The sequence below is a fragment of the Gemmatimonadales bacterium genome, from assembly GCA_036279355.1.
Taxonomy (GTDB): domain Bacteria; phylum Gemmatimonadota; class Gemmatimonadetes; order Gemmatimonadales; family GWC2-71-9; genus DASQPE01.
Map to the genome: position 1 here is coordinate 1 of DASUJH010000028.1, position 115,343 is coordinate 115,343.

The 115,343-nt window shown below is 70.6% G+C and carries 102 protein-coding genes (1 of these 102 running past the window's edge); 65 read left to right on the forward strand and 37 right to left on the reverse strand.

The window, feature by feature from the left end:
- The 6 genes from VFW66_07515 to VFW66_07540 form a co-directional block, all read left to right on the forward strand.
- A partial coding sequence (locus VFW66_07515) for a ParB/RepB/Spo0J family partition protein (GenBank protein ID HEX5386526.1) occupies positions 1 to 827 on the forward strand: 827 nt, incomplete at its 5' end.
- Positions 828 to 934: 107 nt separating this feature from the next.
- Positions 935 to 1,768: a dienelactone hydrolase family protein gene (locus tag VFW66_07520; protein ID HEX5386527.1), complete on the forward strand. Its 834-nt coding sequence runs from the start codon at positions 935 to 937 to the stop codon at positions 1,766 to 1,768.
- A gap of 24 nt (positions 1,769 to 1,792) precedes the next feature.
- Positions 1,793 to 3,409: a M1 family metallopeptidase gene (locus VFW66_07525; GenBank protein ID HEX5386528.1), complete on the forward strand. Its 1,617-nt coding sequence runs from the start codon at positions 1,793 to 1,795 to the stop codon at positions 3,407 to 3,409.
- Positions 3,399 to 4,181, forward strand: a complete 783-nt coding sequence (locus tag VFW66_07530; GenBank protein HEX5386529.1) for a hypothetical protein — start codon at positions 3,399 to 3,401, stop codon at positions 4,179 to 4,181. The genes VFW66_07525 and VFW66_07530 overlap by 11 nt, the downstream gene beginning before the upstream one ends.
- A 109-nt stretch (positions 4,182 to 4,290) precedes the next feature.
- Positions 4,291 to 5,433 carry a saccharopine dehydrogenase C-terminal domain-containing protein gene (locus tag VFW66_07535; protein HEX5386530.1) on the forward strand — a complete coding sequence of 381 codons (1,143 nt, stop codon included), beginning with the start codon at positions 4,291 to 4,293 and terminating at the stop codon, positions 5,431 to 5,433.
- Complete coding sequence (locus VFW66_07540; protein HEX5386531.1) at positions 5,420 to 6,022, forward strand: thioredoxin family protein; 603 nt, start codon at positions 5,420 to 5,422, stop codon at positions 6,020 to 6,022. The genes VFW66_07535 and VFW66_07540 overlap by 14 nt, the downstream gene beginning before the upstream one ends.
- On the opposite strand, the gene VFW66_07545 is transcribed toward VFW66_07540, so the two are convergent.
- Positions 6,019 to 7,248, reverse strand: coding sequence for a BamA/TamA family outer membrane protein (locus tag VFW66_07545; GenBank protein ID HEX5386532.1), 1,230 nt, complete (start codon positions 7,246 to 7,248; stop codon positions 6,019 to 6,021). The two genes, VFW66_07540 and VFW66_07545, sit on opposite strands and share 4 nt — an antisense overlap.
- An 88-nt stretch (positions 7,249 to 7,336) precedes the next feature.
- Between VFW66_07545 and VFW66_07550 the strand changes: the two genes are divergently transcribed.
- Positions 7,337 to 8,395 (forward strand): hypothetical protein, encoded by a 1,059-nt coding sequence (locus tag VFW66_07550; protein HEX5386533.1) that lies wholly within the window; start codon positions 7,337 to 7,339, stop codon positions 8,393 to 8,395.
- A gap of 301 nt (positions 8,396 to 8,696) precedes the next feature.
- Here VFW66_07550 and VFW66_07555 read toward each other — a convergent pair whose 3' ends face one another.
- Positions 8,697 to 8,858, reverse strand: a complete 162-nt coding sequence (locus VFW66_07555) for a hypothetical protein (GenBank protein HEX5386534.1) — start codon at positions 8,856 to 8,858, stop codon at positions 8,697 to 8,699.
- 708 nt (positions 8,859 to 9,566) lie between these two features.
- Here VFW66_07555 and cimA point away from each other — a divergent pair.
- On the forward strand, positions 9,567 to 11,126 hold the full coding sequence (cimA, locus tag VFW66_07560; GenBank protein HEX5386535.1) for a citramalate synthase: 1,560 nt from the start codon (positions 9,567 to 9,569) through the stop codon (positions 11,124 to 11,126).
- 77 nt (positions 11,127 to 11,203) lie between these two features.
- Positions 11,204 to 12,262 carry a YsnF/AvaK domain-containing protein gene (locus tag VFW66_07565; GenBank protein ID HEX5386536.1) on the forward strand — a complete coding sequence of 353 codons (1,059 nt, stop codon included), beginning with the start codon at positions 11,204 to 11,206 and terminating at the stop codon, positions 12,260 to 12,262.
- 90 nt (positions 12,263 to 12,352) lie between these two features.
- Here the strand turns inward: VFW66_07565 and treZ are convergent, their stop codons facing one another.
- Positions 12,353 to 14,314 carry a malto-oligosyltrehalose trehalohydrolase gene (gene treZ, locus VFW66_07570; GenBank protein ID HEX5386537.1) on the reverse strand — a complete coding sequence of 654 codons (1,962 nt, stop codon included), beginning with the start codon at positions 14,312 to 14,314 and terminating at the stop codon, positions 12,353 to 12,355.
- Here treZ and VFW66_07575 point away from each other — a divergent pair.
- The 11 genes from VFW66_07575 (at position 14,313) to VFW66_07625 (ending at position 27,023) form a co-directional block, all read left to right on the forward strand.
- Positions 14,313 to 14,984: an MOSC N-terminal beta barrel domain-containing protein gene (locus VFW66_07575; GenBank protein ID HEX5386538.1), complete on the forward strand. Its 672-nt coding sequence runs from the start codon at positions 14,313 to 14,315 to the stop codon at positions 14,982 to 14,984. The two genes, treZ and VFW66_07575, sit on opposite strands and share 2 nt — an antisense overlap.
- Positions 14,966 to 15,568 carry a DinB family protein gene (locus VFW66_07580; protein HEX5386539.1) on the forward strand — a complete coding sequence of 201 codons (603 nt, stop codon included), beginning with the start codon at positions 14,966 to 14,968 and terminating at the stop codon, positions 15,566 to 15,568. Before VFW66_07575 ends, VFW66_07580 begins: the two co-directional genes overlap by 19 nt.
- Before the next feature lie 15 nt (positions 15,569 to 15,583).
- Positions 15,584 to 16,552, forward strand: coding sequence for a quinone oxidoreductase (locus tag VFW66_07585; GenBank protein HEX5386540.1), 969 nt, complete (start codon positions 15,584 to 15,586; stop codon positions 16,550 to 16,552).
- 52 nt (positions 16,553 to 16,604) lie between these two features.
- The gene (locus VFW66_07590; GenBank protein HEX5386541.1) at positions 16,605 to 17,852 is read left to right on the forward strand and encodes a DUF1015 family protein; all 1,248 of its coding nucleotides are present in this window, start codon (positions 16,605 to 16,607) and stop codon (positions 17,850 to 17,852) included.
- Positions 17,853 to 17,867: 15 nt separating this feature from the next.
- On the forward strand, positions 17,868 to 19,085 hold the full coding sequence (locus tag VFW66_07595) for an NAD(P)-dependent oxidoreductase (GenBank protein HEX5386542.1): 1,218 nt from the start codon (positions 17,868 to 17,870) through the stop codon (positions 19,083 to 19,085).
- A gap of 32 nt (positions 19,086 to 19,117) precedes the next feature.
- Positions 19,118 to 20,221, forward strand: coding sequence for a 3-phosphoserine/phosphohydroxythreonine transaminase (gene serC / locus VFW66_07600; GenBank protein HEX5386543.1), 1,104 nt, complete (start codon positions 19,118 to 19,120; stop codon positions 20,219 to 20,221).
- 194 nt (positions 20,222 to 20,415) lie between these two features.
- Positions 20,416 to 21,774: an ergothioneine biosynthesis protein EgtB gene (egtB, locus tag VFW66_07605; protein ID HEX5386544.1), complete on the forward strand. Its 1,359-nt coding sequence runs from the start codon at positions 20,416 to 20,418 to the stop codon at positions 21,772 to 21,774.
- 19 nt (positions 21,775 to 21,793) lie between these two features.
- Entirely contained in the window at positions 21,794 to 22,774 is a 981-nt protein-coding gene (gene egtD, locus VFW66_07610; protein HEX5386545.1) for an L-histidine N(alpha)-methyltransferase, read from the forward strand.
- On the forward strand, positions 22,771 to 24,054 hold the full coding sequence (locus tag VFW66_07615) for a glutamate-cysteine ligase family protein (GenBank protein HEX5386546.1): 1,284 nt from the start codon (positions 22,771 to 22,773) through the stop codon (positions 24,052 to 24,054). Before egtD ends, VFW66_07615 begins: the two co-directional genes overlap by 4 nt.
- A 52-nt stretch (positions 24,055 to 24,106) precedes the next feature.
- Positions 24,107 to 25,900, forward strand: coding sequence for a DUF885 domain-containing protein (locus VFW66_07620; GenBank protein HEX5386547.1), 1,794 nt, complete (start codon positions 24,107 to 24,109; stop codon positions 25,898 to 25,900).
- 181 nt (positions 25,901 to 26,081) lie between these two features.
- Positions 26,082 to 27,023 (forward strand): hypothetical protein, encoded by a 942-nt coding sequence (locus VFW66_07625; GenBank protein ID HEX5386548.1) that lies wholly within the window; start codon positions 26,082 to 26,084, stop codon positions 27,021 to 27,023.
- A gap of 17 nt (positions 27,024 to 27,040) precedes the next feature.
- On the opposite strand, the gene VFW66_07630 is transcribed toward VFW66_07625, so the two are convergent.
- Together VFW66_07630 and VFW66_07635 are read right to left on the reverse strand one after the other, a co-directional pair.
- Complete coding sequence (locus VFW66_07630; GenBank protein HEX5386549.1) at positions 27,041 to 28,657, reverse strand: O-antigen ligase family protein; 1,617 nt, start codon at positions 28,655 to 28,657, stop codon at positions 27,041 to 27,043.
- Positions 28,632 to 29,855, reverse strand: coding sequence for a M48 family metallopeptidase (locus VFW66_07635; GenBank protein ID HEX5386550.1), 1,224 nt, complete (start codon positions 29,853 to 29,855; stop codon positions 28,632 to 28,634). Before VFW66_07635 ends, VFW66_07630 begins: the two co-directional genes overlap by 26 nt.
- Before the next feature lie 57 nt (positions 29,856 to 29,912).
- Here VFW66_07635 and sseA point away from each other — a divergent pair, with 57 nt between their 5' ends.
- The 10 genes from sseA to VFW66_07685 all read left to right on the forward strand — a co-directional run bounded on the left by sseA (position 29,913) and on the right by VFW66_07685 (position 42,199).
- Positions 29,913 to 30,779 carry a 3-mercaptopyruvate sulfurtransferase gene (gene sseA / locus VFW66_07640; protein HEX5386551.1) on the forward strand — a complete coding sequence of 289 codons (867 nt, stop codon included), beginning with the start codon at positions 29,913 to 29,915 and terminating at the stop codon, positions 30,777 to 30,779.
- Complete coding sequence (locus VFW66_07645) at positions 30,776 to 32,287, forward strand: hypothetical protein (GenBank protein HEX5386552.1); 1,512 nt, start codon at positions 30,776 to 30,778, stop codon at positions 32,285 to 32,287. The genes sseA and VFW66_07645 overlap by 4 nt, the downstream gene beginning before the upstream one ends.
- A gap of 8 nt (positions 32,288 to 32,295) precedes the next feature.
- Positions 32,296 to 33,669 (forward strand): ethanolamine ammonia-lyase subunit EutB, encoded by a 1,374-nt coding sequence (locus VFW66_07650; GenBank protein ID HEX5386553.1) that lies wholly within the window; start codon positions 32,296 to 32,298, stop codon positions 33,667 to 33,669.
- Between the two features lie 1,040 nt (positions 33,670 to 34,709).
- Positions 34,710 to 35,771, forward strand: a complete 1,062-nt coding sequence (locus tag VFW66_07655) for a glycosyltransferase (GenBank protein HEX5386554.1) — start codon at positions 34,710 to 34,712, stop codon at positions 35,769 to 35,771.
- On the forward strand, positions 35,768 to 37,042 hold the full coding sequence (locus VFW66_07660) for a flippase (protein ID HEX5386555.1): 1,275 nt from the start codon (positions 35,768 to 35,770) through the stop codon (positions 37,040 to 37,042). The genes VFW66_07655 and VFW66_07660 overlap by 4 nt, the downstream gene beginning before the upstream one ends.
- Complete coding sequence (locus VFW66_07665; protein ID HEX5386556.1) at positions 37,039 to 38,130, forward strand: hypothetical protein; 1,092 nt, start codon at positions 37,039 to 37,041, stop codon at positions 38,128 to 38,130. The genes VFW66_07660 and VFW66_07665 overlap by 4 nt, the downstream gene beginning before the upstream one ends.
- Positions 38,127 to 39,329 (forward strand): glycosyltransferase family 4 protein, encoded by a 1,203-nt coding sequence (locus VFW66_07670; GenBank protein ID HEX5386557.1) that lies wholly within the window; start codon positions 38,127 to 38,129, stop codon positions 39,327 to 39,329. Before VFW66_07665 ends, VFW66_07670 begins: the two co-directional genes overlap by 4 nt.
- Entirely contained in the window at positions 39,313 to 40,938 is a 1,626-nt protein-coding gene (locus VFW66_07675) for a hypothetical protein (protein ID HEX5386558.1), read from the forward strand. Before VFW66_07670 ends, VFW66_07675 begins: the two co-directional genes overlap by 17 nt.
- Complete coding sequence (locus VFW66_07680; GenBank protein HEX5386559.1) at positions 40,935 to 41,396, forward strand: glycosyltransferase family A protein; 462 nt, start codon at positions 40,935 to 40,937, stop codon at positions 41,394 to 41,396. The genes VFW66_07675 and VFW66_07680 overlap by 4 nt, the downstream gene beginning before the upstream one ends.
- Positions 41,393 to 42,199 carry a glycosyltransferase family 2 protein gene (locus tag VFW66_07685; protein ID HEX5386560.1) on the forward strand — a complete coding sequence of 269 codons (807 nt, stop codon included), beginning with the start codon at positions 41,393 to 41,395 and terminating at the stop codon, positions 42,197 to 42,199. Before VFW66_07680 ends, VFW66_07685 begins: the two co-directional genes overlap by 4 nt.
- A 6-nt stretch (positions 42,200 to 42,205) precedes the next feature.
- Here VFW66_07685 and VFW66_07690 read toward each other — a convergent pair whose 3' ends face one another.
- Positions 42,206 to 43,204, reverse strand: a complete 999-nt coding sequence (locus VFW66_07690; GenBank protein HEX5386561.1) for a glycosyltransferase — start codon at positions 43,202 to 43,204, stop codon at positions 42,206 to 42,208.
- Between the two features lie 60 nt (positions 43,205 to 43,264).
- Between VFW66_07690 and VFW66_07695 the strand changes: the two genes are divergently transcribed.
- Genes VFW66_07695 through VFW66_07705 form a run of 3 tightly spaced genes read left to right on the forward strand, consistent with a single transcriptional unit; the run spans position 43,265 to position 47,026 of the window.
- Entirely contained in the window at positions 43,265 to 44,323 is a 1,059-nt protein-coding gene (locus tag VFW66_07695; protein HEX5386562.1) for a glycosyltransferase, read from the forward strand.
- The gene (locus tag VFW66_07700) at positions 44,320 to 44,781 is read left to right on the forward strand and encodes a (2Fe-2S)-binding protein (GenBank protein ID HEX5386563.1); all 462 of its coding nucleotides are present in this window, start codon (positions 44,320 to 44,322) and stop codon (positions 44,779 to 44,781) included. Before VFW66_07695 ends, VFW66_07700 begins: the two co-directional genes overlap by 4 nt.
- Positions 44,774 to 47,026 carry a xanthine dehydrogenase family protein molybdopterin-binding subunit gene (locus VFW66_07705; protein ID HEX5386564.1) on the forward strand — a complete coding sequence of 751 codons (2,253 nt, stop codon included), beginning with the start codon at positions 44,774 to 44,776 and terminating at the stop codon, positions 47,024 to 47,026. Before VFW66_07700 ends, VFW66_07705 begins: the two co-directional genes overlap by 8 nt.
- A gap of 13 nt (positions 47,027 to 47,039) precedes the next feature.
- Here VFW66_07705 and VFW66_07710 read toward each other — a convergent pair whose 3' ends face one another.
- The 3 genes from VFW66_07710 to VFW66_07720 all read right to left on the reverse strand — a co-directional run bounded on the left by VFW66_07710 (position 47,040) and on the right by VFW66_07720 (position 49,940).
- A complete protein-coding gene (locus VFW66_07710; protein HEX5386565.1) occupies positions 47,040 to 48,713 on the reverse strand; it encodes a glycosyltransferase family 39 protein in 1,674 nt (557 codons plus the stop codon).
- A 50-nt stretch (positions 48,714 to 48,763) separates the two neighbouring features.
- Positions 48,764 to 48,964, reverse strand: a complete 201-nt coding sequence (locus tag VFW66_07715) for a hypothetical protein (GenBank protein HEX5386566.1) — start codon at positions 48,962 to 48,964, stop codon at positions 48,764 to 48,766.
- An 85-nt stretch (positions 48,965 to 49,049) separates the two neighbouring features.
- Positions 49,050 to 49,940 carry an RNA polymerase sigma factor RpoD/SigA gene (locus tag VFW66_07720; GenBank protein HEX5386567.1) on the reverse strand — a complete coding sequence of 297 codons (891 nt, stop codon included), beginning with the start codon at positions 49,938 to 49,940 and terminating at the stop codon, positions 49,050 to 49,052.
- 458 nt (positions 49,941 to 50,398) lie between these two features.
- On the opposite strand from VFW66_07720, the gene VFW66_07725 reads away from it, so the two are divergent.
- From VFW66_07725 to VFW66_07750, 6 genes are all read left to right on the forward strand, one after another.
- Positions 50,399 to 50,794, forward strand: coding sequence for a hypothetical protein (locus VFW66_07725; GenBank protein ID HEX5386568.1), 396 nt, complete (start codon positions 50,399 to 50,401; stop codon positions 50,792 to 50,794).
- Positions 50,795 to 51,003: 209 nt separating this feature from the next.
- Positions 51,004 to 51,348, forward strand: coding sequence for a YbjQ family protein (locus tag VFW66_07730; GenBank protein HEX5386569.1), 345 nt, complete (start codon positions 51,004 to 51,006; stop codon positions 51,346 to 51,348).
- Between the two features lie 16 nt (positions 51,349 to 51,364).
- Positions 51,365 to 51,919 (forward strand): DUF308 domain-containing protein, encoded by a 555-nt coding sequence (locus VFW66_07735; GenBank protein HEX5386570.1) that lies wholly within the window; start codon positions 51,365 to 51,367, stop codon positions 51,917 to 51,919.
- Positions 51,920 to 52,798 (forward strand): SDR family oxidoreductase, encoded by an 879-nt coding sequence (locus VFW66_07740; protein HEX5386571.1) that lies wholly within the window; start codon positions 51,920 to 51,922, stop codon positions 52,796 to 52,798. It abuts the gene before it with no gap.
- Positions 52,799 to 52,824: 26 nt separating this feature from the next.
- Entirely contained in the window at positions 52,825 to 53,265 is a 441-nt protein-coding gene (locus VFW66_07745; protein ID HEX5386572.1) for a hypothetical protein, read from the forward strand.
- A gap of 74 nt (positions 53,266 to 53,339) precedes the next feature.
- A complete protein-coding gene (locus VFW66_07750) occupies positions 53,340 to 54,134 on the forward strand; it encodes an FRG domain-containing protein (protein HEX5386573.1) in 795 nt (264 codons plus the stop codon).
- Here the strand turns inward: VFW66_07750 and VFW66_07755 are convergent.
- Positions 54,114 to 54,416, reverse strand: a complete 303-nt coding sequence (locus VFW66_07755; GenBank protein HEX5386574.1) for a hypothetical protein — start codon at positions 54,414 to 54,416, stop codon at positions 54,114 to 54,116. The genes VFW66_07750 and VFW66_07755 overlap by 21 nt on opposite strands.
- Positions 54,413 to 55,093, reverse strand: coding sequence for a PadR family transcriptional regulator (locus tag VFW66_07760; protein HEX5386575.1), 681 nt, complete (start codon positions 55,091 to 55,093; stop codon positions 54,413 to 54,415). The genes VFW66_07755 and VFW66_07760 overlap by 4 nt, the downstream gene beginning before the upstream one ends.
- 223 nt (positions 55,094 to 55,316) lie before the next feature.
- Here VFW66_07760 and VFW66_07765 point away from each other — a divergent pair, with 223 nt between their 5' ends.
- The 4 genes from VFW66_07765 (at position 55,317) to eutC (ending at position 59,221) form a co-directional block, all read left to right on the forward strand.
- A complete protein-coding gene (locus VFW66_07765; GenBank protein ID HEX5386576.1) occupies positions 55,317 to 55,574 on the forward strand; it encodes a DUF4404 family protein in 258 nt (85 codons plus the stop codon).
- 236 nt (positions 55,575 to 55,810) lie between these two features.
- Positions 55,811 to 57,808: a protein kinase gene (locus VFW66_07770; GenBank protein HEX5386577.1), complete on the forward strand. Its 1,998-nt coding sequence runs from the start codon at positions 55,811 to 55,813 to the stop codon at positions 57,806 to 57,808.
- Positions 57,809 to 57,906: 98 nt separating this feature from the next.
- Positions 57,907 to 58,431 (forward strand): putative metal-dependent hydrolase, encoded by a 525-nt coding sequence (locus VFW66_07775; protein ID HEX5386578.1) that lies wholly within the window; start codon positions 57,907 to 57,909, stop codon positions 58,429 to 58,431.
- A complete protein-coding gene (eutC, locus tag VFW66_07780) occupies positions 58,412 to 59,221 on the forward strand; it encodes an ethanolamine ammonia-lyase subunit EutC (GenBank protein HEX5386579.1) in 810 nt (269 codons plus the stop codon). Before VFW66_07775 ends, eutC begins: the two co-directional genes overlap by 20 nt.
- A 1-nt stretch (position 59,222) precedes the next feature.
- On the opposite strand, the gene VFW66_07785 is transcribed toward eutC, so the two are convergent.
- Positions 59,223 to 59,639, reverse strand: coding sequence for a response regulator (locus VFW66_07785; protein ID HEX5386580.1), 417 nt, complete (start codon positions 59,637 to 59,639; stop codon positions 59,223 to 59,225).
- Positions 59,640 to 59,847: 208 nt separating this feature from the next.
- Here VFW66_07785 and VFW66_07790 point away from each other — a divergent pair, with 208 nt between their 5' ends.
- Positions 59,848 to 60,117, forward strand: a complete 270-nt coding sequence (locus tag VFW66_07790; GenBank protein ID HEX5386581.1) for a hypothetical protein — start codon at positions 59,848 to 59,850, stop codon at positions 60,115 to 60,117.
- A 3-nt stretch (positions 60,118 to 60,120) separates the two neighbouring features.
- Here VFW66_07790 and VFW66_07795 read toward each other — a convergent pair whose 3' ends face one another.
- The 3 genes from VFW66_07795 to VFW66_07805 form a co-directional block, all read right to left on the reverse strand.
- Positions 60,121 to 60,576, reverse strand: coding sequence for a response regulator (locus VFW66_07795; GenBank protein ID HEX5386582.1), 456 nt, complete (start codon positions 60,574 to 60,576; stop codon positions 60,121 to 60,123).
- Positions 60,577 to 60,880: 304 nt separating this feature from the next.
- A complete protein-coding gene (locus VFW66_07800) occupies positions 60,881 to 61,582 on the reverse strand; it encodes a dienelactone hydrolase family protein (GenBank protein HEX5386583.1) in 702 nt (233 codons plus the stop codon).
- Between the two features lie 18 nt (positions 61,583 to 61,600).
- The gene (locus VFW66_07805) at positions 61,601 to 62,263 is read right to left on the reverse strand and encodes a phosphoribosyltransferase (GenBank protein ID HEX5386584.1); all 663 of its coding nucleotides are present in this window, start codon (positions 62,261 to 62,263) and stop codon (positions 61,601 to 61,603) included.
- Between the two features lie 185 nt (positions 62,264 to 62,448).
- Here VFW66_07805 and VFW66_07810 point away from each other — a divergent pair, with 185 nt between their 5' ends.
- On the forward strand, positions 62,449 to 62,811 hold the full coding sequence (locus VFW66_07810; GenBank protein ID HEX5386585.1) for a hypothetical protein: 363 nt from the start codon (positions 62,449 to 62,451) through the stop codon (positions 62,809 to 62,811).
- Here the strand turns inward: VFW66_07810 and VFW66_07815 are convergent.
- Entirely contained in the window at positions 62,808 to 63,242 is a 435-nt protein-coding gene (locus tag VFW66_07815; protein HEX5386586.1) for a response regulator, read from the reverse strand. The genes VFW66_07810 and VFW66_07815 overlap by 4 nt on opposite strands.
- Positions 63,243 to 63,455: 213 nt before the next feature.
- Here VFW66_07815 and VFW66_07820 point away from each other — a divergent pair, with 213 nt between their 5' ends.
- The gene (locus tag VFW66_07820) at positions 63,456 to 64,280 is read left to right on the forward strand and encodes a BON domain-containing protein (protein ID HEX5386587.1); all 825 of its coding nucleotides are present in this window, start codon (positions 63,456 to 63,458) and stop codon (positions 64,278 to 64,280) included.
- Here the strand turns inward: VFW66_07820 and nrfD are convergent.
- The 4 genes from nrfD to VFW66_07840 are packed head-to-tail and all read right to left on the reverse strand — an operon-like array spanning position 64,223 to position 69,665.
- The gene (gene nrfD, locus VFW66_07825) at positions 64,223 to 65,410 is read right to left on the reverse strand and encodes an NrfD/PsrC family molybdoenzyme membrane anchor subunit (protein ID HEX5386588.1); all 1,188 of its coding nucleotides are present in this window, start codon (positions 65,408 to 65,410) and stop codon (positions 64,223 to 64,225) included. The genes VFW66_07820 and nrfD overlap by 58 nt on opposite strands.
- A complete protein-coding gene (locus VFW66_07830) occupies positions 65,407 to 66,387 on the reverse strand; it encodes a 4Fe-4S dicluster domain-containing protein (GenBank protein HEX5386589.1) in 981 nt (326 codons plus the stop codon). Before VFW66_07830 ends, nrfD begins: the two co-directional genes overlap by 4 nt.
- Positions 66,384 to 69,023, reverse strand: a complete 2,640-nt coding sequence (locus tag VFW66_07835) for a molybdopterin-dependent oxidoreductase (GenBank protein HEX5386590.1) — start codon at positions 69,021 to 69,023, stop codon at positions 66,384 to 66,386. Before VFW66_07835 ends, VFW66_07830 begins: the two co-directional genes overlap by 4 nt.
- Positions 69,024 to 69,044: 21 nt before the next feature.
- On the reverse strand, positions 69,045 to 69,665 hold the full coding sequence (locus tag VFW66_07840) for a hypothetical protein (GenBank protein ID HEX5386591.1): 621 nt from the start codon (positions 69,663 to 69,665) through the stop codon (positions 69,045 to 69,047).
- Positions 69,666 to 69,906: 241 nt separating this feature from the next.
- Here VFW66_07840 and VFW66_07845 point away from each other — a divergent pair, with 241 nt between their 5' ends.
- The 4 genes from VFW66_07845 (at position 69,907) to VFW66_07860 (ending at position 75,222) form a co-directional block, all read left to right on the forward strand.
- A complete protein-coding gene (locus VFW66_07845) occupies positions 69,907 to 70,950 on the forward strand; it encodes a glycosyltransferase family 2 protein (protein HEX5386592.1) in 1,044 nt (347 codons plus the stop codon).
- On the forward strand, positions 70,947 to 71,981 hold the full coding sequence (locus VFW66_07850; protein HEX5386593.1) for a lysylphosphatidylglycerol synthase transmembrane domain-containing protein: 1,035 nt from the start codon (positions 70,947 to 70,949) through the stop codon (positions 71,979 to 71,981). Before VFW66_07845 ends, VFW66_07850 begins: the two co-directional genes overlap by 4 nt.
- Before the next feature lie 86 nt (positions 71,982 to 72,067).
- On the forward strand, positions 72,068 to 73,468 hold the full coding sequence (locus VFW66_07855) for an NAD(P)/FAD-dependent oxidoreductase (GenBank protein ID HEX5386594.1): 1,401 nt from the start codon (positions 72,068 to 72,070) through the stop codon (positions 73,466 to 73,468).
- A gap of 110 nt (positions 73,469 to 73,578) precedes the next feature.
- Positions 73,579 to 75,222, forward strand: a complete 1,644-nt coding sequence (locus tag VFW66_07860) for a hypothetical protein (GenBank protein HEX5386595.1) — start codon at positions 73,579 to 73,581, stop codon at positions 75,220 to 75,222.
- Positions 75,223 to 75,232: 10 nt separating this feature from the next.
- Here the strand turns inward: VFW66_07860 and VFW66_07865 are convergent, their stop codons facing one another.
- The 4 genes from VFW66_07865 to VFW66_07880 are packed head-to-tail and all read right to left on the reverse strand — an operon-like array spanning position 75,233 to position 81,649.
- Positions 75,233 to 76,981 (reverse strand): multicopper oxidase family protein, encoded by a 1,749-nt coding sequence (locus VFW66_07865; GenBank protein HEX5386596.1) that lies wholly within the window; start codon positions 76,979 to 76,981, stop codon positions 75,233 to 75,235.
- Positions 76,978 to 77,484 (reverse strand): hypothetical protein, encoded by a 507-nt coding sequence (locus tag VFW66_07870; GenBank protein ID HEX5386597.1) that lies wholly within the window; start codon positions 77,482 to 77,484, stop codon positions 76,978 to 76,980. Before VFW66_07870 ends, VFW66_07865 begins: the two co-directional genes overlap by 4 nt.
- Entirely contained in the window at positions 77,481 to 78,890 is a 1,410-nt protein-coding gene (locus VFW66_07875; protein ID HEX5386598.1) for a hypothetical protein, read from the reverse strand. Before VFW66_07875 ends, VFW66_07870 begins: the two co-directional genes overlap by 4 nt.
- A 32-nt stretch (positions 78,891 to 78,922) precedes the next feature.
- Positions 78,923 to 81,649, reverse strand: a complete 2,727-nt coding sequence (locus VFW66_07880) for a protein kinase (protein HEX5386599.1) — start codon at positions 81,647 to 81,649, stop codon at positions 78,923 to 78,925.
- A gap of 154 nt (positions 81,650 to 81,803) precedes the next feature.
- Between VFW66_07880 and VFW66_07885 the strand changes: the two genes are divergently transcribed.
- From VFW66_07885 to VFW66_07905, 5 genes are all read left to right on the forward strand, one after another.
- On the forward strand, positions 81,804 to 82,178 hold the full coding sequence (locus VFW66_07885) for a hypothetical protein (GenBank protein ID HEX5386600.1): 375 nt from the start codon (positions 81,804 to 81,806) through the stop codon (positions 82,176 to 82,178).
- Between the two features lie 125 nt (positions 82,179 to 82,303).
- A complete protein-coding gene (locus VFW66_07890) occupies positions 82,304 to 83,383 on the forward strand; it encodes an 8-amino-7-oxononanoate synthase (protein HEX5386601.1) in 1,080 nt (359 codons plus the stop codon).
- Positions 83,380 to 84,744 carry an adenosylmethionine--8-amino-7-oxononanoate transaminase gene (gene bioA / locus VFW66_07895; protein ID HEX5386602.1) on the forward strand — a complete coding sequence of 455 codons (1,365 nt, stop codon included), beginning with the start codon at positions 83,380 to 83,382 and terminating at the stop codon, positions 84,742 to 84,744. The genes VFW66_07890 and bioA overlap by 4 nt, the downstream gene beginning before the upstream one ends.
- A 38-nt stretch (positions 84,745 to 84,782) precedes the next feature.
- Complete coding sequence (locus VFW66_07900) at positions 84,783 to 85,946, forward strand: ATP-binding protein (protein ID HEX5386603.1); 1,164 nt, start codon at positions 84,783 to 84,785, stop codon at positions 85,944 to 85,946.
- Positions 85,947 to 85,991: 45 nt separating this feature from the next.
- Positions 85,992 to 86,375 carry an MmcQ/YjbR family DNA-binding protein gene (locus tag VFW66_07905; GenBank protein ID HEX5386604.1) on the forward strand — a complete coding sequence of 128 codons (384 nt, stop codon included), beginning with the start codon at positions 85,992 to 85,994 and terminating at the stop codon, positions 86,373 to 86,375.
- On the opposite strand, the gene VFW66_07910 is transcribed toward VFW66_07905, so the two are convergent.
- The 7 genes from VFW66_07910 to glk form a co-directional block, all read right to left on the reverse strand.
- Positions 86,347 to 87,027 (reverse strand): hypothetical protein, encoded by a 681-nt coding sequence (locus VFW66_07910; GenBank protein ID HEX5386605.1) that lies wholly within the window; start codon positions 87,025 to 87,027, stop codon positions 86,347 to 86,349. The genes VFW66_07905 and VFW66_07910 overlap by 29 nt on opposite strands.
- A 74-nt stretch (positions 87,028 to 87,101) precedes the next feature.
- Complete coding sequence (pgl, locus tag VFW66_07915) at positions 87,102 to 87,830, reverse strand: 6-phosphogluconolactonase (protein HEX5386606.1); 729 nt, start codon at positions 87,828 to 87,830, stop codon at positions 87,102 to 87,104.
- The gene (gene rpiA / locus VFW66_07920) at positions 87,827 to 88,582 is read right to left on the reverse strand and encodes a ribose-5-phosphate isomerase RpiA (protein HEX5386607.1); all 756 of its coding nucleotides are present in this window, start codon (positions 88,580 to 88,582) and stop codon (positions 87,827 to 87,829) included. The genes pgl and rpiA overlap by 4 nt, the downstream gene beginning before the upstream one ends.
- Entirely contained in the window at positions 88,575 to 89,267 is a 693-nt protein-coding gene (locus VFW66_07925; protein ID HEX5386608.1) for an HAD family hydrolase, read from the reverse strand. Before VFW66_07925 ends, rpiA begins: the two co-directional genes overlap by 8 nt.
- Positions 89,264 to 90,649, reverse strand: a complete 1,386-nt coding sequence (gene zwf / locus VFW66_07930; GenBank protein HEX5386609.1) for a glucose-6-phosphate dehydrogenase — start codon at positions 90,647 to 90,649, stop codon at positions 89,264 to 89,266. The genes VFW66_07925 and zwf overlap by 4 nt, the downstream gene beginning before the upstream one ends.
- A gap of 9 nt (positions 90,650 to 90,658) precedes the next feature.
- A complete protein-coding gene (gene gnd, locus VFW66_07935) occupies positions 90,659 to 91,714 on the reverse strand; it encodes a decarboxylating 6-phosphogluconate dehydrogenase (protein ID HEX5386610.1) in 1,056 nt (351 codons plus the stop codon).
- A gap of 12 nt (positions 91,715 to 91,726) precedes the next feature.
- The gene (glk, locus tag VFW66_07940; protein ID HEX5386611.1) at positions 91,727 to 92,764 is read right to left on the reverse strand and encodes a glucokinase; all 1,038 of its coding nucleotides are present in this window, start codon (positions 92,762 to 92,764) and stop codon (positions 91,727 to 91,729) included.
- A gap of 89 nt (positions 92,765 to 92,853) precedes the next feature.
- Between glk and VFW66_07945 the strand changes: the two genes are divergently transcribed.
- Positions 92,854 to 95,256, forward strand: a complete 2,403-nt coding sequence (locus VFW66_07945; GenBank protein ID HEX5386612.1) for a glucan 1,4-alpha-glucosidase — start codon at positions 92,854 to 92,856, stop codon at positions 95,254 to 95,256.
- 20 nt (positions 95,257 to 95,276) lie between these two features.
- Entirely contained in the window at positions 95,277 to 96,404 is a 1,128-nt protein-coding gene (locus VFW66_07950) for a serine hydrolase (protein ID HEX5386613.1), read from the forward strand.
- Here VFW66_07950 and VFW66_07955 read toward each other — a convergent pair.
- On the reverse strand, positions 96,316 to 97,272 hold the full coding sequence (locus VFW66_07955; protein ID HEX5386614.1) for a hypothetical protein: 957 nt from the start codon (positions 97,270 to 97,272) through the stop codon (positions 96,316 to 96,318). The two genes, VFW66_07950 and VFW66_07955, sit on opposite strands and share 89 nt — an antisense overlap.
- Before the next feature lie 145 nt (positions 97,273 to 97,417).
- Between VFW66_07955 and VFW66_07960 the strand changes: the two genes are divergently transcribed.
- A complete protein-coding gene (locus tag VFW66_07960) occupies positions 97,418 to 98,101 on the forward strand; it encodes a hypothetical protein (GenBank protein HEX5386615.1) in 684 nt (227 codons plus the stop codon).
- A 366-nt stretch (positions 98,102 to 98,467) separates the two neighbouring features.
- Here VFW66_07960 and VFW66_07965 read toward each other — a convergent pair whose 3' ends face one another.
- Positions 98,468 to 99,013 (reverse strand): DinB family protein, encoded by a 546-nt coding sequence (locus tag VFW66_07965; GenBank protein ID HEX5386616.1) that lies wholly within the window; start codon positions 99,011 to 99,013, stop codon positions 98,468 to 98,470.
- Complete coding sequence (locus tag VFW66_07970) at positions 99,013 to 100,023, reverse strand: COX15/CtaA family protein (GenBank protein HEX5386617.1); 1,011 nt, start codon at positions 100,021 to 100,023, stop codon at positions 99,013 to 99,015. Before VFW66_07970 ends, VFW66_07965 begins: the two co-directional genes overlap by 1 nt.
- A gap of 97 nt (positions 100,024 to 100,120) precedes the next feature.
- Here VFW66_07970 and VFW66_07975 point away from each other — a divergent pair, with 97 nt between their 5' ends.
- From VFW66_07975 to VFW66_07985, 3 genes are all read left to right on the forward strand, one after another.
- Positions 100,121 to 101,536, forward strand: a complete 1,416-nt coding sequence (locus tag VFW66_07975; protein HEX5386618.1) for an MATE family efflux transporter — start codon at positions 100,121 to 100,123, stop codon at positions 101,534 to 101,536.
- Between the two features lie 82 nt (positions 101,537 to 101,618).
- Positions 101,619 to 104,288 (forward strand): protein kinase, encoded by a 2,670-nt coding sequence (locus VFW66_07980; GenBank protein HEX5386619.1) that lies wholly within the window; start codon positions 101,619 to 101,621, stop codon positions 104,286 to 104,288.
- 13 nt (positions 104,289 to 104,301) lie between these two features.
- Positions 104,302 to 105,087 (forward strand): hypothetical protein, encoded by a 786-nt coding sequence (locus VFW66_07985; GenBank protein ID HEX5386620.1) that lies wholly within the window; start codon positions 104,302 to 104,304, stop codon positions 105,085 to 105,087.
- Between the two features lie 32 nt (positions 105,088 to 105,119).
- On the opposite strand, the gene VFW66_07990 is transcribed toward VFW66_07985, so the two are convergent.
- Positions 105,120 to 106,397, reverse strand: coding sequence for a methyl-accepting chemotaxis protein (locus VFW66_07990; protein ID HEX5386621.1), 1,278 nt, complete (start codon positions 106,395 to 106,397; stop codon positions 105,120 to 105,122).
- Between the two features lie 92 nt (positions 106,398 to 106,489).
- Here VFW66_07990 and leuS point away from each other — a divergent pair, with 92 nt between their 5' ends.
- The gene (gene leuS, locus VFW66_07995; protein ID HEX5386622.1) at positions 106,490 to 109,009 is read left to right on the forward strand and encodes a leucine--tRNA ligase; all 2,520 of its coding nucleotides are present in this window, start codon (positions 106,490 to 106,492) and stop codon (positions 109,007 to 109,009) included.
- Between the two features lie 284 nt (positions 109,010 to 109,293).
- On the opposite strand, the gene VFW66_08000 is transcribed toward leuS, so the two are convergent.
- Together VFW66_08000 and VFW66_08005 are read right to left on the reverse strand one after the other, a co-directional pair.
- Positions 109,294 to 111,960, reverse strand: a complete 2,667-nt coding sequence (locus tag VFW66_08000) for a serine/threonine-protein kinase (GenBank protein HEX5386623.1) — start codon at positions 111,958 to 111,960, stop codon at positions 109,294 to 109,296.
- The gene (locus tag VFW66_08005) at positions 111,957 to 112,541 is read right to left on the reverse strand and encodes a sigma-70 family RNA polymerase sigma factor (GenBank protein ID HEX5386624.1); all 585 of its coding nucleotides are present in this window, start codon (positions 112,539 to 112,541) and stop codon (positions 111,957 to 111,959) included. Before VFW66_08005 ends, VFW66_08000 begins: the two co-directional genes overlap by 4 nt.
- 421 nt (positions 112,542 to 112,962) lie before the next feature.
- Between VFW66_08005 and VFW66_08010 the strand changes: the two genes are divergently transcribed.
- The 3 genes from VFW66_08010 to VFW66_08020 all read left to right on the forward strand — a co-directional run.
- Entirely contained in the window at positions 112,963 to 113,568 is a 606-nt protein-coding gene (locus VFW66_08010; protein ID HEX5386625.1) for a hypothetical protein, read from the forward strand.
- A 16-nt stretch (positions 113,569 to 113,584) separates the two neighbouring features.
- Positions 113,585 to 114,397: a hypothetical protein gene (locus VFW66_08015; protein HEX5386626.1), complete on the forward strand. Its 813-nt coding sequence runs from the start codon at positions 113,585 to 113,587 to the stop codon at positions 114,395 to 114,397.
- Between the two features lie 153 nt (positions 114,398 to 114,550).
- On the forward strand, positions 114,551 to 115,343 hold the 5' portion of the coding sequence (locus VFW66_08020) for an OmpA family protein (protein ID HEX5386627.1). It continues 380 nt past the right edge of the window; 793 of the gene's 1,173 nt are visible here — the first part of the coding sequence; the start codon lies at positions 114,551 to 114,553; the stop codon falls past the right edge of the window.

The window sequence follows — 115,343 nt, forward strand, 5'->3', positions numbered from 1 at the left end:
CCGGCGACGGCGGTCGCGTGCTCGCCGCGTATCGCGATCCGCTCGGCGGGCACTGGCAGGTGCTTGCGGCCCTCCCGATCGACCGCGTCGAGCCCACCCCGTACCAGCGCGACCTTTCCGAGCCCCACGTCGCCCGCCTCGCGGACGCGATCGAGCGGCTCGACCGCTTTCTCGATCCGGTCGTCGCGGTACGCACAGCGGACGGCCGCTACTGGACGCCCAACGGCAATCACCGGCTCGCCGCGCTCCGACGGCTCGGCGCCCGCGCCGTCGTCGCGCTCGTCGTGCCCGAGCCCGAGGTCGCCCACCGCATCCTGCTGCTCAACACCGAGAAGGCGCACAACCTGCGCGAGCGCGCGCTCGAGGTCTCGCGCCTCGCCGAGAGCCTGGCCGCGCTCGACGACCGGCCCGAGCGGGAGTATGCCATCGAGTTTGAGGAGCCGTCGCTCCTCACCCTCGGTCTCTGTTATCAGCGGAACGGGCGCTTTGCCGGCGCCAGCTACCACCCGGTCCTCAAGCGCGTCGAGCAGTTCCTCCCCAACCGCCTCTCGCGCGCGCTCGAGATTCGCGCCGAGCGGGCCGAACGACTGCTCGAGCTGGATGCCGGCGTGAGCGAGGCGATGGCGCGGCTCCGCGAGCGCGGCTTCGACAGCCCGTACCTCCGGGCGTTCGTCGTGGCACGGATCAATCCGCTCCGCTTCAGGCGGGGCGCCAAAGCCGACGTGGACGAGACGATCGAGCGGATGCTCGCCGCGGCACGCCGGTTCGACGCGGGCAAAATCCGCGCGGACCAGGTGGCGACGGCCGGCGGTGCCGCGGAGGAGTGAGCGCGCCAGAGGCCCCGCGAGGCGAGCCTGGACCCTCGCCGCGATCCACGCGAGATTGCGGGCCACCCCACCCGCAATGCCGCGGCGCCAGGTTCCCGGAGGTCCGTATGACCGCTCGCCGTCGTCGATCCCGCCAGTTCCAGCCGCTCACCGGGGCGGCATCCCACGTGCTCGTCGCCGCGATCGCGCTCGCCGTGGGTGCCGCCGGCGCGTACGGCGTGCGTACCGGCCAACGGCTCGATCCGGTGACGACGCACGGCGAGTGGGTCCACATCAAAACCTCCAGCGGCGACTCGCTCCGCGCGTACGTCGCATATCCCGAGCGGAAGACGAAGGCGCCGGCGATGATCGTGATCCACGAGATCTTCGGCCTGAGCGACTGGGAGCCGACCGTGGCCGACCGGCTCGCCAAGAACGGCTACGTGGCGGCCGTGCCCGACCTGCTCTCGACAAAGTACGGCCGCTCGCCCGCGAGCCCCGACTCGGGCCGCAAGCTCGTGGCCGAGCTCGAGCCCGACCGGATCACGCGGGACCTCGACGCGACCTACGCCTACCTCAACGGGCGCACGGGGGTGGAGCGGGACAAGATCGGCGTCATCGGCTTCTGCTGGGGCGGGGGCCAGAGCTTCCGCTACGCGACCAACAATCCGCACCTCCGCGCCGCCGTGGTCTGCTACGGCCCGGCGCCCGACACCGCCGCCATGCGCCGCATCAAGGCGCCGGTCCTCGGCATCTACGGCGAGAACGACGCGCGCATCACCGGCGCGCTGCCCGAGGTGACCGCCGCGATGAACGCGCTGGGGAAGAGCTACACGCCGGAGGTGTTTCCCGGCACCGGCCACGGCTTTCTGAGGCCGGGCCGCCAGGGATCGGATGGTCCGGAGGTCGAGCGCGCGTGGACGCGGATTCTCCAGTTCCTCCGCGCGAGGCTCGGCGGCTAGCGGGCGCGCTCGGCACGCCCTCTCATGTTTTCCATTCTTCTCCTGCAGGCCGCCGCCGCGGGCGCGGGGGCGGGCGCGGCGCTCGCCGCGGGGGCGGACACGGCGCTCCCCACGCAGGACGCCATCCACTACGACGTGACGCTCGCACCGAGCGACAGCGGCCGATATCTCGAGGGCTCGGTCGAGACGCGCTGGCGGCTCCGCTTGCGGGGGCCGATCACGCTGGCGCTCGACTCGGCGATGGAGGTCGTGCGCGTGCTGGAAGGCGGCCGCGCCGGGGAATTGCATCGCGTCGCGTGGCGGCGCGAGAGCGACCGCCTCGTGATCCCCGACCAGAGCGCGCCGGGCGACACCATCACCACCCGCGTCGAATACCGCGGCGAGCCGCGCGAAGGGCTCGTCTTCCGCGGCACCGGGCGCAACCGCACCATCTTTGCGGACAACTGGCCGGACCGCGCCCACGGCTGGCTCCCGGTGCAGGACCATCCCTCCGACAAGGCCTCGGTGAGCTTTCACGTGGAGGCGCCGATTGCAGACGAGGTGATCGCGAACGGGACTCTGCGCGGCGTGGACACGCTGCCGCGGGGCCGCGCGGTGTGGAGCTACGACATGCCGCGGGACATTCCGGTGTACACGATGGTGATCGGCATCGCCCGGTTCGCGGTGACCCCGCTGCCGGACGCCGCCTGCAAAGTCCGCTGCGTCCACCAGAGCGTGTGGACCGCGCCGGCCGACTCGGCGTTCGCGCTCGCGGGGCCGTTCCGCCGGGTTGGAGAAATCGTCGACTTCTTCTCGCGACTCATGGGACCCTTTCCGTACGCGTCGCTGGCGCACGTCGAATCGAGCACCGAGTTCGGCGGAATGGAAAACACCACCGCGATCTTCTACAACGACAGCCTCTATCGCGCCCGCAGGCTCGGCGAGCAGACGGTGGCGCACGAGACGGCGCACCAGTGGTTCGGCGACGCGGTGACGGAGCGCGACTGGCACCACCTCTGGCTCTCGGAGGGCTTCGCCACCTATCTCGCGGCAATGTGGGGCGAGCACGCGGCCGGCGCGGATGGGCCCGCGGTGCTCGCGGACGAGATGCGGCGCGCGGCCGGGCAGTACTTCGCGTCGTCCGTCGTGGATCGACCGATCCTCGATCCGTCGGTGCGCGATCTGCTCTCGCTGCTCAACGAGAACAACTACCAGAAGGGCGCCTGGGTGCTGCACCAGCTTCGCGGCATGATCGGAGACTCGGCGTTCGCGGCGGGACTCCGCGGCTATTACCGCGCGTACCGCGACAGCACCGCGCTCTCGGCCGACTTCGCGCGGGTGATGGGCGAGGCCGCGGGGCGCAATCTCGACTGGTACTTCACCCAGGCGCTGACCCAGCCCGGCTATCCGGTGCTCGATGTGCGCTGGCGCTACGACGGCGGCCGGCTCGCGCTCACGATCCGGCAGACGCAGCCGGCCGAGTGGGGATTGTACCGGATGCCGGGGCTCGAGATCGTAGTCGATGGCCGGCCGATCAGGGTGGACGTGGATGGCCGCGAGACGCGGCGGGTTGTCGACGGAATCGCGCGGGCGCCGGCCGCGGTCGAGGTGGACCCGCATGCCTGGTGGCTGCTCAAGGCCACGGTTGCGCGTGAGGGGTGACGCGGCGCTCGCACTGCTCGCGCTGCTGGCGGCGTGCTCCACCGGAATCTCGCCGTTCCGGGGGCGCGCCAGGATCGGGCGCGACGCCTACGCCGTCTTTGTGGGCGACGCGCCCGGCAATCGGACCGACTTGTTCGGCGTGCGCGCGGACGGCGGCGAGGTCGTGCAGATCACCTTCAGCAACGTCGCCGAGACGGCGCCGGCGCTCTCGCCGGATGGTTCGGTCGTCGCGTTTATCCGCCAGCACTCGCTCGGCGACTCGGCGCGCGCCGACGTCTGGGTCATGAACCTGCTGAGCGGCGCCGAGCGCGAGCTGCCGCTCGGCGCGGATGCGGCGCGGCCCGAGCGCGTGGGGTGGTGGGACGACGGCCGGGTGATCTACGTGCGGGCCGGTGCCGAATTGTGGCGACTGGACGCGCCGCCCGCGCCGCCCGCCGCGCGTCCCGTGGCGCCGGCCAAGCGGGCAGCCGCCGACTCGAGTCTCGCCGTGTGGCTCGGCGCGCCGCCCTTCGCGCGGGTGGTGGCGTGCGGCGATTCGCTCTGCGCCCAGGGCGACAGCGGGCGAGCCGCGGCCTTTGCAGCAGGCCACGACCCGGTGCGCTGGGGGCCGGACTCCGTGGGCTATGTAGTCGATGGAAGGCTGGTGATCCGGCCCGACGGCCCGGGGCACGGCCGGCCCATGGAATGGACCGGCGCCCCCGCGCACCCGCGCCAATTCACGTTTTTTCCAGGGCTTCGCTCAACCGACGCGGGGCCGCAGGCGCCGCCGTGATCCTGCGCGCGCATCGAGCGCGAGCGCGCCGCGCGAGTTGAAGCGGGTAGACGCTTCGAGGTACATTCCGAGGCTCCGTCCGATCCCGAACGCCACCGAGATGCGCGCCATGAAGATGCTCGTCCTCGGAGCCGGCCTCCAGGGCTCCGCGTGTGCTTACGATCTGCTGCAGAACCGCGCCGTCGAGCGCGTCACGCTCGCCGACCTCCGGCTCGACCCGCTGCCGCCGTTTCTCCAGGGCGACTGGGGCGGACGGCTCTGCCGGCTCTCGCTCGACGTGACCGATCGCGCCGCGGTGCGCCGCGCGATGGCGGGTCACGCAGGCGTGCTGAGCGCCATTCCCTACTACTACAACGGCCCCATGGCCGCAGCGGCCGTCGAGAGCGGCTGCCATTTCGCGGATCTGGGCGGCAACACCGAGATCGTCTTCGAGCAGAAGAAGCTCGACGCGGAAGCGCGCAAGAAGGATCTGTCGATCATTCCCGACTGCGGGCTCGCCCCCGGCATGGTGAACATCCTCGCGGCCGAGGGGATCCGGCGCATGGATGCCACCGAGCGGGTGAAGATCTTCGTCGGCGGCCTGCCGCAGCATCCGGAGCCTCCGCTCAATTATCAGATCGTGTACTCGCTCGAGGGCGCGCTCGACTACTACACCACGCCGTCATGGGTGCTGCGCGGCGGCCGGCGGGTGCAGGTGGACGCGCTGAGCGAAATCGAAATGGTGGATTTTCCGGCTCCGGTCGGCCGGCTCGAGGCATTCCATACGGCGGGTGGCATCAGCACGTTGCCGTTCGCCTACGAAGGCCGGGTGGACGTGATGGAGTACAAGACGCTGCGCTACCCGGGCCATGCGGCGATCATGCGGCCCATCCGCGAGTTGGGCCTGCTGGACAACGCGCCGATCGATGTCAAAGGCGAGCGGGTCGTACCGCGCGACGTGTTCATCGCGGCGGTGCACCCCAAGCTGTTCAAGCCGCGCGAGCGCGACGTCGTGGCGCTGCAGGTGGAAGTGACCGGCACGAAGGACGGCCAACCATCCCGCGCGCGGTTCCGGCTGCTCGACTTCTACGACGCGGAGCAAGGGATCAGCGCCATGATGCGCACCACCGGCTATTCGCTTTCGATCACGGGCCAGATGCAGGCGGACGGCCGGATTTCCGCGCATGGCGTGCGCACGCCCGACGAGGCGGTGCCGTTCCGGGCCTACGTGGACGAGCTGGGGGCGCGCGGGGTAAAGATTGAAGAGCTCTGATGCCGGCGCGCCCGCGCTCGACTTTCCGTCGCTCTGGAACAAGGCGCTCACCTACGACGGCTTCGTGCACGCGAGCGATCTCAAGCACCGCGGCTTGTGGGAGGGGCTGCACCGACTCGCCCGCATCCCCGACTGGGCGCTCGCCGCGGTCCCTCCCGATGCGGGGCTCCGGTTGCTCGTGCTGGTCGAAGACTGGTGCGGCGACGCGTCGAACACCGTGCCGGTGCTCGCCCGTCTGGCCGAGGCCGCGCCCGGGGTCGAGCTGCGGGTGCTACGGCGCGACGAATACCCCGCGGTGATGGATCGGTATCTCACCAACGGGTCGCGCTCGATTCCGGTGGTGATTGCGCTCGACGAGCACTTCCGCGAGCGGGGACATTGGGGTCCGCGGCCCACGATGCTCCAGGCCTGGGTGATGGCGCAGCGCGCGGCCGGCGCGCCGAAGGAGTCGATTTACCCCGAGGTTCGCCGCTGGTATGCCCGCGACCACGGCGAGACCACGCTGGACCAGGTGCTCGCGGCCGCCGGGTTTCCGGCACATCCGGCCGGGCACGAAGCGCCGCCGCTTCCGCCGATCGGTCCCGCCTAGAACATCCAGCCGTACCCAAAGGTGAATCGGGTGCCGTCGGGCCCGCGCGCGAGATTCAACGTGAACGCCATCGTGCGCAGGAAGCGCACGCCGGCGCCGAGGCCGCCGCCCACCTTCACACCGTCGGTGGTGAGGCGGAAGTCGGTATCCTCGAAGACCCGCCCGGCATCGACAAAGCCCACCAGCACCAGCGCTCCGAGCGCGCCCTCGGGCCCGAACGACTTCACCTCCTGGCGCACCTCGAAGTTGCCGAGCAGCACGCCCTTGCCCGCGAACCGGCCGCTTTCGATGGCGCGGAGCGAAAACTGGCCGCCGAGCACGCCGACGGGACGCTCCCAGGCGGGAACTTCGAACCGAGCATCGAGCGTCGGTTCGCCGAAGAGTTGGGAGCCAAGGAGGCGCGCGGCGACGACGGTGCCGCGGCGCACCGGCAGCCACCCGCGTAGCACCGCGTAGAGCCGTTCGTAGTTGCCGCCGCCGTTCGCCACCTGGCCGCCGGCTTCGAGCAGCGCGCCGCTCGTGGTGTTGTACTCGTTGTCGCGCAGGTCGAGCACGAGTGCCGCGCGCGCGGAGGCGTCGTCCTGGCGGAGCACGTCGCCGAAAGTTTCGCGGAACACCGTGGGGCCCTGATCCTGCGCCGAGAACTTGACCGATCGCACGTCGCCCTGCACGGCCAGGAGCAGCGGGCCGACGATCTGGCGGCTCACCTCGAGCTGGCCGCGATACACGGTGCGGTTCACCCGGTAGAAGAGCGGCTGGGCGTCGTTCACGGCGTCGGGATCGTTGGGCGTATCGTTGCCGAGCCCGAAAAAGCCGAACCGCGCCTCGCGCACCGCCGCGCCGAGAACCGAGAAGCGCCAGCCGCGCACGAGCCGCGGCGCGCGAAATTCGGCCCGCGCGAACTGGGTGCCGTGAAAACCGGCTGCAGCGTCGAGGGTGAGCGACGCGCTGGTGGTGACTCGTGCTTCGTACGGCGCGGCCTCGGCGTAGCGCACGCGGGCCCCGATGAGCGGGCCGTCGTTGGCGAGGCCGCTCAGAAACGGGAAGTAACTCAGGCGCCACGGCACGTCGAGATTGGTCCAGGTGGACTCAGGAGCCTCGGCCGATGCGAAAGTCGAGTCGGTCGGCGCCGGCTGCTGTGCCGGCAGCGCGGCGGGACCAAGCGCGGCGCCAAGGGCGAGCACGGCGGATGCGCGGGCGAGCGGGACGAAGCGGTGCAAGGGCATCGCGTGGGTCTCGTAATCGAAGGTGACGCGCGTCGCTTGCCGCGCGAATTGCTCGCCTCTAGTTTATCAGCCTTCCCCACCGCCACCCATGGCACACCGGCCGCGACTCGATCCCGCCATCTTCAACCTGCCGGTCGAGCCGATCCGGGCCGGATACTACTCGGATCGCTACTTCGTGCGCGCGCGCGAGGTGCTGCTGGCCGACGATTATCACCCGCGCGTCACCATGCAGGTGTTCGGCAAGGCGCCCGCGTTTCTCGGCGGCGTGGACGAGGCGATCGCCATCCTCAAGCTCGGCGCGATCGAGTGGAGCGACCTGGAGGTGTGGGCGCTCTACGATGGCGATGAGGCGGCACCGTGGGAGACGGTAATGCTGATCGAAGGCCCCTATGACGCTTTCGCGCACCTCGAGACGCTCTACCTTGGCGTGATCGCGCGACGCACGCGGGTCGCCACCAACACGCGCCGCGTGGTCGAGGCCGCGGCACCGAAGGGCGTGATCTTCTTCCCGGCGCGGCACGATCATTGGCTCATGCAGGCGGGCGACGGCTATGCGGCGGACATGGCCGGCGCCACCGGCGTCTCGACCGACGCGCAGGCGTCGTGGTGGCAAAGCCGGGGCGTCGGCACCGTGCCGCACGCGCTCATCGCCGCGTACGGCGGCGACACCGTGCTCGCGACCCGCAAGTTCTCCGAGTACGTCGGGCCCGACGTGCAGGTCGTGGCGCTGGTGGACTTCGACAACGACTGCGTGGGCACTTCGCTCGCTGTGGCCGACGCGCTCGGGCCCCGGCTCTACGGGGTGCGGCTCGACACCGGCGAGCTGATGGTGGACCGCTCGCTCTGGCACGAGCTGGGGCAGATGACGCCGACGGGGGTGAATCCCGCGCTCGTATGGAACGTGCGGCGCGCGCTCGACGCCCGCGGCCACGGTGCGGTGCGGATCGTCGCCTCGGGCGGATTCACGGTAGAGAAGATCCGGGACTTCGAACGCCAGGGCGTGCCGGTGGATGCGTACGGGGTGGGTTCGGCGCTCTTTGCCGGAACCTACGATTTCACGGCTGATATCGTGCTCGTCGATGGAACGCCGTGCGCCAAGGCCGGCCGCGAGTACCGGCCGAACCCGCGGCTCGAGCGGGTACAATGATCGGCGTCGGCCGTGGTGGGCAACGCTGCATCGAGACGTGTGACCCACCGCACAGCGGCCCCTCCGGGGTCCCGTATCTTCACCCTTGGCGAGAGTAAAGGCTGGCTGGCGACATGCGAGACGTCCGAACCAGCCCTCGGCCCCCAAAGCCCTGCGGCCGGACGAGCTGACCAATCCCTTTGCTTTCGCTGTAATCCCTTCTCAACCCCCTTCGCAACATCTATCTCGCGGGAACGGGCGCTTCGCGCCCGTTCCACCCACCTTTCCTGCAGTCCGGCGTGTGGCGCGTGGCACAATTACGTCAGCGACGGATGTTGTCGAGGAGCGCAGGAAGGTCGAGACTGAGAGCCGGGCGCGCCCGGTCGGGGCGCCACTCGAGGCGCTCGGCGAGGATTTCGGGACGCTCGTCGCCGGCTCGCCAGCGCTCGACGACGTGCGCATCGAGATAGAGCCCGCGCTTCACGATCCGATCGGCGGGCGGAGCTCGGCGAGAGGATCTCGACGGCAAGGATCAGCCGCTCGAGGTCCCGCCAGGTTTGCGGCCGCTGCTCCGTGGTCCACGTGATCACGAAGAGATCCGGCTGGACCATGGTACGGAAGTCGAACTCTACGTCAGGGGGTGAAAAGACGATCTCGGCACGATCGAGCCCAGCGACGTATTCACGTAACGCATCGTAGAGCGCCGCCAGCGCGCGCTGGTGGGGAAATCCAGGCGCCGGCGTCACGAGCAACTCCCCGTCGACCACTTCGTACCGCTTTCCGTCGTCGGGACGCTCGCGCACCCGCTCCGCGGTCCACTCGCCGGTGGTACGAGCCATACGCATAAGCTGCATCCTCCAAACGCGCGGGCGCAACTCGGCATGGCACACGCTACGCTGCGCCCTGGCGCCGGCCTACAGCGGCATTGCGCGCCCGGCATGAAACACCGCCGCCCCATTGACGCCGCCCCGCCCGCTGCTACAATTGCATGATCATGCATCGCCACGCAGAGCCCATCCGGGGCTGCATCCGAATCATCCGGCCCATCCGGCTCCCCCGGGAGGCGGCGTGCTGACGCGCGGGTAACCGAGCCCGCTGAGCGATGTCAGACGCGGCCTCCCGATCGGGAGGCCGCGTTCGTTTTCACCCAGAAGCACGCGCCGGCCGCGGCGCACGGGAGACGAGCGCACCAATGACCGCCATTCGCCTCTACGACACCACGCTGCGCGACGGCGCCCAGCGCGAGGGCCTGTCGCTCTCGGTGGGTGACAAGCTCAAGATCGCCCACCTGCTGGATGCACTCGGCGTGCACTACATCGAAGGCGGGTGGCCCGGCTCCAACCCCAAGGACGCGGCGTTCTTTCGCCGGATCGGCGAGGCGGGGCTGCGGCACGCGCGCGTGTCGGCGTTCGGAAGCACGCGGCGCGCCGGCATCCGCGCGGAGGACGATCCGAGCCTCCGCGCGCTGGTCGAGGCCGAGACCCCCGTGGTCACTCTCGTCGGCAAGAGCTCGACGCTGCACGTGGACCGGGTGCTCGAGACCAGCCGCGACGAGAACCTGCGCATGATCGGCGACAGCGTCGCCTTCTTCAAGCAGCTCGGCCGAGAGGTGATCTACGATGCCGAGCACTTCTTCGACGGCTGGGCACTCGATGCCGAGTACGCGCTCGCTACGATCTGCGCGGCCGGAGATGCGGGGGCCGACTGGGTGGTGCTGTGCGACACCAACGGCGGCGCGCTCCCCGACACCATCGCCGACACCATTTGCCGCGTGCGCGACCGGTTCGCCACGCCGCTCGGCATCCATCCGCACAACGACGCCGGGCTCGCCGTGGCCAACGCGCTCGCCGCCGTGCGGGCCGGCTGCCGCCAGGTGCAGGGCACGATCAACGGCTACGGCGAGCGGTGCGGCAACGTGGATCTGGTGCCGGTGGTCGCGAATCTGCAGCTCAAGCTGGGCCACCCGGTGCTCGCGCCCGAGCAGTTGCGCCGGCTCTCGGAGGTGTCGCGCGTCGTCGCGGCCGTGGCGAACCTCAATCCGGATGCGCACGCGCCGTACGTCGGCCGGAGCGCGTTCGCGCACAAGGGCGGGATCCACGTAGCGGCCGTCGCCAAGCTGCCGGAGAGCTATCAGCACACCGACCCGGCGCTCGTCGGCAACGAGACGCGCATCGTAGTGAGCGAGGTGGCTGGGCGCCGGAACGTGCGGCTCCGTGCGGAGGCGCTGGGCCTCGATGCGCGCGCCGTGGAAACCGCCGTGCTCGAACGCATCAAGCAGCTCGAGCACCGCGGCTTCCAGTTCGAGGCGGCCGACGGCTCGTTCGAAATGCTGCTGCGCCGCGCCGCGCCCGGCTACGCGCCGCCATTCGAGCTGCTCGACTTCACAGCCATCGTGGACCGCCAGGGGGGCCGCATGCCGATGGCGCGCGCCATGGTGAAGCTCCGCATCGCCGGCGAGGTGATGCACACCGCGGCCGAAGGCGAGGGGCCGGTGAACGCGCTCGACCGGGCGCTCCGGAAGGCGCTGGTGCCGCACTTTCCCGCGCTCGACGAGGTGCGCCTCGTCGACTACAAGGTCCGCATTGTGGACGATCACCTGGGCACGGCGGCGCGGCCGCGGGTCATCGTCGAGTCGGCCCGCGGCGCGGAGCGATGGAGCACGATGGGCTGCTCGGAGAACATCATCGAGGCGAGCTGGCTCGCGCTCTGGGACAGCCTCGAGCTGCCGCTGCTCAGGGCTCAATCGATGTGAGCGTCGTCACGCCTCCGTCGCGCACCGCGGGATAGCTTGCCTTCCCGTTTTACCCTCCAGCGACGGAGCAATGCACCATGACAGCAAAGGACACCCTGGGCTCGACCACGGGCCGCACGGCGGTCGGCCTCTTCCGGAACCGGGCCGATGCCGAAGCGGCCATCCGGTATCTCAAGGACGCGGGCTTCACCGACGAGCAGATCGGCGTCGCGATGCGCGACCGCGACGAACAGCGCGACCTCATCGACCAGACCGGTGCCAACACCAGCAGTGGCGCCGCGACCGGCGCGGTGAGCGGGGGCATCGTGGGAGGCCTGATCGGACTCCTGGGCTCGCTGCTTATCCCGGGCGTCGGGCCCATTGTGGTGGGCGGCGTGCTCGCCTCGACGTTGGTGGGCATTGGGGCCGGCGCCGCGACCGGCGGAATCATCGGCGGGCTCATCGGAATGGGCGTCTCCGAGGAGGACGCCCGCTACTTCGACGCGGGATTCCGGGAGGGCGGCGTGCTGGTTTCGGTCACCGCGCCGGCGCGGATGGGCGATGCCGTCAACATCCTGAGTGACCACGGCGCGGACCTGGGTCCCTCACGCGTGCTCAACCGCGAGGCGGCCACGCCACGGGCCGACCAGTTTGCCCACGGCGCCGTCGCGGCCCGCGCACCCGCGACCGATCGCGAGGCGATAGAGCTGCGCCAGGAGGAGTTGGATGTCGAGAAGCGCCGGGTCGAAGCGGGCGAGGTCCATCTTCGGAAGGAAGTCGTGACCGAGCAGCGCACGATGGACGTGCCGGTTTCCCACGAGGAGGTGGTGATCGAGCGGCGCCCCGCCACCGAGCGCACGGCGGCCAGCGGCGAGCTGGGCGAGGGAGAGGATATCACCGTCCCACTGCTGGAAGAGGAGGTAGACGTCCGGAAGCGGCCGGTCGTGCGCGAGGAGGTCAACGTTCGCAAGCAGCAGGTGGGGGGAACCCAGCACATCGATGAGCCGCTCCGCCGCGAGGAGTTACGCGTGGAGAGCGAGGGCGACGTGACGATCCGGGGCGCGGGGGCCAGATCCCCGTACGGCGGCCCCGAGCGGCGCCAGCGGGCCGGGCGGAAGTACCGCGGACCGGAGCGGCGCCAGGAGGCGACGCCGTAGCGGCGCCAGGAGGCGACGCCGTAGCGGCGCCAGGAGGCGACGCCGTAGCGGCGCCAGGCTACTACGCCTGCCCGGTGCGACGGCGCGGGACTACGATTCCTGCGCCGTCGCCACGAGCAGCATGGCCGAGGCGCCCGCAGCGAGGAGTCCACGCGCCGCGGGCGCCGACGTGCCGCCGCCGCCATAGCGCGGATCCTCCGACGACCAGCCGAGCGCCCAGCGGAGGCCGAGCGGCGGCGCGAGGAGCGGCTCGGCGCGCGCCACGAGCGACAGGTCGACGCCGAAATTGACGACGAGCAGGCGGTCCTCCGCCCCTGCGACCGCGGCAGTGTCACCGGCGCCGCTGCCACCGAAGAAACGAAGCACGAACGCGCGCTCGCCCAGCACGGCGCCGTCCACGCCGTGCACACCCTGCGCGCGAATGGTCGCATCCTCTCGCCGGAGCCGGATCAGGTCGCGGTGGAGTGCGAGCGCGTCGGCGTGCGGCCCTGTGCCACGCCACGCCGCGTCCCGCTCGCCCCGGTCGAGCTTGCAGCGCTCGAACGTCGACGGCGCTCCGGGGTCGGCGAGCTGCGCCTGCATGGCCGGCGCGGCCAGGCTCGCGAACTGGGCGAGGAACTTTGCGCGGCCTTCGCGCACGAGGCGCGCGAGATCGGGCGTGTGGTCCGCGAAAAAGAGAAATGGGCTTGAGGCGGCGAATTCTTCGCCCATGAAGAGCATCGGCGTGCCGGGTGCGAGCAGCACGAGCGCAGTCGCCGCGCGCCAGCAGCCGGGCTGCGCGAGCGCATGGAGCCGGAGCCCGCGCCCCGAGTGCGCGATCTGGTCGTGATTCTCGAGGAAGGTGACGAGCTGTGCCGAGGCCACGCCGCCGGCCGACGTGCCGAGCGCGGCGCGAGCGGGACGGGGTTGGCCCTGAAAGAGAATCCCATGCTTCACCGTGGAGACGAGCTCCTGGGGCGTGCCGTGGAAGTCGGCGTAGTATCCCTCGCGCCGGCCGGTGAGCGCCACGACGGCCGAATGGTGAAAGTCGTCGTTCCACATGGCGTCGAGGCCCAGGCCGCCTTCGCGCTCGGGCCGCACCTGCCGCGCGTCGAGCGGCTCGTTCTCGGCAACCACCAGCACGCCTCGGCCGCCCGCGCACTCGCGCACCCGGCGGCCGATGGCGGCGAGGATGTGGTCATCCGATGAATCTCTGACGGCGTGCGTCGCGTCGAGCCTGAGGCCGTCCACATGGAACTCGTCCACCCAGTAGCCGGCGTTGGCGAGGAAGAACTCGCGCACCGGCCCCGAGCACGGGCCGTCGAAATTGAGCGCTTCGCCCCATTGGGTGGGCTCGCGCGCGACGTAGTGCTCGCTGTACTGGCCGAGGTAGTTGCCGTCGGGGCCGAGGTGATTGTAGACCACGTCGAGCAGCACGCCCATACGCAGCGTGTGGGCGCGGTCCACGAAGGCGCGGAAATCGTCGGGCGTGCCGTAGAGGCGGGTGGGGGCGAAGAGGTCGACGCCGTCGTACCCCCAGCCGAAGCGGCCCGGAAAGTCAGCGACGGGCATGAGCTCGACGAGCGTGATGCCGAGCTCCGCAAGCGCGCCCAGCTCGCGCGCCGCCGCGGTCCAGGTGCCCTCGGCGGTGAAGGCTCCCACGTGCAGTTCATAGATCACCTGGCCCGGCAGGCGCACGCCCTGCCAGGCGCCGTCGGTCCAGCGGAAGGCGCCGGGGTCCACCACCATCGACGGGCCGTGCGGGCCCTCGGGTTGGAAGCGCGACGCGGGATCGGGAAAGGCGTCGTCGCCGTCCAGCCGGTAGCGATAGCGTGTCTCGGGCCCGGCGTCCGCGACCCAGCCCGAGTAGTATCCATCGGCTTCGCGCCCGAGCGGAATCTCGGCGGACGCGCCGCCGTCGAGCAGCACGCTCACGCGCCCCCGGCGAGGCGCCCAAACGCGGAAATGCACGCCGCCTCCCGGCTGCACCTCGGCGCCGATGGGGAGCCGGCGCGCGAGGACACCGGGCGCGGTGTCGCGAGGCGGCGGAGTGCCTTGACGCGAGTTGCGCATGGACTCAAGCATAGCAGCGTCGTTGCGGGTGGCCGAACTCTGGCGCTATCCGGTCAAGTCGATGGCGGGCCAGCGGCTCGAGCAGGTCGAGCTCGATGACAAGGGCTTCGCCGGTGACCGCATCGTGTACGTGCGCGGGCCGGCAGGCCGGGTGCTTACGGCGCGTACCCGCCCAACGCTGCTTGGGCACCGCGGCACGCTCGGCGCCGATGGCCAGCCGCTGGTGGACGGCCGCCCCTGGCGCTCGGCCGATGTCGCGGCCGACGTGGTGCGCGCGGCGGGCGACGGCGCCACGCTCGCGTACTACGACGGCATCAGTCGATTCGATCAGCTGCCGCTGCTCGTCGCAACCGACGGCGCGATCCGCGCCCTGGGCGAGGACGGCCGCCGGCTCCGGCCCAACCTCGTGATCGGCGGTGTCGCCGGCCTCGACGAGCGGAGCTGGGAGGGACGCACGCTCCGGATCGGTGGGGCGCTCGTGGGCGCGCGCGATCTCCGCGCCCGGTGCATCATGACGACGTTCGATCCGGACACGCTCGTGCAGAACACCGAAGTGCTCGAGCGGATCCGCCGCGAGTTTGAGGGTCGGCTCGCGCTCAACTGTTTCGTGATTCGTGGCGGCACGATCGCTGTGGGAGACGAGGTGACCCTGTGCGATACCAATTCCTGATCGACACCTACGCGACCGAACGGCTCAAGGTGCTCACGATCTGGAGCACGTTCCGCGACGGCGACCTTCCGGCACGCCCGCACCCGAGCGACCGCCGCGGCCGCAGCGTGCACGAGCATCTGGTGCACCAGTGCACCAGCGAGCACGCCTGGTTTCGCGACATGCTCGACATCGATACGGGCGCGGCACCATTGCCCGCCGACGAGACACGGCTCGAATTCATCCGCCGCTACGCCGAGGATTCGGCGCGGCGGCTCGAGCGCCTGCACGCGACGGATGACCCATGGTGGGAGCGGGAGGTCCGCTTCTTCGACGCGACCCGCTCGCGCGCGTGGGTGGTGGTGCGGCGCGTCGCCCACACGGCGCATCACCGCGGTCAGCTCGTCGAGCTGCTCCGCATGCTCGGTCGGTCGGTGTACAGCACGTACGGGCCCACGGCCGACACCGGCGGCCTGGCCATGAATGGCGCGCCCACGATCTACCCGTACCCCGACGCTGCGGCGCTCGTCGCGGGCGAGGCGGCAGGCGGCCGGGCGGCGCCATTGCCCGGTCCCGGTGTGCACGCGCCGACCGAGCGGCCCTGAAGCGGGAGACAGGCCGTGAAAGCCATTCGCATCCACGCCTTCGGCGGCCCGGAAGTGCTGCGGTTTGACGACGTGCCGGAGCCCACGCCCGGACCGGGGCAGGCGCTCGTCCGCCTCGAGGCGTCGGGCGTCAACTACATGGACATCTACCAGCGTGAGGGCCTCTACAAGGTTGCACTGCCCCATACGCTCGGTGCCGAGGGCGGTGGCACGGTGGAGGCCGTGGGCCCGGACGTCACGCTGGTGAAGCGCGGCGACCGTGTGGCCTGGTCCGGTGCGGGCGGCGCGTATGCGGACTACGCCGCCGTGCCCGCGGAGCGACTCGTGCTGCTCCCGCCGGGGGTCACGGCCAAGGTGGGTGCGGCCGTCATGCTGCAAGGTCTCACCGCAGACTACCTCGTGACTTCGACGTATCCCCTCACCCCGGGCGACCGCTGCCTGGTGCACGCCGCGGCGGGCGGCGTCGGGCTTCTGCTCTGCCAGATGGCGAAGCGCCGCGGCGCGCAGGTGATCGGGACAGTATCGACCGAGGCCAAGGCCGAGCTCGCCCGGCGCGCCGGTGCGGACGAAGTAATCCTCTACACCCGGCAGGACTTCGAGGTCGAGGTAAAGCAGATCACGGGCGGGGCGGGCGTGCAGGTGGTCTACGACTCCGTGGGGCGCACGACGTTCGCGAAGGGCCTCAATTGCCTCGCGCGCCGCGGCATGATGGTGCTCTACGGCCAATCGAGCGGCCCCGTGGCTCCGTTCGATCCACAGGTGCTCAACCAGAAAGGCTCGCTCTTTCTCACCCGGCCGAGCCTCGGGCACTACACCGCGACGCGAGAGGAACTGCTGGCCCGCGCCGCCCGCGTGCTCGGCGCGGTGGCCGACGGGTCGCTCGACGTGCGCATCGATCGGGAATATCCGCTGGCTGAAGCGGCCGCCGCGCAAGTGGCGCTCGCCTCGCGGGCAACGACGGGCAAGCTGCTGCTGGTTCCATAGCGCGCCGGCGGCACCGGTTTACGCCCCAACGTCGCTGGTTTACCGTTGTCGCATGCGCCTGCATCCCTTCCGCGCCCTTCGGCCGACCCCCGCGCTGGCGGCGCAGGTGGCGGCCGTCCCCTACGACGTGGTAAGTCGGGCGGAGGCGGCGGCGCTCGCCGAAGGAAATCCCCGCAGCTTTCTGCACGTCGGCCGGTCGGACATCGATCTTCCGCCCGACACCGATCCGCACGATGCGCGGGTCTATGCGGCGGCTCGCGAGGCGCTCGATCGATTCGCCGCCGAGGGCGTGCTGGTGCGCGACGCGGCGCCGGCGCTTTTCGTGTATCGGCAGGTGATGGACGGACGCGCGCAGACCGGCATCGTGGGTTGCGTTCACATCGACGACTACGAGCGCGACGTGATCCGGAAGCACGAGCGCACCCGGAAGGACAAGGAGGACGACCGCACCCGGCACGTGCTCACACTCAACGCGAACGCGGAGCCGGTCTTCCTGACCTATCGGCCGGTGCCCGAGATCGCGGCGCTCATGCGCACGGCCACCACGGGCGCGCCGCTCTACGACTTCGCCGCGCCCGACGGCGTGCGGCACACGGTCTGGCGGGTGGCCGATCCGGCGCCCTGGGTGCGGGAATTCGCCCGGGTGCCGCTCGCCTACGTGGCCGATGGGCATCACCGCTCGGCCAGCGCGTGGCGCGCCGGGCGGGAGCGCCGCGCCGCCGATGTGCGCGCGAGCGGTGGGGCCCCCGGCTCCGAAAGCGCCGCCGAGTACGAGTGGTTTCTCGCCGCGCTCTTTCCCTCGGACGAGCTGCGCATTCTGCCGTACAATCGCCTGGTGCGCGACCTCAACGGGCTCTCGCCCGACGCGTTCCGGGGCCGCCTGCGGGCGCTCGGCCAGCTCGCGCCCGCCGAGAGCCCGGAGCCCGGCGCGCCCGGCAGCTTCTGCTTTTTCTTCGACGGCCGGTGGGAGCGGCTCACGCTCGATCCGAAGTCCATCGATCGCGCCGATCCGATCGCCTCACTCGACGTGAGCCTCCTGCAGGACCGCGTACTCGGGCCGATCCTCGGCATCACCGACCCGCGCACCGATCCGCGCATTGATTTCGTCGGCGGCATCCGGGGGACGGCGGAGCTCGAGCACCGGGTCCGCTCGGGCGAGATGGCCCTCGCGGTTTCGTCCCTTGCTACGACGCTCGAGCAGCTCATGGCCGTGGCCGACGCGGGTGCCGTCATGCCGCCCAAGAGCACCTGGTTCGAGCCCAAGCTGCGCAGCGGGCTCTTCGTGCACGAACTCGGCTGATCTCACAAGGAGACCATGAAAGTCCTCATCGCGGACAAGTTCGAGCGGGTCGGTATCGACGGATTGAAGGAGCTTGGCTGCACCGTGATTTCGGCGCCCGACCTCACGGCCGAGACGCTGCCCGCCGCGCTCAAGGAGCACGATCCGCAGATCCTGATCGTCCGGAGCACCAAGGTGACGAGCCAGGCCCTCAAGAGCGGTGCGAGCCTCAGCCTCGTGATCCGCGCCGGCGCGGGCATCGACACGATCGACGTGGCCGCGGCGAGCGAGCTCGGCGTGTTCGTCTCGAATTGCCCGGGGAAGAACTCGGTGGCGGTCGCGGAGCTGGTGCTCGGCCTGCTGCTTGCCTGCGACCGCCGGATTCCCGACCAGGTGGCCGACCTGCGCGCGGGCCGGTGGAACAAGGCGGAATACTCGAAGTCACGGGGCCTGCACGGGCGGACGCTGGGGGTCGTGGGGCTGGGCCAGATCGGCCGCGAGATCGCGGCGCGCGCCCAGGCGTTCGGGATGCACGTCGCCGCGTGGTCCCGCCATCTCACGCTGGCCGAGGCCGAGCGGCTGGGCGTGCGTTACTGCCAGACGCCGCTCGAGGTGGCACGCGTGAGCGACGCGGTCTCGATCAACGTCGCCGCCAATGCCGACACCCGCAATCTGGTCAACGAGGAATTTCTCGGCGCAATGCGGCCCGGCGCCTACCTCATCAACACCTCACGCGGGAGCGTGGTGGACGAGGCGGCGCTGGCGGAGGCCGTCCGCAGCAAGGGCATCCGCGCGGGTCTCGACGTCTTCCAGAACGAGCCGGCCGGCGGCGCCGGGACGTTCGGCGGCGCCCTCGTGCGGGAGCCGGGCGTCTACGGGACGCACCACGTCGGGGCCTCGACCGAGCAAGCGCAGGTGGCCATCGCGCACGAGGTGCTCCGCATCGTGGAGGAATTTCTGGAGTCGGGCAGCGTCCCGAACTGCGTCAACCGGCTGGCGAAGAGCGCCGCGAGCCATATCCTGGCCGTGCGGCACCGGAATCGTCCCGGCGTCCTTGCCGACGTTTTCCGCCTCCTGGCCGACCGGGCGATCAACGTCGAGGAAGTCGAGAACATCATCTATCACGGTGCCCAAGCCACCTGCGCCCGCATCCACCTCGATGGCCGGCCGGACCGCGCCGCGCTCGAGGCCATCCGCAAGGGCAACGAGCATATCATTAGCGTGGAGCTGACCGAAATCGACGGCCGGAAATAGCCGCCGCGCCTCACCTCTCATCCCGGACGACCATGAGCGACCGCATCTACAACTTCAGCGCCGGTCCCGCCATTCTGCCCGAGCCGGTGCTCCGGCAGGCGCAGCAGGATCTCTGGGACATCGGCGACAGCGGGATCGGCATCGCGGAACACAGCCACCGCGGCAAGGTGTTCGAGCGGGTGCTCGCGGAGGCAGAGCAGAACTGCCGCGACCTGGCCGGCATTCCCGACGGCTACAAGGTGCTCTTCGTGCAGGGCGGCGCCTCGCTCCAGTTCTCCATGGTGCCGATGAATCTGCTGCCGAAGGGGGCGACGGCCGACTATCTGGTGACCGGCGTCTGGTCGGAAAAGGCGGTGAAGGAGGCCAAGCGCATCGGCACGGTGCACGCCGCGGCGTCGAGCGAGGACCAGAACTTCTGCTACATCCCCTCGGCTGAACAGATCCGGTGGTCGGCCGGTCCGGCGTACGCGCACATCACGACGAACAACACGATCTACGGGACCGAGTGGGGGAGCGAGCCCGAGGTGCCGGCGGGTGTTCCGCTCGTGGCCGACACCTCGAGCGACATGTTCAGCCGACCGATCGACGTGGCAAAGTACGGTCTGATCTACGCGGGCGCGCAGAAGAACCTGGGGCCGGCGGGCGTGGTGCTCGTGATCGCGCGGGACAACGTGATCGAAGCGGGGGCCAAGGAGCTGCCGACGATGCTCCAGTACCGCACGTACGCGGCCAACGACTCGATGTACAACACGCCGCCGACGTTCGCGATTTACGTCATGGCGCTTGTCTTCAAGTGGATCCGCGAGATGGGCGGGCTCCGCGCGATGGCGGAGCACAATGCCGAGAAGGCGAAGATCCTGTACGACTATCTCGACGTGAGCGAGTTCTTCCGCGGCACCGCTCGGCCCGACAGCCGGTCTCTCATGAACGTCTGCTTCCGCGCGCCGACCGAGGATCTCGAAGCCCGGTTCGTCACCGAGGCGGCCAAGCGCGGCATGGACGGGCTCAAGGGCCACCGCTCGGTGGGCGGCATGCGGGCGAGCATCTACAACGCGTTCCCCAAGCAGGGCGTCTCGGCGCTGGTCAACTTCATGAAGGAGTTCGAGCGCGCCAATCGGAGCGCCGTGACGGCGTAGCCCGCGCTCATCCCTCACGCCGCGCCCGTGGAACCTTTGCCCCGCACGGCTCGTTTGGCACTGTGGCAGGCGGTGTGACCTGGCGCACACCGCCGTCGCGTGGTGTTCGCGCATCTTTGCCGTCCGACTCGCCAAACAACCTGTTCGCCGACCTCCGGTCGCCGATTTGCCGACGTGCCCCGCACCGAGACGCCATGACCGATGTCGCCCCGTTGATCGAGCATTCCACGCGTCCCGCATCCGAGCCCTCGACGCCCGCTTCGCTTGCCGCGGCGCTCGCGGCCGAGCTGGCCCCGGCGCGCGCGCATACGCTGGAGCTCGTGGCGCCGCTCTCCACGGCGGACCTTCACGAGCAGCACGATCCGCTCATGAGCCCGATCATCTGGGACCTGGGCCACATCGCGCACTTCGAGGAGCTGTGGCTCACGCGGAACCTGGACGGCCCGATCGAGTTCGTCGAGATGCCGGGCCTCTACAATCCCTTCGAGCACCCGCGCCGAGAGCGTGGCACGCTCGCATTGCCTGGCCTCGCCGAGGTGCGCCGCGCGATGGAGGCGATCCGCGGCCGCGTGCTCGAGCGTCTGGCGCGGGCGGACTTCTCGCGCGGACCGGCGCTGCTCACCGGCGGTTATGTCTACCGCATGGTCTTGCAGCACGAGTACCAGCACTGCGAGACGATTCTCCAGACGTTGCAATTGAAGCGCGGCGCGCCCTACGCGCCGGCCTCCCGCTGCCGGCTGCCTGCGGGATCGCCGCCCGCCCCGGAGGGCGCAATGGTGCGCGTGCCCGGCGGCGAAATCGCGATCGGCACCGACGACCATACTGCGGCATACGACAACGAACGCCCGCGCCATCCGGTGGCGCTCGAGCCCTACTGGATGGACGTGACGCCGGTGACCAACGGCGCCTACCTCGCGTTCATCGACGCCGGCGGCTACCGGCGGCGCGAATGGTGGAGCGACGCGGGTTGGCGCTGGCTCACCGGCGCCGCCGTGTCCGCCCCGAAGCACTGGGAAAGCTCCCACGGCGAGTGGACCACGCGCACCATGGATCTGGTGCGGCCGCTCGACCCCGCACGTCCCGTCTGTCACGTGTCGTATTGGGAGGCCGAGGCCTACGCGCGCTTTGCCGGGAAGCGGCTCCCCACGGAATCGGAATGGGAGGCCGCGGCGGCGTGGGATCCCGCCTCCGGCACCGTGCGCCCGTATCCCTGGGGTGACGAGCCGCCGACGCCCGAGCACGCCAACCTGGGCCAGCGCGCGTTCGACACCGCGCCGGTGGGCGCGTACCCGCGCGGTCGGTCGGCCGTCGGCTGCTACGGTATGCTGGGCGACGTGTGGGAGTGGACCTCGAGCGACTTTACCGGCTACCCCGGTTTCGCGAGCTGGCCATATCGCGAATACTCGGAGGTCTTCTTCGGCGGCGAGTACAAGGTGCTGCGCGGCGGTTCGTGGGCAACGCAGCCCGGCGCCGTCCGCAACACCTTCCGCAACTGGGACTATCCCATTCGCCGCCAGATCTTCAGCGGCTTCCGGTGCGCCCGCGATGCGTAATCCGCGCGTGAGTGGCGCCATGCCGATCGGCGCGGCGGCGAGCGTCGCGACCGCCGCGGTCGCGCGGACTGGCAATCCGCGCATGCTGGCCGAGGTGGCCGCCGGCCTTGCCTCGCCGCAGAAGGAGCTGCCGCCGAAATACTTCTACGATCACCGCGGCTCCGAGCTGTTCGAGGAGATCACCCGCCTGCCCGAGTACTATCTCACCCGGGCCGAGCGCGCGTTGCTCGAGAGCTGGATGCCGCGCCTCGTCCCGGCGCTCGGCACCCGCACCCTCATCGAGCTCGGCGCGGGCGGCGCGGAGAAGAGCCGGGTCATTCTCGACGCCATGCGCGCGGCCGGCACGGCCGATCGCTACGTGCCGATCGATGTGAGCGCAGCATTTCTCCGGGAGACCGCCGCGGAGCTCCGGCGCGAATACCCCCACCTCGCCGTCTCGCCCGCCGTGTCCGACATCGCCGAGGAATTGAACTTGCCGCGGGACATCGCGAGCCCGGCGCTCTTTGCGTTTCTCGGCAGCACGATCGGCAACTTCTACCCTCCTGCCGCCATCCGGCTGCTCGCGCGGGTGCGCGCGGCGCTCGGACCCTGCGACCGATTCCTCATGGGGGCCGACCTGCGCAAGAGCCCTACCGTGATCGAGGCGGCCTACAACGATGCGCGCGGCGTCACGGCCGAGTTCAACCGCAACATGCTCCGGGTGCTGAATCGTGAGCTCGGCGCCGATTTCGACCTCGACGCCTTCGAACATCGCGCGTTCTACGATGACGAGGCGCACCGGATCGAGATGCACCTCGTGTCGATCCGGACTCAGACGGTGCGCGTGCCGGGGGTCGGTGAGGTGCGGTTTGCGCGAGGAGAGACGTTGCGCACCGAGATCAGTTGCAAGTACGACATCCCGAGCATTGCGGCGCTCTTCAATGCGGCCGGCTTGAGGCTCGAGACCTGGCGCACCGACGCCGGACGCCGGTTCGCGCTCGTTGTGGGGGCGCCCGCGTGACCGGGGCCGTGCGCCGGGCGCTCGCGGCGCATCTCCGGCATCATCTGTTCGAGCCGCCAGCCCCGCGCTCGATGCTGGCGCCGCGACGCCTCGGCGCCGAGGTGGAGTGGCTCGTGCTGGACGCGGCGAGCGGCCGCCCCTGTCCCATCGACTCCGGCGAGGGCGCCGATGGCGTTGCACCCGCCACGCTGCCGATGCTCCGCCGCTTCGGTGCGCGCCACGGCTGGACCGATCAGCGCACGCCGAAAGGCGCTCTCTGCTTTGCCGTGCGCGGCGGCGGCATGCTCACGTTCGAGCCGGGCGGCCAACTGGAGTACGCGAGCCCGCCCGCGCGCTCGCTCTCCGCGCTGGTGGAGCGGCTGCGCGGCGTCGCGGTCCCGCTCCGCGCCGCTGCGGCGGACGAAGGCATCGAGCTGCTCCCGGTCGGCATCGATCCGCGCAATCCGGCCGAGTCGGTGCCGTTGCAGCTCACCTGCGAGCGCTACCGCCGCATGGCCGGCCACTTCGCGCGCATCGGGCCCGGCGGCGCCCGGATGATGCGGCAGACGGCATCGTTTCAGGTAAGCCTCGACGTCACACCCACGCCCGGCGACGCCGCACCCGAGTGGCGCCTGCTCAACGCGCTCGCGCCGTGGGTCACCGCCATCTTTGCCAACTCGGCGCTCTACGCCGGCGAGAATACGGGGCACCGGAGCTTCCGCGCGCACTGCTGGCGTACGCTCGATCCGCGCCGCACCGGCCTTCCCTATGCGGAGGAGCGGGCCGTCGACGCCTACCTCGATTTTGCGCTCGGCGCCCCCGCGATTCTGCTGCCGACCATACGCGGCGAGTGCCAGCCGTTCGGCGAATGGCTCTGCCGTGCGGAGCCGAACGTGGAAGACTGGGAGGCGCACCTCACGACGCTCTTCCCCGACGTGCGCCCGCGCGGCCACCTCGAGATGCGCTCGTGCGACGCGCTCGACCCCGCCTGGTACGCGGCGCCGCTCGCATTCCTTGCGGGCATCGCCTACGAGCCCCGCGCGCGCGCCGCCGCGCTCGACGTCCTCCCCGCGCCCGACCTCGACCTCCTCACCCGAGCCGGCCGGTTCGGTCTGCATGACTCGACGATCGGGTCGATTGCGACCGATCTCGTCGCCATCGCGCTCGACGGCTGCGCGGTGCTCGGCCCCCGCTTCATCCATCCGGCCCACCTCGACGAGGCGCGCACGTATTTCGACCAGTACACGCGGCGCGGCATCTCCCCGGCCGAGGATCCGGCGGAGGCGGTCGCGACGCGATAGATTTCCGGCTCAGACCGCAAAGGAATCGGGAATGCGCTCGGCTTGTCCGCCGGTGTCCTCGCTCGCGCTCCCCCTCACGCTCGTCGCTGCTCTCGCCTGCTCCGCCCCCGCCGGGCAGGCGTCCCCAAGCACCGCCGCGCGGGATGCCGCACATGCGAGCGCCGCATCCGATGCGCTCGCCGCCCGCGTCGACTCCGTGGCGGACAGCTACGTGGCCGATCTGCTCACCACGTTCCCCGAGTTTGCGACCTCGCGCGGCATTCCCGGCGCGCGACACGATCGTCTGACCGACAACTCACTCGCCGCGTATGAGCGCTGGCAGCGGCGCGAGGACCGCTGGCTCGCCGAGCTCAGGGCGATAGATCCGACGCCGCTCCAGGGCCGCCCCGCGTGGGCCACGTACGCGATCCTCCGCGAGCGCCTGGAGGGCAGCGTCGAGCACCGGGTCTGTCACACGGAGCTGTGGAACCTGAACACGGCCCAAGGCTGGCAGGCGGGCTACGCGGTGCTCGCGCGCCTGCAACCGGTCGGGAGCGACAGCCTCCGCGCCCAGGCGCTCACCCGCGCCCGCGCGTTGCCGCGCCACATCGCCACCGAGGAGAGCAATCTCCGCAAGGGCGTGCACCGGGGCTACACGGCGCCCAAGGTGGTGGTGGAGGGTGTGATCCGGCAGCTCGATGCGCTGCTCGCCACGGCGCCGGATGCCTCGCCCTTCGCCTCGCCTGCCCAGCGCGATTCCACGCCGGCGTTCCGGCAGGCGATGGTCGGCATCGTCGCCGAGCAGATCGACCCCGCGCTCCGCCGTTTCCGCGACTATCTCTCCGCGGAGTATCTGCCTGCGGCCCGTTCCGCCATCGGCGTCTCCGCCAACCCTGACGGCGCTGCCTGCTACCGTGCATCGGTGCGCCAGTTCTCCACGCTCGACCTCCCCCCGGACTCCGTATTCGAGCGCGGCATGCGCAAGCTCGCCGAAATCGAGGACGAGATGCGCACCGTGGCCGAGCGGAACTTCGGCACCAGCGATCTGCCGGCGCTCCTCACGCGGCTGCGGGACGATCCCGAATTTACCTTCCGCACGCGCGAGGAGATCGTCGATTCCTCGCGCGCGGCGATCGAGCGGGCCCGCGCCGCCATCCCGAAGTGGTTCGGCATTCTCCCCAAGGCGCACGTCGTGATCGAGCAGCACCCGGAATTCCGCCAGCGGGCAGGCGCGGTGGCGCAGTACAACCCGCCGGCCCAGGACGGGAGCCGGCCGGGCATTTTCTACATCACGACCATCCATCCCGAGCACCAGAGCCGCGCGCTGCTCGAATCCACCGCGTTTCACGAGGCGATCCCCGGCCACCACCTGCAGATCACGATCGCCCAGGAGCGGGCCGGCTCGAATCCCGTGGCGCGCTACATCTTCAACTCGGGCTTCACCGAGGGTTGGGCGCTGTACGCTGAAGGCCTGGCCGACGAGATGGGTCTCTACGGCTCGGAGCTCGGGCGGCTCGGCATGCTGAGCAGCGCGGAGTTCCGCGCCGCGCGCCTCGTGCTCGACTCCGGTATCCACACGCGCGGGTGGACGCGCGATCAGGCGATCGAGTTCCTCACCCGCCACAGCGCCGAGCCGCCGCTCCAGGTTCGCGGCGAAATCGACCGTTACATCTCGTGGCCGGGCCAGGCCACCTCCTACATGCTCGGCAATCTCGAGATCCGCGCGCTCCGCAATGAGGCCAAGCAACGGCTCGGCAGCCGCTTCGACATCCGCGCCTTTCACGACCAGGTGCTGGGCGGCGGCGCGCTGCCGCTCCCGCGGCTGCGCGAGAAGATAGAGCGCTGGCTGAACCAGCCGGCGACGTAACCCCCACCCCATCGGCCCGGCTGGCGCCGGGCCTGCAACGGATGGCGCGTCAAGGGCTCTTAACGCCCCGAATGCGCCGGCGTCCTCCCGACCGTTCCAGCGATCCGATCGCGACAATCGTCGAGCCCGCGGTGCCGACCCCGATCAGGAGGGTGTGGTCATGTTCGCATCTCACCGGAGAATGCCGTTCCCGCCCGCGCTCGCCCTGGCGGCCTCGCTCGCGGGCGCCATGCTGCTCGCCGGGTGCAGTTCCGACGCGACATCGCCGAGCGGCACGCCCGCGCTGAGCCAGGCCGACGCCGATGCCGCGAGCGACGTCCTCGTGGCCGACGCCGCCGACCTGTCGGACGGCGCCACGAGCACCAGCAGCGCCCCGACCGGTGCCGACTTCTCGCTCACGGCGCGCGGCGCCCTCGGGCCCTGGTGGTCGCGCCTCTGCTCGCCCGCACCGACCATCACCACGCTGAACGCCACCACCAGCTACGTCTTTGTCGAATGCGGCATCAGCAATCCCAACCGGCCGCTCGAGGCCATCGTCCGGAACGGTGAGGTCGACGTGACCGCGCAGGCCGGGAGCCGCACGGTGGCCTTCAAGGATTTCTCGAAGGAATGGATCCGGATCGCGCTCACGACCGGCAAGCCCGACACCGCATCGGCCACGCGGAACGGCACCCGCGAGACCACGAGCGACGGCACCACCCTCACCCACAAGGTGTACGGCCTCGGCGACCCGGCGTCGACCGACATGCAGACCGACTTCGTGCACGTCGACCACTCGACGTCTCAGCATCTGCGCAATTGGAACAGCAGCTTCGCCGCTGACGTCGCCGGCTCGATCGTGAACGACGAGCCGCTCCCGAGCGGCACCTGGACGATCAGCGGCACCGGCACCTGGAGCCACACGCCGGCCGGGTCGGGTACGACCAGGAGCTGGACGTTCGTGGCGTCGACCAACGACCTGCATTACAACGCGACCTGCACCACGACCCCGCAATTCGACGCGGGCACCCTGAGCGTGAACGCGACGAATCGGCAGAACGGCAGCACGGCGACGTTCACGATCACGTTTACCGCGTGCGGCCAGTACACCACCACCATCACGCGGGCGCAATCGGTCGGCTGAGCCCCGCGCATCTTGTCTTACTTCGTCCGCCTCCCGCCATCCCGGCACGCGGCCAGCAGTCGCCGCGGCGCCGGGTGGTTGGGCAGGAGCCGGTGCGCCGCCTCGGCGTGCCGGCGCACCTCGGTGCAGCGGCCCCGATCCCGCGCGGCATACCCCAGCAACATCTGCATCCGGTAGCTGCCGGGGTCCATGCGGGCGGCCCACTCGAGCGTGGAGGTCGTCCTGCCGCCGTCGAAGAGCATCATGGCGCCGAGCTGGCTCGCGCTTCGGATGAGGAGGAGGAGACCGGTGAGCGCCACGGCGCCAGCCAACCGGCGCCTGCCGCCGTCGAGCAGATCGCGCTCAAACACCGGGCGCGGCGCCGGCTGCGTCAGCGCGCCGAGCGCCATGCCTACATAGAGCGTAGGCGCGGGCAGCAGCACCACGGCATCGAACGAGCCCGCCACCGCGAGCGCCAGCAGCACGAGCAGACCGCAAAAGCTCTCGAGACCCTCGGACGTGTCTGGCGCGCGGCGCCAGCGCTGCCACGCGCCGATCGCGAGCGCCGCGCCGGTTGCCAGCAGGAACACGAGCGCGGGAAGGCCGCGCTCGGCCACGATCGCCATCCAGTCGCTGCTGGGCCACGGATTCGTGGGGATGAAGTCGCCGGGGTCGAAGGCGGGGTCGCCGGGGAAGGTGTACTTGGGGTACGCGACGGGCCAGTTGCCCGGACCCACGCCGAACAACGGGTGATCGGCCGCGATCCGAAGCGTGTTCTGGTACTGGATCAGCCGCCCGTGGCCGCTCCCCTCCTTGTAGTTCGCCACGTCGAGGAGCGAATCCAGGTAGGGCGAATCCGACCTCCACTCCAGCGTATTCGGCAGCAGTAGCGCGAGCACGACGCCGGCGGACGCGGCGGCGCCGAGTGCCACCAGGCGGCTTCGCTGCCGCCGGTCTTGCCCGAGCCGGCCGCGCCAGTAGCCCTCCACCGCGAAGAATGTGATGCACACCCCGGCGCCGAGCCATGCCGCGCGCGACCGCGAGAGCACCAGCACCGCCGCCACGAGCGCCATGCCGGCCGTGGCCCACGCGAGGCCCGCGCCTCTCCGTGCCGAGAGTGCGAGGAGCAGCAGCAGTGGCAGCCCGAAGGTGACGAAATGCGCGACGAAGTTCCGGTTGCCGAACGTGCCGCCCGGCGCCCGGCGCTCGGAGAAGAGCCGCGACTCGATGCCGTACGCCTGCATGAGCGCGAGCGCGGCGGCGAGTACGATGCCCGCGGCAAGCGTCGTGACCAGCGCGCGCGCATAACCCTCGCGCGCCAGGGCGCGCGACGTCCAGAACGCGAGCGCTCCCGAGAGCGAGATCCCGAACGCGCGGAACGCAAGCCAGTGATTGACCGCCAGCAGCGCGGAGGCGAGCGAGAGGGCAAGAAACCCGGCGAGCGCCGCGTCCGCGAGCGAGAGGGTGACGCGCCGGGCGTGAACCAGAAGAAGCACCGAGGCGCCGCATGCGGCGAGGTGGAGCACGAGCTCCTTGGGAACGGAGTACCGGTCGAGGTCGAAGAGCGCCCAGGGCCCCGCCGCGACGACGGCCGCAATCGCCCCGAGCTGGAGAAGCCGGAGCGCCGGCTCAGCGCGCGCGGAAGCGGTCCCCATACTTGAGCGGCTGTCCGGTCTCCCAGGGGCGGTACGTATTGGCGAACTCGATGCGCTCGGCATCGCTCGGATGGCCATCGCGCCAGAGCAGGTCGATGAGCCCGTCGTAGGGCACGCCGAGGTTTTCCTTGTCCAGTTTCACGAAGGAACTTGCCGCAGCGTGGTTGTCCCGTGTGAGCTCGAGGCCGAACCGGTCCGCCTCGTGCTCCACGTGGCGCGAGACGAACAGCTCGAAAGGCGCGATGCCGAGCGAGATCACGCCGCCGAGCAGAAGCAGCAGCGGCACCGAGGCCGGATCCGCCAGCGTGGTGAACCCGAAGCGCCGGTCCCAGCGCGCGATGAGGCTCCCGGACCAGCGAAAGATGAGCCAGAGCGTAAGGACGATGGCCGCCCACGCGGTGAGCAGCAGCGCCGTCACGTGCCCCAGCACGTAGTGCCCCATCTCGTGGCCGAGCACGAACAGGATTTCGTCGGGCGTGAACTTCCGCAGGATCGTGTCGTAGAGCACGATTCGCTTGGTGCCGCCGATTCCGGCGACGTACGCGTTGAGCTTTTCGGTGTCGACGCTCTTGTTTACCTCGTACACCCGGCTGCCGGTGATGCCGGCGCGGTCAGCCTCGGCCAGGATCCGTCGCTCCAGCGTCTTGTTTTCCAGCGGCCCGAACCGATTGAAGAGCGGTGCGATCCAGACCGGCGCCACCACGAACCCGATGATGAGGAGCGGCAGCGCCGCGAGCCCCGTCCAGAGCCACCAGCGCCGCGCCCGGCGCAGGATGCCGTAGGCCACGAGCCCCACGATGGCACCGATCACGCAGCCGACCCCGAGGGCCGTGATCCAATCGCGCAGCCACTTGGCGAAGGTCTGATGCGTAAGCCCGTAGGCGTGCTCGCGCACGAAGCCTTCGTAGTAGCTGAGCGGGGCCACCACGAGGCTCGTGAGCACGAGGTAGACGATCGCGTAGACCACCACCGTGCCCGCCCAGCCTCGGCCCACCCGGCGCGCCGCGTTCCGCAATCCGGCCGACCAGCCCGTAAACAGGATGACCGCCGGAATCGCGAGCCCGATCAGGGTGTCGAGCACCCAGAGCACGGTGCCGGTTTCGTGATATCGCACCGCGAGCGCGCTCGGCACCGGCACCGCGACCACGCCGGAATCCGGCACCTGCTGGATCAGCGTCAACACCGCGGCGAGCGACACCGGTTCCTCCTTGGGCGTGTGATGGGCGGGGCCGGCCGCGCCACTGTATGATTGCGCATGCTCGAACGATCCCTCGTCACGACCGAGTGGCTCGCGGCCCATCTCGGCCGGCCCGACGTCCGCGTGGTGGATGGCTCGTGGTATCTGCCGAACAGCGGCCGCAACGCAGCGGCCGAATTTGCGGCCGGGCACATCCCGGGCGCGGTGTTCTTCGATCTCGACGCGTCGAGCGACCCGGCGAGCCCGCTGCCCCATATGTTGCCGGCCGCGGAAGCGTTCGCCGGGCGCATGGGCGCGCTCGGCCTCGATGATCGGAGCACGATCGTGGTCTACGATGGGTCGGGCGTAAACTTAAGCGCGCCGCGCGTCTGGTGGAGCCTTCGCGTTTTCGGCCACGCCGCCGTCGCGGTCCTCGACGGCGGCCTCGCGAAATGGCGCGCCGAGGGCCGCACGCTCGAGGCCGGCGTTCCAATCCCCGCCCGCGCGGATTTCACCGCGCGGCTCGACCCAGCGCGCGTGCGCGACCTCGCCCAGGTCCGCGCCAACGTCGCGACCCGTCGGGAACAGCTCGTCGACATGCGTCCGGCCCCGCGCTTCGAGGGCGCGGCGCCCGACCCCCGGCCCGGCGTCCGTCCCGGCCATATCCCTAGCAGCCGGAATCTTCCGTACACCGAACTCGCTTCTGTGGACGGCACCGTTCTTGCCCCCGCGGCCCTCCGTGCCAGGATAGGGGCAGCCGGCGTCGATCTCTCGCGGCCGATCATCGCCTCGTGCGGCTCGGCCACCAGCGCGTGCAGCTTCGTCCTCGCACTCCATCTGCTGGGCCACGATCAGGTTGCGGTATACGACGGAAGTTGGGCCGAGTGGGGCGGCCGCGCGGATACGCCCATCGCGCTCGGACCCCCGGGTAAGGAGCCGCCGTGAGCGTCAACATCGTCACCCCGCCATCCTACCCGCCTTCCCAATCCTCCATTCTCTCCAAGTTCGGTTTCGGCTGCGCCTTCGTCTTCGCATTGCCGTTCCTCGGGGCGGGCACGGTTGCGCTCGTCCATGCCCTCGGCAATCTGCATGAAGGGGATACCAGTTCGGCGGGGCTCGTTGGGACCGTCGCCCTTGTCTCGATTGGCGTTGGGACCGCGATCCTCGCCCTTGGCCTCGCCGCGAAGCAGGATCTGGAGCGCCAGACGATGCTCCGGGCCCGGTATCCCGACCAGCCATGGCGCTGGCGCACCGACTGGACAACCGGCCGCATCGCCGAAAAGGGGGCGCGTGGGGTGTACGCGTCGTGGGCCATGGCGGTGCTCTGGAATTTGATCGCGGTGCCGGCCGTGGTGCTCGGCGCCAAACCCGCGCTCTCGAGCGGCTATCCTGCGGCGTGGCTCGCGCTGGTGTTTCCGCTCGCCGGTGCCGTGCTCATCATCGTCGCGGCGCGGAGCTCGAGACGGCTGCACAAATTCGGTAAGTCGTACTTCGAACTGGATGCGCTACCCGGCGTAATCGGGCACGGGGTGAGCGGCACCGTGATGGCGAGCCTGCGGCTCGCGCCCGCCGATGGGTTCCATGCTACGCTGTCCTGCGTGGAGCTCGTCCCGACCGGGTCGGGCACGGATCGGACGGAGCGGGTGCTCTGGCAGGATTCGACGATGGCTCACGGGGAACGGGGCGCGGCGGCTCCGGGCGAAGGCGTGCGGCTCAGGGTCCCCCTTGCGTTCAGGATTCCGGCAGACCTGCCGCCGAGCGACGGCGAGCAGATCGCCGCGCGCACGATCTGGCGCCTCGACGTGAGCGCGCGTGTGTCCGGAGTGGACTACCACTCGAGTTTCGAGCTGCCGGTCTTTCGCACGCCGGCCAGCGACACGCCCCTCACCGAGGCCGAGGAGCGGCTCGGTCCGGCGGCGCCGCCGTTGGCGTGTCACCAGCCGGCCGGCTCGCCCATCCGCATCGAGGAAACGCCCCGCGGTGTCGCCATTCTCTTTCCGCCGGCGCGGAATCCCGCCGTCGCCGCCGGGTTCACCGCGTTTTCCGCCGCTTGGGGCGCGGTCGTGTGGGTGCTCCTCCGGGTCGAGGCACCGATCTTCATTTCGGCGGTGTTCGCCGCCTGCGAAGTGCTGCTCGTCTACACCGCGCTCCGAAGCTGGCTTCGTGTAGTATCCGTGACGGCGGACGCCGAAGGCGTGGCGATCGCGAGCGGAATCCTGTCGCCCGGCGCCGCGAGGCACGTACATTTCGCCGAGATTCAGGACGTGGAGGTGAAGATCGGGATGCAATCGAGGCGGCGGGTGTACTACGATCTCGTGATCGCGCGGAAAGATGGCGGCGCGGTCAACGCCGGCAGCGGCATCGCCGACAAGCACGAGGCGGAGTGGCTCGCCGCGCGCCTCCGGCAGGCCACGGGATTGAAGACTGGCGCGGAGCACGCCGCCGCGGGGTAAGCCGCCGCATGTACAGCCACACCGTCGGTCTCGTTCGTCATCATTTCGCTGATCTCAAGACGCTCCTCGCGCGCGCCACGCCGGCGCGCTCGGGCGACGCGCTCGCGGGGCTCGCGGCCGCGTCGGCCGAGGAGCGGGTCGCGGCACAGATGGCGCTCGCCGATCTTCCCCTCGCGACATTCCTTTCCGAGGCCGTCGTTCCCTACGAGACCGACGACATCACCCGGCTCATCCTCGATACTCACGATGCGGCCGCCTTCAGCGCCATCGGTCACCTCACCGTGGGTGGTTTCCGCGACTGGCTGCTCTCCTACGAGGCGGACGAGGCGGCGCTCGGCGGCATCGCACGCGGACTCACGCCCGAAATGGCCGCGGCGGTGAGCAAGCTGATGCGGCTCCAGGATCTCGTGCTGGTGGCGAGCCGCTGCCGCACGGTGACCCGCTTCCGCACCACGCTTGGCCTGGCCGGCCGCCTCTCGACCCGCTTGCAACCCAACCACCCGACCGACGATGCGCGCGGCATCGGCGCCAGCATCCTCGACGGCCTGGTGCTCGGCAGCGGCGACGCCGTGATCGGCATCAATCCGGCGGGCGACAGCCCCCGCGGCGTACGCGCGCTGCTCGAGCTGCTCGATGAATTGCGGCGGCGCTGGGAGATTCCGGTGCAGGCGTGCGTGCTGGCGCACGTGACGACGCAGCTCGAGGCGCTGGCGCACGGCGCGCCGATCGATCTCGTCTTCCAGAGCATCGCCGGCACCGAGGCGGCCAACGCCAGCTTCGGCGTGACGCTCGCACTGCTGGCTGAAGCCCGCGCCGCCGCGGAGGCGCTCGGCCGCGCGCCGGCGGGCGGCAACGTGATGTACTTCGAGACGGGGCAGGGGAGCGCCCTGTCATCCTCGGCGCACCACGGCGTGGACCAGCAGACGCTGGAGGCGCGCGCCTACGGGGTGGCGCGGCGCTACGCGCCGCTCCTCGTGAATACCGTTGTCGGTTTCATCGGCCCCGAGTACCTCTACGATGGCAAGCAAATCATCCGCGCCGGGCTCGAGGACCACTTCTGCGGCAAGCTGCTCGGCCTGCCGATGGGCTGCGACGTCTGCTACACCAATCACGCCGAGGCGGACCAGGACGACATGGACGCGCTGCTCACGCTGCTCGGCGCGGCAGGGTGCACCTACATCATGGGCGTGCCGGGCGCCGACGACGTGATGCTCCACTACCAGAGCACGTCATTTCACGACGCACTCTACCTTCGCCGCCTGCTCGGGCTGCGCCCGGCGCCCGAGTTCGAGGCGTGGCTCGGCCGCATGGGGGTAATAGATGCCGAGGGGCGAATGCTCCCAGGGGCGGAGCGGCGGTTGCTCGCGAGCGCGGGAGGCTAACCGGCCTGGACCAGCGCGTGGTCCACCATGCCCGGTCGATTGCCTTGGTGATCAGCAGGCGCAGGAGCACCTCGAGGGCAGCTCGGTGCGCCGGGCTCTCCGAAGCTTCGGCCAGCGCCCTGAACGCCCCCATCACGTGCATGTGCGTATCAAGCGCCTTGCACGTCGCATCATCTTCGATGGCACCGGCCGCGCCATCGAGTTGCTCCCGAAACCCGAGCGCACCGTCGCCCGCGCGCTCGCGGAGCAGATCGAACGTCCGCTCCGCCCAGGCGAGCGCTTCCCGGTCGCCCGAGACCTGCGCATATTCCGTCAGCCCCGAAATTGCAAAGGCATGGCCGTACGTCCGCTTGCGCGCGTCCACCACACGTCCGCCGCGGTCGACCGCCCAGTAAAACCCGCTCCGCTCGGCGTCCCACATGCGCTCAATGAGAAAGCGCACGCCGTCTCCCGCCCGCTCCAGGCACCCGTGCATGACGAGGCCGTGGCGATGCGCGGCCGCGAGCACCCAAATCATGCGCGCCTGCATGACCAGGTATTTGTCCGCGACTCCGAGACGGTCGCCGCGCCGGTCGAGGTGGGTGACGAAGCCCCCCATCGGCCTCATCCCAGGTGCAGCGGGTCCAGAACGGCAGGACGTCGCCGTCCAGGTGGGCCTCGCACCGTTGGAGAATCGCAAGGCGTGCTGAGTCGGCCGGCGGGCGGCTCGAGGCGGCGCGCGGGGCGGAGGCGAGGAGCGGTGTACCGGGGCGGAGGGCGCGATCGACGACGCGGTGGGCCGTGGAGCAGAGCCGTTGGAGCTGGCCCGCCCCCTGTCGGGTGAGATGGCTGAGGGTCATTCAGGGCGTGAGCGTACGCTCAGGTAATCGTCTCGACGTTCTGGTTGCGTATTCGGGCCGGCGGGGGTACGCGATTTGCCAAAACGATGCGTTCCTTGTTCCCGCGCCGCTTACGGAAGAATGCCCGCTGATCCGTGGCAACCCTGCCACAGCCACAGGGTAGCGGGGTCGCGCCGGCCTCATCACTCGGAGGAAGGTCGCGTGTCCGAGAGTCTCACGGCCTGCGTGATCAATTTTAACGGCGAGCGTTATCTCGAGCGCTCGCTGGCAGCCGTGAAGGCGCAGGGCGACAGTATCGCCGAAATCCTCCTCGTCGACAACGCGTCGAGCGATTGCAGCCTCCGCCTCGTACGCGACCGCTTCCCTGCGGTGCGGGTGCGCGAGCGCATGCGCAACGATGGTCCGGCCGCGGCGCGGAATCATGCGTTTGAGGCCGCGGCCCACGACCGGATTCTGTTCGTCGACAACGACGTCGTCCTGGCCGAGGGGACCGCCGCAGCGCTCTCCGCCGCACTCGATGCCGCTCCGCGTGCGGCGATCGCGATGCCCAGAATTCTCTACGATGATCGGCCGGAGCTCGTCCAGTTCGACGGCGCCGAGTGCCACTTTCTGGGCGGGATGACGCTGCACCACGCAGGCTGGCCGGACGCATCGGTGCCGACGTCGACCCGCCGCATCGGCTCGCTGGTCACCAGTTGCTTTCTGGTCGACCGGCGCCGGCTCGGCATGAAGCAGCCGTTCGACGAGAGCTTCTTCTTCAACTACGAGGACCACGACTTCGGCGTCCGCGCGCGGCTTGCCGGGCACGAGATCCTCGCCGTTTCGTCCGCGCGCGGCTATCACCTCGACGGCACGCCGGGGCTGTCCATCCGTCCGGGAGGGGCGTATGCCTCGGCCCGCGTGTACTGCCTGATCCGCAATCGCTGGCTCGTGCTCCTCAAGCACTACCAGTGGCAGACCCTGCTCCTCCTCACCCCCGCGCTCGCCGTGTACGAGCTGGCACAGCTCGCGGCGGCGGCGGCAAAGGGATGGCTGCCCGAGTGGTGCCGAGCTGCCAGCTGGACCGTGCGGCATCTGCCTGCGGTGGCGTCGCGGCGGCGCGAAGTGCAGCAAGCCCGCTGCACCCCCGACCGCCAGTTATTGCACGGCGGCCCGCTTCCCTTTCGCGACGAGCTGCTCGCGAGCGGATTCGCCCGAGCCGCAAAGCGCGCCCTCGACCGCGGCACCGGCGCGTACTGGGACCTGGTGGCGCGGTTCGTATGAGCGCGTCGGGAGGGGGCCGATGGCCCAAGGCGGCGGAGAATATGGGCGTGGCGTTCGGCTCGCACCTGTTCTACAAGTTCGCGAGCTACGTCACGCTCGCGCTGCTCACGCGGTATCTCGACAAGTCCGCGATGGGCGAGTTCTTCTTCGCGGCGACGCTGGCCGGCACCGCGGTGCTCTTCACCGAGCTGGGCACCCATCGCTCGCTGGTCCGCACCGCGGCGAGCGACCCCGACCAGGCGTTGCGCGCGGTCTCGGACGTCATCTCGTTTCGCCTGCCACTGTTCGCGCTTTATTTCGCGCTCGTCAACGTCTTCATCTGGCTCACGCGGCCGGCGCTGCTGCCGGTCATGCTGCTCACCTCGGTCTACATCGCGCTGGAAGAGCTGTACCTGAGCTTCGGCTCGCTGTTCGTCGGCATCCAGCGCCTCATGCACAACGCCGTCGCCGGGGTATGCTGCCGCGTCGCGCTCGTCGGGCTGATTCTGCTCGTGATCCACGCCGACCTGGGGTTCCGCGCCATCCTGATGGCCCACATCGCGGCAAACGCGCTGCTGGTGCTCGTCGGCTACGTGATCGTGCGGCGCCGGCTCGGCCCCGTGCGGCTGCTCTGGAGACCGGAGGTGGCGAAGCGGGTCACAGCGGGGTCGTTCGGCTTGTTCGCCGTGGGCGTGCTGGCGCTCCTGCTCGCCCGGCTGGACACTGTAATGCTCGGGTTCCTCGGCTCCTACTCCGACGTGGCGAGCTACCAGGCGGCGTACAAGCTGCTCGAGGCGACGCGCTTTGCGATTCGTCCGCTCAATACCGTGCTCTTCCCCATGCTCGCGGCGATGGCCGCGCGGCGCGAATGGGAGGGGGTCAAGACCTACGCCGGGCGGGCGCTCGCCGGGGCCGGCTGGATCGGCGTGGGGGTGGTGCTGATCGTCGCGGTGGCGGCGGACTGGATCGTGCGGCTCGCGTTCGGCGCGCGGTACGGTGACGCCGCGCCGCTCCTGCGCGTGCTCATCCTCTCGGTGCCGCTGCTGTATGTGGACAGCATCGCGATCATGGTGTCGCAGGCGATCTGCCGCGAGCGGCAGGTTGCGAAGCGGCTCGGCCTGTGCGTGGCGCTCAATATCGCCGCCAACCTGATCGCGATTCCGCGCTGGGGGCCGATCGGCGCGGCGTGGACCACGGTCGGCTCCGAGCTACTGCTCGCGATCCTCCTGATCAGGGGCAACGCCGCGTGGCTGGCAGAGCCGCTCATCGTGCCCGGAGAAGCAGCGGCGTGAATCCACTCCCGGTGGCGGCGCACACCGCCCAGCGACTCGAGTTCGCCTTCCACGGCGTGCGGGCCGCCGTCACGTCGGACGATGCCGAGTGCCTGCGGCGGGTCGAGGCGGATTTCGCGCTCTTTCTCGACCCGGGGGCGCCGGCCGGAGAGCTGCCGGACGGCGCGGTGGGCGCGGCGGGCTTGATGCCCACTATCGAGGTTCGCCTCACTGTATCGGCTCCTCCCTACGAGCGGATCCCGCCGGATGCACGCCGGCTGCTCCGGACCAAGGACGCGACGGTCTATCGTGCCGGCCACGTGCGGTTCTACGACTCGGGCCGCCTCGCGCTCGTCGCCTATGACATGAGGGCCGGCCACGCCGACGTGTGGAGCCTCGATCGCGACCTGCTCCAGGAGAAGTGTTATCTGCTCGTCATGACCCGGGTGGGCGACGCGCTCGACCGCCGGGGCCTCCACCGCATCCACGCCATGGGCATGGTGTATCAGGGCCGCGCACTGCTCTGCGTGCTCCCGTCGGGCGGCGGCAAGACGACGCTGGCCATGGCGCTGCTCGAGCGCGAAGGCTTTCGGCTGCTTTCAGAGGAGGTGCCGCTCGTCTGCCGCCGCGGCCGCCTGCACCCCTTTCCGGTTCGGCTCAGTGTGGTCCAGGGCACGCCCCTCACCGTGCCCGATCGCTTTCTGCAGCCGTTCCGCCGCTCCCGCCACGGGCCCAAGGTGCTGATCGACTCGCGCCACTACGCGGACCGCATCGCGGGCGATGCGGCGCCGGGCATCATCTGCATCGGGCGCCGGGTCGGCGCGGGCGAGGCGGGTCTGGTGAAGCGGTCGCGGTTCGCAGGGCTGGCCGCGCTGCTCGGCTCCTGCGTCGCGGGCCGCGGCGTGCCGCAGTTGCTGGAGTACCTGCTGCACCTCGATCTTGGCGACGTGATGCGCCACGCGCCGGTCCTTTGGTCGCGCCTCCGCGCCGCGGCGGCGCTGGCCCGCCGGAGCACCGCCTACGAACTCCGACTCGGCCCCGACTCCGAAGGCAACGCATCGCTCATCGCGACATTGCTCACCGGTAGTGCGGTCCGGAGCTCGCCATGAGCCGCCCATACCGCATCGCGATGGTAGCCGCGTGCCCGCTGCCGTGCCCCCGCGGCACGCCCATCCGCATCCACCGGATGGCGGAGGCGCTCGCGCGGCGGGGCCACGACGTGCACGTGGTCACCTACCATCTGGGTGTCGGTGGCGAAGCGTTGCCGTTTACGGTGCACCGCACGCCGGGGGTGCCGGGCTATCGATCGCTTTCGCCGGGCCCGAGCTGCGGCAAGCTGCTCGTCATGGACCCGATGCTGGTCCTGGCGCTCCGGCGCCTGCTGGCCGCGATGCCGTTCGACGTGATTCACGCACATCACTACGAGGGCCTCCTCGTCGCGCGGTGCGCCCGCGGCCACCGCCAGGTACCGATCGTCTACGATGCGCATACCTTGCTCGAGACCGAGCTGCCCTACTATGCGCTCGGCGTGCCCGATCGCCTCAAGCGGTCGGTCGGCCGCCTGCTCGACCGGCTGCTCCCCGGACGCGCGGACCATGTGATCGCGGTAAGCGAGAAGATCCGGACGATGCTGGTGGACTCGGGTGCGACGCCCGACGGCCGCGTCTCGGTAGTGCCGAACGGTGTCGAGCTGGACGCATTCACCATGGCGGTCGAGCACCACAGCGTTGCGCGCCGCGCGGAGCCCCGCGCCGTACGCCACGGGCCCGAGCTCATCTTCACCGGCAATCTCGCGCCTTACCAGCGCATCGACCTGCTGGTGCGCTCGTTCCGCACCGTCGTGGACGCGCGGGACGACGCCCGCCTTCTCGTGGTCGGAAGTGCGTCGCTGGAGCAGTACGACCAGCTCGCCTCGGCGCTCGGCGTTCGAGACGGGATCGCGACCGTGCCGTCCGATTTTCGCGCGATTCCCGGGCAGCTCGCCGCCGCGGACGTCGCCCTCAACCCGCGCACCCACTGTGCGGGCGTGCCGCAGAAGCTGCTCAACTACATGGCGGCGGGAAGGCCGATCGTATCGTTCGCCGGCTCGGGAGCCGTGCTCGAGCACGGCCGCACCGGGTGGCTCGTCCCCGACGGCGACACCGCTGCCTTTGGCCGCGCGGTGCTCCACCTCCTCGATGAGCCCGCCCTCGCCGAGTCGCTGGGCGCGGCGGCGCGGCGGCACGTCGCCGACAACTACAGTTGGGACCGCACCGGCGCCAATGTGGAGGCGGTTTACCAGCGGATGCTCCATGACGGCGGCGGCTGACGCGGGACCGGCGCGCCGGGCGGTCCGGCGCTTCGTGCTGGCCACCTCCGTGCCTCCGCTGCTGCACGCGTACCGCGGGGTCTACGGTGCGGTGACCTGGCTCGCCGTCCGCATCTTCCGCCGCTACCCCGCCGTCCGCGCGGTGTACCTCACGCGCGGAAGCGCCAAAGGCGAAATCCTGCCGCTCGTGAGCGACGTCGATTTTCTGGTGATCCACGAGGGCCTCACCGCGCGCGACCGCGCCGAGCTCATGAAGGCCTACGACGGCCTGTCCCGCGCCACACGGCTGCTCGACTCGCACATCCAGCTGCTCGACGATGCCTGGTTCCGGCGCCAGATCGAGCTCGACGATCATTTCCGGCTGCGCTTCGCGGAGGGGCGCGCCACCTGGAAGCTGGTCCACGGGCGGGACTACGTGCGCCAGCTCCCGGCGCCAGACCGCGACGCGCTCGATCCCGGCCTTCTGGCCGAGACCAAGGTCTGGTGGGGCCTGTTCGCGTGGCGCCTCTTCGGGCCCCGCCGGCACAGCGCCGAGACCGTCACCCGCAACAACGTCTGCTACAAGGCGGTGAGCGAGTGCATGAAGGCGATGGACGGCATCACGCGCCGGCGGCTCACGTTCAGTCGCGCCGACGCCCTGCGCGCGGCAAGGGACGCGCTGGCGCCGTCCGGGCGCGCGCTGGTCGAGCGGCTGGAGGCGCTCCAGGCTCGGCGGTTCCGGCCCCGCGACCCGAGGATCATCGAGGACACGACTGCGTTTCTGCTCGAGCGCCTCGACCGGTTCTACGGCGAGTTGGAGGCGCACCCGCTCGCCCGCCGCGCGACCGAAGCCCCGGTGCGTGTGGATGCGCCCGCCGGCGAGGAGCCGTTCGGGCCGGCGGCGGTCGACGATGCGCGGAGGCTGGTCGGCTCGATCGAGCGGGAGTGGGGCGGCGCGCTCATGGGCGCGCACCTCGTCACCGGCGTCCACTTCAGCCCGGACGAGCTGGTGTTGCTTCTCGCGGCCGATCCATCGCGACCACCGTCGCTCGAGCTCATGCAACGTGCGTTCGCGCTGCACCAGGCGCACGCGCCGACCGCGCGGCATCGGATTCGCCTGTTCCTGCTTCTTGCGGCGGCCGCCTTTCAGCTCGACCCCGACGACCTCGAGAAGAGCTGGCAGTCGATTCTCTGGCGGCCCGGCAACCCCGACGCCTTCGCGCTCGCTGCGATGCCCGAGCGGTGCCTCCTGGGCACGCCGCTCGCCGCATCGGCGCCTCCAGCGTGGACGGTGCTCATCCGCGACTTTCTCGCGGCCGAGGAAGTCGCGTTCGCCCACCTCCTCGCCGACCCGGCCGTGTACAAGCTCGGCAATCGGGATTTTCTCCGGGTGTTCTGGAAGACCGCGCAGATCGTGGCGATCAACCGCGCGGCCGCACCCGGCGGCGAGATCGTGTACCCGCTCACGCCGCGGGCCGTGGCGCGCGCGCTCGCCGCGCAGGCGACGCCGCTCCCGCGCGCGCTCGAGCCGCTGCTGGCCGCCATGGAGAGTGCGGGCGCGGGCGCGGAGCCGGACCTCGCCGAGCTCGTGCCCGGCGCAATCGGCTATCTCGGAGAGATCCGCACATGAGTCAGCCGGAGCGGTTGCGTGTCTCCGTCGTGGTGGTAACGAAGGATCGCCCCGAGATGCTTGGGGTGCTGCTCGCGTCGCTCGTCGGCCAATCGCTCGCGCCCGACGAGGTGCTGGTGGTGGACAACAACTCCACCCGGAGCTACGCGCCGGTGTGGGAGGAGTTCCGCGCCAGGCTGCCGCTCCGGATGGTGGTCGAGCACACGCCGGGCATTCCGGCCGCCCGGAACCGCGGCATCGCCGAGGCGATCGGCGATGTGATCCTCTTCAGCGACGACGACTGCCGAGCGGAGCCGGACTGGGTCGAGCGGATGGTGCGCCCATTTTATCTGAACCCGCACATCGGCGCGGTGGGAGGCGAAATGCTTTCGGAGGCGCGTGCCGGCAGTCTGGTCGAGCAGTTCTGCGTCGGCGAGACGCTCATGCGGATGGGCCGGAGCGACGAGGCGGCCGGATGATCATCGACATCACCAAATGCGGCTACCGTCGGGGCTACCTGCCGAAAGACGGCGTCGGCGTCTTCCACGCCTTCTTTCCGACCGCCAACGCGGCATTTCGGAAGGACGCGCTCCAGCGGGTCGGCGGGTTCGACCCGCGCTGCGCCACGGGCGAGGACATCGACCTCTGCATCCGGCTCTCCCGCGCCGACTACGAGCTCTGGTTCGAGCCCAGTGCCAGGGTCACGCACTTCCACCGCTACACGCTGCGCGGGCTCGCGCGACAGTGGTTCCATTACGGCTACGGGCACGCGTACCTGTTCCGGAAGCACGGCGCCCGGCACCGGCTCGAGTTTTATCGCTATGACCTTTCCGAGCGCAACGACAGCACGTTCGGAATCGCGCGGGTGTTGGGCGTGCCGTTTCCGGTGCCCGGCATGGTGTTCCTGAGCAGCTTTCACGCGTTCCATCTCTGCCTCGCGGTCGCGCTGGTGGGGGTGGCCATGGGCGCCGCGACGCCGGCGTGGTTCGCGGCCGGCGGGGCGCTCGCCGCTGCCGGCCGCTATGTCGTGCCGCGGTTCGAGCTCGCGCGTCCGGCGCGTTCGCTCGCGATGGCGGGCATCCGTTATCTGGCCGACGCGGCCTACGTCATGGGCGGGCTGCTCGGAGGGATGCGGCAGCGGATGATCTTCCTCGAAGCCACGTTCCGAACCCGGAAGGCCGCGCCGTCGCGCACCCCGGCGCCCCATCGGCCGGGCGGCGAAGCAGCGGACCGGGGGATGCTCGAGCCGATGTCGCTTCCGGAGGGCTCCGATGCGGGCTAGGACGATTCAGCTCGAGGGGAACCCCGCGTCCGCGCGTCGCCGTTCGAGCCGCCGCACCACTGTCTGCTCGAGCAGCAGGTCGAAGACCGCGCGATCGACCGCCTTCGCGACGTACAGAAACGGATGCCTCCTGAGCAGCGCGAAGAGCGGGGCGGGGAGCACCCGGCGGCGATGATAGCTGCGCCAGTTGTGCTCGATGTGGAGCTCGGGCGCGTCGAGCGGCAGCCGGTGTTTGCCCGCGAACCGCTCGAGGCTCGTGCGGAGCCAGGCCACGCTCCATCGAAGCAGGAAGAAGGGCACGCTCGAAGCCGGCAGTGGCGGGGGCACCGTGTGCGTCACCACGGCGCGCGGCTCCAGGTGCACCGTTCCTCCCGCGGCCTGCACCGCGAGCGCCACGTCGGCCGCTTCGAATATGGACCGGATCGACTGGTCGAATGGTCCGATGCGGTCGAGTGCGCCGCGCCGCGCCAGCATGCAGTACGGCTTGATCAGATCGGTGCGATGGGCGGTGAGCCCGGCCGCTGCCGCTGTCGGAGCGTTGGCGAGCCGTGCCTGGTACACGAGTCGGCGGCGCCCGCCCGACTCCGCGATCGAGATGGCCGCGCCCGCCCCATGGATGCGACGCTCCGCGCCGAGGCCGATGTGGACGATGGGCCCCACGATCCAGGCGCCGGTGCGCTCGGCGCAATCGGTGAGCGCCTCGAGCCAGCCGGGCTCGGGCAGCACATCGTTCTCGATGAACGCTACGTACGGCGTCCGGGCATACCGGAGCCCGATGTTCCGGGCCTCGTTGCCGGCGAGGTACGACTTGGTCCGATGCAGCGCGAACCCGCGGCGGTCCGCCTCCGCGGCCAGGTATCGCGCCACGGGCGGCGGCGAATTGCCATCGATGTACACGAGATCAAACGGGCACCGCGTCGTCTGGTACAGCCGGTCAAGCGATGCCCGGGTCCGGTCGAACCGCTCGCGCGGCACGACCACGACCGTCACCTCCGGTGAGACCATGGTACGCTCGAAGCGAGTTGGCGCACCCCGGCGGGCACGCCGGATGAAGGAGAGATCGCCATGACTGATCCGCGCGTAACGATCATTGTGGTGCCGCGGGAACAGTTCAGCAAGGCCCGCGCCTCACTGGAGAGCATCTACGCGGCAACCGCCGTTCCCTTCGATCTGGTGTACGTCGACGGCAACTCGCCGCCCGCCCTGCGGCAGTACCTCGAGACGCAGGCGGCAGCGCGCCGCTTCACCCTGGTGCGCACCGAGCGCTATCTCACCTCGAACGAGGCGCGCAACATCGGCGCGCGTTACGCCGGCACGCCCTACATCGCCTTCGTGGACAACGACGTCTTCGTGCAGCCCGGCTGGCTCACCTCGCTCCTCCGCTGCGCCGACGAGACCGGTGCCGCCGTCGTGGGTCCGCTCTACTGCTTCGGCGCTGACGGCGCGAGCGGCGAGCCGGTCGTCGTCCACACCGCGGGGGCCGAGCTGCGCATCGTGGACGACGGCGGCCGCCGGCTGCACGAGGTGCACCGCCAGGTAGACCGGCTCGTCGCGGATGTTCTGCCCGAGCTACGGCGCGAGCCGATCGACCTGGTCGAGTTCCACTGCATGCTGGTCCGCCGAGAACTCCTCGGCCGCACCGGCGCGCTCGACGAGCAGCTCCTCTCGTTCTACGATCACCTCGACTTCTGCATGGCGGCGCGCGAGGCGGGCGGTTCGGTGTACTTCGAGCCCGCGTCGGTCGTGACGCAACTGGTCCCGCCGCCGCTCGCCTGGATGGACGTGCCCTTTTTCCTCCTCCGCTGGAGCAACGCTTGGCTCGAGCCAAGCGCGCGCCACTTCGCCGCAAAGCACGGGCTCGCGCAGGACGACAAGGAGTTGCGAGACCACATCTGGTTCCGCAACGATCATCGCCGCCGAATGCTGGCGGGTCCACGCCGGGCGCTGCGCGCGGTCATCAGCGAGCGCATGCTGCGGCGGGTGGACAAGGTGATGGACCGGGTCGTGTTCGGCGGCGTAGTGGAGTACCTCGTCGCGCGGCCGATGCAGCGCCGCCGTGCCCGTGCGCCGGCCGCCGAGGGGACGGCCGCTGGTGTCCGGACGCCGGCGGGAGCCACCCCATGATCGCGTGCTCGATCAATGGCGCGTCGCACGCCCTCGACGTGCCCGACGACATGCCGCTCCTCTGGGTGTTGCGTGACGTACTAGAGCTCACCGGTACCAAGTTCGGCTGCGGCGCAGGGTACTGCGGCGCATGCACCGTGCACCTGAACGGCGTGCCGGTGCGAAGCTGTCAGCTCCCGATGCGCGGCGTCGCGGGAAAGGCAGTCACCACGATCGAGGGCCTCTCGCCCGACGGCAGCCACCCCGTGCAGCGTGCCTGGCTGGCGGAGCAGGTGCCGCAGTGCGGGTATTGCCAGTCAGGGCAGATCATGAGCGCGGCCGCCTTGCTCGGGCGCACGCCAGCGCCCACCGACGCCGAGATCGACGCGGCGATGCAGGGCAATCTCTGCCGCTGCGGCACATACCAGCGGATCCGCCGGGCAGTTCACCGGGCGGCCGGGGAGGGCTCGCGTGGCTGACGCGCCGCAGGGCACCTCTTCGATCTCGCGGCGAGACCTCCTCAAGGCGGGCCTCGCCGCCGGCGTCGGTCTCACCATCGCCGTGTACCTCGACGGGTGCGGGCAGGCCATCGACGCCGATCCGCCACGCACCGGCGCCCCGTTCGCGCCCGATGCATGGATCCGCCTCACGCCGGACGGAATCGTCATGGTCGTGGTGGACCGCTCCGAAATGGGCCAGGGCGTCACCACGTCGCTTCCGATGCTGGTCGCCGAGGAACTCGATGCCGACTGGTCGATGGTGCGGTTCGACTCCGCGCCAGCCGGTCCGGCATACATCAATCCGCTCGCCGGCGACCAGCGCACCGGCGGGAGCAACAGCGTCCGCGCCGCATGGCTCCCGCTTCGCACGGCGGCGGCCAAGGCGCGCGCAATGCTCGTCCTCGCGGCGGCACGCGAATGGGGCGTGCCGCCGGACCAGTGTCGCACCGAACGCGGCCGCGTGTTCCACCCGCCCACCGGCCGCTCGGCTGGGTACGGGGAGCTGGCAACCAGCGCCGGTGCGTTGGCGGAGCCCGCCACCGTCACGCTCAAGCACCCGCGCGATTTCCGCCTGATCGGGCAGTCGCTGCCGCGGCTCGATCTTCCCGACAAGGTCACCGGCCGCGCGATATTCGGCATCGATGTGAAAGTGCCGGGGATGCTCGTCGCGGTGGTCGAACGCTGTCCCGTGTTCGGCGGCAAGGTGCGTCGCGTGGACGACTCGGCAGCGCGCACGGTACCCGGTGTGCGCCACGTGGTGCGGATCGATTCGGGCGTCGCCGTCGTCGCCGTTGGCTACTGGCAGGCGATGCAAGGGCGGCGCGCGCTCCGCATTGAGTGGGACGAAGGAGCGCTCGCGACCACCGACAGCGCTGGCATCCGGCGACATTTCGTCGAGTTGGCAACGCACCCGGGCGTGCCCGCCAAGCGGCGGGGCGATGTCGCCGCGGGCCTCGCGGGCGGCGCTCGGCGCATCGAGGCGATCTACGAGCTGCCGTACCTGGCGCACGCCACCATGGAGCCAACCACCTGCACGGCCGACGTGGGCCGCGACCACTGCACGGTATGGGTCCCGACCCAGTATCAATCGGGCGTGCGCATGGGCGACGGCGCGCGCGAGGCCGCCGCGCGCGCCGCCGGGCTCAGGCCCTCGCAGGTCACGGTGCACACCACGCTGCTGGGCGGCGGCTTCGGCCGTCGAGTCGAGGATGCACCGGTACGCGAGGCGGTGCAGATCTCGAAGACGGTCGGCGCGCCGGTCAAAGTCATCTGGTCGCGCGAGGACGACATCCGGCACGATCACTATCGCCCCGCGACCTATCACCAGTTGCACGGCGCCCTCGATGCCGCGGGTAAACCGGCAGCCTGGCAGCACAGGATCGTGGCGCCGTCGATCATGTCGCGTTTCTCCCCGGGTTTTGTCCCCGGATACATCCCCGGGTGGCTCGCGCAGCACTTCCCCGCGTGGACAGCGCACCACTTCGGCCCGCTCAAGCACGGGGTGGACGGCAGCGCGGTCGAGGGGGCGGTTCGCCTTCCTTACGCGATTCCTAATTTCGAGGTCGACTACGTCATGGCCGAGGTCGGCGTGCCCGTCGGATTCTGGCGCTCCGTCGGTCAGTCCCAGAACGTGTTCGTGACTGAGAGCTTCATCGACGAGCTGGCACATGCGGGCGGAGCGGACCCGCTCGCATTTCGGCGGGACCTGCTGCGCGACCACCCGCGATTGGCTGCAGTGCTGGACCTCGCCGCGGCCAGGGCCGGCTGGGCCTCGTCCAACGGTCTCAATCAGGCGCTCGGCGTCGCGGCGGCCGAGATGTACGACACTGCGCTCGCACAGATCGCCGAGGTGACGGTGGAGGGCACGACGGTCCGCGTGAAGCGCGTGGTGTGCGCAGTGGACTGCGGCACCGTCGTGCACCCCGACACGGCCGCCGCGCAGATCGAGGGTGGCATTGTCTTCGGGCTCACGGCAGCGCTCAAGGGCGAGATCACGCTCGCGGGAGGCCGGGTCGAGCAGGGCAATTTCGGCGACTACCAATTGCTGCGCCTGCCCGATATGCCGGCCGTCGAGGTGCATTTCGTGGACAGCGACCGGCCCCCCGGCGGCATCGGCGAGGCGGCGACGCCGCTCATCGCGCCGGCGGTGGCCAATGCGCTTTTCCGGGCGACCGGCCGGCGCGTGCGGCGGCTCCCGATTCGGCTCGAGGGCGCCACGGCTTAACGCCGCGCTTCGTTTACCGCAGCCGGTAGATCGTCACCGGCCCACGGCGTCCGACCGGCTCACGCCTGAACCGAGCCAGCGCCCGGACGAAGTCGGCGTTCGAATCCGGGCGCTGCACGAACTTCCCCATGCTGTACGAGTCCGTGTACGCCGGATGCCCCGCGTCCACCGCGCGGCGGATCTCGTCCGTTCGTTCGAGAAACGTTCCGGCGGCCCGAAAAGCCGGCGCGGCCCAATAGCCTTTCCGGAGGAACGGTACGACGAGCACGCCGGCCGGCACACCCGCGTCTTCCAGCAGCGTGGGCAGCGCATCGGTGATGATGATGCTCCCGGGTGCGGCGACGTCACGGAAGGCCCCGGCGGTGGCGGAGATGTACGGATACTCCTCCAATGAGTGGTCGTGGCGGAGGTATCGCCGGTACGCGAAGCAGCGCTTCGAGGCAGGCCCAATTGATACGGCGAGACTCGCCGCCAAGACGACGCCGATCGCAAGCCCGGCCGCGACGCGCCTCCGTTCACCCGGACGCGAGCCGGACACCACGGCGTCGAACCCCGTGCCGGCGCTCACTCCGATCGCGAGCGCCCCGAGCGGCACCAGCGGCGCGATAAAGCGAAGGCTTTGGAAGTAGTAGACCAGGTACAGACCGACCGTGAGCACCGCGAGCACAACTCCAAAGCGGCACACCAGCCGCACTCGCGCGTCTTTTGAGCGCCAGGCGATCGCCACGCCCACGGCGGTGAGCAGCAGGAAACCAAGACAGAACGCCGAGCGCGGAGCAGTCCAGAGGTAGAACACCGCGTTGGACGATGTGGCTGGCGGCAGGTCGGCGGCGCCCGGCAGATGGATGGCGTAGCTGAACGAAAACGTCATGCCGTCCCGGCCGTACCAATACGGGACCCAGAAGCGGTAGCCCGTCGCGGTCACCGCGCCAAAGGTCCGAAGGTCGTAGATGCCGAGCGCAAGCGTGGCGAGTGCCGGCCCTACGCCGAGGAGCAGCCATCCCGCCGCGTCGCGCCGGAGCCGTTCATCGGACCAGAGGGCGAGCGCTGCAGCAAGCGGAACGATGGCGCTGGGCAGGCGAATCAGCATCCCCAGGCCAGAGAGCGCTCCGATTGCGAACATGCCCCATCTCTGGCGGCTCCGCCGCTCGGCCGTGCGCGTGAGAAAGAGGCCGAGGGCGACCGCGGAGACGATTGCAGCGGTCGCGGTCTCGGTGGTGATTTCATGATTCCACTCGAGGTAGGCCGGTACCGTGAGCAGGCTGGCCACCGCGCCAATGCCGCCCGCGAGCCCGGCCATCCTGCGCGCCAGGAGGTACACGCAGACGGTGCCGATGACGCCGAATGCGACGGCGCCGTACACGCCGTCGCTCAAGTGCGTGCCCGGGAACAGGTAGATCGGCGAGAGCAGGGCTGAAAGCCCGAACGGATAGCGTGGCGGGTAGGAGTGGCCGAGCAGCCGGATCGCATAGGTTCCGGACCGCGCCAGACTGCGAGCCGCGGCCGCATACTCGACCGCATCGGGAAAGGGATGCGGATCGATTCGCCACCAGGCCGGAATGACGAGAACGGCGACCGCGATGGCGGCCACCAGCGCGGGGCCGCCCGCCGTCCGGAGGCCGGTCCCCGCGCGGCGCGGTGCCGGTGTGGGCAAACGCTTGGACGGCCGCGGGAGAGAGCGCGACATGGGCCGACCTCGAAACCGGGAACACGGACGAGAGGCGGCCCAAAAGTAACCTAGGGATGCTCGTCCGGCGTCGGCGTATCCTCGCTCACGTGCTCGGCCGTCTTGCCCAGCCGGTGCCGCGCCTCGTCCTCGGCCTCGGTGGGGGTGGCGATGTGCTCGGAGCCGTGGGCGCCGGGCTGATCGGGGGTTTCGTGGCGCTGCTGGCGATCGAATCGGCGGTCGTCGAGCGCGCGGTGTCCGCTGCGGGCCATAATGCCGTGCTCCTCTTGAAAAAGAATCGCGGCCCCCAGGGTAAGGGGCCGCGATGGGACAACGACGTGCCGCGGCTCACATGGGCTACGCAGCCAGATCCTTCAGCTTTTCGCCCTGCTCTTCTTTGAGCTGGCGGAGCGCGCGGTCGCGAAGCTGGCGGATGCGCTCGCGGGTGACGCCCATCATGCGGCCGATCTCCTCGAGAGTGCGCGCGCGGCCGTCATCCAGGCCGAAGTAGAGCCGTAGCACCTTGGCGTCGCGCGGCGCCAGGGTCGCCAGTGCCTCCTCGATGTCGCTGGTACGGCTGTTCGAAAGCGTCGCGGCGTCCGTGGTGTCTGCCGACGCGACCGAGAAACGCTCCATCCGCTCGGTCGAGTCACCCTCGCGCACCGGCTGATCGAGCCGCACCGCCTCGGTGTGGAGCGCGCCGAGCGAGCGCACGGCCTCGGGCGTGAGCCCGGTGGCACGCACCAACTCCTCGACGGTCGGGGTCCGGCCCAGCCGCTCCTTCAGCACCGTCGTGGTGCGGGCGAGCCGGCTCAGGTCGGCGGTCCGGTTGAGCGGCACGCGCACCGTGCGGCCCTGCCGCGCAATCGACGCCTGGATCGCCTGGCGAATCCACCAAACCGCGTAGGAGATGAACTTGACGCCGCGGTCCGGGTCGAACTTGCGGGCGGCCGTCATGAGACCGACGTTGCCTTCGCCGATCAGATCCGACAGTGGCACGCCGCGATTCTGGAACTTCTTTGCGACCGACACCACGAACCGCACGTTGTGCCGGGCCAGCTTCTCCTGCGCTGCCACGTCGCCGCGGAACGCGCGGCGGGCCAGCGCAAGCTCCTCCTCCTGCGTGAGCAGGGGGATTCGGCTGATATCATCGAGGTACAAGTCCAGGGTCTCGGGCTGATCCTCGAGACCATGGTTGAGCGGCGCCGGCCGGGCCGTGCGCCGCTTCCGGCGAGTCTGCTGCGTCACTCTGGGCTTCCTTTCCACGGCGTCTGCATGACGACCAAAACCGGATGAACGAAACCGGTGAGGCTCCCTTTAAGTTCCCCGCTTACAATCGGTTGGATTGACCCTCCGGGCGAAGTGACCGGGGTCACCCACCCATCCACGGGCCGGTGGATTATCGATTGCCGAGTTGCCGAAATGGTCGCACCTCCGGGTAACAACTGCCTGGCCTGGGCCAATGAAGCATCCGCCGGCCTGGCAGATTCGGGTGCCAGCCTGGCTTGGGGACGCAGATGGCCGCCTGCGATCACACGCTGCTATCGTGGGGCGGCCGGCCGGGAGGTCCGCATGATCCGGACTCGGCGGGGTTCGGCCCGCGGTCCGGGCCGCGCCCCGGATTGCATGGAAGTTGCCCCCTCGCTTCCGCTTGCTGGCCGCACGCCTGAAAGTGCGCGGGATTGCACCTCAATTCGCGAGGGCCCATGGCCGAACTCAAGAGGCGGCTCGCCGCCGCCGCGCTCCTGGCGGGGCTCGCCGGCTGCTCGCACGGCTACGCCAGCGCCCGCCGCCCGGCGCCGGAGCCAGACCGCGGCCGTACCTACGCCGCCAGCCTCGGGGTTCCGCCGGGCCAACTTCCGCCACCCGGGATGTGCCGGGTGTGGGTGCCGGGCCGCCCACCCGGCCATCAGCCCCGCCCGCGCGACTGCGCCGGCATCGATGAGACCGCACCGGCGGGAAGTTGGGTGCTGCTCCGCCCCTCGCAAAACCGCAGAATCGTGAAGGTGCGGATGGTGGACGAGCGGCGGGCCGGCATCGTGGTTCGGGTCCGGATATTCGATGTGGCGAGCGGCGGCTTCCTGCGTGAGGAGCCGGTGTAGCGGCGGCGGCACTCCACCAGGGGAGCAAGGGGCGCGACTCGGCTGGCGAGTCGCGCCCCTTGCGCGTCGATGCCGGCGGATACCGGCGGCGCCGGATATCGGTCGCGCCGCAGCGCGGCATGCCGTAAGTTGTCGGGCGTACGACGAAGCGAATCTTGGGCGTGGCACTGGCCGTATGTTGCCGGGAACGATGCACCGGAGGCGACTCGATGAACGAGACGATGACGACGACGACGTTCGAGATCGAGGGGCACCGCGTGGTGCAGAACCTGGGCGTCGTGCGCGGCGTGACGGTGCGGTCGCGCTCGCTCTTCGGCACGATCGGCGCCAAGATAGAGACGCTCTGGGGCGGCCACATCACGCTGCTCACCTCGCTCTGCGAGCGGGCCAGGGCGGATGCGTTCGAGATCCTGCTTGCCAGCGCTCAGCGGATCGGCGCGAACGCAGTGGTCGGCGTCCGGTACGACGCGGCGGAAGTAATGCCGGGCGTCACCGAGGTGCTCTGCTACGGGACGGCGGTCGTGGTCGAGCCGGAGGGCGGCGAGACGTACTGACGTCGGAGGTTTCTCCATGGCCATGTTCACACTCGCGTCCGCCGCATCGCATTGGTGGGTCCTCGCCCTGCGCGGCGCCGTCGCCATACTCTTCGGGCTCGCCGCCCTCTTCTGGCCCGCCGCTACCCTCGCCGCCGTCGTGCTCGTCTACGGCGCGTTCGCATTCGCCGACGGGATTCTCGCGGTCGTGGCCGGCGCGCGCGGCCGCTGGGGCGGGCTGCTCCTTGCGGGGATCCTCGGCATCATCGTCGGAATCATCGCGCTCATCTGGCCCGGCATCACGGCGCTGGCACTCGTCTTCGTGATCGCCGCATGGGCGATCGTGACCGGAATCATGGAGATCGCGGCCGCCGTGCAGCTCCGGCGGGAGATCACGGGCGAGTGGCTCCTCGCGCTCGTCGGCGTCGCGTCGCTCGCGTTCGGCATCCTGATCGCGCTTTTCCCCGGCGCGGGCGCGCTCTCGATTCTATGGGTGCTCGGCATCTACGCCATCATCTACGGCGTGCTCCAGCTCTTCCTCGGATTCCGGCTCAGGAACCTTCCGAGCCGGCTCGCGGCCCGGTTGGGCTGAGTGACGGCCGAGCCGGCGCACAATCCGGCGGCCGAACGGCCCGATCTTACCGGCCAGGTGGCCGTCGTGACCGGCGGCGGCCGGGGTCTCGGGCGCGCGTTCGCAACGGCGCTCGCCGCGGCCGGCGCCGCGGTGGCGGTTGCCGCGCGCTCGGCGGCCGAGCTCGAGGCCACCGTATCGGACATCGAGCGCGCCGGAGGGCGGGCGCTCGCGCACGCGACGGACGTCACCGACGCCAGCGCGGTCGCAGCGCTGATGGACCGCGTCGAGGCGAGCTTCGGGCCCATCACGCTGCTGGTGAACAACGCCGGCGCGCCATCGCCGCTGGGCCCGCTCGCGGAGAACGAGGCGGACGCCTGGTGGCGCTGCGTCGAAGTGAATCTTCGCGGGCCGATGCTCTGCATGCGGGAGGTGCTGCCGCGGATGATCGCCCGCCGGCGCGGGCGCATCGTCAACATCGCGAGCGGGGCCGGCACGCGCGGACTGCCGTACTTCTCGGCCTACGCGACGAGCAAGGCGGCGCTCATCCGGCTCACCGAGATCGCTGCCGTCGAGAACGCCCCCCATGGTGTCGCGGTGTTCGCGATCGAGCCCGGCACCGTGCGCACGGCCATGGCCGAGCACGTCCTCGAGTCGCCCGATGGGCGGCGGTGGATGCCGTGGTTCCGCGAGATTTTCGAGTCTGGTCGCGACGTGACGCCCGAGCGCGCGGCCGAGCTGGTGGTGTTCCTTGCGTCGGGGCAGGGCGACGCACTCGCCGGCCGGCTGGTGAGCCGGGCTGACGACCCCGCCGCGCTGGCCCGCTCGGCGGAGGACATTGTACGCCGGGATCTGTTGGTGCTGCGCCTGCGCGGACTCGAGCAGGGGGGCTGTGCGTGAGAGCAAGATCGACACGGTTCAGGTACTTGCTCCTGGCCGCCGTGATCGTCGCGCCGGCATGTCGCCAGGAGACGGGCCGCCTGAGCGCCGCCCGGCAGCAGGCGCTGGGGTCCGAGGGCCTCCTCCACCGCGCGGACAATCTCCGATTCCGCTACACCTACCGCGAAGGGCGGCACGGCGGGGGATGGGAAGACCGCCTGGCGTCGATCATCGTCACCAAGCAATCGGTGCTCATCCACAAGAACGAGAAGGTCGGACTCGAAATCACGCCCCGGAGCCGCCGCTACTACGAGGTGACTCGTGACGGGGCGCGGGTGCGGGTCAGCGCGGGGAGCGGACAGTCGGCCGAGAGCTGGTCCTTCGTGCCGCCGGACGACGCGGACGCCTGGGCACAGGACATCCGCGCCGCGATCCGCGGGCACTCCTCCACCGACACACTCGCCCCGGTCCGACGGCGGGAGCGGTGAGCGGGCGCACAGGGTCGGCCCGGCGGTATCTTGCGACCGGGAGCGCACGCGGCGGATCGGGGAGGCGCAACGGAGTGGCGATCGCGGAAATCGTCGTTGACAGCCTGGGCGAGCTGATCGATCAGGTGACGCCGTCCGCACCGAGCCCGGCGACGGGCCGGCGGCGCGACACCGGCGTCTATCGCGGCGCGGCCGATGCCGACTGGCCGCTCTTCACCAGCCTCGATCTGCTGGGCGGCGTGCATCCGCCGCACGGCAAGGCGAATCTGGAGGAGCATATCCTCCGCAACTTCATCCGCTACTCACGCCCCTACCTCGCCACGTCGCCGGCGAACGAATGGGAGCTGCTGGTCCAGGCGCAGCACCATGGACTGCCGACGCGACTGCTCGACTGGACCTATTCGCCGCTCGTCGCGGCGCACTTCGCGACGCGCGGCGATGCCGGGAACGACGCAGCGGTGTGGCGCCTCGATTGGCAGCAGGTGCACGCGCGGTTCGGATTTCCGGCGCTCGCGCTCCTGATCGAGGATCTGGAAACCATCTTTCCGGGCGACCGGCCGTTCACGCCGTGGGCGCTCTTCGGCGGGATGCGGGGGCCGCAGGCATTCGCCTGCATGATCGAGCCGCCGTCGATCAGCGCGCGGATTGCGGCGCAATCGGCCACCTTCACCATCTGCTCCGACAAGCGGCAGAGCTTCGACTGCTTCCTGGAGCAGCACGGGCTCGGCGGGGCGCTCACCAAGTTCGTGGTGCCGGCGCGGGAGGTGTCGCGGCTCCGCGACCAGCTCGACCTCGTCGGCCTCGACGAGCGCCGACTCTTTCCCGACCTCGACGGCGTCGCCGACCAGCTACGGCGCTACTACTCGTGAAGGCGTCACCGGGTCCTGCATGCGCTGCGCCAGCAGCCGCTCGGTGAAGTCGAGCCGGTTCTCGAGCTCCGCCACGCGGCTGTCGAGCTGATCGATGAGTTCGAGCCGCGCGCGCACGGCCTGATCCAGTCGGTCCAGGTTGCGCTCACGCTCGCGGGAGGCGCCGCGGTCGTCATCGTCCCAGTCCCGCGAGCGCCGGCGCCAGTAGCGCGGGCGCATGAACCAGAAGGGGATCACGAAGAAGAGGATCCACCACCCGCCCATGTGGTCCATGAAAATCACGCGCTCCTCTCGCCGCCTTCGGGCTGACCGCCTTCGGGATGACCGCCTTCGTGGCCCCCCGGCGCCGGCGCGGCGCCGGCCGCCTCGGCCGGGCGCTCCCATTCGCGCTCAATTTCATCGGTAGCGCGGCGGAGGATCTCGACCACGCGAAGGATCGAGGGGTGGTCGGGCCCGCGGCGCCAGGCCCGCTTGTAAGTGACGGCTGCGAGGCGCGCGAAGGCGGAGTTGAGCTCACCCATCGAGCCGCCGGCCACGTCGCGCAGCGTATCGCGCACCCGATCGAACATCTCCTCGATCACGTCGCGGTGCTCGTCGAGGAACTGCTCGCCCTCGGGCGTGATGTGATAGACGCGGCGGCCCTCGCTTTCCACCGCGCGCACGTAGCCCTGATCCTCCAGCATCTGGAGGGTGGGATAGACGGTGCCGGCTGATGGTGTGTAGTGCCCGCGCATCCGCTCCTCGAGTGCTTTCATGATCTCGTAGCCGTGGCGCGGTTTTTCGCGGAGGAGGCGGAGGATGACGAACTTCACCTCGCCGGACTCGAACATCTGCCCGCGGGGACGGCCGCTCCTCCGGGCGCCAGCGCCCCAGCCTGCGCCCCAGTTGAAGCCGAATGGGCCGGGGCCGCAGCCGGCGAAGAGATCGCCGAACCCCCAATCGTCACGCTGCTTGGTCATGGTGCTACCCTCTGTATATCTGGAGTAATTGTGCGCGATATATCGTAAGATATGGCCCAAGAGCTGTCAACGGTTCGCGCCGGGCCAACCCGGCCGCCGAGCTCGAGAGGCCCGCGCGGAAACAGCCGGGAAAGCGCGGACATGGCGCCGCCGCCCAGCGTGCCGCCCGACGGCATGATACCTTTGCCGGCATGCACACCTTCATCACGAACGGGGTCGCGCGATGAACCGCGACGAATTGCGCGGCACACTCGAGCGGCTGCACGCGGAGCTCGCGAGCACGCCGGCGGTGGACGAGCGCACCCGCACGATGCTCGAGCAACTGCAGGCCGACGTGCGCGGCGTGCTCGCGAGCGAGTCACCCGATGCAAGACTCCGGGACCGGCTGGAGCACGCGTTCGTGCAGTTCGAGGCGTCGTACCCGAGCCTCGCGCGGAGCCTGGCGCAGGTGATCGATACCCTCGGCGTGTGGGGCATCTAGCGCGGGCCGCCCGGTGAGTGGCACGGATGGTGAACTGCGACACTCCGATCCGAGCCGGCAAATTTTGAGTCCTTGAATCAAACCGCATTGTCTACAACGGCTTCGGGCGGCATCACGGTCGCCTGGGGCTGCCGCCATGTGGAGGTTCGCCGGCCCACGGGCGTCGCGCCGACGCCTGACGCGTTGCGCCGGCACGACGTTTCGGCGCGCGCCGGTGCCACCTCTTTCGAGCGACAATGCCCGCGACCACCTGCGCCGGATGTGGGGCCGCCCTCGATCCGCGAGACCTGAGCCGCTGCGCCGCCTGCGGCGCCAGCGTGAGCGCCGCCGCGCCCGCCGCCGACTCGGAGGAATTGGCGGCACTCCGCGCCGACACCGTCGGCCACTACGACATCATGGGCGAGCTCGGCCGCGGCGGTATGGCCACGGTCTATCTCGCGCACGACATCGCGCTCGATCGCAAGGTGGCGATCAAGGTGATGTCGCCGGCGCTTGCGGCGGGCGACGGCGTCGAACGCTTCACGCGCGAGGCCCGGACCGCGGCCGCGCTCAGCCACCCCAATATCATCCCGATCTACGCGGTCCGGCACACCGACCGGCTGCTCTATTTCGTGATGAAGTACGTCAACGGCCGCCCGCTCGACACGATCGTTCGCGAGCTGGGTCCGCTGCCGATCCCCATGGTGCAGGCGATCCTCGGGCAAGTGGCGAGCGCGTTCGGCTACGCCCACCGGCACGGCGTCGTGCACCGCGACATCAAACCCGGCAACATGCTGATCGACGAAGAGGGCTGGGTAGCGGTCACCGACTTCGGCATCGCCAAGGTGGCCGAGTCGGAGCAGCTCACAACGACGGGGCTCGCGGTGGGGACGCCGACCTACATGAGCCCGGAACAGGTGACAGCCGGGCCGGTGAGCGGGGCCTCGGATCAGTATTCGCTGGGCGTGGTCGCGTACGAGATGCTCACCGGCAAGCCGCCGTTCCAGGGCGGCGGGGCCATGGCGATGATGTACGCGCACGTGCATCAGCCGCTGCCGCCGATCGAGCGTGCCGACTGTCCCGATGCGCTGCGTGACGCCGTCATGCGCATGCTCGCGAAGGAGCCGGCGGACCGGTGGCCGTCGGTGGAAGACGCTGTGGGCGCGATCGGCGCGGCACCGGCGGCGCTCGACGACTCGACGCGGAGCCAGCTGATCGCGCTCGCGCGGACCGGCGCGGAGGAGCAGCTCGCGGGCGTGGCGCGGACGCCAAGGAGTCCGATCCCACTGGTGCGGACACCGGCGCCGCGGGCGACGACGCCGGCGCCGGCCGCCGCGCCTGCCGGCGCACCGCCGGTACGCGGAGTGTCGCGGCGCGCATCGCCGATATCGCTCGTGCTGGCCGCGAGCGGGGTTGCCATCGGGATTGGATCGCTGTGGGTCGTGGCGCATGGGCGCGCGGCGCGCGGCGGGGAGACGGCCACGCCGGCGACGGTCGCGCGTCCGGCGGCGGCCGGCGCGGTCATGCCGGGTGATTCGCTGAGCCGGCTCGCGGGGCCTGCGTCGATGCCAGCCGGAGGGGCGATGCTAGCGTCGGGGCCTCCGCCGACAAGCACACAGTCGGCTCCGCCCCCGATGCTAGCATCGCCCCTCCGGCCGGCGAAGATTGAGCCGAGACCGAGCAATGTGCGGGCAAAGCGCACGAGTACGCCTGCCGATCGCGATGGCGCCCATGGCGCGACAGCGACCGCTGCGCAGCCAACGAGCGCGGCGCAATCGCCGGCCCCAGCGCCCACGACGACGCCCGGAGTAGCATCGGAACCGGCGCAACCGGCGGCGCGGGATGCGCAACCGATCTCCGGTGCCATGGCGCTCCTCGGCATCCGCGCGCCCGCCATGCAGGCGGCGCCCGAAAATCCCGACGTGCGCGCCGTGGAGAGTGCGATCAGATCCTATGCGGCGGCGCTCGAGGCCGGGAATGCGGCGGAGGCCAGGCGGATCTTTCCCGCGATGTCCGACGCGGAGCATGCACACTTCGCGAATCTGTTTGCGTCGGGCGGGCGGGTGAGCACCAAATGGAAGGTGTCCGACGTCGTCATCACCGGCGATTCGGCCACGGTGCGGGTACGTGGCCGCACCCGTGCGGCACCCGCGACCGGTACCGCGACCGACGAGAAACTGGACGTGCGGGCCGTGGTCGAGCGGAGCAGTGGCGCCTGGCGCCTCCGCACGTTCGGGGCGCCGGAGCTCCGCTGAACGACTCGCCCGCTTCTCGACCTCCGCCCGAGCGGCAGGTGTCCGCGCGCGGCGTGGCGTTCCGGGCGCGCGAGCTGCTCACCCGATAACTTCGACGTATGACCGACCTGCGTTACCCCATCGGGACATTCGAGCCGCCGGTCCGCTCCGAGCCCTACGAGCGCCAGGCGCGCATCGCGCAGATTGCGCAGGCGCCGGCCGCGCTTCGCCGCGTGGTCTCGGGGCTCTCCGACGCACAGCTCGACACTCCGTACCGACCCGGTGGCTGGACCGTGCGCCAGGTGGCGCATCATCTGCCCGACAGCCACCTGAACGCCTACATGCGGATGCGGCTCGCGCTGACCGAGGACGAACCGGCGATCAAGTCGTATGCCGAGGAACGGTGGGCCGAGCTGCCCGACGCGCGGGGCGCGCCGGTGGAGCTGTCGCTCGCGCTGCTCGACGCGCTGCACGCGCGCTGGATGCTGCTCCTTGGCGCGCTCGAGCCGGTGCACTTTGCCCGTGCGTACCGCCACCCGGAAATGGGACGCGTGCCGCTCGATATGGCCATCGCGCTCTATGCCTGGCACGGGCGCCATCACGTCGCGCACATCTCTACTCTCCGTGAGCGCATGGGATGGTAGTCCCCGCTCGGTGACCCAGCCGCCCGACGCCTGGGCGGCGTTCCGGCAGCTCACGCCCGCCCGCATCGGGCTCGGGCGCGCGGGCGTGAGCCTCCCCACCCGCGCACATCTCGATTTTCAACTCGCCCACGCCCGGGCCCGCGATGCGGTGCACCTCGCATTGGATGCCGCGGCGCTCGCGACGGAGCTCGCGCGTGCGCTCGCACATACAGGGATCGACATTGCGACGGTCCGAAGTGCCGCGCGCGACCGGACCGAATACTTGCAGCGCCCCGACCTCGGGCGCCGCCTCGACGATGCTTCACGCGCGCGGCTCTCGACCTGCGCCGCTGGCGAGGCGGCGCCGCCCGACGTCGCCTTCGTCGTGGCGGACGGACTCTCGGCCGCTGCCGCGAGCCGGCACGCCGCGCCGGTACTCGAGCGTCTCGTTCCGCGGCTTGCAGTTTCGGAATGGCGCATTGCGCCGGTCGCCGTGGCCGAGCAGGGGCGGGTGGCGTTGGGCGACGAGATCGGCGAGCTGCTCGGCGCGCCGCTGGCGCTGGTGCTGCTCGGCGAGCGGCCCGGGCTCTCTTCGCCCGATAGCCTCGGCGCCTATCTCACGTGGGCGCCGACGCCCGGGCGGCGCGATGCGGAGCGGAACTGCGTCTCCAACATCCGACCCGAGGGGCTCGGCTATGCGGCGGCAGCCGATCGACTGCTGTTTTTCCTGACGGAAGCGCGGCGGCGCCGGCTCACCGGCATCGCGCTCAAGGACGAGTGGGCGCTGCCCGGCGCGGCCGCCGGCGGGTGAGTCAGTGGGGGCCGCCGCGCGGCGCGAGCAGGTCGCGCAGCCGGCGCACGAGCTGCTCGCCGGTGAACGGCTTGTAGAGAATGGGAACGCCGGGGTACAGCCGACCGGCGGTGGTCATCCGGTCCCGCGGGTATCCCGTCATGTAGAGCACGCGGATGTGCGACCAGCACTCGGCGATGGCCGCGGCGAGCTGGCGGCCGTCCATGCGCGGCATCACCACGTCGGTCACCACCGCGGCGATGTCGCCGCTGTCCCGCCGCAGACGTTCGAGGGCGGCGACTCCGTCCGGCGCTTCGACCACACGGAAGCCACCATCGAGCAGCATGCGGGCGACGAGCCGACGTACCACTTCCTCGTCATCCACGACGAGAATCGTCTCGCCACTCACGACGTGCCGGGCGGGCGGAGGCGCATCCATTGCGTGCCTGAGCGGGCGCGGTGCAGGGCTTCGATCGACGTTGAGTTGAGTGGGCGAGGGCCAACATAGGACCCGGTCGGGCCCGGAGCAAGTACAACGGCGAAAACGAATTCGCGGCGGCCGGGCGATTGCCAATCCGCCGCCCCGGTGTACTATAGTCCGGGCGTGGCGCGGGCCTGCCCGCAACGTGACACCAATGGTACGATCGATGCTCCAGCAGATTACCGACTGCCATTCGAATCCGCGCCCGGCGCCACGCCTTGCCGATGCCGGTCACCACGGCAAGTCGGTGGAAGCGCGGGTGAAACCGGCCTGGGTGTCGCTCTACCCCAACGTGGATCCGCTCGTCTGGTATCCGGTGCTGCTCAAGGGAGAGTTCCGGGACGATCTGGAGGGCTTCTGGGTGCAGCTCGAGGGCCGGGTGACGTACGTGCTCGCCCGACACTTCGACGTGCGCGCGCAAGAATCCCGGCATTGAGCATCACCTAGCGCCGCCTGCGCCTTCGCCGCCCGCGCCTTCGATGAGGGAGCGCAGCCGCGCGAGCAATTGATCGGACGTGAACGGCTTGAAAATGAGCGGCCGCGGCGGGGCGAGCGGTCCGGTGCCCGCGGAGCGGAGCGCCGCGTAGCCGGTCATGTAGAGCACGCGGATGTGCGGCCAGCGCCGCTCGATGATTGCTCCGAGATCGCGCCCGTTCATTTCGGCCATCACCACGTCGACCACTGCGGCGCGGATGCGTGGGGCCTCGCGCTCGAGCCGTTCCACCGCGGCCGCACCACTCGAGGCCTCGATCGCATCGAAGCCCCCCGAGCAGAGCATCCGCGCGGTGAGCTTTCGCACGGCCTCTTCGTCGTCGACCACGAGAATCGCGCCGGACCCGGCCTGCGCCGCGCGGCCCGTGTCGCGTTGATTTGCCGGTTCTTGCGCCAATGCCAACACTCCGCCGTTCTCGCTCCATCGTCGGAGCCGTCCGCCTCCGCGATCGATCTGCGCATCGGCGGCACGGCAAGCGTACCTGGAAAATTCGGAGAACGGCCGGCGTCCGACCCTTCTCGGCCCAACTCAGCCCGGTGGCCCAGCGGGCGAACAGAACTACCCATGCAGCGTAGAAAGGTTCGGCGCGACGTGCAGTGTTTCGTCGCGCCTCTTGGTGGCGCGGCCGGTCACACCGCGCGGCGGCACGGGCGCGAGGCGCGTGGGTGACCGTGGTCACCCGTGCGGTGCACCATGCACGACGGTGTCAGGGTGCGGGCGGGCGAGCGGTGAGAAAGCGGTCGAACCAGGTCGTCGCGAGCTCCGCGACGCGGGCGAGCGTGCCGGGTTCCTCGAAGAGATGCGAGGCACCCGGCACGATTTCGAGTTGGGCGTGCGCGCGAAGCTCGCGCAGCGCGGTTTCGTTGAGGCGGATGACCGGCACGTCGAGGCTGCCGACCAGGAGCAGCGTCGGTGCCCGCACCCGCGGGAGCGCCGCCCCAGCGAGGTCGGGCCGGCCGCCGCGCGACACCACCGCGGCCACCGCGCGCGGCCGGATTGCCGCGGCCACAAGCGCGGCGGCGGCCCCCGTGCTCGCGCCGAAGTAGCCGAGCCGAAGTCCGCGGGTTTCCGGGTCGTGCGCCAGCCAATCCGTCGCGCCGACGAGCCGCGAAGCCAGCAGCTGGATGTCGAAGCGGAGATGCCCGGTCCGCTCGTCGACGCGCTCCTCCTCGCGAGTGAGGAGGTCCATGAGCAGCGTCGCGAGCCCGCCGGAGCGCAGCACCTCGGCCACGTAGCGGTTGCGCGTGCTGTGCCGGCTGCTGCCGCTCCCGTGCGCGAACGCTACGAGGCCGATCGCACCCGACGGCACCGCGAGATCCGCTTCGAGTCGGGCGCCCGCCGCCTCGATCTCGACGGTGCGCTCGGCCGTGATCTGCTCGGCCGTGATGCGATCGCGCTCGTCAGCCATCGTACGTCCGCCGCCCGTTCAGCGGGCCGCTGGGCCGGCGGTGCCCGCGCCGGCCTCCGCGAGCAACGTTCGGACTTCCTCGTCGCTCGTCTGGGAGAAGTCGCGATACCAGGCGCCGACCGCATGAAATGGCTCGGGCGTCGTGAGGCAGACCACGTCATCGGCCACGGCGCGGAGCGCGCGGCAGGTTTCGCGCGGCGCGGTGGGCACCGCGACTACGATACGCGCCGGCTGCCTCTGCCGGAGCGCGCGCACCGCCGCTTCCATCGTGGAGCCGGTGGCGAGGCCGTCGTCAACCAGAATGACGGTGCGCCCCTCGACGGGGGGCGCAGGATGGTCGCCCCGATACGCCTGCTCGCGGCGGGCCAGCTCGTGCTGCTCTTCCCGCGTCACCTGGTCGATGAGCTCGGGGTCGACCCGCGCCAGCTCCACCACATCGCGGTTGAGCACGCGCAGGCCGCCTGTGGCGACCGCGCCCATGGCCAGCTCTTCGTGCCCGGGGAGCCCGAGCTTTCGCACGAGGAATACGTCGAGCGGCGCGCCCAAGGCATGGGCGACCTCGAAACCCACCGGCACCCCACCGCGAGGCAGTGCGAGCACGAGTACGTCGAGCCGGTGCGCGTACGCCGCGAGCGCGCGCGCCAGCCGCTGGCCCGCCTCTTTGCGATTGCGGAACACCATCACCGGACCGCCTGCGCGACGTCGAATGCCATGCTCGACAGTGCTCGGCATGCGCAACGCGCGATGTGACCGGGGGCGCCGAATTGCTGCGGTGCCGGTCACCTTGGGCGCCGGCGCCGTTGGCTAAGGTGGAGGCGGAGCGTGCGACAACGCAAACCTCGACCGGCCACACGCCGGAGGCGATTATGGCGAAGAATGACGAGAGCGGATTCACCAGGAGCGGCGCCGCCGTGCCCGGCTCGGATCTCGTGTGGGAAGATGAGGATCGCTACTGGCAGGACAACTTCCAGAATCGGCCCTACGCCCTGGGCAACGACTACGAGCGCTACCGGCCGGCCTATCGCTATGGCTTCGAGTCGGCGCGCCATCACATGGGCCGCACTTGGGACCAGTCCGAGCGTGACCTGCGCGCCGGTTGGGACCGCTACGATTACCGCGGGGAGCATCAGTCCACGTGGGATGACATCAAAGACGCCGTGCGGGACGCCTGGGACCGGGTGACCGGGCACGGCTCCTCCACCGCGGCCGAGCGGGCCTCCCGCCGTTAGATCGGGACGGGGCGGGGCCGCGCATGCAGCAGGCGGCCCACCGCGCGGACGAGCGCGGACGGAGGAAAGGGCTTCTGGAGATACGGTGCGCCGGGGTGCAGGATGCCACGGCGCACCGTTTCTTCATGGCTCCACGGTGCGATGTAGAGCACCGGAAGCCACTGCTGCATGTGCGCGAGCGGGAGGCCGAAGTGATAGTCATCGCACTCGAGCATGGACACGTCGGAAATCAGCAGATCGACGCGTCCGCTCCCCCGGAGCACCCACGCCGCTTCGATTCCCCCACGCGCCGGGATCGCCGCATAGCCGGCGCGGCGCAGCACGCGGCAGCTTTCGCCGCGGACCGCTTCCGCCTCGTCCACGACGAGGATCGTGGCGCGGCCCCGGTGCACGGGTATGCGTACGACGGCGCGGGGCGAGAGCTCGTCCATGCGGTGACCGTTCGAGTGTGAGGGGTGCGGGCCCAGCATGCCGCAAGTCGGATGCCCGAGGGGCGCGTCCGCGCAGAGAGCATACATCCCGAACAGTGCGGCGACGCTGCCGCGGCGGTCGCGCCACGGGTGACCCGTATCACGTTCCGTCCGTGACCGCGCGTATAAGGTGCGGGCACCTCATCAACCCTCAAACCTTGGCAGGGTGCTTCAATGGCGTATTACGACCGCAGTTTCGAAAATCGACCCTACGGGCGCGACTATTACGGCCGCGACTTCTACGGGCGTGAACCATACGGACGGGAGGATCAGTGGGGCGGCGCATCCCGCGAAGGCGGGTACGGGAATCAGCCGTGGCAGGGGCGCGAGGGCGGGTACGGGTCGAGCAGCGGGTATGGGTCTGGATACGGCGCTGGCTACGGGTACACGCCCGGATACCAGGGCTCCTACACGGGGTACCAGGGTTACAGCCCGGGCGGCTACCAGGGTTGGAGCCCGGGGCAGCAGGGCTGGGGCTATGGTTATCAGGGCTCGGCGCAGGGATACCAAGGCTCACGCCAGGGGCAGCAGGACTACGGGCAGGGATCGATGGCGCGTGAGGGCTGGGGTTACGGGTCCGCATACGGCCAGGGCTCGTCGGGCCAGGGCAACTTCTACTCGTCGCAGCGTTCCGGCGGACAGCAGTACATGCCATGGGGCCAGCAGGGCCAGCATGCGGGCCGGGGCCCGAAGGGCTATCAACGTTCGGATCAGCGGGTCGAGGAAGACATCAACGAGGGACTGACCCGCGATTCCGAAATCGACGCGAGCGAGATCGAGGTGAAGGTGCAGCACGGCGAGGCCACGCTCACCGGCACGGTCGACAGCCGCGAGGCCAAGCGGCGCGCGGAGGACATCGCGGACCACTGCTCGGGCGTGAAGGACGTGCACAACAACCTGAAGGTGCAGCACCAGAGCCAGAGCTCCAGCCAGCAGGGCTCTCAGAGCAGCGAGGGCCGTTCGCGGGCGGGCCGGTCGACCGCTGGTGCCGGGACCTGATCCCGCACGCGACTATCCGTCGCCGAGCGCGCGCGGTTCGCCGGAGCGCGCTCGGCGCTCTTCGTTTCCGTGAAGCGCCAGGTATCGGCCGGAGTGCGGGCGCTCCGCAATCCCTCGCGGGTGACGAGATAGCGAAGCGCGAGGCTGCCCGCGAGCGCCAGAGCCGCGGTGAGGCGCTCGATGCGCGCCGTCGTCGAGTGATTGGGCGCGTGGCGCTTCGTGCGCTTCCGGCGCACGCCGCGGGCACGGCGTGAGACGCGCGCGACCGCCAGCACGAGCGGCGCGCCGAGCCCGAGCGCCAGCGTGAGGTCGCGGGCCAGGTGCTCGCTGCGCGGCGCCTCGGCGTCCGACGGCAGCGCCCGGACCGAGGCCCGCCCCCGCAGTGCCAGGGCCAGTTCGGCGGCGAGCGCGATCACCTCGGCGCGGGCCAGCCGCCGCTCTGCACGCCGCCGCGCGATCGCGCGGCTTCGCCGCCCGTTGCCCGTTCGGCCGCTTATTGGGCAACGACGCCGCCCGGATTCGGCGAGGAGCCCTACTGCCGCCAACCCACTCGAGAGCGCCGAGCTCAGGAAGAGCGGGCCCAGCCAGTCCGCGCGGCGCGCCCAGCTCGGCGTGTTGGTGGATCCGAGCAGGACACCGGTGTAGCTGCCGACAAACGCGGCGAGTGGCAACCCGACGGCGTGCAGCGCCCGCCCGGCCGCGCCGCGCGAAAGCCGCGCGAGCCGCGGCCGGCGTCCGAGCCATCCATCCTCCGCAGCCTGCAGCAACGCCGCGGCTCCGGCGCAACTGCCGAAGGCGGTGAGTCCCCACGAGCCGAGGCTCATGGCAGAGCGCGCCCGCACGATTCGCAACATGTGATGGAATCGCTCCGGCCGGCCCAGGTCGGCGATCAAGAGGCCGGAACCGGCGAGCATCCCACCCAGGGCCAGGTAGCGTGCGGCGCGGATCACGTGGCGGTCGCGCGCGCCCGCGAGATCCTCGGCCGCCCCCACGATCCAGCTTCCGGCGGCGATGCCGCTGGTCCAGAAATAAATGGGGATGTACCACTCCCACTGCACGGCCTTGACGGGCGGCGCGGGCGGGAGGGCGTTCTCGCGGGCGGGATCGGGTGCGGAGGTAGTGGCCGTCATCGGTCCCCCGCGAAGGCCCAGAGTGTCGCCGCGACGAGGCCGAGCGCCGCAAGCCCGCTGGTGACGAGCCCGCGACCCGTCGCGCTCGACGCCCGGTGCGGCACCGGCGGCAGATTGTACACTTCGGGCCTGTCGATAAGGAGGAAGAAGCAATTGAGGCCGTTGAGTCGCGTGGTATCGGCGCCATCTTCGAGCACGCCATCGGTCCCGTAGAGATATGCCGGAATGCCGCGGCCACGCAGTTCGTCCGTGCGGAGCTTGGCCCGCTCGACCAGCTCGTCCACCGGCCCGAACTGGATCGAATCGGTGGGGCAGGCATTGGCGCACGCCGGCTCCATGCCGCCGCGCAGCCGGTCGTAGCAGAGCGTGCACTTGTGGGCCTTGCCGTCGCCGCCCTTGGCGACCTCGACCACGCCGAAGGGACAGGCGGGCACGCAGTAGCCGCAGCCGTTGCAGACGTCCTGCTGTACGTACACGCTGTCGAACTCGGTGCGGATGATCGAACCGGTGGGGCAGGCCTCGAGACAGGGGGCGTTCACGCAATGCTTGCACACGTCCGACATCAGCAGCCATCGCCGGCCCGGCTCCGCCCACTGTTCCCCGGCCGTGAATGCGCCCCACGGCTCAACCCGGGCGGGCAGGCTCGCGAAGACGTCGAAATCGCGCTCGGCAAAGCGGTCCTCGTCGAACTGCTCGATGAACGTGACGTGACGCCAGGTGCTCGCGCCGAGTTGCCGGGTGTTGTCATACGAGTGTCCGGACAGCTCGTAGCCATCGCTCGGGAGCTGGTTCCACTGCTTGCACGCCACCTCGCACGCCTTGCACCCGATGCAGAGCGTGGTGTCGGTAAAGAACCCGTACGCGCGCCCCGGCGTGATGGATGTGCCGGAGGTCTTCTGTGCGGGTTGGGCCTGCTCGCCGTGCGTATCCCACGCACGGACCCCGTGCGCCACGCCCGCATGCCCCGGCGCGGTCACCGCCGGCCCTCGCGATCGCCATCACGGCCCCCGGCCTTACCACCTCTACCGCCGTTTCCGCCTTCTGCATCCCCATCCCGCCCTGCCACCAGATTACACGTCATCACCTTCCCCTCGTGAATCGTCACGTTCGGCTCCCCCACCAGCGATACGAGATCGTTCGCCGATGCGCCGCGGACCAGTCCCTCATACCCGAAGTGCCAGGGAAAGCCCACCTGGTGGATCACGCGCCCCTGCACCTCGAGCGGGCGCAGCCGGCGGGTGACGAGCGCCCGGGCCGGCGCGCGCCCGCGCGCGGTGACGACGGTGACCCAGTCACGGCTCCGCACGCCGAGCTCACGCGCGAGCTCAGGACTCAGCTCGACAAACGCCTCCGGCTGCAGCTCGCTCAGCCAACTGTTCCACCGGGTCATGCCCCCGCCGGTGTGGTGCTCGGTGAGGCGGTACGTGGTGAGCACGTGGGGGAATTCGGGGTTTGCGATGCCGCTGTAGCGGTTGCCGGGCATGTCCCAGTGTCGCGTCTCCGGATTGCGCTCGTACTCCCGGTAGAGCGCGTTCTCCACCGGCGACTCCCATGGCTCGTAATGCGTCGGCATGGGCCCGTCCTTCATTCCGTTGGGGAAGAAGAGCCATGCCTTCCCGTCCGGCTTCATAACGAACGGCGAATCGCCGGAAATTGCGGCGAGTCCGCCCTTCGCGCGATCGCCCACGTACTCCGGCGGCTTCCTGCGCGGGAAGTCGGGGACGTCGGCGCCGGTCCAGCGCCGCTCGCGCTCGTCCCACCAGACGTATTTCTTCTCGGGTGACCAGGGGCGGCCTTCCGGATCGGCCGAGCAGCGGTTGTAGAGCAGCCGGACGTTGCTGGGCCACGCGAAGCCCCAGCCGGGCGCCACGTAGTCGTCCGGCTCGCGGGAGGCGGCGCGGTTCCGGTCGGTGAAGACGCCGGTGTAGATCCAGCAACCGCACGCCGTGCTGCCATCATCGGCCAGGTGGAGCCCGCTCGCAAGTTGCTCGCGATCGTTCCAGTCGGAGGCCCAGCGGTAGCCGTTCACCTCGCGCAGGATGTGCTCGATGCTCGGCTCCGCGTGAGCGCCCTCGGTGGGATAGTCCCAGGTGAGCGCGCGGAGCCCCGCGTCGCGCGGCTCAGCGGAATGCGCGTGGCGCTCCTTGAGCCGCCGGCCCAGATGAAAGATGAACCACGCATCGGAGCGCGCGTCTCCCGGCGCCTCGACGGCCTTGTGGTGCCACTGGATGAGCCGGTGCGTGTTGGTGAAGCTCCCGTCCTTTTCGGGCACGGTGGCGGCAGGGAGCACGAACACCTCGGTGCCGATCTCCTCCGGCCGCACCTCGCCGCTCCGCACCTCGGGCGCGTGCTCCCAGAAGGTAGCGCTCTCCGTCATGAAGATGTCGCGCACGACGAGCCACTTGAGCCGGTGCATCGCCTCGCGCTGGTAGCGCGCGTTGGGGCCGCCCACCGCCGGGTTCTGTCCCATGAGGACGAGCCCCTCCATGCAACCTTCGTGCATGTCGATGAACATCGGCATGTGGGAGTAGTCCCGATCGATGCGCGGCAGCCAAGCGTAGCCGAACTCATTCTCCGCCGTGGCCGCGTCGCCGTACCACGCCTTGAGCAGCGAGACGAGATAGGACTTCGTGTTGGCCCACACACCCGTGGCGCCGCCTTCGTTCCAGATATAACTCCCGAGATCCTGATCGATGCCGAGGTGTGTCGGCATGTGGAGGTAACCGGGGAGAAGGTCGTAGAGCGTCGGGATGTCGGTCGACCCCTGGATGGTGGCGTGGCCGCGGAGAGCCTGGATGCCGCCGCCCGGGCGGCCGATGTTGCCGAGCAGCAGTTGCAGGATCGCCGAGCTGGCGATGATCTGCGGTCCGGTGGTGTGCTGGGTCCAGCCCACGGCGTAGGCAATGGCCGACGTGCGGTTGCGGCCGGAGTTTCTGAGGAGCGCGTCGCCCACGGCCGTGATTTCCTGCGCGGGCACGCCACAGATGCGTGAGGCCGCTTCCGGGGTGTACGCGCTGAAGTGACGACGCAGAAGCTGGAGCACGCAGCGCGGATGCTGCATGGTCTCGTCGCGCTCGGGCGGCCCGCCCACCGTGCGGCCCGCGTGCATGCCCCACGACTGGGTCGTCTTGAGCTTGCAGATCTCCTCCTGCTGCTCCGAGAGGTAGAGCACCCGCTGCATGCCGGCGTACTGCCAGGTGTCGGGGCAGTAGTGGTCCTGACGCCAACCCGAGAAGAGCCCGCCCAGATCGGCAACGTCGCGGAATTCTTTCTCTATGATGGTCGCGGCATTGGTATAGTGGCGGACGTACTCCTCGAAGAACGGATCGCTCCGCCAGCGCTCACTCTCGAGCACCTGGTGAATAAGGGCGCCGAGGAACGCGATGTCGCTGCCGGCGCGGATCTGCATGTAGCGGGTGGCGCAGGCCGAGGTGCGGCTGAAGCGCGGGTCCACGTGAATGATTTCCGCGCCCTTCTCGCGCGCCAGCATGACGAACCGGAACCCCACGGGGTGGCACTCGGCGAAGTTCGAGCCCATCACCAGCATGCAGTCGGTGTTCGCGAGATCGCGGAGAAAGGTGCTGGCCCCGCCGCGGCCGAGTGGCGTCCCCAGACCGGGGACCGTGGCGGAGTGTCATATGCGCGCCTGGTTCTCGACGGCGACGATGCCGAGCCCCACGCAGAGCTTCTTGATGAGGTAGTTCTCCTCGTTGTCGAGCGCGGCGCCGCCCAGGAAGCCCACGGCCCTCGTGTGCCGCAGCGGGCGGCCCTTGGCGTCGCTCGCGGTCCAGGTGCGATCGCGAGTGTCCTGCATGCGGTCGGTGATCTGGTCCATCGCCCACTCGAGCGACACCCGCTCCCACCGTGTGCCGTGCGGCGGGCGATAGAGCGCGGTGGTGAGCCGGTCTGGGTTCACCGTGTACTGGTAGATGTCCGCGCCCTTGGGGCAGAGGGTGCCCTGGTTGATCGGGCTCTTGGGGTCACCCTCCACCTCGGCGACGCGACCGTCGCGCACGTGGATCAGCGTGCCGCAGCCCACGGCACAGTAGGGGCAGACGCTGGCGACGGCGCGGGTGCCCTCGAGCCGCGAGCGCATCGCGCGCGTGGCGGGGCTCACCGCCGGATCGTGCGGTGCGGTGTCATGCGCCGTGGCCCCGTGGGGTGCGGCGTGGCCGTTGCCCAGATCGGCGATCTGCCGGGCCACGGGCCACCGGCCGAGGGCAGAGACGAGGCGCCGGAACAGGTGGTCGGCCATGGTGATCCTCCTCGATGCGCGATGCGGGGTGCCAGGAGCAGCGGGATGCGTGCTGCACGATGGCGCGCGCCGGCCTCACGCGGTGTGCGCCCGGTCACAGCCACTCTCTTGTACTGCCGGGTAGCTATGCCGCGGACGGGGCCGGCTGCCGCGAGGCGCCGTCGCCCGACGACAACCCGGGAGTGAATGCGCGTTGCCCACTCCGGGGTTGCGGGCCGCTCCGACAGCTTTGTGGTGGCGTATGTTCAACGGCCGGTTGCTGACCGTCGTGGTTCCGTGTTACAACGAAGAAGCCGTCATCGAGGAGACCCACCGCCGGCTCTCGCGCGTGCTGCGCGCCCTGCCGGACCTGGGCTACGAGATCCTCTACGTCGACGACGGGAGCAGCGACGCGACCGGCGCGATCCTGGAGCGGCTGGCCGCGAGCGATCCGCACGTGCGGGTTCTCGCCTTCTCGCGCAATTTCGGCCACCAGATCGCGGTGACGGGCGGCGTCGAGCACGCTGCGGGCGACGCGGTGGTGCTGATCGATGCCGACCTGCAGGATCCGCCCGAGGTGATCGCCGAGATGGTCGAGCGGTGGCGCGAAGGCTACGACGTGGCCTACGGCGTCCGCACCGATCGCGAGGGCGAGTCGAAGTTCAAGCGCGCGACCGCCAGCGCGTTCTACCGGCTGATGTCGCGGCTCACCGAAACCGAGATTCCCCTCGATACCGGCGACTTCCGCCTGATGGACCGGCGGGTGGTCGATGCGCTCATCGCCATGCCCGAGCGCGACCGGTTCGTACGGGGCCTCGTGAGCTGGGCGGGCTACCGGCAGGTGGCGGTGCCATACGGGCGCGCGGCGCGGTTTGCCGGGACCAGCAAGTATCCGGTCGGCAAGATGATCCGGTTCGCGATGGACGGGATCGCGTCGTTCTCGGTGAAGCCGCTCACCGTCGCGACGTATGCCGGTTTCGTGGTGTCGCTCATGGCGGTGTTCGGGATCGTGTACGCGGTCATCCTCCGGCTCTTCACCACCATTTTCGTGCCCGGGTGGACCGCCCTGTTCATCGCGGTGCTCTTCCTCGGCGGCGTGCAGCTCATCTCGCTCGGGATCATGGGCGAGTACGTCGGGCGGATCTACGGCGAATCCAAGCGGCGGCCGCTATACCTCCTGCGCGAGCGCCTTGGCTTCGAGCGGCCGTCGCACGGCAACGGGCGGATCTCCAAGGGGATCTTTCGCGAGCGCCGCACCGGCGAGCGGCGCGGGGCTCCACGCGCCTTGCGCGTGCGGAACGCATGACCCCGGAACGCATGATCCCGGAACGCACGCCGGCGAAGCGCGCGCGCTGGCTCCGACCGGTGCTCGGGCTCGTCGTGGCCGGGCTGTTCGTGTGGCTCATCGCGCGGCGGGTCGAGTGGGCAGCGGTAAGCCGCGTCCTGAGCTCGGCCTCCGCGGCGCCGCTCGCGCTCGGCCTGCTCTTCTTCGCGGCCGGCATCGGGGTGCGCGTGCTCCGGTGGTGGTGGATGCTGCGCGGGTTCGAGCCGGATCTCGCGGCGCGGCGTTGCGCCCGCCCGTTTCTGGTGGGCCTCGCCGTCAACAATACGGTGCCGTTCCGGGCCGGCGACCTCGTGCGCGCGTTCGGATTCCGCCACGCGCTCCGCTCTCCGCCGGGCCGGGTGCTCGGCACGCTCGTGATCGAGCGGGTGCTCGACGGGGTCGTGCTCATCGCCATCTTCTTCATCGGACTGCTGGGCGCCGCGTCGGGCGTGGTGCCGGCGGCGTACGTAAGCGCCGGGGCCACGGCGGGGGCCATCGGACTCGCCGCGATCGTGACGCTGGTCGTGGCGCCCGGCTGGGTGGCGCGGCGGCTCGAGCGGGCCCGGTCGCGGCTCGAAGCGCGGGCCGGCGGCGGCCTGGTCGCGCGGGTCGCGGGCGGCGCCACGCATTTCGTCGAGGCACTCGGCACGCTGCAGTCGCCGGCGCGCGCGGTGCAGTTGCTCGGGCTGAGCGCGCTCGCGTGGACGCTCGAGGGCGGCCTCTACGCCGCCGTGGCCGCGTCGCTCCACGCGACGGTCGCGCCGCTCGCCCCCTGGTTCTCGCTCGCCACCGGCACGCTCGCGACGCTCCTGCCGAGCTCGCCCGGCTACGTCGGCACCTTCGACTATTTCACGATGCTCGGACTCACCGCCTACGGCGCGGACCGGAGCGTCGCGGCGGCGTTCGCGCTGCTCACCCACGTGCTGCTCTGGCTGCCGATCACCGCGGCCGGCGCCCTGCTGCTCCTCGCGCCGCGGATCACCGCGATGCGACGCGAGGCCGAACCCGCGTAGCGCACGACGGCGGCCCGTCTCTCAGCGGTCGCCCCACCGGCGCGCGTCGATCGTCCACGCCAATGCGCCGAGCCCTGGAGGATTCGATGCCCGGTACACCGCGTCCCCCGCACGTCGCGATCATCGGAGCCGGCTTCAGCGGGCTCGCCGCCGCGTGGGAGCTCACCCGGCGCGGCGTCGCCGTCACGGTCCTCGAGGCGGATGACGAAGTCGGCGGCCTCGCGGGCAGCTTCGAGGTGGGCGGCACGCGCCTCGAGAAGTTCTATCACCACTGGTTCACCAACGACGCCGACGTGACGACGCTGGTGCGTGAGCTCGGCGCCGAAGACCGCATCGTCTTCCGGCCCACCCGCACCGGGATGTACTTCGCGCAGCGCTTCTTCAAGCTGAGCACGCCCCCCGACGTGCTCCGCTTCACGCCGTTGAGCATTCTCGGCCGGCTCCGGCTTGGCGTGCTCGCGCTCCGGGCGCGGCGGGTGAAGGACTGGCGCGCGCTGGAGCACCTCACCGCTGAGGAGTGGCTCACCCAGCTCGGCGGGCGCGAGGTGTATCGGGTGGTCTGGGCGCCGCTCCTCGCAGGGAAGTTCGGCTCGCACGCCGACGAGATTTCGGCGGTGTGGTTCTGGAACAAGCTCAAGCTCAGGGGTGGGAGCCGCGATCAGCGGGGCGCGGAGATGCTGGCCTATTACCGCGGTGGGTTCGCCGCGCTGGCCGAGCGGCTGGCGGAGGCCGTCGAGGAGCGCGGGGGACGCATCCGGCTCCGCGCCCTCGTGACGGGCCTCGCAATGCGAGACGGCCGCGTAGCCGGCGTCCAGGTGGGCGACGAAGTGGTGGCGGCCGACGCGGTGATCGCGACACCCGCGCTCCCCATCGTGGCCGACCTCGTGTCGCCGCACGCCGCGACCGGGTACACGGCGTCGCTCCGGCGGGTGCGGTATCTCGCGAACGTCTGCCTCGTGCTGGAGCTCGACCGCAGCCTTTCGAGCACCTACTGGCTCAACGTCAACGATCCGACCTTTCCGTTCGTCGGCATCATCGAGCACACCAACTTCGAGCCCGCGGAGACGTACGCGGGGCGGCACATCGTCTATCTCTCGAAGTATCTGCCGGAGGATGCGCCGCTGTGGCGGATGAGCGACGACGAGGTGCTCGAGTTCAGCCTGCCGCACCTCCAGCGGATGTTTCCCGCGTTCTCGCGCGAGTGGATCCTGGCCGCGCACGTCTGGCGGGCACGGCACTCGCAGCCCCTCGTCGTGCGGCACTACGGTGCGCTGATCCCGGAGACGGAGACACCGCTCGGCGGCGTCTATCTCGCGACGATGGCGCAGGTCTATCCCGAGGACCGCGGCACCAACTACGCGATCCGCGAGGGACGCGCCGCCGCGCGCCTCGTGGCCGACCGGCTGGCCGGTGCGCCGCGCGACACGCCGCGCGACAGCGGGCGCTTTCGGAAGGCCGGCGCGGGCCCCCAACTGGTTCCGGCGTGACGGCGACTCGAACGGCCGCAGGGGCGGAGCCGGTACCGCCGGTATCGTCCAACGGTTCGGCCGCAGGGCGGCAGAGCGTGCCGGTTCCTCCGCCAGCGCACTCCCCCGGGGTGGGACAGCGGCTCGATACCGGGGCCGTCCTCACGTTCGTAGCACTCGCCGCGGCAATCGCCCTCGGCTGCGCGCTCCGATCGTACCTGGTCCTCTCGCGCGACTTTCCGCTCAACGACGGCGGCCTTTTCTACACGATGGCGCGCGATCTCCAGCGAAACGGGTACCTCATTCCGCCGACCACGTCGTACAACGGCGGCGCGCTGCCGTTTGCCTATCCGCCGGTGGGCATCTACGCGGCGGCGCTCGTCTCAGGCGCCGGGCTCATGAGCCTGCTGGATGCGCTCCGGTTCCTGCCGCTCGGCGCCACCTGCCTCACGCTGGTGCCGTTCGCACTTCTCGCCCGCGAGCTGCTGCCGTCGCGCACCGCGCAGGTGGGGGCCACGTTCGCCTTTGCCGTGGTGCCCCGCAGCTTCGATTGGCTGCTCATGGGCGGCGGGCTCACCCGCGCGTTCGGGTTTCTCTTCGCGCTCAGCGCGATCTGGCTCATGGCCCGGCTCTTCCGCACAGGAGACCGGCGCTGCCTCGCCGCCGCCGCCGTCGCCGCGGCGCTCTCGGTCGCGTCGCACGTCGGCACGGCGCCATTTCTCGTGCTCAGCATCGTGCTCGTATTTCTGGCGTACGGGCGGAGTGCCGCCGGCGTACGCTGGATGCTGCTGCTCGGGCTCGGCACCGCCGTGCTGAGCGCGCCCTGGTGGGCGACCGTGCTCGCGCAGCATGGGCTCGCGCCGTTCCGCGCGGCGAGCGCCACCGGGGCGTCGATCTTCTCGGGCGGGCCCGCGCGGTATCACATCCGGGTGACGCTTGCCGCGCTTGGCATCGGGACGACGGGCGAGGCGATGGCGCCGATCGTCTGGATGCTCGCGGTCGTCGGGGTCGTTGCGACATTGGTGCGGCGCGCATTCCTGCTGCCGATCTGGTGGCTGTTCATCCTGGTGCTCGATGCGCGGCAGGGGCTCACCTTCGCGACGGTGCCGGTGGCGCTGCTGGCCGGGCTCGCCGTAGCGGACGTGCTGGTGCCGCTCACTACGGGCAGACTGCCCGCCACCCGAACGCGTGGGGCCGGGCTTGAGAGTCCGGCGCCGGCGCGCGGCGGCGCCCGCGGCTGGGGCGCACTCGTGACGGCCGCCGTGCTCGCCGGCCTCATCGCGTATTCCGCGCACTGGGCCACCAACCGCGAGCCGTCGTTCGGTGGCGACGGCTGGTCGCTCGAGGCGCTGGCACCCGCGGAGCGCTCGGCCATGGCATGGGCGCGCACGGCAACGCCCGCGGGTAGCCGATTTCTCGTGGTGACCAGCGCAGGGTGGTCGGAGGATCGCGCGGGCGAATGGTTCCCGAGCCTCGCGGAGCGGAGGAGCATCGCCACGGTGCAGGGCACCGAATGGATGCCCCATCGGGAATTCGCGCGGATGGTCACGCTGCACGAGAAACTGCAGTCGTGCGCCGAGCGCACGGAACGCTGTCTCGATCAGTGGTTCGCCACGAGCGGCCTCGGCGCAGAGTATCTCTTCGTGCCGAAAGCGCCGAGGTGGCCTTGCTGCCGGACGCTGGTGCAGGACCTGGCGGCGAGCCCGCAGTGGGAGCGCGTCTTCGACGGGCCGGGTGCCACGATCTTCCGGCGGCGAGGAGCCCCCGCGGATTGACGGAATCCGTCTATCGGCCGCTGCCCTGCGCCGGCGGGTCGACGTGCAGCACCGCCATCATCCCGGATCCAAGATGCTCGGCGATGTGACAGTGGAGCATCCACGCACCCGGGTTCGACGCATCGATCAGCAGATCGACCGTGGCGCCGACGGGAATGAGCGCCGTGTCCTTCCAGACGAGATTGGTGCTGGGAACGCCGTCGCGTGCCACGACGAGCATCCGCTGACCGTGCAGGTGGATCGGGTGCTGCATCGGATGGAAGGACGTCGGATCGTTGAAGATTCTGAGCTTCACCACCGATCCGGCCGACACATGCCAGTCGATGTCCATGTTCTCCTTACCCGTGACGTCGTCGCGCAGCACCCAGCGCACCTGCTTTGAGGTGGAGAGCCAGTTCATGTCGGGCATGCCGTCCACCCACTCCACCGGCGCGTAATACGCGGTGTCGATGCTCATGAACTGCACGGTGGCGAGAGGCAGCGCGGTAGTAGCGAGGGCGAGGGTGAGCCGCTTGTCGGGCGGCCGGTCGAAATACCCGCGATAGCGGTCGATGTCGCGGCTTACGTCCGGATGGGCGCCGAGCGTGGAGAACGCTCGGCCATAGTCGGGTGCCACGGGCGCGGCGTCGACCGTCACCATGCCCAGCGTGTCGACCTCGGGGACGAACTCGCCCTGGTAGTGGTTGATCGCCTGCACCGCGTTCACCAGCGGCACGCGGCCGGCGCGGTCGAAGCGCACCTCCACGACGTACCGCTCCGCCGGCGCGAGCACCACGCTCATCACCCGCTCCTCGCGCTCGAAGCGGCTCTGGTCGCCGGCCAGGAGCTTCATCGGCGCGCCGCCGAACGACACGTTCCAGGTGCGCGAGCTGGACACGTTCACGAGCTGAAAGCGCACCACCTCGCCCCGGCGCACGTGCAGGGCGTAGTCCGGCTCGCCGTTCACGAGCAGGACGTTGCCCACCCGTCCCATGAGCGCAAAGTCGGGGCCCTCGCGTCCGAACGGGATCAGGCTGTCGGCGTTCACCAGAAGATCGCCGAGCATGAGCACGGCGTCGCGATTGGCGGGCGGGTAGTAGTCGCTGTCCGGTGAATCCACCAGCATCGCGCCGTAGAGACCCATCGCCTGCTCGACGTCCTCGCGCACGTGCGGGTGGTACCAGTAGATGCCTGCATCCGGAAAGTGGATGCGGTAGATGAAATCGGCGCCGGGCGCCACGGGCTCCTGGGTGACGCCGGGCGCGCCGTCGGAACGATTATCCAGCCGCACGCCGTGCCAGTGCACCGCGCTCGGCAGGTCGATGCGATTGTGGAAGCGGACGACGATCGTCGCGTTCCGCGGTACGCGAATGAGCGGGCCCGGCACCTCGCCGTTGTAGCCGTACATCGCGAACGCGTGGCCCGCGATCGCGCGCCGCACGAGCGTGGCGGTGAGGTCCAGGGTGTCGCCGTTCTTGAGGCGCACGACCGCCGAAGCCTTCGCGGCCGGCAGCCGCGCCAGGTCGAGCCCCGCGCCCGGAAGGAAAGGGGTCACACCGGGGGCGAGCCCTACGAGCCCCGGCATCATGGGCATGCCCGCGGGCATGGGGATCGGCATCACCATCGCGTGCTCCGACATGCCGGGCATGTCGTGCATGGGCGCGGGGTTCGTGGGCGATGCGTGCGGGGCGGACGGCTGCTGCGCCGGGGAGGCGACGGGCAGGAGCAGGAGCACGGCCGCGAGCGGCTCGGTCCACATCGCGCGCGCCCGGCCGGTCACGGCGCCACGCCCCGGAACAGCGGGTGGGTGAGGAACGACTGCAGCCAGCCGCTGGGCGAGGTGCCGTGGAGCACCGTCGGCCCCGCGTGCGCCGCCGGCATCGAGTCGGCCTCGGCGGTGATGACGAGAAGAAATTTGTTGAGCTCGGCGGGACCCACGGTGCTCGTGCCCTTGGCGACGACGCCGAGCCGGGTCCAGCGGCTCAGGTCGGGCGTCACTTCCCAGGCGACGTAACTGGAGAACGCGCCAAGAGTGGAAGGCGCGGGAAGGGCCGAAGCGGTGATCTGAACGTCGTACCGCGCGCGGCCGTCGGCCGTGACGGCGACGCCGAAGGGGGAGGGCGCGTAGACCAGCCTCGCGTGCCCCCGCGCTGCGGGGGCCGTCGGCGTGGAGAAGAGTGCGATGTCGTAGGGGCCGGCCGCGTCCGAGAGTGTCGAGCCCGAATGTGCGGCCGGGAGCGGTGCCGCGGCGAGGAGCACCGCGGCCGCCAATGCGAGCCTCACCGTGCGCCCGCGGATGCGCGCTCTTTGGGTGCCCCCTCCGGGCCGTGATCGTAGTCCTGCACGCTCGAGATGTTCGGCATCCCGTAGTCGCGGCCGTTCCAGCCCTTGAAGCCGTCCATCCGGAAGAGCCAGAGTCCGCTCCGCATATCGGAGAGCGCAATGAGCCCATCCGAGTTGCGCACATCGACCCCGAACGCGCCCTGCTCCACGCTGATCGTGCTCTGCCAGCCATTGTCCGGCGTGCCGCCGAAGCCGTGCTCGTGCTCGCACCCGCAGGTGAAGTACGCGCCGTCGGTCCTGGGGTTCTTCGGGTCCTTGAGGTCGAAGATCTGCAGGCCGTCCTCGTACGCCGATACGAACACGTACGGCCAGCGCACCTCGTGGTTGTGCGAGAGGTCGCGCCAGTCGGCGGCCCAGGCGCTCAGGGCCACGTCGAGGTTCTGCTCCTTGCCCTGCTGGCCCGGCTGCAAGTCCCAGATCCGGAGCGGGGTGTACTGGTACTCAGTTTCGGTCACGGCGTAACGTCCGTCGGGCGAGGGCGTGAAGGTGTGCGCAACGTCGAGCCCGAGACCGGTGATGGTGAAGAGCTGGGTGGGCGCCTCGGGGTGGGTCACGTCCCATACCGAATATCCGCCGAGGCCCGCGCCGTAGAACTTGTCCTGGTGCGTGGCCGGGTCGTAGCCCACGTAGAAGTCGTGGTAGCCGCCGGCGCCGATCTGCTTGAACGGCGTCGGATTCGGCACCGCGCCCACGAGCCAGGTGCTCGAGTCGGCGCCGCTCACCACCTTGCCCAGATCGTATACCAGCGCCTTGGGCTGATTGATGGTCGCGAAGTAGAGCACGCGTCCATCAGAGTGCTTGTAGGCGAAGGTATTGTGGAATCCGCCGGGCGCTTCCGGATATCGGATGCGCGCCACCACCTTCACGCTCCTGGGGTCGGGCAGGCCGGTGACGTCCAGGATCACGGCCCCGAGGTCCGCATCGGGACTCCCCTGAAAGAATTGGAACGACTGCGCGTAGTAGTAGCGGCTGCCGATCTTGAAGTACTTCCCGTCCATCGCGCCGATGCCGCGGTGCAGCTCCGGATTCTCTATGGTCCAGTCGACGATCTTCTTCGGGTGTGACGGGTCGCGGATGTCGTAGATCTGGGTATCGAAGTTGACGAAGCCGGAGACGTAGACGTACGGGCGGCCCGGATCCTGTTCCAGCTCGACGTCCGCGGCTTTCCAGGCGCCGGGGCTCGTGACCGCGTGGCCCAGCATATGGACGTTGGCGGTGCCGCCGTGCTTCTGATCGAAGGGGCGGACGCTGGTGCCGGGGTCCTGCGCCCGTGCGGTGGTGGGATGTGCGGCGGCGAGTGCGCACGCGGACGCGCACGCGCATACGATGGCGAACGCTCGACGCATCGAGCCTCCTCGTGTGATGTCGACGGCGGCGCTCACGGCGAGGCGCCGGCGAGTTTCTGGAAGCGCGGATTCTTCCGCAGCGGCTCGAGCGTCGGGTCGATCCTGAGCCAGGCGGGCGAGAGATAGTACGGCCGCGCCAGCACCTGCTCCAGCAGGTCGATTGCCTTGTCCGACTCGCCGACGAGCGTATAGATCCGGGCAAGCTGGTGCAGGAAGTAGACGCCCTGGTAGCCGTCCTTGCTCACCGGGAGCAGCGCCACCGCCTTCTCTCCGTCGCGCATCGCCTCGGCCTTGCGGCCAAGGTAGGCGTAGGCCAGGCCGGCGACGGCGTAGTAGGATGGGTCGTCGGGCGTCTGGTTGACGATGGCCTCCGCCGCGACCCTGGCCGAGTCGGCGTATGCTCGCGCGCGAGCCGAGTCGCCCCGGAGCGCGTAGGTCTGGGCGAAGCATATCGCCCGGTTGGCGGCATCATCCCCGAAGGGCTCGGGCGTGAGGCGGAGGAGCAATTGCTGTTGCTGATCGTCCAGCACCCAGAAGAGATCCCAGTACGTCGCGACGTAGGCCACCAGCGCGATCGGATCGACGCGGGCCGACGCGGACTTGAGGACGGCACGCGCCCCCGGAAGGTTGCCCTGCGCCAGGAACACCATGGCCTTGGTCTCGTTCAGATCCGCAGACTCGGGGTCGAGCGCGAGCGCGCGGTCGGCGGCCTCCATGGCCTCGGGATAGCGCTTGAGCCAGAGCAGGGTCTGCGCCGCCCGTCGCGCGGTGCCTGCCGAGCGCGGATCGAGGGCCAACGCCTGCCGGAGTGATGCGAGGCTCTGATCGAGGTGACCTTGGCTCCGCTCCACCAATGCGATGCCGGTGAGCATCTCCGCATCGTTCGGTGCGGCCTTCCGCCCCAGTTCGTATTGCTCGAGCGCCTTTGGAAAATCGTGCTCGAGCCCGCTGTAATAGTCGCCCAGAGCCAGGTAGGTGGCCGGCGCGGCCGGTGCGAGCGCACGTGCCCGCGCGAGGGCGCCGCGGCTCGCCACGAGGTCGCCGGGTGTCGGGGGCGCCTGGGCGGCGTGGGCGCGGGCGAGCTGGGCCCACGCGAGCGCGAAGTTTGAGTCGAGCGCCACCGCCCGCTCGTAATAGCCGATCGCGCGCCGGAGCTCGGGCACCGTCGCGGTAATGAGCCCGCCGGCCGCCTCGTTGCCTTTGAGGAAGGCGTCGTACGCCGCGAGGTTCTGCGTGGGCTTCTCGGCGATGGTCTCGCGCGCCGTCGTGCCGAGCGCCACGTCGAGCGCCTGCGCCACGCGGCTCGCGATATCGGCCTGGACCTGGAACACGTCGGTCATGGTGGCGTCGAACGGCTGCTGCCACCTCGTCGTGGGCGCGGTGCCGCCGCCCACCTGCACCAGCTCCGGGCTCACCTGCACCCGGTTGGCGCCGCCGGACTTTTCCCACCGGACCGTGCCGGAGAGGATGTAGCGCACGCCGAGTTCCTGCGCGATCTGCTGCGGGGTCTTGGCCGTCTTCTTGTACGGCGCGGAGCTGGTTCGGGCGATCACCTGGAGCCCGGGAATGCCCGCGAGCTTGCCTCGGACGGCATCGGTCATGCCGTCGGCGAAATAGTCGTCGTCCGGTGCGCCGAGGTTCTCGAAGGGGAGCACGGCAATGCCCTTGGGGCCGGCGTCCATCGCATCGTCGGCGACCGCGTGGGTCCTGCGCCACGCGAAGAGCACGCCGAGCCCGAGCAGGAACCCGATGCCGAGAAGCACCGCAGAGCGCCGGGCGGCGAGCGCGGCGAGCGGACGCCACCCGCGTCCGGCTGATGACACCGGCGCCGCGCCGGAGTCCCGCGCCGCGTCCTGCCGGTCCGGCGCGCTCGCCGGCGTTACCCGCGCCGTCGGGGCGGCGCCAAACGAGCCGCTCGGATCGAGAGACCGCGCAAACTCCGCCGCGCTCAGGAAGCGATCGGCTGGCGCGCGGGCGAGCGCGCGCTCGACCGCCCGCTCCACCGCCTCGGGCACAGTCGCGCGCAGCGTATGCAGCGGACGCGGCGTCTCGGTGAACCGCTGCACCAGCACGGCTTGCGCCGTGGGCCCGGTGAACGGCGTCTGCCCCGCGAGCATTTCGTACAGCACGGCGCCGAGCGAATAGATGTCGGTGCGGCCGTCGAGATCGCGCTCGCCGCTCGCCTGCTCGGGGCTCATGTAGGCCGGCGTGCCGACCGTGAGGCCGGTCTCGGTCAGGTGATCGCCCGATTCGGCGCCGAGCGCCTTCCCGATCCCGAAGTCGGCGACCAGCGCGTGGGAGCCGCTGAGAAGGATGTTCTCGGGCTTGATGTCCCGGTGCACCACGCCGTGGCGATGAGCGTACTCGAGCGCGTCTGCCGCCTCGCGCGTGATCCGGACCGCATCGTCGACCGGGAGTTGTTTCTCCCGGTTGAGCCGGCCTCGGAGCGTCTCGCCCTCGACGTACGGCATGGTGAACCAGAGGAACGGTCCGCCGGAGTCGGCGGGGATCCCGCCGGAGTCGTGGACCGTGAGGATGTGCGGATGCTGGAGCCGCGCGGCGAGCTTGATTTCGCGCTGGAACCGCTCGCCGCCGAGGGCCGCAGCGAGCTCGGGATGGAGCACCTTGAGCGCGACCGGGCGATCGTGCCGGAGATCGCGGGCGAGATAGACCATCGCCATGCCGCCGCGGCCAAGCTCGCGCTCGATCACGTAGCGGTCGGCGAGAGCAGCCGAAAGGCGGTGGGCCAGGTCCGACACGGAGTCCGGGTTGGGGGAGCGGGGCGAAATCAGGCTAAGGGTACAATCCGTAGCTGGGGCCGTCCAGATCCCGCGCGATGTTCGGCTCGACGGAGGTCCGGGCGCGATGTAAACTTCCGCGCACGCATCCACTTCCCTCACCCGCGCGGCCACGATGTCCTACCAGGCCTACAAGGTCATTCATCTGTTCGGGATCTTCCTCGCCTTTGCCGCGCTCGGCGGCGTGGCGCTCGTTGTCGCCAACGGGGCGACGCGCGAGAGCAACGTCGCGCGAAAGCTCGCCGGCATGAGCCACGGCATCGCGATGCTCATCGTGCTCGTGGCCGGTTTTGGCCTCCTCGCGCGGCTCGGCGTGACGCACGGCGGCGCCTTTCCCGGCTGGGTCTGGGGCAAGCTCGTGATCTGGTTGATCGTGAGCCTATTGCTCGCGGTGCCGTATCGCCGGCCGGAGCTCGCGCGCGCCGTATTCTTCGCCATCCCCGTGCTCGGAGGCATTGCCGCCTGGCTCGCGATCTCCAAGCCGTTCTGAGCGGCACGCTCGACGCGGCGCTCGGCGAGGAGCTCGAGCAGCTCCGCAGCGATGGGCTCTACCGCGCACTCCGATCGGTCGAGCGGCGGGGCGGGGCCGAGCTGCTGGTCGATGGGCGGCCCGCACTGGACTTCGCGTCCAACGACTACCTCGGGCTCGCCACCGACGCGCGCGTGGCGGGTGCCATTGCGCGCGCGTTGCGCGGCGGCGGCAGTCAAGTCGGGATCGCCGGCGCCGCCGCGTCGCGCAGCATCTCCGGCAACCACCCGCTCCACGAGCAGCTCGAGCGCGAGCTGGCTCGGCTCAAGGGCGCCGAGGCGGCGCTGCTCTTCGGCTCGGGGTTCGCGGGCAACACCGGCGCGATCCCGGCGCTCGCCGGCCGGGGCGACGTTGTCTATTCGGACGCGCTCAACCACGCGTCGATCATCGACGGCTGCCGGCTCTCGCGCGCCACGGTCCGGCCCTTTCCCCACGCCGATCTCGCCGTGCTTGGCGCGATGCTCGCCGCCGACGGCCGGCACTACCGGCGCCGGTTCATCGTGGTGGAAGGCGTGTACTCGATGGACGGCGATCTCTTCCCGCTCGAGGCGCTCGTTTCACTCGCGCACGCGCACGATGCGTGGATCTACCTCGATGACGCCCACGCGACAGGCGTACTCGGCGCCAGCGGTGCCGGGAGCGCCGAGCACTGGGAGCTCGCTGGCGAGATCGAAGTGACGCTCGGGACTCTGGGCAAGGCGCTCGGCGTCTCCGGCGCGTTCGTCGCGGGCGGCGCCACGCTGCGCGAGTTCCTGCTCAACTGCGCGCGCTCCTTCATCTTCACGACGGCGCCGCCGTCGGCACTCGCAGCAGGCGCGCTCGCGGCGCTCGCGATCTCCCGCGCGGAGCCATGGCGCCGCGAGCGGCTCCGGACCCACGCGGCGCAACTGCGCGAGGGGCTGGAGCGGCTGGGAGGCGCATGCGACGCCCGCCTCCCGCCCGGCGAGCGCCCCGGTCACATCGTGCCGCTCGTCCTGGGCGGTGCCGAGCGCACCGTGCGGCTCGGCGGGCGGCTTGCCGAGCGGGGCTTTCTCGTGGGCGCCGTGCGGCCGCCGACGGTACCGGCGGGAGGCTCGCGGCTCCGCATCACGCTGAGCGCGGCGCACACGCCCGAGCACATCGACGCGCTGCTCGCCGCGCTTCGCGACCTGCTGCCGGGCGCATGAGCGACGCCGCCGAGCGCGCGCAGCTCAACGCCTGGGACGACGCCCACCTCTGGCATCCGTTCACGCCGCAGAGCGTCTACCGCAGCGAAGATCCGCTCATGGTCGTGGCCGGCGACGGCCACTACCTGATCGACGCCGATGGGCACCGCTATCTCGACGGCGTCGCCTCGCTCTGGTGCAATCTCTTCGGCCATCGGCGTCCGGAGATCGACCGCGCCATCCACGAACAGCTCGGCCGGATCGCGCACTCGACGCTGCTGGGCCACGCCAGCGAGCCGGCGGTGCGCCTCGCGAAGCGTCTGATCGACATCGCACCCGAGGGCCTCCCTCGGGTCTTCTTCTCCGACAACGGATCGACCGCGGTCGAGGTGGCGCTCAAGCTCGCCTACCAGTACTGGCAACAGGCGGACGGCGGCCGGCACCGCGCGCGCTCGGCCTTCCTCACGCTCGACAGCGCGTACCACGGCGACACGATCGGATCGGTATCGGCGGGCGGCATCGAGCTGTTCCACGAGCGCTACCGCCCGCTTCTCTTCGAGACGATCCGCGCGCCTTCGCCATACGGCTATCGTTGCCCTCCGGGTCACGATGCCGCGAGCTGGAGCGAGGCGTGCATCGTCGAGCTCGAACGCCTCGTTCTCGCCAACGCCGACCGGCTCGCCGCCGTGGTGATGGAGCCCGGTGTGCAGGGCGCCGCGGGCATGATCGTGCAGCCTGAAGGCTTCGTCCGGCGCGTGCGCGAGATCACCGCCCGCACCGGCACGCTGCTCATCCTCGATGAAGTCGCCGTCGGCTTCGGCCGCTCGGGCCGGATGTTCGCCTCGGAGCGCGAGGGCGTGTCACCCGATCTCCTCTGCCTCGCCAAGGGCCTCACCGGCGGTTATCTCCCGATGGCCGCGACGCTCGCCACCGAGCGCATCTTCGGCGCGTTCCTGGGTCCGCCGGCGGAGGGCCGCACCTTTTTCCACGGCCACACCTACACCGGAAACCAGCTCGCCGCCGCGGCCGCGCACGCCGTGCTCGACATCTTCGAGCGCGACGGCATCGTCGATCGCCTGCCGCGCACCATCGCGCATCTCTCCGCCGAGCTCGAGCGCCTGCGTCCGCTCCCCGCCGTGGGCGACATACGGCAGTACGGCCTCGCCGCCGGCATCGAGCTCGTCGCCGACCGCGCCACCAAAGCACCGTTCCCTTCCGCCGAGCGCCGCGGCATGCAGGTCTGCCGCGCCGCCCGCTCCCATGGCGTCTTCCTCCGCCCCCTCGGCGATGTGATCGTGCTGATGCCCCCGCTCACGATTGCCGACCCGGAAATCACCCACCTGATCGACGCACTTGCCTGCTCGATCCGTGAAGTCTGCTGACAAGGGCGGTAGAGGCGGTATCGCCCTATACTTCGGGCATGGCTGAGTCGATCCGCGAGCTCTTCTTCGGCGGCCCCTCCACCCGCGCGCTGGTCGAGGTCATCGCCCCGCGCCGTACGTTCGAAGACGTGGTGCTTCCACCCGATACGATGGGCGCGCTCAACCACGCGCTCGCCCTCGTCCGGAAGCACGATCTCATCTTCCGCGAATGGGGCCTGGGCGAGCGGCACAGCGCTGGGCTCGGCCTCGCCTTCCACTTTGCCGGACCGCCGGGCACCGGCAAGACGATCTGCGCCGAAGCGCTGGCGTACGCGCTCAATCGGCAATTGCTCGTGGTGCGCTACGCCGAGCTGGAGAGCCGCTGGGTGGGCCAGACGAGCAAGCATGTGGCCGCCGTCTTCCGCGCGGCCGAGCGGCAGGACGCGGTGCTCTTCTTCGACGAGGCCGACGCCATTGCGGGGCGCCGGTTTGCCGCGGCGGCCGCCGGCTCCGAGCGCGAAGCGAACACCGTCGTCAACGTGCTGCTTCAGGAGCTGGACCGCTTCGGCGGCGTCGTCATCTTCGCCACCAATCTCGCCGCCGGCATCGATCCGGCATTCGAGCGGCGGATCCGCACCCACATTCTGTTCGGTTTGCCGGGCATCGAGGAGCGCGCGCGGATCTGGCGGGCGCAGCTCCACCCGCGGAAGACCCCGCTCGCCGATGACGTCAACTTCGAGGCCCTCGCCGAGGAGTTCGCGCGGAGCGGCGGCGACATCAAGAACGCGGTGCTCAAGGCGGCCCAGCTCGCCACGATCGAGCCCGGCCCCGACGCCGCGAAGCGGATCCACCAGCGCCACTTCGAGCAGGGCATGCGCGAGGTGATCGCGGCGGGCGAGGTGATGTCGCAGTCGCTCTTCGAGCAGCCGGGCGGGGCCGCACCGTCGCCGATGGCGGATCTCTGGGAGCGGATGTCGGAGGGACAGGATCGGCTGGAAGGCGAAATGGCGCTGCTGGCCGAGCGGATGGAGGCGCAGGAGACCGGGCAACGCTCGGCGCTCGAGCGGATCGACGCGGGGCGCCGCGAGCTCGACGAGCGCGGGCGCGAGATGCTCGCGACATTTGAGCGCGGCCACCGCCGCGCCATGCGCTGGGCATTCGGGCTCGGCGCGGCAGCGCTCGTGCTCGCCGCGGCGGCGTTCGTGCTGGCGCTCGTGCGCTGAGATCGCGCGCTCACCGCCGCCCAACCAGTACGGAGCCTGGCTGCCATGCCGTCCGGCCCGCTCGCCCGCCTGCGCCGCCTTTGCCTCGCGCTGCCCGAAGGTCATGAGGTCGAAGCATGGGGCGCGCCCACCTTCCGGGTGCGGAACAAACTCTTCGCCATGTACGCGAGCGCCCGTTCCCATCACGGCGGAGGCCGGCCCGCAGTCTGGTGCAAGGCCGCACCGGGCAATCAGGCGCTCATGGTGAAGGTGGCGCCCGCGCGATTCTTCGTACCGCCGTACGTGGGGCCGAGCGGCTGGATCGGCGTGTGGCTGGATGGGCGGGTGGACTGGCGGGAGCTCGCCGGACTGCTCGAGGACAGCTACCGGCTGGTGGCGCCGAGGCGGCTCGCGGCGCGGCTCAGAAGCCCACCATCACCCCGAGCGTAAGCTCGCCGCTGGTATAGACCCCTCGCCGATAGGTGTACTCCCTGCCGCCGGAGTCGCTGAAGAGCGCCTCGGAGCCGCCGGTGCGCGTGGCGCGAAGCCGGCCTTCCACCCGGAAGCCGATGGGCCCCGACAGCCACCGCTTGTATCCGAGCGCGGCGTTGGCCGCGAAGCGGGTGTCGTGGCTCTCCGGATTGGCTGGGTTGGTGCCGCCGACCTCCGGCTCGAATACCGTGACGCCGCCCCCGATCGCGAGGTACAGCGCTTCGATGGGCGATGAGTACGCGAAAATGAGATCGAGGTCGGCCTGGTCGATGTTGATGCTGCCGTCGTTCTGCTCCGTTCCCGCGGCCGAGTCGACCAGAGTGGCGCCCGGTGTTATCCGGGTGTAGCTCGCCTCGACCCCGAAGCCGCTCGAGAGATAATAAGTGAGCCGGGCGCCGCCGGTGAGCTTGTTCCGAGCCTTGACGATGATTCCCTTCGTGGCTGCCACCGAGTAGAGCGTGCTGCCGAAATAGTAGCCGCCAAAGCCGGTCAGCTCCCAGCGCGAATGGGGTTCGTCCTGGGCACGGAGCGGCGACGCGCCCAGAGCGGCCCCTGCAATGAACGCGAGCGTGGCAACACACCGGGAACTGGCTCGGACCACGAGAGTCATGGGCGCTCGGCCGATGATGTCACTGTTGTCGCTCCGGGATCGCCGCTCAATCTAGCGCCTGCTGCGCGCGCCGCTCAGCCCCGCGCCGTCTGCGCGAGCCGGGCCGCCGCCTGGGCGTCCACCAGCCACGTGAGCTCGCCCTGCGCGGGCGCGATGCTCTGGGCTGGCAGCAGCTCCGGCTCGCGCGGGGCTTCCAGCACGCGCGCGAGCGTCTCCGCCTTTCCGGCGCCGGCCACGAGAAAGAGCACATCGCGCGCGGCGTTGAACGCGGGCGGTGTGAGTGTCACGCGCCACATGTCCACGGGTTCCATCCGCTCTGCCAGCGCGAGGCGCACCCGCTCGCGCACAGCCGCATGGCCCGGAAAGAGCGACGCAGTGTGCCCATCGGCGCCCATGCCGAGGAGCACGAGATCGAAGCGCCCCGGCATGTCGCGAAGCAGGCGGTCGTATGCGGCGGCGGCCCCCGTCGGATCATCCTCGCCCCGGATGCGGTGGACGTTTTCGGACGGGACCCGGACTCGATCCAGCAGCGCCTCACGCGCCGTGCGGTAGTTGCTGCGTGGGTCGTCGGGTGGCACGCAGCGCTCGTCGCCCCAGAAGAACTGCACGCGACCCCAGTCAACGCGGCCGGCAAACGCCTCGCTCGCGAGCAACCCGTACGCCGCGCGCGGCGTCTCGCCGCCGGCGAGCACCAGATTGCATCGTCCACGCGCCGCAATCGCCTCGGCGGCGCGGGCCGCGACATGTTCCGCGGCTGTCCGCGCGAGGTCGGCCGCGTCGCGCACAACCCGCACCGCGCTCACGTGCGCGACGAGGAGGCGCTCGTCATGTGCACCACCCCATCCTCCCCAGCGGCAATGACATCGGTGGCGAGCCCGAGGAACAGCCCGTGCGCCGCAACGCCCGCCCGCACGGCCAACGCGGCCGCGAGCTCCGCCGGCCGCGGAATCGGCCCGATGGCGCAATCGACCACGAGATTGCCCTCGTCGGTGAGATACGGGGCGCCGCCGGGCCCGCAGCGCACCACCGGCCGCGCACCGAGCCCGTCGAGAAACTCGACCTGCGCGCGCCAGCCGAACGGCACCACCTCGACCGGAAGGCGCGCGCGGGTGCCGAGCTGGGGTGAGAGCTTGCTCGCGTCCACCACGATGACCTCGCGCCGGCTCGCCTGCGCCACAATCTTTTCCCGCAGCAGCGCGCCGCCCGCGCCCTTGATGAGGTCGAGATTGTCGTCCACTTCGTCGGCGCCGTCGATCGTGATGTCGACGGCCAGCCGATCGTCGGGCCCGATGAGCGGAATGCCGAGGGTCCGGGCCTCGCGCGCCACGAGAGCGGACGTGGCCACACCCACAACGCCCCGGAGCGCGCCGTCCCGAAGCAGCGCCCCGATCCGGCGCACGGCAAAGGCCGCCGTGGTGCCGCTTCCGAGCCCCACCACCATCCCCGGCTCGATCAGCTCCACCGCGCGCTCGGCCGCCTGCCGCTGGAGCTCGGCGCGCGACTCGGCGCTCCGCGGCGCACCGGCGCCCGGGTCCCCGCCGCGCGGCTCAGCCATCGAAATCCAGCCCGGCCACGTCACCGATTCGATCGACGGCGAGATCCGCCGGCGGATAGCTCGCGAGCACCTCCGGATCGTGCGCATAGTGTCCCTGCCGCACGAACACCGTGGTCACCCGCTCTGCCCACACGCGCTTCACCGCGGTGAGGATGCGCAGTTTGTCATCGATCAGCACGTAGCGCGCTGCCGGATAGCGCCGCTCGACGTCGTCCAGCTCCAGCTCCTTGTGGATGCAGATCATGACCCGGTCGTTCACCGCGCGCCGGATTCCCGAGCGATCCACCTTGCGGGGCTGGAACACGACGTCGCCATCGGTGAGGATCACCGTCTCGCCCAGGCGCCCGCAGCGCGCCACCACGTCGAGCGCACCGGGATAGAGCCGGTCGGCAAATGGATAATCGAGCAGGTATGACGACATGAGCAGGAGCCGTGGATCGTGCAGCGGCTCGAGGCGGTACCGCTGGAAGGCGCCCAGATAGTCGGCGTAGCCCAGCTCTGCGCGCAGCTCGAGGAAGATGGCCCAGTAGCGGTCCGCCGCGTCGCGCCCTGACTCGCGGGTGAGATACGCCCGGTAGTCCGCCTGCGCGGCGTCGTTGTCGAGCAGCGTGTTATCCACGTCGAAGAGAATCACCCGCCGCGTGGCCCGCCGCATGGGCTCCCCCGTTGCCGCGGTGCCGGTCATTCGCAGGGATCGTACGGCGTCGGGTCGTGCCAGCCGCCGGTCCCGTCCACCAGTGCGCGCGCCGCCGGGGGTCCCCACGTGCCCGGCTCGTAGGGGCAGAGCGGCGTGGAGCAGCCGAGCACCGGACCCACGACGTGCCAGGCAGCTTCCACCGAATCCTCCCGCGCAAAGAGCATCTGGTCGCCGCGCATCGCGTCGCGCAACAGCCGCTCGTAGGGCATCATTTCGTCCGCGCGGTCGTGGCAGGCGACCAGCTCGACGTCTTCGCCCACCATCATCTCGCCCGGACGCTTGGCCCGGGCCCCGAGCGAGAGCACCACGTGCGGGCTCAGCTGGAAGCGGAAATGGTTGGGCGGTGTCATGCCGAGATCGGCAAAAAGCGCCTGCGGCGGCTGCTTGAGCTCGACCCAGACCTCGGTCACCGTCACCGGCAGGCACTTGCCCGCCCGGATGAAAAAGGGCACGCCTGCCCACCTCCATGAGGCGAGCCGGAGCCGCACCGCTGCGAACGTCTCCACCTGCGAGTCGGGCGCGACACCGGACTCCGCGCGGTAGCCCACGACCTGCCCGCGCACCACGTCGGCTGCCTCGAGCGGCCGCATGGTGCGGAACGCCTGCGCCTTTGCGTCGCGGATCGACTCGGTGTCGCCGCCCGCCGGCGGCTCCATCGCGAGCAGGCTCACAATCTGCAGCAGATGGTTCTGCACCACGTCGCGGATCGCGCCCGCTTCCTCGTAGAACTTCCCGCGGCCGCGCACGCCGAAGCTCTCCGCCATCGTGATCTGGACTTCGTCGACGTAATTCCGGTTCCACACCGGTTCCAGGAACGAGTTGGCGAACCGGTAGTAGAGCAGGTTCTGCACCGGCTCCTTGCCGAGATAGTGATCGATGCGGAAGATGGCGGGCTCGGGAAAGAACTGGTGCAACGTGGCGTTGAGCGCGCGCGCGGAATCGAGATCGCGCCCGAACGGCTTCTCGAGGATCACCCGCGCGTCGCGCGCGCAACCGGACGCCGCAAGGCCCGCCGCCACCGTTCCGAAGAGGCTCGGCGGGATCGCGAGATAGTGGATCGGCCGCTGCGCGTCGCCGAGCGCGACGCGGAGCCGGTCGTAGGTCGCGGCGTCCTGATAGTCACCGTCGACGTATTGCAGGAGCGCCGAGAGCCGCGCAAACGCGGCGGGGTCGAGGCCGCCGTGCTCCTCCACGCTCTGCCTGGCGCGATCGCGGAGCTGGTCGAGCGTCCAGCCCGAGCGCGCCACACCCAGGATCGGCACGTTGAGCGTCCCCCGCCGGATCATCGCCTGCAGGGCGGGGAAGATCTGCTTGTACGCGAGATCGCCGGTGACCCCGAAGACCACCAATGCGTCCGACTGCGCCGTCATCCCGGCCTCCTAGCCCGCGTCCTTTTCCAGGTGCCCGCCGAACTCGTACCGGAGCGCGGAGAGCAGCCGGTTGGCGAAGTCCGCCTCGCCGCGCGAGCTGAAGCGCCCGAACAGCGCCGCGCTCAGCACCGGCACCGGCACCGCCTCGTCGATCGCGGCGGCAATCGTCCAGCGCCCCTCGCCCGAGTCCGACACCCGTCCGCCGAAGCGCGCGAGGTCGGGGCTCGCCGCGAGCGCGCGCGCCGTGAGGTCGAGCAGCCACGATCCGATCACGCTCCCTCGGCGCCAGACTTCGGCGATCTGCGCCAGGTCGAACGTATAGCGGTAGTGCTCCGGGTGCCGGAGCGGCGTCGTCTCCGCATCGGCCGCGCGGCCACCTGCCTCCGCGCGAAGCCCGGCATCCGCATGGTGCAGGAGGTTGAAGCCTTCCGCATAGGCCGCCATGATCCCGTATTCGATTCCGTTGTGGACCATCTTGACGAAGTGCCCCGCGCCGGGCGGCCCGCAGTGCAGATAGCCGTGCTCGGCGGTGCCGGGCGATGCTGTGCCGGCCTGCGCACCGCGGGCGTCCGCGCGCGCGGCCGTGCGCGGCGCGGCGCCCACGCCCGGCGCCAGCGCCGCAAAGATCGGATCGAGCCGGCGCACCGCGTCGTCGTCGCCGCCGATCATGAGGCAGAAGCCGCGCTCGAGCCCCCACACGCCGCCGCTCGTCCCCACGTCCAGGTAGTGAATGCCACGCGGCGCCAGCTCGGCGGCGCGGCGCAGGTCGTCGAGATAGTAGGAATTGCCGCCGTCGATCACCACGTCGCCCGGGGAAAGCAGCGGCGTGAGCGCCGCCAACTCGCGATCGACGATCCCCGCCGGCACCATGAGCCAGATGGCACGCGGCGGCGAGAGCCGCTTCACGAACTCCTCCAGCGAGGCCGCTCCCGCCGCGCCTTCGCCTTCGAGCGTGCGCACCGCGTCGGGGTGAATGTCGTAGGCCACGCACCGGTGTCCCGCGCGGAGCAGCCGCCGCACCATGTTGGAGCCCATTCGCCCCAGGCCGATCATGCCCAGTTGCATCCGCCCGCTCCTTTAGCTGTGCGGAAACGCGCCGTCCGCGGCGCCTTCCGCCGCTGCGAGCTCGAGGCCGCGCGTGGCCGCGCCGATGAGCGCCGCCCGTTGCATCACGACGTGCACCGGCAGCCCCGCCAGCAATTCGCCGAAGCGCCCCTTCCGCACGAACTGACGCATGAACCGGCCTTCCACCAGCGCGGGGAGGAGCCGCACCGGGAGCCCGCCCGCGAGGTAGATGCCGCCGGTCGCCAGCACCTTGAGCGCGAGGTTGCCCGCTTCGGCGGCGAGGATCGCGACGAAGAGATCCAACGCGGCCGCCGCGAGCGGGTCGGGCTCGGGCTGGCGCAGCCCTGCCGCGCTGATGAGCGGTGTGCGGTCCGCTGCCGCGGCCAGCGCTGCGGCCAGCTCGGGCGACTCCGCCGCGTGGCCCCGGTCGCGCAGGTGGTCGTAGAGATTCGGAATGCCGATTCCCGAGCAGACCCGCTCCCAGCTCACGTGCCCGACGCGCTTCATGAGATCGTTGAGCAGCTCCACCTCCTCGGGCGTGGTGGGCGCAAAACTCGCGTGGCCGCCCTCCGAGGGAAAAGCGCGGTAACGGGCGCCGTCCGGAACGAGAAACGCCTCGCCGAGGCCCGTGCCGGGGGCGATCACCGCGATGACACCGCCCGGCGCCGCCGGCACCGCGTTCAACGTGTGCACGTCGCCGGGGCCCAACCCCGGCACCGCGATCGCGATCGCGTGGAGATCGTTGAGGAGATGCACCGATTCGAGGCCGAGTGCGCCGGACAGCTCGATCTCGTCGAGCCGCCAGGGCAGATTGGTCACCTTGGCCCGGCCGTCGAGCACCGGGCCCGCCACGTCGAAGCATGCGCGCCGAACGCCGATGCCGGTGGCAATGGCGGCGGGGGTTGCGAGAAATTCGCGCGCGAGCGTCGGCAGATCCGTATACTGCGTGCTCGGAAACTCGGCGCGCGCAAGCGGCCGGCGCGGGCCGCTCGCCGGATCGAAGATCGCAAGCTCCGTTTTGGTGCCGCCGATGTCACCGGCCAGCAGCATGTCACCGTCCCGAGCGGAATGGCGCGTGTAGCGGCGCGGCGCGAACGGCCGCGCGTCACCCTGTGGTATTATAGGGCGGAGCGCCCGAAATGACCGACTCACAGGAATACGCCCCCGGCTGGCCCGGCATACCGGCGCGCTGGACCTCGAGCGCCAAGTCGGGCGTGGGCACCGCACTTACCACCGCGAGCCGCGTCTGGTTCACGCTGAGCCACGGCGTGTTCAACGAGATCTACTACCCGCGGAACGACGTCGCCTGCGTGCGCGATCTCGGCTTCATCGTGACCGACACCGACGGATTCGTCTCCGAAGAAAAGCGGCACGCCATCCACGAGATCACGGTGGCGGCGCCGGGCGTGCCGCTCTACCGGATCGTCAACACCTGCGAGGACGGCCGCTACAGGATCGAGAAGCGGATCCTCGCCGATCCGCTCCGCGACGCGGTGGTTCAGCGCACCCGCTTCACGCCGCTCAAGGGCACGCTCCGCGACTACCGCCTCTTTGCCGTACTGGCGCCGCATCTGGGCAACGCGGGCGCCGGGAACACCGCCTGGGTTGGCGATCACAAGGGCCGCCCGATGCTCTTTGCCCAGCGCGGTCCGCTCGCGCTGGCGCTCGCCTGCTCGGGGCCGTGGCGGGCCCGCTCGGCCGGCTTCGTCGGCACGTCGGACGGATGGCAATCGCTCACCCGCGAGGGCCGGCTCGACGCCACGTATCGCCGGGCCGAGAACGGCAACGTCGCGCTCACCGGCGAGATCGACCTCGACGCCGAGGCCGGCGAGTTCGCCCTCGTACTCGGCTTCGGAGACTCGCCGGCCGAGGCCGGAAGCCGGGCCCTCGCGGCGCTGCTCGAAGAGGTCGAGGCATCCGCCGCCGCGTACCAGCGCGAGTGGGAGGCGTGGCAGGCGGAGCTGATTCCGCTCGACGAGTTCGACCCTCGGCCGCGCGATCTCTTCCGCGCGAGCGCCGCCGTCATCAAGACCCACGAATCGAAGGCCTTTCCCGGCGCCGTCGTTGCGAGCCTGTCGATTCCCTGGGGCCAGGACAAGGGCGACTCCGACATGGGCGGCTACCACCTCGTGTGGCCGCGCGACCTCACCGAGGCGGCGGGCGGCCTGCTCGCCGCGGGCGCCCGCAGCAGCGCACACCGCGTGCTCCAGTATCTCGAGATCACGCAGGATGCCGACGGCCACTGGCCGCAGAACATGTGGCACGCGGGCACGCCGTACTGGGACGGCGTCCAGATGGACGAAACGGCGTTGCCCATTCTGCTGATCGATCTCACCCGCCGCGAGTTGGGCCTTCCGCAGGGAACGGTCGAACGCTTCTGGCCGATGGTGCGCCGCGCCGCCGCCTACATCGTGCGGAACGGGCCGGTCACGCAGGAGGATCGCTGGGAGGAGGAGGCCGGCTACTCACCGTTCACGCTCGCCGTGGAGATCGCGGCGCTCGTCGTTGCGGCGGACCTGGCCGAGTGGGCGGGCGAAGCGTCGCTCGCCACCTACCTGCGCGAGACCGCCGACCTCTGGAACGCGAATGTCGAGCGCTGGACGTACGTCGCCGGCGATGACCTCGCGCGCCGGATCGGCGTCGCCGGGTACTACGTGCGCGTGGCGCCGCCGGAAAGCTCGGACGCCGCCTCGCCCGCGGCCGGCTTCGTCGCGATCAAGAACCGACCGGCGGGCGAAGCCAAGGTGCCGTACGCGAGCGTGGTGAGCCCCGACGCGCTGGCGCTCGTGCGGTGCGGTCTGCGCCGGGCCGACGACCCGCGCATTGCCGATACCGTAAAGGTGGTCGACGCGCTGCTCAAGGTCGACACGCCATTCGGCCCCTGCTGGCACCGCTACAACGGCGACGGCTACGGCGAACACGCCGACGGTTCTGCTTTCGACGGCACCGGCATCGGGCGCCTCTGGCCGCTGCTCACGGGCGAGCGCGGCCACTACGAGCTGGCCGCCGGTCGTCGCGACGCCGCCGAACGCCTGCTCGGCGCCATGGAGCGGTTCGCGAGCGATACCGGGCTGCTTCCGGAGCAGATCTGGGGCGCTGCTGACATTCCCGCCCGCGAGCTCTATTGCGGCCGCCCGACCGGCTCCGCCATGCCGCTCGTCTGGGCCCACGCCGAGTACGTGAAGCTCCGGCGCTCGCTCTCCGATGGCCGCGTGTTCGATTGCCCGCTCGCGGCCGAGCAGCGATACGCCGTGGGTGACACGCGTACGCACCTCGCCGGCTGGCGCTTCAACCAGCGGATCCGCAGCATGCCGCGGGGCCGCGTCCTGCGGGTCGACGTGCTCGCGCCGGCCCGGATCCACTGGGGCCACGACGGCTGGCGCGACGTGCGCGACACTGATACCCGCGACACCGGCGTCGGCACACACGTGGCCGATCTGCCGACCGCCGAGCTGCCGAGCGGCGCGCGGGTGGATTTCACGCTGTACTGGCTCGAGGCGGATACGTGGGAAGGGCGGGACTACCAGGTGACCGTCGAGTGATACTTCTTCGAAGACTCGCATTGCGATCGCTCGTCGCCGCCGTCGTCGCATTCGCCGCGCCGCCTGCCGTGCGCGCTCAGTGCCCCATTGCGCGTGACTACTGGCCCACCAAGGGCTGGCGCGCGGCGTCACCCTCTACCCAAGGCATGGATTCGCTCGCCCTCGATGCCGCGCTCACCCGCCTGGGCCGCGACTATCCCGCGGTAGACGGCGTCGTCGTCATTCGCCACGGCTACGCCGTCGCCGAACGGTACTACCACGGCCACGGGCCGAAGGACCGCGTCGACCTCTTCTCCGCCACGAAAAGCGTCACGTCCATCCTGATCGGTATCGCGCTCGATCGGCATCTCTTCCGCGACGTCGAGCAGTCCATCGCCGACTTCATCCCCGAATACTTCGCGCGCGCCGATGCCGACTCCGCCAAGCGCCGGATCAGCGTTCGCAACCTGCTCACGATGACGTCGGGTCTCGATTGGGATGAATCGCACGCCGCCGACTACTTCCGCGACGCGCCGGGGCAGGCGGTCGGCATTCTCCGCCGCAAGCTCGTGGCCGAGCCGGGCACGCGCTTCAACTACAGCTCGGGCAACGCGCACCTGCTCGCCATTGCCCTGAGCCACGCGAGCAAGACAACGCCGCGCGACTTCGGGAACGACAATCTCTTCGTTCCCCTCGGCTTCACGGTGCGCTTCCTCGACTGGCCTGCCGACGAGAACGGCGTCAACTCGGGCGGGAGCGCGCTCGAGCTTTCGCCGCGCGAGATGGCCAAGCTGGGATACCTCTATCTCAACGCCGGCTGCTGGGACGGACGCCAGATCGTCTCGGCCGAGTGGGTGGCGCAGAGCATCCGAAAGTGGAGCGAGAGCGGTCCGCCGCCCAACGGGAACGGCTACGGCTACCTCTGGTGGCTTTCGTCGGTCATCGAGCGCGCGTACATGGCGATCGGTTATGCCGGCCAGTACATCCTTGTCGCGCCTTCGCAGGACATGGTCGTCGCCGCGGTGGCGCATCCGACGCCCGAGGGTTCCAGGCACTTCGAGGTGCTCCGCGACGTCGTCCTCAGTGCCGCTGGAGAGACACGTCCTCGCTCTGCACGTTCTGGCCAACCATCAGCACCAGGAGCCGCGACCGATAACCGTCCGCCGTGACGCGGACGTATTGCGTGCGGCAATTGTCCACCAGCGCCAGGTCGAAGCGGAAGTGGTACACCCCGTTGTCGTCGGTGAACGCCGAGAACGGCGTGCCGATCATCTGCAGGTGCGCTCCCGCGAGCGGCAGTCCGGTGTCGCCCTTGAACACTCGGCCCACCGCGACGCCGTACTGCGTCGGCCCGGCCGATTCGGCCGGCACCGACGGCTTGGGAACGCACTTGGTGGGGTCGTCCGGCAGAAGGCTCTCGAGCGGCTTCACATCGCGCGGCCCGGCGCCGGCCGGCGGACCCGCACGGCGGCGGCCGAAGATGCGCCGTGCCTCCGACTCGAGCGTCGGCGCGGCCGCGAGGTCGGTGGGCTTGGGCGCAGCGGCCTCCGGCTCGGCCGGGTTGGCGGCCGGTGACTCGGGCGTCGTCGCGCCGGGCCGGGCCGGCTTGCTCTCCGGGGGCACTTCGCCCTCCGAGCGCTTGGCGTCGGGCGGAGCGTTGGCCTCGGGTTCGGGCACCGGCTGCGCCTTGGGCGGGGGCGGCGTCTGCAGCTCGCGCGGACGCGGCGGCGGCTCCGGTGCAGGCGGCGGTGGTTTGGGCTTGGGCGGCGGTGGCGGAGGTAGCGGCTTCGGCAGCGGCTTCGGCGCGGGGGGCACGTAGAGCGGGATCTCGCGCTCCCGCACCGCAAGCGGCATTGTGTCCCGTTTCTGCGGCGGCTCCTGCGCATCGGGTCGAGTCAACAGCACGGCCAGTGTAATGACGAGCGCATGCAGCGCAACGCTGGCCGCGATCTCCGTCCATGGACGGCGCGGCCGCGACACCGGCGGCGGCGTGTCGCGGGAGCCGGACTGGGGAAAGAGGGGCGGGCGCGATGCCAACGGGGACGGGTCCTGGGTCGGGACTGTGGCGTGAGAGAGGGCAGAAGATACACGGCTCGACCGCCGGTGTGGCCGCCGGTCGGGGACCAGCTCGGCGAATTCGGATACGCCCGCCGTCAGCGCACCGCGCTAGATTGCGGCGCCGATGACCAATCGCGCGGCGCTCCGCCGTTTTCTCGCCTTCCTTCTTGCGGCCGCTCCCTGGGTGCCGGCGTGCCGGCCCTCGCCGGCCGACCACGCGACGGGGTCCGCACGCTCGGGCCCCCAGGCGGTACCACAAGGGACGGCACGGCGTAGCGATCCCGTCCCCGCTTGCGGCGGCCGCTGCGGCGCGGAGCGGTGGGCCATCAAGACGCTGAGCGATCGCCGTCGCGACGAGGTCCGCACCGATACGGTCGTCGCCACCACCATCGATCACCTGATAGCCATCCCTGCGCCCGCGCAGACCACGCCATATCGGCGCATTGCCCCGGTCGAAACGACGGTGTACCGCGTCGAGGCGCGGCTCGTCGGGTGGGTGCGCGAGCGCGACCACGATTTCCACCTTATCCTCGCGAGCCCACGCGACCCGTCGGCCACCATGGTGGCCGAAATCCCCGACCCCGAGTGCGCCGGCGCCTGCCTGTCGGGCTACTCCGAGGCGTTTGCACGGATGCGGCAGGAAGTCGTGCAGCGCTTCGAGGCGTCGGGTGCCGTGCCCGGGGGTTCGGAGGAGGCGCCGCTCGTCACCATCACCGGCGTCGGCTTTTTCGATCGCGAGCACGAACAGCGCGGCGCGGCACCGAACCAGATCGAGCTGCACCCGGTGCTCTCGCTTCGGTTCCGCTGAGCCATAAGCCATCGCTCCCGCACCTGCGGGCACAGCGGCCTTCCGCCCTGACGCTGCGCCCCGCGCCGGCTTGCCCGAGATCCTGAACACCAGCACCGCCATGCCGAGGCAGAGCGCGCCCGCGGCCCAGAAAGCCGCTGCGTAGTCGCCCAGCTCGGTGCGGATGAGCCCGGCACCATATGCAGCGGCTGCGGCGCCGAGCTGGTGCGCGGCCATGATCCCGCCGACCATGACACCCACCCTTGCTCCACCGAATCGATCGGCGGTGAGCCGGACCGTGGGCGGCTCCGGTGGCGCGGGTCCAGCCGAACTCGTGCTCGAGCGGCACGAGGACGCCGGGCGTGGGGGCGGCGCCGCGTCCGCCGCTCACGCCTGGAGCCGCGCCGCGGTGGCGCGCACCTGGTGCGTGTGCCGGGCCTCGTGCTGGCCCACGAACACGATCCACTGGTAAAAGGTGAGCGGCCCAAGCAGGAGGTGAGGCCGGGTGATCGATCCGACCGCGCGCCCATCGACGCGCGCGAGCAGCGCGATCATGCCGTCCCGTGTCTTCGCGAGCCCGGCGAGCGCGGGCTCGAACGTCACGTCCGCCGCTGGCCGCACCAGCTCGGGCGCCTCGATCCGCCGCGTGGCGTCGAGCAGCCGAAACCGGTCGAGGCAGCCGAGCACGGAGCTTGTGTCGGCTTCGGGCCCGAGGGCGTCGAGGTCTGTCCGGTCGAGCGTGCGGTTGAGCATCCGCACGATGCCGTCCTCCACCACGCGCAGGTGCTCCGCGATCTCGGCCGGTGACCAGGCATCCGGCGCCGGCCGCCGCTCGCGCAATGGAGCGGGAACCTGATCGAGCGCCGTGACCAGGTCCGTGCGGGTGCGCGCGAGATACTCGATGAGTTCGGACGTACGCGGATGCAGAGGCATTACCGGCCCGAAAGGACGCCGCCCGCGGCGATGTCGCGCCCCGCCACCGCGGCGCGGCCCGGTGCTTCCGGCTCGCGTTCGCCGAGTGCGGAGGCGGTGAGCAGCACGAGCGAGATCCACACCAGGTCGGCGAGCAACAGGTGACTGAACTGAAGCCAGAGTGGCGCCAGCAGGACGACATTGAGCGTGCCGGCGAGCCATTGCAGCAGCACGAGCCCCGCGAGCGTGTGCGCGAGCCGCGGGGTCGCGCCGTCCGACATCGGCGCGCCCGCGGGGTTGCGCACGACCGGCGCCGCCGCCCGCGCCGCCCACGCGGCAACCGCGATGAGCAGGAGCCCCGTCAGGATCGCGAGCGCCGGATGCAGTACGCGGAGCCGCACCAGCAGATGCGTGGTGGGCGAGAGGTCCTGTCTGAATCCTTCGCGCAGCGACCCCGCCGGAAACAGCGTATCGCCGAGTGCAGTGATGGCGCCGCTCGCGCCGAGCGCCAGCATCGCGACGAGTCCGCCGCCGAGCGCCCAGGGCAGCGCGCCGCGCCCGCGGAGCCGCACCGGCGGTCCGCCCGACGCCCACCACGCCGTGAGCGCGATGGAGCCGAGCAGCAGGAAGGTGTTGAGCAGGTGCGCGCCAAGCGAGAATGCGCGCGTGAGCGACGCATTCTTCGCTACGAGCGCAAAGAGGACGAGGCCCGCGCCGAGCACCGCCTCGCCCAGCATGAAGACGAGCGACGCCGCGGCACCGGCGCGCACCCGGTGACCGCGCGGCGCCGTGCGCCACGCCCAGATCACGAGTCCGACGACGAGCAGGAGCGCCACGCCGCTCGACACACGGTGGGTGAACTCGACCAGCGTCGCCACCCGCTCGGTGCGCGGCAGGATCACGCCGTTGCAGAGCGGCCAGTGGCTGCCGCACCCGGCGCCCGAGCCGGAGGCCCGCACGTACGCGCCCCAGAGCACCACCGCCAGGTTGTACGCCAGCACGGCCCAGGCATACTTCGCGAGTCGCATCATCGCCGAATGATAGCCCGTCCCCTGGGCCCCGGTTATCTTCCCCCGCCCGGCGCGCGGCCGCTCACCCTGTCCGCCCGTCCGCCTCTTTCGACCGCCCATGACCACCGCCACCGTCGCTCGCCGCCCCGCCGCCGACCTCTGGTCCGCCCTCCGCGAGGCGGTCCGCGGCTCGCGCCAGGACTTCACCGAAGGCCCGGTCGGCCGCGCGATTCTGCTGCTCGCCGTCCCGATGGTGCTCGAGATGGTGCTGGAGTCGGTCTTTGCCGTGACCGATGTCTTCTTCGTCTCGCGCCTTGGCGCCGATGCGGTGGCGACGGTGGGCCTCACCGAATCGCTGATGGCGCTGGTCTACGCGGTGGCGGTGGGCGTAAGCATCGGCGTCACGGCCACGGTCGCGCGCCGCACCGGCGAGAAGGATCCGGACGGCGCCGCCCGCGCCGCCGTGCAGGGCATCGCGTTGGGCGTGGCACTCGCCGCCGCCATCGGCGTGACGGGCGCGCTCCTCGCCCCGAAGCTGCTCGCGTTGCTGGGCGCGTCGCCGGAGGTCATCGCCATCGGCCACGGTTACACGCGCATTCTCCTCGGCGGCAGCGCCGTGGTGCTCTTCCTTTTTCTCATCAATGCGGCCTTCCGCGGCGCGGGCGATGCGGCCGTGGCCATGCGCGTCCTCTGGTTTGCGAGCGCGATGAACATCGTGCTCGGGCCCTGTCTCATCTTCGGCCTCGGTCCCTTTCCCCGGCTCGGCGTGACGGGTGCCGCCATCGCCACCACGACCGGACGCGGCCTCGGCGTGTTGGTCCAGTTCGTCTTTCTCTGTCGGCCCGGCGGCCGCCTCACGATTCGGCGCCGCCATCTCCGCATCGATCCCGCCGCCATCTGGCGCCTCGTCCGGCTCTCGGCGAGCGGCGTCCTGCAGATGCTGATCGGCACGGCGAGCTGGATCGGGCTCGTGCGCATCGTGGCGCTCTTCGGGAGCGGCGCACTGGCCGGATATACCATCGGCATCCGGATCATCATCTTCGCCCTGCTGCCCTCGTGGGGCTTGAGCAACGCCGCCGCGACGATGGTGGGTCAGGGTTTGGGAGCCCGGAAGCCCGACCGCGCCGAGCGCGCCGTATGGCTCGCGGCCGCGTACAATCTCGTCTTCCTCACGGCGATCGGCATCGCGTTCGTGGCATTGGCGGAGCCGATCGTACGCCTCTTCACGACCGATCCCGCCGTTGCCCCGGTCGCCGTGCGCTGCCTGCGCCTCGTGAGCTTCGGGTTCCCGCTGTACGCGTATGGCATGGTGCTCACCCAGTCGTTCAACGGCGCGGGTGACACCTGGACGCCCACGCTCCTCAACCTCGTCTGCTTTTGGCTCTGGGAGATTCCGCTCGCCTGGCTGCTCGCGGTACGATTCGGCTTCGGCCCGCCCGGCGCCTTCGGGGCGATCACCGCCGCGTTCTCCGCGCTCGCGCTGCTCAGCGTGGGGATCTTCCGCCGCGGCCATTGGAAGCTCCGGACGGTGTAACGCCGGCGCCACTATGGCTCCCGCCGGGCATCCGTCATATCCTTGACACCGTATATTGACAGACCCCCTCTGAGTGCCGTCGGTGCTGGAACTTCGTGAGCATGTGCGCAGCGAATTGGCGGACCGCTACGTCGTCGAACGTGCGGTCGGCCGCGGCGGTATGGCCACCGTCTTCATCGCGCACGACCTCAAGCACGACCGCCTCGTCGCGCTCAAGCTCCTCCACCCGGAGCTCGCCGCCTCGCTCGGCCCCGAGCGCTTCCAGCGCGAGATCCGCTTTGCCGCGCGGCTCCAGCACCCGCACGTCCTGAGCGTGTACGACTCGGGGGAAACCGCGGGGCAGCTCTGGTTCACCATGCCCTACGTCGAGGGCGAGAGCCTGCGCGAGCGCCTCGAGCGCGAGCATCAGCTCCCGGTGGACGAGGCCTGCCAGATCGCCCGGCAGGCGGCGGCCGCGCTCCAGTACGCGCACGAGCACGGCGTGGTGCATCGCGACGTGAAGCCCGCCAACCTGATGCTCACCCGCGACGGCACCACCCTCGTCGCCGATTTCGGGATTGCGCGGGCACTCGACGGCGTCGACCACGACGACCTCACCGAGCCCGGCGTGAGCGTCGGCACGCCGGCCTACATGAGCCCCGAGCAGGCGAGCGGCGCCCGCGAGATCGGCCCCGCGAGCGACGTGTACTCGCTCGGCTGCGTGCTGTACGAGATGCTCGCGGGCGAGCCGCCGTATCCGGGCCTCACGCCGCAGACGATTTTCGCGAAGCGGATCAGCGATCCGGTGCCGAGCGTGCGCCGCCTCCGCCGCACCGTGCCCGAGGCGGTGGACCACGCGGTCTTGCGTGCGCTTGCCCGCGATCCCGCCGACCGCTTCGGCTCGGCGGCGGAATTCGCCCGCGCGCTCACCGCAGATCTGGCGGCCCCTGCCTCCGAACGCCGGTGGCCGGGTCTCGCCGCCGTGCTGCCGGCCGCGGCGGTCGCGCTGCTGCTGCTTCTGGGCGGCGTCGCGCTCTGGCGCCAGGATCATACGGCGCGCGCCGGCGAAGAGGCCGGGGCCATGGGTGCCGCCACCGCGCCCGTCCGGCTCGCCGTGCTGCCGTTCGACAACCGCGGCGACTCGGCCGACCGTTACTTCGCGGACGGCGTCACCGACGCCGTGCGGGGCAAGCTCGCCCGGCTGCACGGGCTGCAGGTGATCGCGAGCGCGAGCACGCGGCACTACAGCGGCTCGGCCAAACCGCCGGAACAGATCGCGCGCGAGCTCGGGGTGGATTACCTGCTGGTTGGGACGATCCATCGGATTCCGGATCCGCGCGCCGCGGCCGCGAGCTCCCGCGCCGAGGAGGCCGCCCGCGTGCAGGTGAGCCCCGAGCTCGTGCGCATCGCGCCGAGCGGCGCGGCGGTGACTGCGTGGCAGCAGCCTTACGAGGCCGCGCTCCCCGACATCTTCCGGGTGCAGGCCGATATCGCGGGACACGTCGCCCAGACGCTCGGCGTGGCAATGGGCGAGACCGAGCGGCGCATGCTGGCCCGCGCGCCCACCGCAAGCGTTCCCGCCTACGACGCCTTTCTCCACGGCGAGGCGATTTCCGGCAGGCTGGGCGAGAGCGATCCCGCCACGCTCCAGCGTGCCCTTGGCTACTACGAGCAGGCCGTCGTGCTCGACTCCGCCCTCGCACCCGCGTGGGCCCAGCTCTCGCGAGTTCACAGTTTTCGCTTCAACAACGGGGTACGGGACTCGGTCGAAATCGCGCGCGCGCGCGCGGCCGCCGAGCGCGCCGTCGCTCTTGCGCCGAACGCCCCCGAGGGCCGGCTCGCCCTGGGTGACTACGAGCGCTACGTCCGCGGCGATCTGGCCCGTGCCGCGGAGGACTACCGGCTCGGCCGCACGGCGGCTCCCAACAGCGCCGAGTTGCTGGGCGCGGTCGCGGGCACCGAGCAGAGCCTGGGGCGCTGGGACGAAGCGCTGGCGCACTATCGCGAGGCGCTCGCGCTCGATCCGAGATCGGTGCGCGCCGCGCGCCGGCTTGCGCGCACCCTCATCTGGCTACGCCGCTACCCGGAAGCTGAGGCCGCGCTCGAGCGATGGCGCGCGCTCTCGCCCACGTCGATCCAGTTGCTCCAGCAGCAAGTCATGCTCGCGCTCGCCCGGGGCGATTTGCGCGGCGCGCGCGCCATCCTCGACGGTGCGCCCCCCGACATGGACCCGGGCACGCTCTACGCCTATCTCGCCACGTACGGCGATCTCTACTGGGTGCTGAACGCGGATCAGCAGCGCGTGCTCCTCAAGCTTCCGGTCGAGTACTTCGGAGGCAATCAGGGCAACCGCGCGCTCGCCCTGGCCGAGGCCCACGCGCTTCGCGGCGAGCATGCGGCCGCAAGAGTGTACGCCGACTCCGCGCGCGACGCCTTCGAGCGGCAGCTCACGGTGACGCCGGACGATCCGGAGTCCGTCGCGCTGCTCGGGCTCGCGCTCGCCTATGGCGGTCACGCCGCCGAGGCCATCGCTCAAGGCCGGCGCGCCGTCGCCCTCCGCCCATTGGCCGAGGATGCCGACGATGGCGCGTACTATCAGCACCAGCTGGCCCGCATTTACCTGCTCGCTGGCCGCCCCGACGATGCGCTCGATCAGCTTGAGCCGCTGCTGCGCGTTCCCTGCTATCTGTCGCCGGGCTGGCTGCGCGTCGACCCCACCTTTGCCCCGCTCCACCGCCGGCCGGAGTTCCGCCGGCTCGTGGATGCGCGCTGAGGCGCCTCGCCTGATGCAGGCGCTCGCGTCGGCCGCCGCGCTCGTGCTCGCGTTCGCCCTGACCTGCGCCGTCCGCCCGGCCTCCGCGCAGACCGCGGACGACGTCGTGGAGCGGGCCGTCGCCGCGCGCGGCGGCGCCGATCGCATCAAGGCGATGCACTCCCAGCGGCTCTCGGGCAAGATCGCGTACGATGGCGACGCGCCAGGGCCGTTCATGGTCGAGATGGAGCGGCCGGGGCGCATGCGCGAGCAGGTGACGAGGCAGGGAACGACGGTCGTGCGCACGACGGACGGCAAGTCGGGGTGGGTGCTCGACCCCTCGAGCCGCTCGAGCGAGGCACACCCGATCGACGGCGACGAGCTCAAGTCGATGGCCGGGAGCGCCGACTTCGAGGGTCCTCTGGTGGACTACAAGGCCAAGGGCAACAGCGTCGCTCTCGAGGGCAAGGAGCACGTGGACGGCCACGACGCGTTCAAGCTCAAGATCACGCTACCCGACAGCAGCGTCCGCTACGATTACATCGACAGCCGCACGTTCCTCGAGGTGCGGCGCGACGAAACCGTCCGGCGCAACGGTCAGGACGTCGTGGTGGAGTCGCACTTCCGGGAGTACCGAAGCGTCAACGGGGTGATGGTGCCGTTCGATATCGAGTCCGGCGCCCAGGGGTCGCGCCACAAGCGGCGGATCCTCCTCGACGATGTCGACATCAACGCCCACATCGCTGACGCGGACTTCGGCAAGCCCCCGCGCGCGCGACCTTCCCCGCCGCCGACTCCAGCGGACACCGCAACCCGCTAGCCGCTCGTTGCGACTGGTGGCCTGAGCGGCGGCTACTCCAGGCGGAACCGGCTCGCCGCGGCCGAGAACTGCTCTCCCGCCGTCGCGAGGCGCGACGCGGAGCTCGAGATCTCCTCGGTGGAGGCGTTGAGCTCCTCGGCTGCCGCCGCAATCTCCTCGGCCGCCGCGGCGTAGTCTTCGGTTCCCGCGGACACCTCGCGCATCCGGCCCGCGATGCCCTCGACCAAACCTCGCACCTCCTCCGCCGACGCCGAGATGCGCCGGGTCCAGTGGTCGTTCTGCTCGGCATCCTCCACCACGCCCTGCAGGCCCTCGGCGGCCGCGTGCGCGGCCTCCCGTGCGGCGATCCCGCTCTGGCCGAGCCGGAGCAACCGCTCGCGCGCCGTGCGCACCCGCTCGAGCACGCTCTGGACCGTGGTGCTCGTCGCCGTCGCCGACTGGGCCGCCTGGTCGGCCAGCTTCCTGACCTCCTCGGCCACGACGCTGAACCCGCGCCCCTCCTCGCCGGCACGCGCCGCCTCGATGGAGGCGTTGAGTGCGAGCATGTGCGTCCGCTTGGCGATCGACTTGGTCTGGGCCACGAACTTTTCGATCTCGCTCGAGGCCGCGGCCAGGGCCTCCGCCTCCGTCGCGCCCCGCTCGCTCTCCTCGGCGAGCTGGGCCAGTTGGGTGGTGCTCGCATCGAGCCGCTCGCGATGCCCTTTGGCAGACCGGACCAGCGCGGCATTCCGCTCGGCCGCCTGGGTGGCGCCGGCGGCCAGCTCCTGCGCAATGCCGAGGATCTTGAGCGTGTCCTCGGCCGCGGCGCGCACGATGACGGCCTGCTGGTTGGCCCGCTCGGTCAGGTCGCCGGTGGTGCCCGCGACCTGCTCGGTCGAGGCGGTCATCTGCTCGGTCGAAGCGGCGATCTCCTCCGAGAGCGCCGCCGCCTCGTGCGCGTGCGCATGCATGGCGCCCACCAGCTCGCGGAGCTGCCGCACCATGGTGGCAATCGATTTGGAGAGGGCGTCATCGGCGCCGCCGCTCAGGGCCACCGTGAGATCGCCCTGCGCCACCTTACTTGCCACCCTGGCGGCGATCCCGGTCTGCCGTAGCACGCGCGAGAGGAGCAGCCGCACCAGCACCTGCTCGAGCAGCACGCCCACGAGGAACACCGCGCCGGCGCCGCCGGCCACCGCAGCCGGAGCGGCGCCGCCCGGCTCGCGGCAGGCGAGCCAGAGCGCGACGCCGGCGGTCGCGGCCAGCAGGGCCGACGCGCCCAAGCCGATCAGGTGAAGCTGCCGTACGAAGCCCCGGGGCGAGGATGCCATGTGTCCGGTGGTATGTGGTGGGGGAGCCGCCGGAAGTTAGAGAAGCGGTGCTCGCGCGGGCAAGGCGGCCCCCGTTGTAGATTTCGCGTCCTATGTCCCGCACCGAACCGACCACGCCCGGCGTCCGCGCCGACGGCGCCTACCACCCCGACGCCGTCGAAGCCAAATGGCAGGCCCGCTGGGCCGAGCGCCACACCAACGAGCCCGATCTCGAGCGCGCCCGCCGGCCGTTCTACAACCTGATGATGTTTCCCTATCCCTCGGCCGAGGGCTTGCACGTGGGGAACATGTTTGCGTTTACGGGGAGCGACGTTTACGGCCGCTTCCAGCGCCTCCGTGGCTACGACGTCTTCGAGCCGATGGGTTTCGATGCGTTCGGCATCCACAGCGAGAACTATGCGATCAAGGTCGGCGTCAATCCGGCCGAGCTCATCCCGCGCAATATCGAGAACTTCCGCCGCCAGCTGAAGCGCATCGGCGGCATGTTCGACTGGCGCCACCAGCTCTCGACCACCGATCCCGATTACTACCGGTGGACCCAGTGGATCTTCCTGCAGCTCTACCGGGCGGGAAAGGCGTACAAGCGGCGCGCGGCCGTGAACTGGTGCCCGAACGACAAGACCGTGCTCGCCAACGAGCAGGTGATCAACGGCCACTGCGAGCGCTGCGGCGCCGCGGTCGAACAGCGCATGCTCGACCAGTGGTTCTTCCGCATTACCGAGTACGCAGATCGATTGCTTGCCGATCTCGACGACCGCTCCAGGATGGACTGGTCCGAGAGCACCGTCACGGCGCAGCGCAACTGGCTCGGCCGCTCGGAGGGCGCGGAAATCGACTTTCCGGTCGATGGCGGCCAGGCCGACGGCTCGGAGGATACGCCGGCCATCCGGGTCTACACCACGCGCCCCGACACCATATTCGGCGCCACGTTCATGGTGCTGGCGCCGGAGCACCCGCTGGTCGACGCGCTCACGGCGCCGGGCCAGCGGGACGCGGTGGACGCATACCGCGCGCAGGCGGCCAAGCAGGACCTGGTCTCACGCAAGGTTGGCGAGCGCGACAAGACCGGCGTCTTTACCGGCGGCTATGCGACCAACCCGGCCACCGGCGCCCGCATTCCCGTCTGGATCGCCGATTACGTGCTGATGGAGTACGGCACCGGTGCCATCATGGCCGTGCCGGCGCACGACGAGCGCGACTTCGAGTTCGCCCGGAAGTTCGGGCTCGACGTGGTGCCGGTGATCGCCGAGCCCGGCGGATCTGCTGACGCCCCGGCGGGCGGGTCAGCCGGCACGCTGGACGCGGCCTACACCGACACGGAGATGGGTCGTCTCGTCAACTCCGCCCGATTCACCGGGCTGTCGGTGCCCGATGGCAAGCGCGCCATCACCGGGTGGCTCGAGTCGATCGGCGCCGGCCGTGGCGTCGCACAGTATCGTTTGCACGACTGGTGCATCTCACGCCAGCGCTACTGGGGGCCGCCGATCCCGATCATCTACTGCGACGCATGCGGCCCGGTGGCGGTGCCGGAGAAGGATCTGCCCGTCCTGCTTCCGATCATCGAGGACTTTCGCCCCGACGACAGCGGCGTCTCGCCGCTCGCGCGGCACGAGGAGTGGTACTACGCCGCGTGCCCCGAATGCGGCCGTCGCGGCCGCCGCGAGACCGATGTCTCCGACACCTTCCTCGACTCCTCGTGGTACTACCTGCGCTACCCGAGCACCGGCGACGACACGCAACCGTTCGACCCGGCGCTCACCCGCAAGTGGCTCCCGGTCACCGCTTACATCGGCGGCAACGAGCACGCGGTGCTGCATCTGCTCTATTCGCGGTTCATCTCGATGGTGCTGCACGAGCTGGGCTACATCGACTTCGACGAGCCGTTCCGGAAGTTCCGCGCGCACGGCCTCATCGTGAAGGACGGGGCCAAGATGTCGAAGAGCCGCGGCAACGTCGTGGTACCCGATGAGTACATCGCCAAATGGGGCGCCGACACGTTCCGGCTCTATCTCATGGGCCTGGGCCCGTTCCAGGAGGGCGGGGACTTCCGCGACGCCGGCATCAGCGGCCCGCGCCGCATGCTCGACAAGATCTGGCAGCTCGTAGCGGATTCGATCCGCGAGGACGCCTGCGGCGGCGAGATCCACCCGGAGATCCTTATCAAGTGGCACCGGACCAAGAAGAAGGTCACCGAGGACCTGGAGGAGCTCAAGTACAACACCGCCATCGCGGCGATCACCGAATTGCTGAACCTGATGCGCGAGGAGAACTGCCGCGAGCGCGAGGTGGTGGAGGAGATGGTGATCATGCTCGCGCCGCTGGCGCCGCACTTCGCCGAGGAGTGCTGGGAGCGGCTGGGGCACGACATGTCGGTTTTCGATGCGAAGTGGCCTCCGTGGGAAGAGCGGCTCACCATCGAGGACACGATCGAGCTGCCCGTCCAGATCAACGGGAAAACCCGCGCCAAGGTGCGCGTGCGGCGCGGCGCGGCGCAGGACGACGCGGTCTCCGCCGCGCTGGCTGATGCCGCGGTCAAGCGGTTCGTGGAAGGGAAGGAGGTCCGGAAGACGATTCTGGTGCCGGATCGGTTGCTGAGCCTGGTGGTGGGGTAGCGCGGGCTCCGCCACGCCCGGGCCGCCCGCTTCGGTCTCGCCAGGGTAGGAAGTGGTGCATGATCCGGAACCCGCCGGTAACGTTACCGCAACTCTGATTGCAGTCGAGGACGTTCAGCTCCGGGACGGATACGCTGGTGGCGATGGCCTGCGGCGCTGCATGCAGGCCTGAATCGTCTGTGTGAGGGCCTGGTAATTCCGGGAGCCGCCGGGTTCGCTGAAGCGCGCGCCCTTCTGATAATCCTCGGGCCACCTCAGGCGCTCGCAGCGGGCCGATCCGGCGTTCACTGCGATCGCCTGACCGCCGCCTCCGCCCGCGCGACCGCCTGCCTCGCAGCGGACACGCGGCCGGTATCCGTGGGGTTCACGAGTTTCCGCACCTCGAGGTCCGACCAGATCGCCGAGCTCTGCCGGTAGAGGTCGAGCGCGGTGCGCGCGCGCCGCCCCCGCTCCCTGCGGCCACCGCGCAGGGCCAGCGAGTCATACACTCCCGCCAGGTCGGAGTACGCGCCCGCCAGGTACCCGCGATAGCCCGCGTTTGAAGGATCGAGCGCCGTCTCGCGCATGAGCTCCGCCGCCCGTCCGCACTCCTCCTCGGCGCGTGCCGGCGCGAGCGCGGCCTCGGCGCGGCAGATCCCGGCCTGACTCTCGATGAACTGGAACCGCTTGAACACATTGGTCGAGTCGGTTCGGAAGTCCGCCGAGCGGATCGCGAGCGTCTGGCGGTAGCCCTCGAGCGCCGCGGCCGGCTGGCCGAGCTGGAGTCGCATGTCGCTCACCCGGGCGAGGTCGAAGGCGAGTCCGCTCCGCTTGGCGACGTTCCGGGGGTCGAGCGCGAGCTGCGCACTGTCGAGCGCCGCGTTCGACCGGTGGCGGGCCAGCGCCTCCTGGTAGCGCCCCATCTCGGCCAGGGCCATGCCGATCCAGTAATCGCTCGTGCCGAGCAGATGGAGGTAGTCGTCGTTGTGGGGAAACTCCGCCACGAGCCCGGCGCGGATTGCGCGGGCCCGCTCGAAGCTCGGGAGCGCGGCGGCCGCGCCCGAGATCTGGGCCAGCGCGTCGCCCAGGTGGTGGTGGGCGACCGAGAGCGCCCGCCTGAGGGCGGGGCTGCTCCGTTCCGATGGCGGCGCCCGCTCGAGTCTCGCGATCGCGGCGCGGTGCTGCTCGGCCGACGCCTGGGCCTCGCCGGTCTCGAGCAGGAGCACGCCCATTAGGTCATCGGCCGCGCCGAGCTCGAGCCGGAGCCCGGCGTCAAGCCGCGCAGTGCCGAGCGGCGCGAGCACCGCCTCGGCGCGCCGCGCGAGGGCCAGCGCGCCCTCCACGTCGCCGGTGTCGAACTGGAGCTGTCCCAGGTCCACCAGCACGCGCGCCAGCCCGCGCCGGCTCCGCGAGTCGGCTGAGTCGGCCGCGACCAGGCCCTCGAGGATCCGCACCGCCTTGCCGTAGCTCTTGAGCGCTCCTTTCGTGTCTCCCAGGTTGGCCGTGAGGTCGCCCCCCTGCAGGTCGCCCACACGCTGATACGCGCTCGCCAGCTCGCGCTGCAGCGAGCGGTCCCCCTGAGCCGCCCGTGCGAGCGTGTCCAGGTAGCGGAGTCCGTCCCGCACCAGCCGCTCGCGGATCGGCGTGGCGCCGGCGAGGTCCTTGATCGCGTCGTGATAGTCGAACAGCACGGCATGGGCGAGCTCGCGGACGTCGTTGAAGCGGCGCTCCGCGCGCGCCTGCGCGGCCCGCGCCTGGCGCGCCTCCCAGGCGATGCCGGCGGCGCCGATGACCAGCGCGAGCGCCAATAGCGTCGTCGTCGCCACGGCGGCAAGATGACGGCGGACGAACTTCCCGGCCCGGTAGCCGAACGTATCGGGCCGCGCGCGCACCGGCAGCCCCTCGAGATGACGGCGCACGTCGCCCGCGAACTGCTCCACCGAGGCGTACCGCCGGGCCGGCTCTTTCCGGAGCGCGGTGAGCAGGATGGTGTCGAGATCGCCGCGGAGTCGCTTGGCCAGGCCCGGTTCGATCCCCGCGGCAAGGCTCGGTCGTACCGGCTCGGTGGTGCAGATCGCCTCGGCGATGTCCTTGGGTGAGCGGCTCCGGGTGCGGTAGGGCAACCGCCCGGTCAGGAGCTCGTACAGCACGACGCCCAGCGAGTACACGTCGCTCGCGGTGGTGGCGTGACGCCCCTCGATCTGCTCGGGACTCGCGTACTCCGGCGTCAGCATGCGCAGCTCGGTGAGCGTGGACGCCGCGTCCGCATTCGGATCGAGCAGCCGCGCGATGCCGAAGTCCAGCAGCTTGGGCGTGCCGTCCGGCGTGACCAGGATGTTGGCGGGCTTGATGTCCCGGTGCACCACCAGGTGCTGGTGCGCGTAGCTCACCGCTCCCGAGACCTGCAGCCAATGGCCGAGCCTGGCCGCGGTGGAAAGTCGTCCGGCGTGCGCGTATTCGTCGATCCGCCGGCCGCCGATGTACTCCATCACGAAGTACGGCTGCCCATCGTCGGACGCGCCGCCGTCGAGGAGCCGCGCGATGTTGGGGTGCTCGAGCGAGGCGAGGATCTGCCGCTCGGCCCGGAACCGAGCCAGCACTTGGTCGGAGTCCATGCCGCGCTTGATGAGCTTGAGCGCGACCCGCTGCTCGAAGGCGCCATCCGCGCGCTCGGCGAGGTAGACGGCGCCCATGCCGCCGCGGCTGATCTCGCGCAGCAGCCGGTACGGCCCGAAGCGCCGGCCGGCGAACGCGGGTGGCTCGTCGTCAGGGCAGAGTCCCGCGGCGACGATCGCGGGCTGCTCCATCAGCCCTTCTTCGCGCGAGTGCGCCGCGACCAGGAGGGACGCCTCCGCCGCCAGCGCCGGATCGTCGGCGCAGCTCCGGCTGACGAAGTCCGCGCGCTCGTTGGCCGGGAGCGCGAGGGCGTGCTGGAACACGCTGTTGAGCCGCTCCCAGCGGGTCGAGGTCACCCGGCGGCTCCGTCGATGGCGGTATACAGCCAGGCCCGCGCGAAGGCCCACTCCCGCTCCACCGTGGCATCCGAGATCCCCAGCACCTCAGCGATCTCCCGGCCCGACAGTCCGCCGAAGAACTTGAGCTCCACCACCTGCGCCTTGCGCGGGTCGAGCGCCGTGAGCCGCTCGAGCGCCTGCTCGAGCGCGATCAGCTCCACCTCCGGGCGCCCGGACGGCGCCTCGACCAGGCTGAGCGAGACGAGCTCCGCACCGCCGCCGCGCTTCTGGGCCGCCCGGGCGCGGGCGTGGTCCACCAGGATCCGCCGCATGATCCCCGCGGCCACGCCGAGGAACTGCGCGCGGTTGCGCCAGTCCACCCGCCGCTGGTCGATGAGGCGCAGGTAGGCCTCGTGCACCAGCGCGGTGGGCTGCAGGGTGTGCCCCGTGCCCTCGTGGCTCACATAGAGGGCCGCGAGCCGGTGCAGCTCGTCGTAGAGGACGGGGAGCATCTGATCCAGGCCAGGCTTGTCGCCCCGGCCCAGCTCGAGGAGCCAGTCGGTGACGGCGGTGGTGCGCTCCGGGGCCGGATCGCTCATTGGGGTCGCTGAAGGAGTGACGGTGGTGCGTGCGGCTCCCGGGAGTTTACGGCGCAATTCGGGGTTGCTCAATAGGGCAGCATATGAGAACGGGAGGGGCGGCCCCGGGGCGCGGACCGGGCGAGCCTTGCAGTCGGACCAACTCCACCCGCCGGTTGCGGGCCCGGCCCGCGGGCGTGTCGTTCCGATCCTTGGGAGGCGACTCGGCGTAGCCCGCGGTCGTGAGCCGCGCGCCGTCGATGGCGAACGCCGTGCGTGCGGTCGTGACCGCGGCGGCGCGGCGGACGAGCGGAAAGGGGGAGTCGGCCTTTGTGAGGGAATTTCAGGCGCGATTTCGCGTTGGTCAATGGAGCCCGTTCGGACGAGGGAACCGTCGCCGGGGCGCCACCAATCAGCGCGCGAGTTGCGCAAGGAGATGCCCATGCTTTACGACGTGCTGCCCATGCTGATCGTGTTGCTCTCCAGCGGCGGGGATACCACACGCATCTGTCTGGCCCCGGCGAGCGTCGAGGCCAGCGTGGGCGACGCTACGACGGCCGCCAACGCGGTCCGCGATGCGTTCACCAGCTTCCTGACCGGTCCGTCGCTTCGTCCACAGTCACTCTCTGCCCGACTCGCCTCACAGGTGCGCGAAGAGGCCCGCCAGGCAACCTGTCCCTACCTCCTGCTCACCACCTTCAAGCACGAGCACAAGCGCAGCGGAGGGGGCGTCCTTGGCCGCATGGCTGCGGGTGCCGCCCAGCAGGGCGCTTGGGAAGCCGGGGTGACCAGCGGCTCGGCCGCGGGGCGGATCGCCGGGCAGGCGGCATACGGCGCTGCGGGACAGGCGGCCTACAACTATGCCTTCGCGGTGCACAACAATGACCAGCTCACCCTTGGATATCGGCTCGAGACCTCGGACGGCAAGGTGGTCGTCGAACAGCAAGTGAAGCGGAAAGCCAAATCCGACGGTGAGGACGTGCTGACTCCCTTGGTGCAGCAGGGTGCCGAAACGATAGTCGCCGCCATCGCGCGGCAGCATTCCTGAAGGAGGGTCTGCCACGATGACCATCTCGGGACGTGCGGGACTGCTGCTCATGGGAGCGCTCGTCACCCACCTGCTGAGTGCGGGCGGCGACGGTGTACACGTGTGCGTCGGAGCCGACCAGGTGCTCCGGCTCCAGCGTTCCGGCCGGTGCACGCCCGGCTCGACCGAATACGTGCTGGCGAAGGCGGAACCCGAGCAGCCCGACGCGCCGGACGATGTGAAGTCGGATGGCGACGTGCCGGCCTTGAAACGGCAGGTGGCCGCGCTATCGGAACAAGTGGCCGCGGCATCTCGCCAGGCTGCGTCGCGCACCGACGCGCTGGCCACCCAGGTCACGAGCCGCATCGTCGCCCCGTTCACCGTGGTAGATAAGGCGGGGAAGACCATTTTCGCCGTTCGTGCGGAGCCGCGTGGACTGGTGCTCATGGACAACCAGAGCCGAACGGTCGTCGCGGCGTCCGCCTTGGCTGATGGCGGCTTCATTAAGGCGCGCGACGGCACCGGAGCGCTCGAAACGGTCATGGGCGTCAATGGCAAATTCGCGGGGTTCGTCCTGCGCAAGGACGGAAAGGCGCGAGGATCGTTTGACGTCGCCGAAGACGGCAAGCCGATCCTCAACCTGTCGAACGCCAACTCCGTGACCGTGGTGGCGCTGACCCAGGAAGCGAGCGGCGGCGGTTACCTGCAGCTCGGTAACGCTGCGGGCGCCACGACCGTCGAGGCAGGCACGACGCCGAGCGGCGTGGGCTTGGTCCGAGCCTTCCCGCTCGGCAGCCCAGGAGCTGGCCTCGTCGGCATGCCGGGGACATTCATCCTTGGCCGGAAGTAGTGAGGCGCAGCATGTGGCCCGGTGCGCGCCTCGAGGCGCAAGAGCAAGAGCCCCGCATCACCCGCATGGGTGGTCTCCAAGCGCGGGCGACAAGCTCAACGCGACGTTCAGCCGCGAGATCGCGAGCGGCGTGTGGTTGGAAGGCGGCGTGAAGTGCCGGTCACCCCGCGCCAGTGGAGCCTCGTCATTGCGCTCGTAGGCACGTTCCCAAGCTCGGCCGCGCGGGCGCAGGACGGCGCGCGGCGAATCCCGCTGGTTCAGGGCCTGGTCCTCGGCTCGGTCCTCCACTCCCCGCGCGCCGAGCGCGAGGATGTCCTCGAGATCGCGAGCGCGGACACCAGCGGCGTCCACTACGCCTGGCACGAGCGGACGGTCACGGCCGAGGGCGATACCACGAGCGGTTTCCGCAAGCGTTTCGTCCGCGCGAACGACTTGGCCGGCGCGCCGCGGTTCGACGACATCTTCGGCAAGGACGAGGTGGACCGCCCCGGGTTCACCGCCCTCTCGGTGTCGTCCGCCGTCTATCGGCAATTGCGCGAGGTCGGCAGCACGCCATTCAGCATGATGGTTGGGCCGCAATCAGTGTCGGCGGCGGACCGGACTCCCGCGGCGTTCGGCGCGATGTTCGGCCAGCAGCGTACCCGCTACAAAGGAACGTTGAAGAGGGTCTCGGCCAATCCCGAGCCGTTCTCGCTGATCGTGAACGGCGAACGGGCAGCGGTGCCGGCGCTGCACCTGCATGGAGACTTCGCCAACGGACTCAAGCGGTCGGATTGGGAGCTCTGGGTGCTGGCCGACAGCGCTCACCCGCTGCTGCTCAAGTCCGTGTTTGGAGAGGACGTCTTCCAGATGGTGCGCGCCGATTTCCCCGTCGAGCCGCCGGCGGGCAAGGGCGCGCCACCCGAAGGCCACGCCATGCTGCCAGCCGGCGAGGGCACGCCCCCCG

Bases quoted from the DNA above. Each gene is read 5' to 3' on its own strand.
- VFW66_07885 (HEX5386600.1), top strand. From the start codon at position 81,804: ATGTCCTACCAGGCCTACAAGGTCATTCATCTGTTCGGGATCTTCCTC.
- rpiA (HEX5386607.1), bottom strand. From the start codon at position 88,582: ATGGCTGAGCCGCGCGGCGGGGACCCGGGCGCCGGTGCGCCGCGGAGC.
- VFW66_07875 (HEX5386598.1), bottom strand. From the start codon at position 78,890: ATGCGTCGAGCGTTCGCCATCGTATGCGCGTGCGCGTCCGCGTGCGCA.
- VFW66_07855 (HEX5386594.1), top strand. From the start codon at position 72,068: ATGCCCGGTACACCGCGTCCCCCGCACGTCGCGATCATCGGAGCCGGC.
- VFW66_07730 (HEX5386569.1), top strand. From the start codon at position 51,004: ATGAACGAGACGATGACGACGACGACGTTCGAGATCGAGGGGCACCGC.
- VFW66_07975 (HEX5386618.1), top strand. From the start codon at position 100,121: ATGACCACCGCCACCGTCGCTCGCCGCCCCGCCGCCGACCTCTGGTCC.
- gnd (HEX5386610.1), bottom strand. From the start codon at position 91,714: ATGCAACTGGGCATGATCGGCCTGGGGCGAATGGGCTCCAACATGGTG.
- VFW66_07945 (HEX5386612.1), top strand. From the start codon at position 92,854: ATGACCGACTCACAGGAATACGCCCCCGGCTGGCCCGGCATACCGGCG.
- cimA (HEX5386535.1), top strand. From the start codon at position 9,567: ATGACCGCCATTCGCCTCTACGACACCACGCTGCGCGACGGCGCCCAG.
- VFW66_07990 (HEX5386621.1), bottom strand. From the start codon at position 106,397: ATGGCATCCTCGCCCCGGGGCTTCGTACGGCAGCTTCACCTGATCGGC.
- VFW66_07765 (HEX5386576.1), top strand. From the start codon at position 55,317: ATGAACCGCGACGAATTGCGCGGCACACTCGAGCGGCTGCACGCGGAG.
- VFW66_07850 (HEX5386593.1), top strand. From the start codon at position 70,947: ATGACCCCGGAACGCATGATCCCGGAACGCACGCCGGCGAAGCGCGCG.
- VFW66_07900 (HEX5386603.1), top strand. From the start codon at position 84,783: ATGGCTGAGTCGATCCGCGAGCTCTTCTTCGGCGGCCCCTCCACCCGC.
- VFW66_07715 (HEX5386566.1), bottom strand. From the start codon at position 48,964: ATGGCCCGCAGCGGACACCGCGCGCTCGACGACCGCCGATTCGATCGC.
- bioA (HEX5386602.1), top strand. From the start codon at position 83,380: ATGAGCGACGCCGCCGAGCGCGCGCAGCTCAACGCCTGGGACGACGCC.
- VFW66_07840 (HEX5386591.1), bottom strand. From the start codon at position 69,665: ATGGCCGACCACCTGTTCCGGCGCCTCGTCTCTGCCCTCGGCCGGTGG.
- VFW66_07700 (HEX5386563.1), top strand. From the start codon at position 44,320: ATGATCGCGTGCTCGATCAATGGCGCGTCGCACGCCCTCGACGTGCCC.
- leuS (HEX5386622.1), top strand. From the start codon at position 106,490: ATGTCCCGCACCGAACCGACCACGCCCGGCGTCCGCGCCGACGGCGCC.
- VFW66_07520 (HEX5386527.1), top strand. From the start codon at position 935: ATGACCGCTCGCCGTCGTCGATCCCGCCAGTTCCAGCCGCTCACCGGG.
- treZ (HEX5386537.1), bottom strand. From the start codon at position 14,314: ATGCGCAACTCGCGTCAAGGCACTCCGCCGCCTCGCGACACCGCGCCC.
- VFW66_07595 (HEX5386542.1), top strand. From the start codon at position 17,868: ATGAAAGTCCTCATCGCGGACAAGTTCGAGCGGGTCGGTATCGACGGA.
- VFW66_07725 (HEX5386568.1), top strand. From the start codon at position 50,399: ATGGCCGAACTCAAGAGGCGGCTCGCCGCCGCCGCGCTCCTGGCGGGG.
- sseA (HEX5386551.1), top strand. From the start codon at position 29,913: ATGCTCGAACGATCCCTCGTCACGACCGAGTGGCTCGCGGCCCATCTC.
- VFW66_07660 (HEX5386555.1), top strand. From the start codon at position 35,768: ATGAGCGCGTCGGGAGGGGGCCGATGGCCCAAGGCGGCGGAGAATATG.
- VFW66_07985 (HEX5386620.1), top strand. From the start codon at position 104,302: ATGCAGGCGCTCGCGTCGGCCGCCGCGCTCGTGCTCGCGTTCGCCCTG.
- VFW66_07630 (HEX5386549.1), bottom strand. From the start codon at position 28,657: ATGGGGACCGCTTCCGCGCGCGCTGAGCCGGCGCTCCGGCTTCTCCAG.
- VFW66_07760 (HEX5386575.1), bottom strand. From the start codon at position 55,093: ATGACCAAGCAGCGTGACGATTGGGGGTTCGGCGATCTCTTCGCCGGC.
- VFW66_07535 (HEX5386530.1), top strand. From the start codon at position 4,291: ATGAAGATGCTCGTCCTCGGAGCCGGCCTCCAGGGCTCCGCGTGTGCT.
- VFW66_07810 (HEX5386585.1), top strand. From the start codon at position 62,449: ATGGCGAAGAATGACGAGAGCGGATTCACCAGGAGCGGCGCCGCCGTG.
- VFW66_07695 (HEX5386562.1), top strand. From the start codon at position 43,265: ATGACTGATCCGCGCGTAACGATCATTGTGGTGCCGCGGGAACAGTTC.
- VFW66_07625 (HEX5386548.1), top strand. From the start codon at position 26,082: ATGCCGTTCCCGCCCGCGCTCGCCCTGGCGGCCTCGCTCGCGGGCGCC.
- VFW66_07960 (HEX5386615.1), top strand. From the start codon at position 97,418: ATGACCAATCGCGCGGCGCTCCGCCGTTTTCTCGCCTTCCTTCTTGCG.
- zwf (HEX5386609.1), bottom strand. From the start codon at position 90,649: ATGACGGCGCAGTCGGACGCATTGGTGGTCTTCGGGGTCACCGGCGAT.
- VFW66_07710 (HEX5386565.1), bottom strand. From the start codon at position 48,713: ATGTCGCGCTCTCTCCCGCGGCCGTCCAAGCGTTTGCCCACACCGGCA.
- VFW66_07590 (HEX5386541.1), top strand. From the start codon at position 16,605: ATGCGCCTGCATCCCTTCCGCGCCCTTCGGCCGACCCCCGCGCTGGCG.
- egtD (HEX5386545.1), top strand. From the start codon at position 21,794: ATGCCGATCGGCGCGGCGGCGAGCGTCGCGACCGCCGCGGTCGCGCGG.
- VFW66_07650 (HEX5386553.1), top strand. From the start codon at position 32,296: ATGTACAGCCACACCGTCGGTCTCGTTCGTCATCATTTCGCTGATCTC.
- glk (HEX5386611.1), bottom strand. From the start codon at position 92,764: ATGCTGCTGGCCGGTGACATCGGCGGCACCAAAACGGAGCTTGCGATC.
- VFW66_07785 (HEX5386580.1), bottom strand. From the start codon at position 59,639: ATGGATGCGCCTCCGCCCGCCCGGCACGTCGTGAGTGGCGAGACGATT.
- VFW66_08010 (HEX5386625.1), top strand. From the start codon at position 112,963: ATGCTTTACGACGTGCTGCCCATGCTGATCGTGTTGCTCTCCAGCGGC.
- VFW66_07910 (HEX5386605.1), bottom strand. From the start codon at position 87,027: ATGACTCTCGTGGTCCGAGCCAGTTCCCGGTGTGTTGCCACGCTCGCG.
- VFW66_07525 (HEX5386528.1), top strand. From the start codon at position 1,793: ATGTTTTCCATTCTTCTCCTGCAGGCCGCCGCCGCGGGCGCGGGGGCG.
- VFW66_08015 (HEX5386626.1), top strand. From the start codon at position 113,585: ATGACCATCTCGGGACGTGCGGGACTGCTGCTCATGGGAGCGCTCGTC.
- serC (HEX5386543.1), top strand. From the start codon at position 19,118: ATGAGCGACCGCATCTACAACTTCAGCGCCGGTCCCGCCATTCTGCCC.
- VFW66_07800 (HEX5386583.1), bottom strand. From the start codon at position 61,582: ATGGCTGACGAGCGCGATCGCATCACGGCCGAGCAGATCACGGCCGAG.
- VFW66_07970 (HEX5386617.1), bottom strand. From the start codon at position 100,023: ATGATGCGACTCGCGAAGTATGCCTGGGCCGTGCTGGCGTACAACCTG.
- VFW66_07805 (HEX5386584.1), bottom strand. From the start codon at position 62,263: ATGGTGTTCCGCAATCGCAAAGAGGCGGGCCAGCGGCTGGCGCGCGCG.
- VFW66_07925 (HEX5386608.1), bottom strand. From the start codon at position 89,267: ATGACCGGCACCGCGGCAACGGGGGAGCCCATGCGGCGGGCCACGCGG.
- VFW66_08005 (HEX5386624.1), bottom strand. From the start codon at position 112,541: ATGAGCGATCCGGCCCCGGAGCGCACCACCGCCGTCACCGACTGGCTC.
- VFW66_07775 (HEX5386578.1), top strand. From the start codon at position 57,907: ATGACCGACCTGCGTTACCCCATCGGGACATTCGAGCCGCCGGTCCGC.
- VFW66_07770 (HEX5386577.1), top strand. From the start codon at position 55,811: ATGCCCGCGACCACCTGCGCCGGATGTGGGGCCGCCCTCGATCCGCGA.
- VFW66_07815 (HEX5386586.1), bottom strand. From the start codon at position 63,242: ATGGACGAGCTCTCGCCCCGCGCCGTCGTACGCATACCCGTGCACCGG.
- VFW66_07965 (HEX5386616.1), bottom strand. From the start codon at position 99,013: ATGCCTCTGCATCCGCGTACGTCCGAACTCATCGAGTATCTCGCGCGC.
- VFW66_07790 (HEX5386581.1), top strand. From the start codon at position 59,848: ATGCTCCAGCAGATTACCGACTGCCATTCGAATCCGCGCCCGGCGCCA.
- VFW66_07565 (HEX5386536.1), top strand. From the start codon at position 11,204: ATGACAGCAAAGGACACCCTGGGCTCGACCACGGGCCGCACGGCGGTC.
- VFW66_07675 (HEX5386558.1), top strand. From the start codon at position 39,313: ATGACGGCGGCGGCTGACGCGGGACCGGCGCGCCGGGCGGTCCGGCGC.
- egtB (HEX5386544.1), top strand. From the start codon at position 20,416: ATGACCGATGTCGCCCCGTTGATCGAGCATTCCACGCGTCCCGCATCC.
- VFW66_07550 (HEX5386533.1), top strand. From the start codon at position 7,337: ATGGCACACCGGCCGCGACTCGATCCCGCCATCTTCAACCTGCCGGTC.
- VFW66_07690 (HEX5386561.1), bottom strand. From the start codon at position 43,204: ATGGTCTCACCGGAGGTGACGGTCGTGGTCGTGCCGCGCGAGCGGTTC.
- VFW66_07545 (HEX5386532.1), bottom strand. From the start codon at position 7,248: ATGCCCTTGCACCGCTTCGTCCCGCTCGCCCGCGCATCCGCCGTGCTC.
- VFW66_07680 (HEX5386559.1), top strand. From the start codon at position 40,935: ATGAGTCAGCCGGAGCGGTTGCGTGTCTCCGTCGTGGTGGTAACGAAG.
- VFW66_07905 (HEX5386604.1), top strand. From the start codon at position 85,992: ATGCCGTCCGGCCCGCTCGCCCGCCTGCGCCGCCTTTGCCTCGCGCTG.
- VFW66_07845 (HEX5386592.1), top strand. From the start codon at position 69,907: ATGTTCAACGGCCGGTTGCTGACCGTCGTGGTTCCGTGTTACAACGAA.
- VFW66_07670 (HEX5386557.1), top strand. From the start codon at position 38,127: ATGAGCCGCCCATACCGCATCGCGATGGTAGCCGCGTGCCCGCTGCCG.
- VFW66_07575 (HEX5386538.1), top strand. From the start codon at position 14,313: ATGGACTCAAGCATAGCAGCGTCGTTGCGGGTGGCCGAACTCTGGCGC.
- VFW66_07685 (HEX5386560.1), top strand. From the start codon at position 41,393: ATGATCATCGACATCACCAAATGCGGCTACCGTCGGGGCTACCTGCCG.
- nrfD (HEX5386588.1), bottom strand. From the start codon at position 65,410: ATGACGGCCACTACCTCCGCACCCGATCCCGCCCGCGAGAACGCCCTC.
- VFW66_07820 (HEX5386587.1), top strand. From the start codon at position 63,456: ATGGCGTATTACGACCGCAGTTTCGAAAATCGACCCTACGGGCGCGAC.
- VFW66_07735 (HEX5386570.1), top strand. From the start codon at position 51,365: ATGGCCATGTTCACACTCGCGTCCGCCGCATCGCATTGGTGGGTCCTC.